Genomic DNA, 111,080 nt, shown 5'->3' on the forward strand with positions numbered 1-111,080 from the left:
TTCGCCCTGGCGCGGCCCTCCACGCCCGGCTACCCGGTGATCTCGTCGACCTTCGAGAAGGCCGCGAAGGACATCATGAGCGGCGCCGAGGTGAAGTCCACTCTGGACACCGCCACGAAGGCGATCGACACCGACATCACGTCGCAGAACGGCTACGGGTTCTAGTGGTCCGCAGGACCCGCGCCGATCTGCGTTCCGAACGCCGAGCCGGCTGGGCGATGGCGGCTCCGGCGGTGCTTCTGCTGCTGGCGTTCCTGATCGTGCCGGTGATCCTCGGGTTCGTGCTGTCGTTCACCAACGCCAGGTTGATCTCACCGGAACCGACCAGCTTCACCGGCTTCGACAACTTCGTGCGGGCCTTCACCGCCGATCCGACGTTCTTCCACTCACTGCTGAACACGTTCGCGTTCGCCGCCGTCGTCGTTCCGGTGCAGGCGGGTTTCGGGCTGCTGCTCGCGATCCTGGTGAACCAGAAGATCCGCGGCGCGGTGGCGTTCCGGGTGATCTTCTTCATCCCGGTCGTGACCTCGATCGTGGTGGTCTCGATCCTGTGGAAGTTCATGTACCAGCCGGACGGACTGGTCAACTCCTTCATCGACTCGATCACGTTCGGCGCCTGGCACGGCACGGCGTGGCTCAACAACCCGAGCACCGCGCTCACCGCGATCATCGTGCTGTCCATCTGGCAGGCGGTCGGCTTCCACATGCTGATCTGGCTGTCCGGACTGCAGACCATCCCTGGCGAGCTGTACGAGGCCGCGCGGATCGACGGCGCCGGTGCGTGGCGGCAGTTCCGCGACGTCACGTGGCCGTGTCTGCGGCCTACCAGGGTGTTCGTGCTGATCACCATCACGATCGCCGCGCTCGGGTTGTTCGTGCAGATCGACGTGATGACGCAGGGCGGTCCGGTGGACTCCACCTCGACGCTGGTCTACCACGCCGTCCGCATGGGCTACCGGCAGCAGCAGATCGGCTACGGCTCAGCGCTGTCGCTGGTGTTCTTCGTGCTGGTGCTCATCGTCGCGCTGGTGCAGCGCTACCTGACGCGGGACGAGGACTGAGCCGATGAGCCGTCGCTGGATCTACCTCGCCATGACAGGGCTCGCCGTGTTCTTCCTGTTCCCGCTGGTGTTCATGTTCGTGTCCAGTCTCAAGCCGGACGGCCAGATCCTGTCCGACGTCGGCGGCTGGCGCGCGTTCCTGCCGGTCGGCGACATCAGCTTCCGCAACTACTCCGGGGTGTTCGACCGGGTGCCGGTCGGCCGGTTCCTGCTGAACTCGGTGTTCGTCACGGTGGTCGTCGTGGGTGCGGGGCTCGTGGTCAACTCCATGGCGGGCTTCGCGCTGTCCCGGTTGCGCTGGACCGGCCGCAGGGTGGTGCTGAGCATCATCATCGCCACGTTGATCGTGCCGTTCGAGACGATTGCGGTGCCGATGGTCTACTGGGTCTCGCAACTGCCGACCCTGGTGTTCCAGGACGGCGTGCTCCGGTACGACTTCGGGTGGCTGGACACCTACGAGGTGCAGATCATCCCGTTCATCGCCAACGGTTTCTCGGTCTTCCTGTTCGCCCAGTACTTCTCGACCATCCCGACGGCGATCGACGAGGCCGCCCGGATCGACGGCGCGGGTTGGTTCACCATCTACCGCAAGATCGCCGTGCCGCTGTCCGGACCGGCGTTCGCCACGGTCGCGATCCTGACCTTCCTGCCGGCCTGGAACCAGTACCTGTGGCCCAGCATGGTCGTCCAGGACGAGAACCTGCGGCCGGTCATGGTCGGCATGCAGTACTTCTTCCAGGACACCACCGCGTGGGGCGAGATCATGGCCTACACGTCGATGATCACGCTGCCGGTGCTCGTCGTGTTCCTCGCCTTCCAGCGCGCCTTCGTCAGCAGCGTCGCCGCGAGCGGCGTCAAGGGCTGACACGACCTTTCGAGAGGCTTGTGGATGTTTGTGCTGCCCGATTCCTGGGTGTGGGACTTCTGGTTCGCCGACGACGGCGAGAGCTACCACCTCTTCTTCCTCTACGCCTCAAGGGCTTTGCGTGATCCCGACGCGCGCCACTACCGCGCCTCGATCGGCCACGCGGTGTCTGCGGACCTTGTGAGCTGGACCCGGATCGAGGACGCGCTGGTCCGCGCGGACGCCCCGGCGTTCGACGACCTGGCGACGTGGACCGGTTCGGTGGTGCGGCATCCGGACGGCACGTGGTTCCTGTTCTACACCGGCTCCACAGCCGCGCCCGACGGCAGGAACGTGCAGCGCATCGGGTACGCCACCTCACAGGATCTCGTGACGTGGCAACGAAATCCGGAGAACCCGGTCCTGGCCGCTGATCCGCGGTGGTACGAAACCCTGAACGACGGCTGGCACGACGAGGCTTTCCGCGATCCGTGGGTGTTCGCCGACCCGGACGGCTCCGGCTGGCACATGCTCATCACGGCTCGCGTCACCACCGGTGAACCGTTCGAACGCGGCGTGGTGGGCCACGCGGTCTCCGCGGACCTGAGGCACTGGGAACCTCGCCCGCCGCTGACGCTTCCCGAGTCGCGGGGCTTCGGGCAGCTGGAGGTCACCCAGGTCGAGGTCGTGGACGGCAAGCCGGTCCTGCTGTTCTCCTGCCTGGCCGAGCACGCCTCACCCGACCGCAGGGCCACCGGCACGACCGGCGGAATCTGGGCCGCCCCCGCCGGCGGTCTGCTCGGGCCGTTCGACATCGCGGCCGCCGAACCCGTCACCGACGACCGCTTCTACAGCGGACGGCTGATCCGCCGCCGGTCCGACGACCGGTGGGTGCTGCTCGCGTTCCACCACCGCGGCGAGCACGGCTTCGTCGGCGCCATCAGCGATCCCATGACCGTGGCGTGGGACGGCAAACGTCTCAGTTTTGTTGGTTCCTAACAGTTCTGGAGGTCGGATGAGCTCAACGACGAGCGGACTTCGCCTGCTGCGGATCGCCTTCGCCGCCGCACTCTTGCCGGCTGTGGGTATGCCCGGCGCCACCCCGGTGTCGGCTGCGCCCACCTACCGCGCGCAGTACCACTTCACCGTGCCGGACCGCTGGATGAACGACCCCCAGCGGCCGGTGTACCTCAACGGGAAGTTCAACTACTACTACCTGTACAACGCCGACTACCCGACCGAGGTGGGCACCGCCTGGCGACTGGCCACGACCACCGACGGGGTCGCCTTCGCGGACCAGGGCATCGCCGCGCCGAAGAAGACGAACGCGAACCACGACCTGTGGTCCGGCTCCGCGGTGGTGGACACCGCGAACACCGCCGGATTCGGTGCAGGCGCGGTGATCCAGCTCGTCACGCAGATGGATCACCCGACGAACGGCTCCGGCCCGCAGGCGCAGTTCCTCTGGTACTCGATCGACGGCGGCCGGACGTTCCGGCCGCACGGCGACGCCCCGGTGATCCCCAACGGCGGCCGAAGGGACTTCCGCGACCCGAAGGTGATCTGGGACTCCGCACGGACCCGGTGGGTCGCCGCGATCACCGAAGGAGACCGGATCGGGTTCTACACCTCGCCCGACCTCAAGACGTGGACGCGGCAGTCCGAGTTCGCCAGCACCTACGGCATCCTCGAATGCCCGGACCTGTTCCAGATCCGCGCCGACGACGGCACCACGCACTGGATGCTCGGCGTGAGCGCCAACGGCAGGGCGTCCGGGCAGCCCGAAACGTACGCGTACTGGACAGGTTCCTTCGACGGTGCCGCGTTCACGGCCGATTCCGTTGCGCCACAATGGTTGGATCACGGCTTCGACTGGTACGCCGGAGTCACCTGGGAGGATCCGGCCGCGCCGCTGGACCGGCGGTTCGGGATGGCCTGGATGAACAACTGGGCGTACGCGGACAGCACACCGACCAGAGCCTCGGACGGCTTCAACGGAACCGACTCGATCGTCCGGCAGATCTCCCTGAAGCGCTACGCGGACGGGTATTCGCTGGTGTCCCAACCGACTTCCGCGTTGACGAACCACGCCTCGTCCGTGAGGAACCTCGGCACCATCGAGGTCGACGACGGCCTGGTGCCGTTGCCCTACAACGGAACGGCGTACCAGCTGGAAACGGACGTCAGCTGGACCCAGCTCGACAACGTCGGGGTGCAGCTGCGGGTGTCGGCCGACGGGACCCGACACGCGGACGCCGGGATCTACCACGACTACAGCTACCTGAACCGGCGGCAGACCGGCCAGCCCGATCCAGGTGGGCCACGCGGCGAGAGCCGTGCTCCGTGGAATCCCGCGAAAACCACCGCACACCTGCGAATCCTGGTCGACCGGACCACGATCGAGGTGTTCGTCGACGACGGCCGCTACGTGCACTCCAGCCAGGTGTTCGCCGACCCGTCGGACAGCGGCCTCAACCTCTACACCACCGGCGGCAGCGCCACCTTCGCCAACACGAAGATCACCGAGTTCCAGAACCTGGCCCAACGACCGGCCAAGTTGCTCTCGGGCTTCGAAGGCTCCTCCTACGATCCCGGCTGGACCACCACCGGCAGCTTCGCCGGCACCGGCCCGTTGCCCTGGTACCTGCCAGGGATGGTCGGCGCAGCGGCGCTGGACACGTTCGCCGGTGGAGGTGACCCGGCCACCGGCACGATCACCTCACCGCCGTTCACCGTGGACCGCGACCACCTGCACTTCCTGATCGCCGGCGGCAACCATCCGCACGGCTCGCCAGGCGAGACCTCGATCAGCCTGATCGTGGACGGCCAAGTGGTGCGAACGGCCACCGGAGACGACACCGGCGTGCTCAAACCAGTCGACTGGGACGTCAGCGACCTGCAGGGGCAGAGCGCGCAGGTGCGGGTGGTCGATCAGGCCACGGGTGCGTGGGGACACCTCATGGTCGACCACCTGCTCTTGAGCGACTGAGCTGCGGTTGCTCTGGTACGTGGTGGCTTCTACGGCCTGCCCAAGCTGACGGCGCCGGGGCGCGCTAGCCCTGCGGCTTCCGCCCCCGGTGCATCGCCCTTCCGCACCGAACGCCGCTGCGCATCGGCTGTTTCTTCACCAACGCGGTGAGCGGCCTGCCTCGCCGAAGGCTTGGGTGCCAGGCCGCGCCGTTGTCCCGCAACCGGAGTGCATCGGGCCACCGGGCCAGTCGCACAGGGCACACCGGAGGCACGCAGAGCACGTTGCCACCGTCCTTGCAGCGTCAACCCACGGCTCGCTCCAGAAGCCGCCGGTGTCGTTGCACCCAGGCTGCGCTCCGGATTCGCCATGCGAGACCCCACAGGGGAGCGGGATCGCTGCTGTCCGGTGTGATCGAGGCTTCGATCGCCTCGTTGGCCGCGTCCTGCACCGCGACGGTGATGATCGTCTCCACCAGTTCCCCACGATCGAGCGCGCTGAGTCCGTATCCGTCGGCGATCAATCCGACCTGCCTGGCCCGATCCTCCGGAGAGCCAAGACCGACACGTTCGGCCACGTCATCGTCGTGAAGCTGGGCGTTCAACCAGCACACCTGCGCCAACTCCACAACCGGATCAACCGGACCGGCCACCTCCCAGTCGATGAAGGCGACCGGCAACCCCTCCCGCTCCACGACATTCCACGGTCCCGCATCACAGTGGCCGATCACCGGAGCCCGATGACCGAGCCGCCGTCCATACCAAGGACGCCATATCGCTCGATCCGGCATCCGAAACGATGCGGTCGCACGATGCAATTCACCCAGCAACTCACCGACTGCGAAGGCCCCGGCATCGCTCCACGGACCGGGGTGGACGAAACCGCCCTCGATGAAGGTCAGCGTCTCCTGGCCGGTGACCGGATCCAAGCCCGTGCCAACAACACGAGGCGCTCCACGGAAGCCGACCACCTCCAGATGACGCAACAGGTCCAACACCGTGGCCGACCAGGGCCCTGGAGCCCGCAAGACGACCCCGCCGCGACGGCTGACCGCCGTCCGGCCACCGCCGTCCAGCGTGACCTCCAAGCCATCGCCGCAGTCGCCATCCATCGGCCACCTCGTCCCGTCGCTCACAACACCGGAAGCCAGCCAACCCACTCACGGGTCTTGACGCCACTGGATATCAGCCACCGCCGCGAACACCGCACCTCCGGAACACCCGCATCGAGCACCACGAACGGCCCGGCCAGAAACAGCCCAGACAAGCGAGAGAACCATGTCGTGGAGCATGCGGCGACGGCTGCGTGATCACCGTCATTCGTTTCGATGGAGGTGAACTGAGATGGGTATGACTGTTGTGCCCATTCCTCTTCGTCAGGCAAGCGCGTTCGTGACGAGCCACCATCGCCATCACAAGGCACCGCACCTCGACGACGGTTGGACGATCGAAGTCACACGCACCTGCACCACCGGGACCCGCAACGCCAATTCAATGCTCTACGCGGCGGCTTGGCGGGCAGCTCGTTCGATGGGATATCGCCGGATGATCACTTACACGCAGTCCGGCGAGAGCGGAGCGAGCCTTCGCGCTGCAGGGTTTCGGGCTGTGGTGATGTTGCGGCCGCGTCGTGGTTGGGATTCGCCATGCCGTCCTCGTGTGTCGCACGGAGTCGACAATGTGGGCAGAACTCGTTGGGAGATCTGTACATCTGCGGCACAGTCCAATGGGGACTCGATACCCCGGGCCGCTTGAGTCACGCCAACGAGTGGTTTGCTCGCGTCGCAGCTGGTTGCGGTGGTACAGCTGGCCGGGCGTCGCATTTGATGTTGACCCAATCAAAGGCACACGAGCTGACAGTGCAAAGGGTCGGCTTTCGGAGCCGTGCTTTCGTGTGCCCAGTTCCGTCTGGAGACACCCATGATTGATGAGCACGGTCCGGCTCTTGTGTCCGTTCCAGAAGCGGCCAGGTTGCTGGGCATCAAGCGAGCTACGGCCTACCGATACGCACATTCAGGGCAGCTGCCTGGTGTCCGGCGGATGGGGCGGAGGCTCTTCGTGGTTCGTGCGCGACTCGTCGAGTTCCTCGACCCCGAGCAGGACTGCACTGCGGAGGTTGAGGCCGCATGAAGGGCAAGAAGAAGCGGACTCGCAAGCCGTCCGATGGCTCAGTGTTCAAGCGCGGCCGCAAGTGGGCCTACGCGTTTCCAGGGCCTCCGCATCCACTGACGGGTGTCCGTGACCGCATCACGAAGAGCGGCTACGAGACCGAGGACGAAGCCTGGGAGGGGATGGCGGAAGCGCGCGCTGCGCTCGCCACAGAGACCTACGTCAAGCCGTCCCGCGCGACGATCGACGACTTCTTCGAGGCGTTCTTCCCGTACGTGCGCACGGTCGCCGAACCGACGACGGCGGCGAACTACGAGGCGCTAGCGCGGACCTACGTGATGCCCATCGTCGGGAAGCGCCTTATTCAGGACTTCGTGCCGTCGGTAGTGGCCGCGCTCTACGAGTTCCTCCTCACCGAGGGCCGTCAGAAGCGCAACACCAACTGGGAGATGTACGAGCTGTGGAAGGCCGCCACTGCCGCGAATCTGGAGGTTCGGCCGCGCGAGCTCGTGGACAAGGTCGGCGTGAGCTATGCCGGTGCACGCCGAGCGGTGCGGCGGGTACGAAGTCGGCCGGATCCCCAAGCCTCATGTTCCCGGGCTCGCTCCGAAGACCGTCAAGAGCGTGCACATCATGCTCGGTGCCGCGATGCGGGTGGGAGGTACATCAGCCTCAATCCGATCCGGAGCGTCAAGGCGCCGTCGGTTCCGAGGCGGAATCACAACACCTGGACTCCTGAGCAGCTGATGCTGTTCCTCGAACACGCGCAGCACCATCGCTGGTATGCGCTGTGGGTCCTTGAAGCGTCGACGGGAGTGCGCCGCTCGGAGCTGTGCGGTGTGGAATTGCGGCTTTCGATCTGGTGAAAAAGCTTGTCCGCATGGGCTTCACCACGTTGGTCGTCGCGGGCGGAAAAGTGGTGAAGGGCACAGGCAAGAGCCAGAAGAGCCGTCGGTCGATGGCGCTGGACAGCTTCACCACTGGAGTGATGGTCGTGCACTTCCAGCAGATCGAGCAGGACAAGAAGGACTTCGGCGAGGCCTATCAGGACCACGGTCTGGCGTTCTGCTGGGAGGACGGTCGGCCGATCCATCCGGACACCATTGCGGAGGAGTTCAACCGGCTGGTCGACTTCCTTGGGCTGTCGAAGATTCGGCTGCACGACGTCCGGCACACCTACGCGACGATCTCGCTCCGCAGCGGTGTGCACCCGAAGATCGTCAGCTCCCGGCTCGGGCACGCGACGGTGGCGTTCACCCTCGACACCTACACGGGCGACGTCGAGGACCTCGATCGCGACGCGGCCGAGGCAGTGATTGGTCTGTTCCTGCCGCCCTCGGCGAAGAGGTTGGTGTGACGTGCGAAGTTCCCGATTTACTACCACTTTTACTACCGAGACCCCGCTGACGGGGTTTTCTCCGAACCGAGAAAACCCGAAAGCCCCCGACCTTCGCAGGTCAGAGGCTTTCGGGATATATGGGCGATACTGGGATCGAACCAGTGACCTCTTCGGTGTGAACGGATCCAGACGAGTGTCAGACGGTCAGGGCAGTCTCAGTATCTGTGTCCTGACCTGCGTGAATGATCTGATCGCGTCTCAGGGATCTTCTGGCATCTCGCTTGTGGCTGCCTGTCTCAGCTACCAGATTTACTACCGGTTTGGGGCGGGTGTCGGCCGCGTTGGCCGCGTTTATTGGTCTAGCTGCACTGTCGTAGGAGGTCGGGGCGCCTTTGTTGGTGCTCTGCGGGCCGTGCCGTGTGACCTTGGCTTGCGACGTCGGGGCGGGGCCATTGGTGGTCGTCTTGTGACTTGTGTGCTACATAGGTCACGTTGGGGTGCCTGCGTGCTGAATTTCTGCGCGGTGCGACGTTGGCTGTTTCAGCCGGATGTTGCTGTGGGTTTCCCAGGTGAAGGTGGGCGCTCAGCTTTCGAATCGGTCGGGTTCGGAGGTGAACTTGATGGCTGCGTCGGAACGCTCGTCAATTTCTGAGTCGGACATGGTTGTGCGAGCCGTGACCGTCATTATGGTGACAGTTGTGGGGCTGACTTTCTTGTTCGGGTTTGGCAATGTGTTCAGCCTCGGCCTCCGCTTGGGTGTGCCCATTTGGGTGGCTCCGCTCGTGGCGCCTGCGGTGGATCTGTCCATCCTCGGCCTGCTGTTGGGCATTAGGCATCTCGCTTTGACCGGTGCGCCTGCGGCGGTGCTGCGTCCGGCACGGCGGCTGCTGATGTTCGCCAGCGCGGTCACTCTCGCGTTGAACACGGCGGACCCTGTGGTTGCCGGCGAGTATGGCAAGGCGGCTTTCGACGCTGTCGGCCCGTTGCTCTTGATCGGCTGGGCTGAGGTGGGGCCTGGCTACCTGCAGGCGATCAGTGCGAGCGCTACGACGCGACGTGCCGCAGCTGCGGACGTTGAGCAGAACGGTCTGGATCGCGCAGAGCCGGAGTCGGCACCGACTCGATCAGAGTGCGAGCAAGGGGCGCCGGACCCATCCGCGGTTGAGCAGCAACCGGTTCCTCAGGGCGTCCTTGGCGTAGTTGTCGGCCATCAGACGGTCACGGGTGTGCTTCATCGAGGAAGCCAGGGCGACCTGGAACGTGCGCGTCGTGCCGACGCACGCCACTGGGCGGTCCACAAGCGACCTATCTCGTCGGAATCTCTTCGCAAGGAGTTGGAGATCGGCGCCGAGCTTGCTCGTGAACTGGTCGTCGTGCTGCGGAGTGAGGTTGCGGCCGAGGTGTACTCGAAGGTCGTCTGAGGTTCGCAGCCATCTGCGCGTGGCCGAAGTTCCTCGTCTCCTTGGTCGCGAGGCATCGGTTGGGTCGGAGTCGTCCGGCTGCGACAGGAGGGGCCCGTGAGTTTGCGCTTGCGGGCCCCTTCGCGTGCAGCCGCTCTGAGGATGGGCTTGGGACGGACTGCGGCAGGGGGCGTAACAGGTCGGCCGGTAGCCCCGATCTCGTCCGCATGCGCTCTGGTGTGGTGGTCGCCGGGATGGCGATTGTTCTTGGTGCAGCCTGCGCGGGGTGCACCTCCACGGCAGCCGGAACGCCTATGCCCGCGCCGGCTCCTGTCACAGTCGTGTCCACGGTGACGGTGCAACCGCCCATGCCCACGCGAAGGAAGGTGTTCAAAGCGGACGCTGTCGAACGTGGCGTGGTGCCGATCCTGAAGGATGAGTACAAGATCTTCGATGTCGGTGAGGCCACGTGCCCTGAGGACCAGCTGGTTGCGCCGGGCAACTCCTTCATCTGCATCGTTGAGGTTGGAGGCGTGGACAAGTCTGTGAAGATCACGGCGAAGTCCGACGATGGCGAGTACAAGGTCGGCCAGCCGCGCTGATCGGCTGCGCTGGATGCTCGCGTCGTCGCGCCGTTGACGGCAGGAGTGAGGTTGGACGTCAGCGAGCGGTCCGAACGAGTTCCCGGCCTGGTGACCTCAGCCGCACGTACGGTCGCTTTGGATGGCTGACCGCCTTACGGAGGCGCGGGAGGTTGCGGTCCTCCGAGCGCGTAGACCAGTTCGGTTTCCGGAGTCTGAACTGCTGTTCACGAGTCGAGGTACACGTGGCTTGGGGCTGCTCCTTCAGTGTGCGGAAGCCTGGTGAGGTGTGTGCCGGAATCCGTGGTCCCGATGTGGCGAGCGAGCAGGTTCAGCATCGTTGCCGCCGTGGCCGCCAGATCACTGGCCGATCCATGAAACGTCGGTACCGAGCACCCTCGGGTGGGGACGACTTCCTCGCCAGGAGCTGGATCTCGCCAGAAGGTTGTGTACTCCTCCAGATTGCTCTGTTGGGCAACTCGCGAGCCGGCCAGGTCGTCGAGATTGGTGATCGTTTGAGGGGAGCCAGGCGCACGAACGATCATGAGCCCTCGAGTAGCTGTGGAGTTGTCCGTCGCGACTTGACAGATGAGTGGCTGGTTAGCGCTGGCCACCGACTTCACGATGCTGTCGAGATAGCCGGCCACAGTGTTGGACACCGTTGCGTCGATCAGCACGTCGCAGTCGGGGTAAGCGAGGTCCATGCCGTGGGGGACGAGGTTGTCGTACGCGGTGGCGACAAGGTCGTCGGAGATGAGAGACAAGCGGCTGGCCAACTTCTTCGCCTTGTTGGCACCGACGTCGTTCTCGACGTAGTTCTGGCGAACGAGCAGGCCACCAGCGATCTTTCCGCTGTCGCGCAGGGTTATCTTGTTCGCGCCGGTGCGTGCTACGAACTCCGCGATCCAGCTGCCGAGACCGCCACAACCCCAGATCTCGACGCTTAGACCCTGGAACGCGGCCGTGGGACGCGTCGAGTCTCTGCGGGTGACCACCTCCGGTCGTTCATCGGAGATCATGCACCACTCCATCTGGTCGTCGGCGGACATTCGGGTGATCAAATCGCTGGTGAGCGGGCCATGTTTCCTCACCTCGCTTCTCAGTTGGTCTGCCAACTGGGCGGGCAAACGCCCCGAGATGAGGTGGTAGCGGTCCTCGAGGCGCCGTCCCTGAGGAGCGGCGATGATCAGGTACTGCGGCGTCCCGGACTTGTTTCTTGTTGAAGCCTGGGCCAAGGCCGCGGCTACAGCCTCAGCATCGACGTGCGCTGTGCTGGCGATCGCGTCGAGGACTTCGATCACGGTGTGCCCGGCCCCGTAGACGAGATGCTTGTCCAGGACGACGACCAAGGCCACGTGGCCGGTGCTCGGGACGAGCCGCCAGTCGACAAGATCTAGTCGGTCCGGTGTACGCACCGACAGGGCTGCGTGGAGCATTCTCCGGGTACCGGGCGTGAAGCGTGGCCGGGCCACGATCATGGGCGTGCCTGGCGTCTCGTGCAGAACGCCACCGACAGGGTGATACATGGCGTTGGTGGCGTCGAACGCGCCGCTGGTCGCGTCGTCGAACCAGGTCCACAGCCGGTTGAGGAAACCACGCACGCCCAGCAGGGGGTCCCACTCGCGAGAAGGGTCGAGGTAGACACAAAGCCTTCGGCCCTGCAGCACATGCGCGTGTCCAGCGAACCGGTCGTGCGACACCCAGATGTCAGGCGGGACAAGGGGAAAGTCGCGGCCGAGGCGCATGGTCAAGTCTTCGTGGTTGCGAGACACCGGCAACCCGCCGACCTGCGACTTCAACTCGCTGGTGGTCAAGCGAAACCTTACCCACAACGAGCCGTCCCGGGCGGGCGGGTGGGTCTCCACGATCTGCAGCAGAGACGGATGTTCTGCGACTACCTGGCGCAGCTCTCGTAGGCCAGCGTGTAGCGCTGCGGTGATCTTGATCTTGCTTCCATTGCGGCGGCTCATAGCGCGTGGTCACCCAGCGCGTCCGGAACGCGTGCGTACCACGGGAACCGCGCCGAACTTGCCTGTGGCGCCGCTTGAGGCGGCCGCGGTCACTGCGGCTACTCGACGAGCGCCGGTGGCCATCGGGTTCTTGACCTCAAGGCCCATGCGAGTTGCGGACTTCAGCAAGAGGTCTTCGCCGAAAGCGACTCCAAGACTTCCGATGACGCTCGCGGTGTCGCGTCGGGACGATTGGGCGGCTTCGAGAAGCGTGTTGCGCAGGCTACCCAGCCAGGCGTGGAACTTCTCGCGGCGTTCGTTGGGCTCGTTCCACTTGTCGGCGAAGTTCTCCCGCTCGTGCGCCGGGTTGGGAACCCACCACGTGCCGTGACGGTTCTGAATGTGCTCAGGCATGCCGTTGACCGCGTTGAAGGCCGCCGTGAAGAGGTCGCGCTCACCCTGGTAAGCCCACGCGGCCAACGTGGTGATCAGAACCGAAGGCGGACGATCGCCGATGTCCTTGGCGAAATAGAGGTAGCAGTGCCACTTGAGCACCTGCACCACCCGTTGCAGCGTGGACCTGGCCGTCCACATGGGAACGATGTCGACGCCTGCGGCGCGAGCCTTGAACTCCAGCGTCCGTCGTAGCTCCTCCGAACGCCCCTGGAACCAGACGGAGTACCCCTTCGGGTTGCTGTATTGCCAGAGGTGGTTCTGTGTGTCGGTCAATCTGATGCGCGGCGGTGGTCGTTCGCCGTCCGGAATTGCCGGGAGGACGTCGAGGTGGAAGCCCAGATCGGGGTACGTCAACGTCCAGGCACGCCTGCCTTCGACGCACAGTGCCGGGCCGTCGCCGTTTCCCTCCAAGATCTTGAAGGCGTCGTAGGCCTGGAGGAGTTCACCGACCTCGGTCTTCAGCTCCTCCTTGGTCATGTCGTCCTTGGAGGAGTCCTTGTGACACACCAGGTCGATGTCGTACTCGGTGTTCGACGTGGGTGGCTTGATCACCGTGCCGATCCGGAAGGAGCCCTGCGGATACACCGTCCATTCGGGACCACCGTTGAGAACGAGGAAGTTGCCGACGTCCTCATAGCGTTCGACAGCGACGGAGTAGAGATCCGGCGGGATGTCGAGGATGTCCGCGGCGCCGGTGAAGAGGGTGGAGATCGTCTCCTCGACGGGAGGCGGCATGGCTTGTGCTCCGTTCAGGCAAAGGGGAGGAAGAGATGGGAAGTTGAGGAAGAGCAGAGATTCATTCGGGAGTGCGGTCGTCGGCTGATCGAGTGGTGATCGCGTACCGGTAGGTGCCGTCCCGGAGTCGGTCGTAGATCCGAAGCGGAGGGTGTGCCGCGTGCATGACGTGTCGTCCGATCGACACGGCTGCGGTCGCGGGCACAGCTGGGAAGATCGCGATATCTGATGCGCCGGGATGATCTGCCTCGATGGTGGAGAGAAGGTGGCGCCAGCATTGGGAAAAGTCGTCGAGGCAGCGCTGGGTCTTGATCAGTTCTACGACGGGGAGTCCAGCAGGCCGGAGCTCGTACACCGTGTACGTCTCGTCGAACTCTGCGGGCAGGCGGTCGAAGTCAATCGACCCTGACACGGAGAACACGACGGCGACCTTCGAGGTGATGGTGCCAGTGCGTTTGGCGGTGTAGACGAAGTCCGTTGTTTCCGCCGTGTCGTCCCAGCCCCAGGACTCCACGCCGTCGCGGCGCTTTGGATAGAGCTCGGTCTTCACCGTCTCGTCGAGCATTGTGCCCAGCAGCACCAGGATCGGGATCCGCGCGACTGCGAACACGGACACACTGTCCACGGCCTCGCGGTGTACGTGGTTGCGCAGGGAAGCGAGCTGATGCATCAACTGTGCTCGAGCCATGGTCCAGAATTCGGCGGTGCTCTCCACTTCGCCAGGTAGCCGGCGGAGGTCCACCTCGAACTCGTCCGCACCGTTGAGCAACGTCCAGTCCGGGAACTTGTCTCTGGCCAGTAGGGCTTTGTTGATGCTCTTCCGGCTCACCTCGACCGCTTTGCCGTGCAAGGTGCTGACGACCCGCAGCACCGTTGTGCGGTTGCTTTCGCGGAGCGCCGTCAGGGCCTTGATCTGGTGCTCGTGTACGCGCTTGAGTCTGCGCAACGTCTCAGCGTCGTAGGTGTCCCAAAGACCAGGGGAGTCCACGACGTGGTGCTGGTCGTGGCAGAGCAGCATCAGGTTCTCGGGAGTGTTCCGCTGGTCTGGCGGCAGGTTGGCATCACCACGTGGCGAACCCGCTGCGGTGGACCAGCCGACGATGTGCGCCAACTGGCCAACGGGCACGTCCTGCCCGGTGTGTTCCTCGTCTGCGAGATACCGGTTGCAGATCGTGCAGCGGCCGCCCGCGGTCACCCAGACGTGTCGCGCCACGCGCTCCGGAATCGTCCGGGACTGTCCGCCGGGCCCAACCGCGCGCGTCGCGGATGCCTTGCGGCCGGTTGGCTTGGACACGGTGGCAACACCTCCTTGGCGAAACCCGCCTGATCGGCTTCACCAAGGTTTGACGTCACATCTCGGGATCTGTCCGGACAGCGGGTCTGCCGCGGCTTGCGGGTACTACTCGCAGTCGCGACACACAACGCTGGCCCCGTCGAACCTGGAGGGGTGCAGCGAGAGGAAGCACTTCGTGCACGTCCGGTTCTTGTTGGCCTTTGCGACGGTGCACCCACAGTGGTCGCTCTCGCACTTGGGTTGTTTGCACGTGGAGCACGGCGGCTCGAAGCTGGTGAAGGTCTCTTCGCAGGTCTCGCAGGTCCACCAGGTTCCTGGGCGGAATCGGGACGTGTCGGGCCGTGGTGGTGCGAACTCCCGCCAGCCGACGTTGTCCGACGTGACGATCGCGACCAGGTACTCGTCGTCGAACCAGGCGGCCTGACCGTACAGCGAGTCGCTGTGACTACCGGTTCGATACCGGACGTAGGTCTCATCCCGCGTGACGACGCCTGAGCGCCGGTTCAGCGCAGCTTCGACCAAAGGGGTTCCTGACTGGTCGGAGCCTCGGGCGGGCGGGAAGAAACTGCGTGGAGCCGCGAACAGTACAGCTCCGACGTTGTCGAGGAGTACGACCGCTCCAGCGCCGCGGAGGTGTCTGGCGGCCCACACGCAGCAAGCCTCCCGCGAGGCCGACGAGTTCTCGGCGAAGAGGGTGACGATGTCCTGTGCGACCGGGCCGCGAGGTCCGATCGTCGGCCGAAGCTTCTCGTCCGGCAGGAGCACGTGTGCGGCGAAGGCGTCGCACGCCTCCTCCTGGTACAGCTCGGGCTCGCTGTAGTTGAAGGTGGCCGCGCCGAGATCAAGATCCGTCTGCTGCAGATGGTGGCCAAGTTCGTGCAGCGCTGTGAAGCCACGGCGTCGCACGGACGCTGCCTTCGCGACGACGAGCGTTGGTGGGTTCGGCTCGTAGCTGCCAGCCACGGAGCAGCGGTCCTTGCCTGATTCCTCGGCGACCATGACCAGTGCGATGTCGGACCAGGAGTCCAGTTCGCCGAGCGGATCGAGCCTCAATCGGTCCAGCGCGCCAGGACGGGCACGCTCGACAAGCGCGGCCATGGCTTGAACCTGATCGGCCAGTTCGGCCGCGTAACGGCCGCGCGTCACCCGTTCGACTTCCTTTCTTGTTCCTCGCGCTGGAAGTACTGCGCCAAGCGCGCCCGCCAGTCAACTGGTCCCGAACCGGTCTCGCGCGCCGCTCGCACGAAGTACTCGTAGCCGCCCTCCAGCCGAGCGGTCGCTTCGTCGACACCACGTTGTTCGGCGCGGCGCCGCCACACCCGGCGCCAGCGAGGGTGGTCGACTTCCGCGGCGAAGCCTCGAGGCATCGCGACCACCGCCGCTTCGACGTCCCTACGATCAATCCCCGTCACCTTGGCGACCACATCGGCTGCCTGCGGACTGAGCGGCTTCTTGCCGTGGAGCAACGCCATGACATCCGGCTGTGAGTACCCGATCGGAAGCAAGGCCGTGACCAGGCTGCGCAGGTCCAAACCGGGGCCGAGCAACGACTGCAGCGGGGTGCCCTTCTCTCCTGCCACCTCGATGGGGAGCGTAGGCACGGCGCGCAGCTCGGCGAGATCGTCCGTCAATTCGGCCCAGATGACTTCATCGGACCAGGACCCCGGCTGAGTCGGTGAATCGGCAGGTCTGCGGCGGATCTCGTCAACGACTTCGTCAGGCCACGAGTCCACCACCTGGTCGAGGATTCGCAGCGGAAAACGCTCCGACAGGCTGGACCATGCCATCGCGTCGAGCCCGAACGCAGTGAAACTCCCGTTGATCACGATCCCGCGGTCGGGTGCGGCTGGCAGGTCCAGCGTGACCGGAACGCCGTCGATCGTGAGATCTTGCACCTCCGTGACAAGTAGGAGGGCGCTGATCTCATTCCAGCACGCGCGCCACACCTGCCCAACGCGCACTTCGACGTCGTCGGGTGCACCGAATCGTGCGGCGAGTCCTTCCTGCGAGAGCGCTTCAGGGACACGTACCTGCTCGGCGAACTGAAGTAGGCGCTGTGGTGCGGTCGGCTCACTCATAGTGTCCTCCCCGTCGAATCGACCTGGTGGGTCGCCATGAGAGTCTGACGTCGCTTCTCGCCAGCTGTCCGGACAATCGCGCGGCAACCATCACTGCTCAGCCACCCCTCCGCACAACCGGATCAGCTCCAGCACCACGAGTTTGGCGTCATCGCCGTCTCCCGCAAGCTCGACGATCTTCTTTTTGAGGTTCGCGACGTGCTGGTAGGCCTGTGTGCGTCCCACGTTGAGGTAGTACTGGGCCGCCGATGAATTCTCCAGATGGGGCAGAAGGGCTCGCTCAGCGGGCGACAAAGCTCCACTGATCGCCGCAGCCTTTGTCGCCGCGTCGAGCTCGGCGTCAGCCGTGATCACGTAATCCTCGACGGTCGGCCTGTCGTCTGCCAAAGTCGAGTCGGATGTCATCTCCAACGGGACGACTACAGGGTCGAGAACAGCACCGAATCGGCGCCGGAGCACGTCGACGAGCTGTCCGATCTCCAGACTGCCATCAGCGGTCTCGAGAACCGCGCGTAGTACGGCTGTCATGGACGGTCGGTCAGTGACCGGAGGCCGGCGAGACTCGCTCGACCACTTCGGCACCTTGACCCCCGAGACAGTCCACGCTGCCGCGAGGAGGCTGCTGGGATCGTTCGACCGCGGCGCGCCCGTGGTTCCGCTGAGCCGCCATCTGCCCGCACCGGACTGTCCGGCGGGAACCTGCTCGAAGGCATCTTCCTCAGCCAAGGTCTTCTCGATCGATCGCCGGAGGCTACCCAAGTCGGTCTTCCGCGCCTGGTCGATCAGCCAGTTTCTGACCGATCGCCGAAGAAGCCGTGCGAACGATGCGTCGCTCCCCGCCTGGGCGGCGAGGGTGATCGTCACCGCCTTTAGGCGGTCGACAAAGAACTCTTGAACGACGTCCTCCAGGTCCGGGTTCGCGGCTGTGAGAACCGGGAACTTGCGGATCTCCTCTCGGACAAGGTCTCGAACGAGAGCCGTGCACTTCGTGCCGAAGTACCCCAGCTCATGAAGCTCGTCGAAGGCGGAGATGACGTACCCCCTTACTGGTGGCCAGAACGCGAACGTCGAGGACAACGGTCAGATCGGATGTTTGTGCGCGCGGCGTTACCGACGCCTCGGCTGCGGAGTAACAGTTGAGGCCTTCGAGGCTGGTTGCGCCTGCCAATCCCGTGACGAGTTCGCCCGCCGGCTCAAGTCCGAATCCGGAAAGCGAGTGCCCCCGTGGGAAAGAGGTCTGCTTGCTACGAGAGGTGGTGTCGAGAGAGTTGCTGTTCAGCGGGCGCAGCTTGACGGGGTCGAGCCGGCGGATCCCGAACGGCAGCCTGACGCCTTCGTCGAGCAGGTGCCGCGCGTCGGCCTTCCTACAGGCAGCCATCGCCCAGTTCTCGTCGATCTGGATGAGGATCACGGTGAACGGCGTTGTCGCAGACGACACGAACCCCAGATCGGTCACCTGCCGCGGGTGCGGTGCCCACGCTGTCTCATCGGCGATGCGCCCACCTGCGGGAGTAGCCGCGATCTTCACAGCGTTGTTGACCTCGATTTTGGCGTCGCTGAGGGTCCGGTCGGAAGAGCATTGCCTGCCAAGTGAAATAGTCCTTGCCTTGCAACGGCGAGCACAGCCGCAGGCATGCGGCCGCCGTGACGTTGAGTCCGATGTGCACGGACGCGGCCGTGCACGCAAATGCGACAGCCACTGCGCAAAGTGTTGTGCGCCAACGGTTGCCGTCTTCGGGTGAGGAGCAGAAGGCTGACGGCCATCGCGGTTCAAGCTGTTGGTGAGGACGTCGTGCCCAACGTCTTCGTGTGCGCAGAGCGTCACCAAACGCGACTGTGACGGGAGAAGGTCGATCGACCTCAGCGAGGCTGTGTGCAAGCGAACAGCTGAGCCGCCGATTCACTCGGCTGTGGCTCTAGTGGAACGCGGGCATCAGCCCTAAGCTCAACGCGCTTCCTCCAAGAGACATGCTGGTTGCTAGGCCAGGCGGACGGGGTGAAGCTTCACGCGGCCTCCTGTTCCAGCAGGAGGCCGCGCTTGTGCGTTCGAGCGGTCTTGGCGTCACCTGAACGTGATCAGAATGCCTCACGCGAACGAGTGATGTCTGCTTCGGTTCGAGGTGTTGCGCCCAGCGGTGGATTCCACCGGTTGGGTGGAGAGTGAGTCTCGTTGAGCTGATAGGCGAAACGCAAGCCGACACGGCGCGTTGGGCGAGTTCGGGCAGTAGCTAACGGCGTTCGGTTTTTCTGGATGGCGCTAGCGGGGTCGTGAGAGCGTGCTCATTGGCCAAAAAATGGTCACTATTCCCAGGTTCGGGGAATTCTTGCGTGACGTAGTTATTCGACTACAAGATCGGATCGCATGGATCAACCGGTCACCGGCACGCAGCTACCGCTCGCCGTGCCTTGACTTCGAGCATCACGCTCACTATGTCGGAACCGTCACGGGAAGTGCCGACGCGACCACCATGACCCGTTCGGCACCCCTCCGTCGCACCTCGTTCGCGAGATTTTTCGCCGCCGTGCCGGATCCGAACAGGACTCTCTGCCGGTGCGTCGTGTGGTCGAAACTCGTTGGCATCTCTGCTTCTCCGCTCTGGAGTCGGTCAGAACGGGAAGTGCTGGTGCCGGTCGGCGACGGTCACCCAGCGCGTGACCGTGAACGCCTCTACCGACCACCGTCCGCCGAATCGGCCGTAACCGCTCGACTTGACGCCGCCGAAGGGCACCTGGGCCTCGTCGTCCACGGTCTGGTTGCCGACGTGGACGATGCCGGTGTGCAGCCGCCTGGCCAGGGCCAGGCCGCGGCGGGTGTCGTCGGTGATGATTCCCGCGGAGAGGCCGTACTCGGTGTCGTTGGCGATGGCGACGGCCTCGTCATCGGTGTCCACGGGAATGACCGTGACGGCAGGACCGAAGATCTCCTCGCGGTAGATGCGCATCTCTGGAGTGACGTTGTCGAGCACGGTGGCGGTGTAGCTGGTCCCACGGGCCGGCGTGCCGCCGGTTCGGATTCGGGCGCCCGCCTCGACTGCCTCCGTGACCAGTCCGTCGACGTGGCGAGCACCGCGTTCGCTGACGAGCGGCCCGATCACGGTGGCGGGATCGGCGGGATCTCCGTGGGGCAGCGACTCCACCTTCGCCGCGAGCTTGGATGTGAACTTCTCGGCGATCGACCTGTGCACGAGCACTCGGTCGGTGGACATGCACACCTGGCCGGCGTTGTGGAACGCGCCGAACGTCGTCGCGTCGACCGCGTAGTCGACGTCAGCGTCGTCGAGCACGAGCAGGGAGTTCTTGCCTCCCAACTCCAGGAGCGCGGGCTTGAGGTGGTAGGTCGCCAGGCCGCCGATGATCCGGCCGACTTTCGTCGAGCCGGTGAAGTTGACGATCCGCACCCGCTCGTCGGAGATCAGCGTTTCGGCGATGTCACCCGCGTCCTCGGGTGCGTTGGTGATCACGTTGAGAACGCCGGGAGGCAGCCCCGCCTCGCGGAAGACGTCGGCTACGAACAGGCCGGCGCCGATCGGCGCGTCCTCGCTCGGCTTGAGGACGGCGGTGTTGCCCACTGCGAGAGGTACGGCGACAGAACGAATGCCGAGGATCAGCGGGGCGTTCCACGGGGAGAAGGCCGCGACCACCCCCATGGGCTCCCGCACCGCGTAAGACAGTCGGCCCGGCGTGTCGGTCGTCAGCACCTCGCCGAGCGGCTGCGTGATCGACGCGGCGGCCTCACGAAGCATGCCCGCCGCGAGCTTCGCGTTGAAGCGTGCCCACGGCGCGGCCCCGCCGACCTCGGCGGCCATGATGGCCACAGCTTCGTCCACACGGGACTCGAAGACATCGGCCGCTTTGAGGAAGATCGCACGGCGCGCCGAGGGTGAAGTGGCCGACCACGCAGGGAACGCCCGCTCGGCGGCGTCGACGGCGAGCGTCACGTCTTCGGGGTCGGCGGCCGCGACAGCGGCGTAGACCTCGCCCGTGAGGGGGTTGAGGTCCTCGGTCGTACGCCCGCCCGAGGCCGGGACGTCCTTGCCGTCGATGATCAGCTCGCGGATCGCGAACACTGCCATTGGGTTCTCCTCGGCTGGTGTGTGGTTGCGGCTCAGTTGGTGCACGGCAGGAACAGTCACGCTCCCGGCCGGCCGGGACGCGGTGGAGTCTCACGCGCGACCTGCGTGAGGAGGGTCGGTTCGCCGTTGCAGGCCACTACCGGGATGACCAGCCGCGAGGCCGCGCGCCGGTTGGGAGGTACTGCTGCGAACTCGGCGCCAACGGCGGTGGGGCTGCTCACGGTGACTCCTCATTCGAGGTCGTTTCTGTTGCACCGCAGCGTTCTCGCCCTCATCGGCAGGGTCAATCACTGGCTGCCACTCAGTGGCATTTCGATGTAGGCAGGAAAAGGGGGCCGACGTAGCGTCGAGGCGCGTTCGGGACAAACCGGCCAGTGTGGACGGTCCCGAGTACAAACCACATCCTGAGAGGACGACATCATGACCACGGTTTCTCGGCGCGAGACCAGCGTGGCTCACCCTGCGACGGATTCAGGTCAGGACTTCGGCCTGTTGCTGCTTCGGGTGGTCGTCGGCCTGACGATGGCCGCGCACGGCACGCAGTACCTGTTCGGCTGGTTCGGCGGCGGGGGACTGGCTGGTGCCTCGGCGTTCTTCGCCCGCAGCGGTTATCGGAGTTCGGACCTGATGGCCGTGGTGGCCGGTCTGTCCGAGACGCTGGGCGGCCTAGGGCTCGCGGTCGGCCTTTTGACGCCGCTCTCCGCCGCGGCGATCGTCGGCACGATGATCAACGCAATGGCCGTCAAGTGGTCTGGTGGGTTCTTCGCTCCGCGCGGTGTGGAGTACGAGGTGGTGATGGCAGCGGCTGCGGCAGCGGTCGCCATCGCTGGTCCCGGCCGGTTCGCGGTGGACGGCGCGGTACCGCTGCTGCGTTCGCACCACCTCGTGTACGGCGTCGCGGCTGTGGCCCTCGGCGTCGTGGTCGCAGCGATCACGCTCTTCCTCTTCCGCAGCTGAACCTCGCGTCGCCTCGGCGTGGCCCGAAGGCAAGTCACGCGTTGAAACGGGCGATGGTGCGCGCAGCCGTGCGGACGGCGGCCGCAAGAGTGTCCACACGCGTGGTGGAGCGGACGACGATGCCCACCGCGCCGAGCAGAGTGCCATCCGGAAGGACGATCGGCGCCGCGACTGATGCGGCGCCGATCGTCATTTCCTCGTGAGAGTAGGCGACGCCGCTCTGAGCAACCCGCTTGAGCTCCTCCACCAGCCGCGCGGGATGAACGATCGAATACGGTGTCAGCCGCGCCAGCCCGGCCGACACGGCATCCTCGGTCAGCTTGCGCGGAGAGTGCGCCAGAATGGACTTGCCGACAGCGGTGGTGTGCAACGGCAACAGGCCGCCCACCTCTGTCGCGGTCGGCGCCGACTGCGGCCCGAACACCTTCTCCACGCACAATGCCTCGTGCCCTTGCGGTACCACCAGTTGCACCGTCTCGTCGGTGGCTGAGTAGAGGTCCGACAGCAACGGCATGGCAGCCTCGCGCAGACCTCGCTGCTTCGGTGCCAGGATTCCGATGTGCCACAACCGCATTCCCACGCGGTAGTGGTTGTCGGCCGTCCGTTCCAGCGCGCCCCAGTCGACCAGTTGCGCTAGCAGGCGCCGTGCGGTGGACAGGGGGAGTTCGGCCTGTCGCGAGATCTCGGTCAGGGTCAGCTCGATCCGGAACACGTCGAAGCACTCCAGAATCGCCAGCACGCGCTCGACGACGCTGGCACCTGGAGTGCTGGTGTTACCGGCCATCATGACTCCTCGTGCTGGTGTTGTGCGGCTGGCGTGCATCGCCGAAGTCGACGCACGGCGCGTGCTTCACAGTATCCGCAACGGATTCGGCGGCTGCCACTGAGCAGCAGCCGTTGCTTGGGATGCAGGGAACGTTCTTCTAGCGTCAGTTCACGTCCCCGGACACCGCACGCCGGGAAACGACTGGAGGGTGTGGACCACCATGACCACGACTCGATCTGCACTGGCCGTACGCGACGACGTCCAGGAAATCCGCACCGTTGTGGAGAACTGGGCGCTTTGGCGTGATGCTGGTGACTGGGACCGGTTCACCACCGTGTGGCACACACACGGCCGAATGAGCGCCACGTGGTTCCAGGGCACCGCTGCAGAGTTCATCGAGGCTTCCGCCCGAGCGTGGGCCGCGGGTGTGCGCATCTTGCACTTCCTGGGCGGGACCACCGTCGAGGTCGCGGACGACCGCGCCATCGCGCAGACCAAGATGACCATCACCCAGCGCGCGCCGGTGCACGGCGTCCCGGCGGATGTCGTGTGCACGGGTCGTTTCTACGACTTCTTCGAGCGTGAAGACGGGCAGTGGCGGATCGTCCGCCGGCAGCCGATCTACGAGATCGACCGCCTTACGCCGGTCGACCCGGCGGCGCGCATCGACCTCGACCAGGACGTCCTCGCGCGCTTCCCGGAAGGGTACCGGCACTTGGCTTACGTCCAGCTGCACGCGGGCTTCCAGGTGAAGAACGGGCTTCCGGGGCTCACCGGAACGGCGCTGGAAGACCTCTACCAGGACGGCGCCGCATGGCTCGCCGGTGGCGTCGGCTCGTCTTAGCCGGACTGCCGGTCATCCGTCGGCTGCTATCCGTGCGGCCTCGGTGGGGGCATCCCCTGTCGGGCGTCGGCAGCGTGGCGTACCAGGGAATCATAGGTGCGGACACCCGTGCCTCAGGCCCGCTGGCGTCGTTGCGCGCCGAGCGAGTCCCGCTATACGGGATTGCGCTCCTGCAAAGTCGAGCGCAGGCGATTCATCTCCTCGACCAGCGTCCGCGCGACTACTTCGCGTTTCTGAGGTGGGAGACGGGATTCCGGGGCCCTCACGGTGTATGCAGCGAGGCCTTGCCGAAGCCAGGGGATCGGCGCGCCGATCGACACGGAACCCTCGACCGTTTCGCCGACGCTCACCGTGTAACCGCGCTTGCGACTGACCGCGAGATCCGCCAGGAAGGCCTCGGCGCCGCCGGTCGGCGCGGGTACGTCCGGCTCGGAGAGCAGCGCCCGCACCTCGGCGTCGGTGAAGCCGAGCAACAGCGCCTTGCCGGCGGCACCTCTGGTGAGCGGGAAGTCGGTGCCGATGCCCGCCTCGACCCTCGTGGGGTGGGGGCTGGGCATCTCCTGGGTGCAAGTGCACTTGTTGCCGAGTTGCCAGTAGATCGCGACGGTCTCGCCGGTCAGCGCGCGCAGTCTGATGAGGCTCGTCTGGGTCTGCGAGACCAGGGCGTCGCGGTGCAACATGACTCCGGCGAGGCGGAGGATTTCGGGACCAGGGCAGTAAGCGCGGGTCGCACGGTCGAACACGAGGAAGTTCTCCGCTTCCAGCGCGCGGAGCAACCGGTACGCGGTCGGGAGTGAGTACCCGAACAGTTCTGCCACGTCAGGTCCGGTGAGCGTGGGTCGTGTGGCGTTGAACGCGTGAAGGATCGACAGGGCGCGAAAAACGCTCTGCGTGCCGGTCACCGAAGGCTCGACGGGCGCCGTCACCTGCTCGTCCTTTTCCACGGTGTGATACTGCCAAATTCGGTCGTTGGAAGCGACTTCAGAACGTCACCTCGACGCCTACCCACGGCTCCTGCTTGCGACGGAGGAAGTACCACGCCTTGGCGAGCCGGGCGAGTGGCGTCTTGCGGGCCATGAGCTGGTAGGCCTTCTCGGTCTCCGCGCGGTCGAGGATCCTGCCGGTGCCCTCGATTCTCTGCGCACCGGCAGGAAGCCGGCCCGCAGAGTCGCACGGTGCGACGATCACGCGCGGGTTGTTGCTCAGACGCTTGAGCTTGTACGTGCCGGCGTAGCTGAGGATGTAGAGCTTGCCGTCGCTGACGACACCTCCCACCGGGGTCGCGATCGGTGTGCCGTCCTTGCGGAACGTCGTGAAGCTGACGTTGCTGCTCTTCGCGAGCTGATCCAACGCGGTCGTGGTCATCGGGTACCTGCCTTGACGTCGAAGGTGATGCCGGTGAGGCGCTCGGCCTGGTCCCAGACCCCGGCCGCGTGCGCTGAGTTCTTGCTGATGTGCGGTGCGGACAGAACGACCGGCTTGCCCGCGGTGCCGAATCTCGGGCCGTAGTGGAGGCCGCTCTCCGCGGCAGGATCCGCCGCGGCGCGCACAGCCGGCTGCGCGCCGAGGTCCTTACCTCGAATCGGCCACCGCAGCCGCATTCCTTCGACTGCGAGCCCAGGGTGTGCCGTGAGTGAGAGGACGTTCATCCCAGCGGCGCGGAGCCTGCGGTCCAGTTCGAACGCGAACAGCGACACCGCGTGTTTCGACTGGGTGTACGCCTTTTGTGCTGAGTAGCTCTGCTCGGATTGGAGATCTTCCGGGGAGAACGCGGCCATCCTGGTCATGATGCTGCCGATGGACACGACACGGCTGCCCGGCGTGCTTTTGAGCAAGGGCATTGTCAGTGCGGTGAGCGCGAAGTGGCCGAGATGGTTCGTACCCACGGCCAGTTCGAATCCCTGCCGTGTGGTCGCACGTTCTTTGCCGGCGTTGGTGCCCGCGTTGAGGATCAATCCGTCCAGCCGCTCCAGAGAGGACAACCGGGACGCCGCCTCCGCGACCGAGTCCAGGTCGGCGAGATCGAGCGGAATGCTCGCCTGGCGGGCGTCGCGTCCGAGCACCGCGACGTGCGCGCCCGCGTCGGCCAGTTGCGCTGCGATGTGCCGCCCGATCCCGGAAGTGCCACCCGTGACGGCGTAAGTCCGGCCTGTCAGGTCCGGTGGAATCCACATCATGAAACAAGTGAACTGGCCGCTAGGAGGCTTGTCAAAACCAAGTCACAATGTGATCGAGCCGGTTGTTCTCGATTACATAGTGCCTCTAGGGCCGCTGTTCGTTCAGCGTCTGATCAGATTTGGTGCTTACCCGACTTGTGGTTAACGTGAGGCTCATGACCGCCGCTTGAGAAAGACTTTCTCATTTGTCGAGGGCCGCGAACGAGGATGCGTCAGGGGAGCCACGGAGTCAACGCGTGTTCTTCCGTGAGGAGTGGGAAATGCAGGTTGCAGTCGATGTTCCGAAGTGTGTGGCATCAGGCCAGTGCGTACTGATCGCGCCCGAGGTGTTCGACCAGCGGGACGAGGACGGGATGGTGGTGTTGCTGGAGGAGAACCCGCCACCTGAGCACCACGCCGGCGTGCGCGAGTCCGCTCTGGTGTGCCCGGCCGCCGCGATCCGGGTGACAGAGCAGTGAACCGCGTGGTCGTCGTCGGCGCGTCGGTCGGCGGGTTCGCGACTGCGGAAGCGTTGCGGGGACTCGGCTTCCGTGGCCGGATCACCCTGATCGGCGAGGAGGCGTACCTTCCGTACGATCGTCCGCCGTTGTCCAAGCAGGTGCTCACCGGCGAGTTCGCCCCGCACGAGGTCTTGCTGCGCCCGGCGGAACGGATGGACGCCCTGGAGCTGGAACTGGAGCTGGGTGTGGCCGCTACCGGCCTCGACGTCGAGTCGCGTGTGCTGCGGGTCGCCAACGGTCCGGTTCTGTACGACGCGCTGGTAGTGGCGACCGGAGTCAGGCCGCACCCCTTCCCGGGCGCGGAAGGCGTGCGCGGCGTCCACTTCGTACGGACGTTGGAAGACGCGCTGGCATTGAAGGAGAACCTACGTCCCGGTCGACGACTGGTCGTCGTCGGGGCTGGGTTCGTCGGCGCGGAGGTGGCGGCCGTGGCGCGAGGTCTCGGCGTCGAGGTGACCGTGTTCGAGCCGGAGGAGACCCCAATGGGCCGGGTGCTCGGCCCGGTCGTCGGCGCGACGCTGGCGGATGTGCACCGCGCCCGCGGCGTCGACCTGCGCACAGGCGTCGTGGTGCGGGAGGTGCTGAGCTTCGGCGGTCAGGTGCTTGGCGTGCAGTTGATGGACGGCACCGAGGTCCCCGCAGACGTCGTGGTGGTCGCGATCGGGTGCACACCGAACGTCGAGTGGTTGCGCGACAGCGGACTTCGTCTGTCGGACGGCTTGTCCTGCGACGAGTTCTGCGAGGCGGCGCCGGGCGTGTACGGCGTTGGCGACGTGGCTCGGTGGCACAATCCTCTGTTCGGCTATTCGATGAGGGTTGAGCACCGCACTAACGCCGCAGAGCAGGCTTTCGCGGTCGCCCGCAACCTGGTCGACCCCGAGGCACGCCAGCCGTTCGCGCCGGTGCCGTACTTCTGGTCGGACCAATACGACCTGAAGATCCAATCCTATGGCCATCTTCGCGACCACGACGAGGTCGTGGTGGTCGAGGGAGACCTGCGCAGCCGCCGTTTCGTAGCTGCCTACCGCAAGGGCGATCACCTGGCCGCGGTGGTCGCCGTGAACGCCAACCCGAAGACGCTGCGCTCGTGGCGCGCGGCTCTGGCCGCTCGTCAACAGTGGCAGGACATCGCGGCTTGAAGTCGTCGAGGGGGTCTCTTTCAACGCTGACAACGATACGCGGCGCCGGCGACGCCAGCCTGCTCGCACGCGGCCCGGAGTAGCAGACACGGAGGTCGCCCAAAGTGCTCGGCCGGATTCGATTCGGTCGAGCACTTTCGCTTGCCCCGGCTGTGAAGAGTGAGGTCGTATCGGCGCGTGGCGCGAATGTGAACGCATACGACAACGTGTCCGACCACCTCCTGAACGGGGGTCGGACACGTTGTCGTTCGAGGTCAGTTCGTTGCGCGCGTGTGTGCGGTGAAGTGACGTGCCGCCGCGTCAGTGGCAGTCTTCACCGGCTCCGGCTGGTCGTAGAAGTCGAACTGCGTCACGTTGTCGAGCCACACCTGCTCGATGCGCCCGGAGGCCTTCGCCACGAACTCGCGCACGCTCTCCGGGCTCGCTCCCGCGTCGCTGTGCATCACGAGGACCGGAAGATCGAGGAGGGAAGCCGACGCCTGTGCGTCGTACTCCAGCCATTTGTCCCAGGAGGTGGGGTTGAAGGTGTTGTCCCACTCGGGGACCGCCCCGCGCTCCGGGTTGGAGTAGTAGTCACCGCCGGGAACGGCCGGCGCCTGGTCGTCTGCGGGCGGAACGGACGGTACGAGGACCTCTCGGCCGGTGCGGACGAACTGCTCGTGCGCCTCAGCGGAACCCTTCCGCAGCGCCTCGACTCCGGCTTCTCCGCCGATGGTGGCCACCACCGTCTCTTTGCTGGGTAGGGCGGGGGCGACCAGCGCGATGGACGAGAACAGCGACGTCTTCGTGGCGGCGGTCGCGAGGTAGGCGGCGCTCGCACAGACGCCGAGACCGGAGAGCGCCGAGCGGTCGGCGTCGGGCCGGGTGGCCAGGAACTCTGCCGCGGCCTCGATGTCCTCGGCCTTCGCGAACGGGTCCTCCATGGAACGGGGGCTGCCGCCGCTGGCGCCCCACGAACGGAAGTCGAAGGTCAGCGCGAGGAAACCTCGCTTGGCCATCTCGCTCGCGTAGAGCGCGGCCATCTGCTCCTTCACCGTGCCCCAGGCGCCGGTCACGACTACCGCAGGCAGGGGACCGGCGGCTTCAGACGCGGGGTGGTACAGGTTCCCCGTCAATTCCACGCCTGCGGACGTGAACACGACCTGCTCGACACGCACTTCCTGCTTGCCTTCCGTGGAAGCCATCAGCTCTATTCCTCACCTTTGGGGATCGTCTGCCGTGTCCCTGAATTGGAAACCGTAATTCACTCTATCTCTGGTTGCCCGGCGTCCCGCGCTCTCTGTGAGACAACACTCGGCCGAGTAAGGAAAGAAATCACCATGTGGAGAGCAGGGAAATGATCGATCACATCGTGACTCTGGAGCGATCGAGGGCGTAACTCGAACGGGTGGCCGAAATCATCACCACGGCGATACCGCAGGCCGCAGCCGCACCCCAGAACGCGTTCAACGGAACTTCCGTGATCGCCACTGCCGCGCTCGCGGCGGAAATGCCGATCGACCGCACGAGGGCGTTGATCCCGTTGGCGGACGTTGTGTGAGTGACGGGGACCTCACGCATGATCAAGGCCGGCATCGCTCCGAACGCCAGAGAAGCGCCTGCGGAGACGAGCAGTGATCCCGCGATGATCCATCCGATGTCGTGGTCGAGCCAGATCCGGAGGACGTAGGCCGCTCCCATGGACAACGCGCCGACGATGAATGTCACGTGCGCCCCGCGCCGGCGGGTGACCCAAGCGGACAACGGCGCGGCCGCGCCGAACGCCACCGAGGTCGGCGCCATCAGCAGTCCGACGGTCGCAGGGTCGAGCCCGAGCGGCGGCGACTGCAGGAGGTGCGTGGTGACCAGCGGATCGACGAACATCCCAAATCCGGCGAAGGCGGTTGCGATGTTCACGAACAGAACGGCGGGTCGTGCCGCCACTCTGAGGTCCACCAGCGAATCAGCGGTGCGGAGCTGCAGTGGAATCCAGACCCCGATCGCCAGGATGCCGGCGGCCGAGCAGCAGAGCGTGGCGGCCAGGCCCCACTGGGTGCTTTTGGTCAACGCGAGCAACAGCGCAACGAGGGCGACTGACAGGAGCGCTGCGCCAAGCAGGTCGAACCTCCCGTCGCTGCGGATCGTGGTGCTGGGCACGACGCCTGCGGCGAAGGCCAGCGCGACCATCCCGCCTCCGGCCGTGATCCAGAACAGGACCCGCCAGTCGGCGTGCTGGACCACCAGGCCCGCGAGCGGTAGCGCCGCGCTTCCCCCAAGCGCGAGCGTGGCGCTCATGAGTGCCACGCCCATGGGCATCCGATCAGCGGGCAGCACGTCTCGCATGATCGACATCCCGATCGGGATGAGTGCCACCCCTACTCCCTGCAAGGCACGTGCGGCGATCCCGCCCGCCAGGTCGTGGGTGAGTGCGCCGAGCAGCGAGCCGGTGATCATGACCACCAGGCACCACAGCATCACGGTCTTCTTGCCGTACATGTCGGCCAGTCGGGAAGCGACCGGGTTGGTGATCGCCGCGGCGAGCAACGTCGCGGTGACCAACCACGACACGTTGTCGGCCGAGGTGCCGAGCAGGTGTGGCAGATCGGGCAAGACCGGTACGAGGATCGTCTGCTGCATCGCGGACACGGTGCCTCCGAAACACAGTGCCGCGACTGTGGCCGAAGCCCCTGAAACAGGCGCAGATCGCCTTTTGTTCATATTGTGACCGCCCTTCCCTGTCTAATTCACGATGTGACATAAATGGTGTGCGGAAGCGAGTCTTTGACAATCTTGGGATCCTCGATACAGTGGGGCAATACCCGGCAGTGCTTTGTTGAGAAAGGCACACTTCATGGGTTCACCCATAACTGTCCCAAAGCTCGGCTGGACGATGGAGGAAGGCGTTCTCATCGACTGGCTGGTGGCGGACGGCGCTGAGGTCGCCGCAGGGGATCCGTTGTACCTACTTGACAACGACAAGGTCGAGAACGAGATCGCGGCCTCTGCCAGCGGTGTCGTTCGGCAGACGGGGGTCGCGGGCGAGACGTACCCCGTCGGCGCCCAAATCGGCACGATCGAGTAATGGACGAACCGAGAAGGAGGCCGGATGAGCGGCGCAGCTCAACGGCGAGACATCAATTTCGTGCGAGCCGTCAACCTCGCGATGCACGACGCGCTCGAGGTAGATCCTGATGTCTTCCTGATAGGCGAGGACATCGCCGACGAGGAAGACGGCGGCATCTGGAAGGCGACCGCTGGACTGTCCTCCAAGTTCGGCACGGCGCGAGTGCGGTCGACACCGATCGCGGAAGAGGGCTTCGTCGCGGCGGCGATCGGTGCTGCGCAGGCAGGTCTGCGCCCTGTTGCCGAGGTGATGCTGATGGGTTTCATCACCCTCGCGATGGACGCGATCCACAACACCGCGGCGAAGTGGCGGTACATGACCGCCGGACGCGGTTCCGTGCCGATCACCATCCGGACGCTCGCCGGGGCGGGCAGCGGTATCGGGGCACAGCACTGCGACCAACTCGAAGGGTGGTTCGCTGCGAGCCCCGGGTTGAAGGTCGTGCAGCCCTCCGACCCGCTCGAGGCGTACGGCCTGCTCACCTCGTCGATCTTCGACGACGACCCGGTGATCTTCGTCGAGCAGTCGGCGCTGACCGGACGCCCGCTGCGCATGCCGGCACCCGCACCAGGCACTCGCATTCCGCTGGGCAAGGCCAACGTCAGCCGGACGGGCACGGACGTGTCCGTGATCGGCTACGGGGCTCAGATCGCGGACGCGCTCATCGTGGCGGAGGAACTGGCGGCAGAAGGTGTCTCGGTAGAGGTCGTCGACCTGCGGACCATCGCCCCGTTCGATGCAGAGACGGTTCTGACGTCTGTAGCGAAAACCGGGCGCGCGGTGATTGTGCACGAGGCTCGCACGTTGTTCGGGCCGTCCGCGGAGATCGCCGCGCAGATCTACCGGGAGTTGTTCGGCCAGCTCGAAGCACCTGTCGAGCGCGTCGGAGCGCCGTTCACACCTGTACCCGCGAGCAAACCGCTCGAGAACAAGTACATGGTCGGACCGGCGGAGATCAAGGCCGCGATCCAGCAGACGGTGGGGTGATGTGATGACCGTGACGCACGAACGCTATGCGGAGTCCGCCTTGGTCAGCAAGGACAGGTACGTCTCCCGGGAATGGCTCGGCAAGGAGTACGAGCGGCTCTGGCCGAACGTCTGGCAGATGGCCTGCCGACTCGAACAGATCCCGAACTCCGGTGACTTCTACGAGTACCAGATCGGCAGGCAGTCGATCCTCGTGGTGCGTGAGGACGAGGACACCATCAGGGCGTTCCACAACGCCTGCCCGCACCGGGCGACCCGGATCTGTTCCGGCACGGGCAACACCGAGACGGAGCTCCGTTGTCCGTTTCACGGCTGGGCCTGGAACCTGGACGGCTCGGTGCTGGAGATCCCCGACGCCGACGACTTCGCGCCCGAGAGCTTGTCACGCAAGGAGATCCGGCTCTCCCCGGTGCACGTCGGCGTGTGGGGCGGCTTCGTGTTCGTGACCACCGCCGAGGAGCCGGAGCCGTTGCTCGAGTTCCTCGGCCCTGTGGTGGACGGACTCGCACCGTTCGAAGTGGACAAGATGCGCTTGATCCGCTTCCGGACCACGGTCATGGACTGCAACTGGAAGGTCGGCCTGGCGGCGTTCAACGAGGCGTACCACGTGGAGGCCACGCACGGCTGGGACCTGAGCGGCTACGCGTCAGGGCGCATCCCGAAGCTCGCCGAACGACCTGATCTGCGCGACGCGCAGGGACGTACACCAGGTGCCTACCAGTTCTCCTACGAGGCCTTCGAGACGCACAACAAGATGCGCAATGTACCCGAGTCGTACGTCGCGAGCCCGACCTTCGGCTCGTTGGGCGATCCGAAGACCATCGCGCTGCAGATGATCGAGATGAACAGGTCGATCGGTCTGGCGCACCAGGATGACGTCGACTACGTCGATGCGATGGTGGACGTCCCTGCGGACGTGCCATCACAGGTGTTCATGACCGATGTTCGCCGCAAGGTCGGTGCCGCGGGCGGGGTGGACTACTCGCACCTGGCCGACGAGGACATGCTGTCCGCGATCGACTACTGCGTCTACCCGAACCTCGTCGGCCCGATCAGCGCGGGAAACTGGATCCTGTTCCGGTTCCGCCCCAACGGAGACGATCCGGACACCTGCTTCTTCGACGTGATGTTCTTGCACCGGTTCGGCGACGGCGAGACCGTGCCGGCCGTCGAGCACGAGTTCTACCCCCGGTGGCAGGACCACGACGGCTGGGGTCCGATCATCGGGCAGGACCTGGCGAACATGGGACACGTGCAGGCAGGGCTGCACCAGACGTCCTTCACGGGGCTGCGGCTCAACCGCCAGGAAATGGGCGTGCGCAACTTCGAGAAGTTCGTCGACCGGCACGTCCTCGGCGCATGACGAAGATCCGCGTGCTGCCTCTCGACGTCGAGATCACCGTCCATTCCGGAGAGTCCATGATGGCCGCCGCCCAGCGGGAGGGTTACTTCTGGCCGACCCGCTGCCGTGGTCAGGCCTTGTGCACGGCCTGCCTGTTCGAGGTGGTCTCCGGTGATTTCGACCAGGCGGCCACGCTTGAGCTGGAAGCACTGGAATCGCTCAGCTCCTTCCAGGCCAGGCGACCGGGACTGCTGCGTCTCGGCTGCCAAGCCCGGCCGACCGGCTCGGCCACCATCCTCAAGCGGGGCATGAAGCCCGCCGACACAGAGAGAAATCCCGGATGGACAGTCCTGCCGACGTGACACTTGTCGCGCACTCCACGATCCGCCGCCGCATCGCCCGCCACATGGTCGAGGCGAGCGCCGCGGCGGCACACGCCTACGCCATGATCGACGTGGACTACAGCACCGTGGCGGAGGTGCGGAGACGGCGGAAGCTGAGCTATCTGCCGTTCGTCACCCGAGCCGTGGCCATCGGGATCGAGCAGTACCCGTACCTCAACGGCAGGTTCACCGACCACGGGCTGGAGGTGGCGCACGAGGTCCGGATGGGCATAGCGGTTGACCTGAACTTCCAAGGGCTGATCGTGCCCGTGATCTCGCACGCCGAGAAGTTGTCGGTGCCCGAATTCGCTGTTGAGATCAAGGAACTGGCGGCCAGGGCACACGCGGGAAAGCTGCGGAACGAGAACATCACCGGCGGCACCGTCACTGTGTCCAATCCAGGACCGTATGGTGCCCGCCGCACTTTGCCGATCATCAACCACCCGCAGGTGGCGATCCTGACGGTCGACGCCGTCGAGCCCCGGCCCGCCGTGGACGGCGACTCGGTCGTGGTGCGGCCGATCGGAAACCTGACGCTGGCGTGGGACCACCGCGCGTTCGACGGGGCCTACGCCACGAGTGCGCTGGCCGCGATCCGCACCACGCTCCAGTCCCACGACTGGGAAACCGAGTTCGAAGGGGTACCCGCATGACGATCACACCTGGGCACCTGCGCGAGGTGTACGAGATCTCCACCTTCGCCAAGCAGCTGGACGACAAGGTCCAGCAGCTGCTGATGGGCGGCACCATCACGACGACGTGGTTCTCCTGGCGTGGCTCGGAGCTGCTGGGCGCGGTGATCGGCAAGTCGATGCGCCCGGACGACTACCTCGTCGCTTACTACCGCGACGGCATGTCGCAGATGGCGAAGGGCTTTCCGGTCAAGCTGCTGTTCGCCGAGGCGCTGGGCAAGGTCACCGGTAGTCAACGCGGCAAGTCCGGGTGGGTGCACTCGGTGCATCCGGAATCCGGCGTCGTGATGAACTCGGGAGTGGTCGGTGGGCAGTTGCCGATCGCGGCAGGGTGGGCGTTGTCGTCGGTCCTGCGCGGCGACGGGAAGGTGACGGTGTGCAACTTCGGTGACGGCGCCACCAACGAGGGCGCTTTCCACGAAGCGCTGACTCTGGCATCGCTGTGGCAACTGCCCGTGGTCTTCGTGTGTCACAACAACCTCTACGCCGAGCACACCTCGTTCCGGAAGATGTCTCCGGTGGAGAGGGTGGCCGATCGGGCGTGCGCGTACAACGTCCCCAGCGTGGTGGTCGACGGTGACGATGTCCCCGCCACGTGGCAGGCACTCAGCTCCGCGATAGACCTCGCGCGCAGTGGTGGTGGTCCGACCCTGGTCGAGGCGATGACCTACCGGTTCCGCGGCCACACCCGCTACGACACGATGGCCTACATCTCGCCGGACGAGATCAAGTCCCGGGTGGAGAGCGACCCCGTGCTCGGCTTCCGGCAGTGGCTGATCGAGCAAGGCCACGCCAGTCAGGACGAACTGGCCGAAGTGGACGCTCGCGCGGCCGAGGAGGTCGAGGAGGCGTGGGAGTTCGCCCGTGACAGCGACTTCCCGGAGGTCGACGAGCTCTACACCGACGTCCTGGCGTCCTGATCGCGGCTGGTGTGGGGAGAAGGTTCGCACTCGCCCCCACACCAGCCGTTCCACAACCGGTCAGTCCAGCGGAACGGCGTCGATCCGGGCCTGGTGTTCCGCCATCCACGAAATCGTGTCCACGGGAACGTACGCCTTGGACTCGTCCATGATCTGGGCCCAGTGCCCGGCGACGTCTTCCGGCGTCAGGTTGGTGGACGGGTGGACGTAGCCCTCGGTCTCCGACACGAACAACCGCGCGTGCCTGCGGCCACCGCTGAGGAAGGTCTCACCGTTGACGGGACAGGACTCGTGGCTCAGGAGCAGCACCATGGGGGAGACCAGTCCGGTGTCGGTGTCGAGACCGGCGGCCAGCCTGGTCGCGGCGACCGGTGCGATGTTGTTGACCTTGATGCCGTGCTGCGAGCCGGTGACCGCGAGTCCGCGGGCGAGGCCGAACACCCCGCCCTTCGCGGTGCCGTAAGCCAGAAGCGCCGGGGCACCGAGAATGCCGTGCGACGTCGTCATGACGATCCGGCCGTAGCCCGCCTCGACCATGTGCGGCCAGCACTCCCTGGTGACGTTGAAGCTGCCACCCACGTGAACGGCGAAGTAGCGGCTCATCTCGTCGGCGTCGACCTCGGGAAACTCGCTCGGCGTCCAGAAGCCGGCATTGTTGATCAGAACGTCGATCCGGCCGTACATGTCGATCGCCGTGCGGACGAGCCGTGCGGCGCCGGTCGTGGAGGCCACGTCGGACGTGTCCGCCACCGCCTCGCCGCCGGCGTCGCGGATCAACGCGGCCACCTCCTCGGCAGGGCCGGCATCGCTGCCGAGGCCCGAGCTCGCACCGCCGAGGTCGTTGACGACTACCCTGGCTCCGCGCTCAGCCAGCAGCAGCGCGTGCGCTTTGCCGATACCTCGCCCAGCCCCGGTGACGATGGCCACGCGGCCGCTGAAATCAATTTGCTCCATTGAGCACCCCAATGTTCTGAGTGGAATTCGGAGTCGAGTCAACCGTTTTATGGAGATTGCGTCAACTCTTGTCATGATGGGATCACATTGTGATTCTGTTGGGGTGCGAACTGTTGTCCTGTGATCCCAAGGAGTCTATCGAGGCATCATTTGATTATTCTGTCTGCGCTGGTGAGGGTGTTTTGATGAGCTGCTAGCGTGGTGAATGCACCAGTTCTTCCGCCTTGAGGAGGGGTCTTATGTCCACAGATGGAAGCGGCATTCCGATTCTGTCGATGGAGCGCGAGAAGGATGCGCCGCTCGATCCTCCAAGTCAATATGCGCGATTTCGGCACGAGGCACCGCTCACCCGGATCGCGATCGAGGAAGGAGGCCCTTACGCCTGGCTGGTGACTCGCTGGGAAGACGCGCGCACGGTGCTGGCCCACGCCGCCACCACAACGGACATGTCGAAGCCCGGCTACCCCACGCGCGTGCCGATGCAGATGCCGCGCGGGTTCTTCGTGTTCCAGGACGATCCAGTCCACAGCATGTTCCGCAAGGTGCTGACGCGTGAGTTCATGGTCAAGCGCATCGAGGCGTTGCGGGAACCCACCACCCGGATCTTCGGTGAGCTGCTGGACGGGATGATGGACAGGGGGTCTGAGGCCGACTTCGTCGAGGACGTGGCGCTTCCCCTGCCGTCGCTCGTGATCAGCGAAATGCTCGGCGTGCCCTACGAAGACCACCGGTTCTTCCAGGAGCACTCCAAAGTGATGATCGACATGGCGGCGAGCGGCGAGCAGAAGATGGTGGCTCAGCAGGCGCTCGGTGACTACCTCGAGGAGCTGGTCGCGCAGCGCCGTGCGAAACCGGCGGACGATCTGATCTCGCGACTGGGCGAGCAGGTCGACGCGGGAACGTTCTCCGCGCGCGACGCGGCCGACGTGGGCGCGTTCCTCTTGTTCGCCGGGCACGAGACCACGGCGAACATGATCGGGCTCGGGGTGCTCGCGCTGCTGGCGAACCGCGACCAAGTGCCGCTGTTGTACGCGGGCAAGGCTGAGCTGGCGAACTCCATCGAGGAGTTGTTGCGCTACCTGACGATCGCGCAGTCGGGTCTGGTCAGGTTGGCCGTCGAGGACATCGAGGTCGACGGCATGACCATTCGCGCAGGCGAGGGAGTGATCATCATGCTCAACGCCGCCAATCGCGACAAGTCGATGTTCCCGGGCGCCGATGACCTGGACCTGACGCGGTCCAACGCTCGCCAGCACGTCGCTTTCGGATACGGCATCCACCAGTGCCTTGGTCAGCCGCTGGCCCGGATGGAGCTGCAGGTCGTGCTTCCCGAGGTGTTCCGGCGGCTGCCCGGTCTGCGCGTTGCCGAAGGCAGGGAAGTCACCTACAAGCCCACCGCCGCCGCGTACGGACCGGCCCACATGCCTGTCAGCTGGTGATCTGCCGGCGAGCGAGCTGAGCGAACAGCTCGACGGTCCGCGCTTGATCCGCAGGCGGGCCCACGGGGAAGATGGCGAGTTCCGTCGCGCCCGCCTCGGCGAAGCGGGACACCGTCTTGATGACGGTGTCCTCGTCTCCGCCGAGAAGGGTGTCCTCGGGGCCCGCGGATCCCTGCCGTTCGAGCAAGGCACGGAAGGTGGGCAGCGTGGAGGCCTGCTGGAAGTTCTCCCTGACGAACGCGCGTGCGCTGTCGAGATCCGCTGTCACCGAGGCGAGCAGACCCACGGCGATCCGCGGCTCTGCTCGGCCTGCTGCCGCTCGGGTGACGGTGGGAACGACGACCTCGCCGACGAACTCCGGGGTCGTCCACATGGTGAGCGCTCCGTCGGCGAGTTCGCCGGCGAGAGCGAGCATCCGCGGCCCGTTCGCGCCGAGCAGGAGTGAAGGTGCGGTCGTGCCGGGGGCGGTGACCCCGCCGGCCGCCTTGATCTGTCCGGTGTGGATGTTCACCTCGTCGCCGTGCAGCACCGGCGCCAGGATGTCGAGCACCTGCCTCGCGTGCCGCACCGGAGACTGCCACTCTATCCCGTATCGGCCTTGCACCACCGGGGCGTGGCTCGGGCCGACACCGAGGGTCAGCCGTTCACCGGTGGCGGCGTGGGTGGTGAGTGCCTGTGCAGCGAGGGCGAGTGGGTGCCGCGGGTACGTCCCGACGACGGAGGTGGCCAGCTCGATTCCCGGTGCGCGTCCGCCCAGCGCGGCGAACACGGTCAGGGGGTCCCAGCCGCCGTGCTCGCCCAGCCAGAACCGGTGGAACCCCTGCGCCGCAGCGCGTTCGACCTCCTCGAGCAAGTCGGGAATTGTCGCACTGCCGTAGCTGGAGATTCCGATCTGCATGCCGTCAAGCAAACCGTCCGCCTGGACTCGGGAACAAGGAGCTGTCGGCACGCGCAGCGATAAGGAGCGGTGATCGCAAGTGTCCGGTGTGGACTTACGGCAGCTGCGGTTCTTCGTCACGGTGGCCGAAGAACTCCACTTCGGCAAGGCCGCAGCCAGACTGGGAGTCGCCCAGCCGGCCGTGAGCCAGCAAATCGCCCGACTGGAGCGTGAATGGAACGTGCCGCTGCTCAAGCGGAGCTCTCGCAGGGTCACCCTCACCGAGGCAGGAGATGTGTTGCTGGACGAAGCTCGCTCGGTGTTGAAGTCGCTTGACCGGCTCAGAGACATCGCCGACGGACTTGGCCGAGGCGGTCGCGGAGTGCTGAGAATCGGTGTGGGCAGGGGCCTTGCGAACCGGCTCAGGTCAGGTTTTGCCGTCCTGCGTGCGAACCTCCCCGAGGTGGAACTGGTTCTGGTCGAGGGAACGGATTCGGCTCATGCGGCAGCTGTGGCCGCAGGGGAGTTGGATGCTGCAGTTGTGCGTGGTGACGTGGGAGCGTCGGGTGTCCGTTCCACCCCGATGGAACCCGAGCAGCACTTCGCGGTGCTGGCCGCAGATCACCCAGGTGCGAAACGCGGCGCGGTGAGGCTTGAGGAGGTGGCAGGTCTGCGTTTGCGTCTGCCGGCGCGGGTGATCGATCGCGTGTTGTACGACGCGGTGCACGCTCGGTGCGCTGAGGCACAAGTACCCGTCAGAGAAGGTCGTGACATCACCTCATTGGAAAACGCTCTACTTGAAATCGGTGCCGGTGCGGCAGCGTGGACGGTGGTTGCCAGTGGATCGACAGAAGCTGGGGAGTGGGATCGCTTCCCAGCTGTGGCGGTGCGGCCGCTGAATCCACCGTTAGTCCTCCCCGTTTCCCTTCTGCTGCCTGCGATGGACGACACGCACACGAGATGGCTGTCTGCGACGTTCGCTCCTGGAGTGGCTGGGGAGCAGTAGGGCGGTGTGAAGGTTCCCGTTGCCTGTCGGAATCGGGTCGGATTTGCTGAACTTTGGTGGGGGCAAGGCTTTCTCCTCGGCTGCAGGCGGTTCGAAGAACATCGACGAACCGTCCGGCTTCACCTGGGAACAGCTCAGGGCTCGGCGTTCGTCGAAGCGGGACTTCGATCCAGGTCGTGGAAAGCGCGCCGCACAGGCAGGAAGATCGCCGAAGGATCTCCGACTCCCGGTGTGTCGCCAGCTCACCGGGAATCTGAAGGCAACCCGAGTGGTCTAGTTCCGCCCGTCAGCTCGGCTTCGTCTCGCCGAGCAGACGTAGTACGTGGAAGGGCACTAGTTGGTCGACCAGTTGAACTTTCTGGGGACGACCATCGGCAAAGCCGATCTCGTAGTTCGCGACGCCGAACCAGTCGCCGTCGACGGTTGCGAAACGCCCGTGAAGCCTGCCGTGCACCTCGCCGGTCATGTCCAGGCCGGTCTCGATCACGTGGCGCGGTGCCCCCGGGGCACGGGCGAACAGACGATCCAGCCGGATTCCGACACCAGTGAGCACAGCCCTTCGGCCGTGGACATCATCGCCTTCCCACTTGGTGTGCGGGCTGTTAAGCGCCATGTCCGCCTGCCGTCGTCAACGCTCGGCTCGCGCGAGGAGGAACGAGGTCGAAGTAGCGCTCCTCGGACAGTTCTGCACTGGCGGGAACGGGCGATGTGGCCGCGAGTAGCCAGAAGTCGTCGATGCCGCTGGTAGCGCAGGCGAGGCAGCTGATGCGGGCCTCACCGTCTCGCACGACCGCGCGGAACTGGGAGTGGCCAAGCGTGTGCCGTCCGAGCTTGCACCTCGCCGGCAACAGCGCCACGGGCTGCCCAGTCGAGTCGTACCTGAACGTGAGGTTCCGTCCATTTGGGACTGTTCGAGAAGCTGCCGATCCATGACGCGAGAACCTTTCACCGTGTTCGCACATATGTTCGGTGTGTGCCACGATAGCGGAAAGGGGGCTGGAGTAGGGAGACCTCTGGAAGCTGTGCTGTGCAGATGATGAAGGTTTTGTGGCCCTTCGGTGTCGCCCGCACGGGGGAGATGCCAAACCACCTCATGCTGCGTTGGCTGAAGACCGTCGTGGTGAGCGATGAGGAAAAGGCGCCCTGAGAGGTGTCAGGTGGGGACCGGAAAGACGAACGCGAGTGAACCACTGCTGAAGTGTCGAAATGTGTAGTTGACATCGGAACCAGGGCGTATCGAAGGTCCTGGGAGGGAGTCTGGCGGCGGTCTGTGAGCTGGCCAGGCGGTGTCCGGCATGAAGGTGGCGTGAGTCCGGTCTGCGGCATCTGCACGGAACGTGGGAAGGCCGGTGTCGATGTGAAGGGAGCCCACCAAGCGGGAGAAACCGTGAGGTGCTGAGTACCGATGCGGCATCTGGCTGGCGGACCGGCTCGTAGTAGTGAGGAAGCCCTGGTAATCAGGGCGGAGCGAAGGGACTGACGACCGCTCTCAACTGCTGGGCGAGCTCAGCGGCAACCGCGAGCGTGACGGTGACCTCGCGGCGCGATTGAGCTGGCTGACGGCAAGCGCGATCCATGCCTGCTGCGCTGTTGGCGCCTATGGCCACGCATCCCGTCTCACCGCCTGCATGACGGACGAGTCCGAGCGATCGGCCGTCGTGGCCACGGCCATGCAGATCCTCTGGCAGGAAGAACGCCTAGATCGGGCGAGGGCGCTGCGGAGGTTTCGTCCTTACGAGTGGCTTCCCGACACCGAGCTCGTGTGGGCGGAGGAGCTGCTGCCGACGAGACCACCTGAGATCGGCGAACTGGACAACGGTCTGTCGGAACTTGTGGATCACGACTCTGCTCGTGTGGCAGTGCTGACGGCGGTGTTGGCCTCGCTGGATGGACAGCTGAACCAAGCGGAGTCGACTACTTCGGCGGCGCGGGCGTGTATCGCCTTGGGCGAAGTCGAGCTGGCCAGGCAGATACTTCGGCGGATTGAAGACCGCTCCAGAACGCGGTTCGACGTTCTGGGTCGCTCCGATGTACTCAGATGTGTGGCGCGCGCCGGAGTTCGGACCGGCCGGATCGATCTTGCCAAGGAGGTGCTGACCCGTGCTGGCTGCGACGACGAAGCGACGGCTGCTCGCCTCATGGCGGCCATGGCGGAGGCGAGCGACGCGGACAGCCTGCGCCTGGGTTCCGCGGAATGCGTGGTACGAGGCGCGTTGGACGAGTGTGAACTCGGCCGGGTACTGGCTGTGGCTCGGGCGGTGCCGGAGACCTCGTTGCGTGCTCGGGCCCTCACCGGAGTCCTGCACTACACGATCAACGTCGGTGACTCGAGGTCCGCAACCAAGCTGCTGGAATGGGCCGCAGCGCTGGCAGCCAGCGCGCGGCCTCGATGCCAGGCCGTCGATCGACTTGCCGCGCTGGCTGTCGAGGCAGCCAGGATGGGCCTCCCGAAGCAGGCGGTCAGGCTGGTGGAGAAAGCACGAGACCTGGCTCGAGCAGAACGTTTCAGTGCTACGGGTCATGGACCACTGCTGATCACGGTCGCCGGGGCGGCCGCCGAGATCGGTGCGATTGATCTCGCGGGCCGCTTGATGCTGGAGGTCGACCATGTGAGTCGACAGCTCGGCGGTCATGCCGACTCCATGTTCTCCTTCGCGCAGCTCGCACATCGCACCGGCAACGCCGATCTTGCGGAGATCTGGCTGCGCCGCGCGGAAAGAGTGGCGGACACCCAGACGAACGCCGTGTCCAGAGCATGGTGGATTGCTCAGACCGCCAGAGCTCGTGGCGAGATCGGTGACCTGGCCGGAGCCCGCCGTCTTGTTGAGAAGGCTGAGAGTGTGGCTGACACAGCGGAATCCGCTGCGGCGGGGGGCCGGATCCGCACGCTCGTCGCCAATACGGTCGTGGGGCCGGGAGCACTCGATCGGCCCGAAGCAGCCGATGATGAGGCGAGCAGTTGGGAATCACGTAGCGTGCTGGCGGAGCTGCTGCTGGAGACCTCGTGGATCGCCCAAATCGACGATCTTGCGCGCTCCGACGACAGAATTCTCGGTGCGGTCGTCCACGAGCTCTTCGTCGTCGCAACGAGATCCTGAGAGGGCCGCAGCGCGCGGTCTTACGGCTCCTGTCCTGATTCGCCAACTCGACGTGGACTGGCAGGAGGTAGATCGGCTGCTGTCACCGCTCCTGTGCCACTCTTCGGGAAGATGAACTTCTCCAGACTGGCCTCGAAGCCGAACCCGAGCACCACGGCCTCCCAGAAGCCGATCGTGGTGTCCGGGTTCGCGGTGCGGTAGATCCCGATCAGAACGACGGCGGTCACCAGACTGAAGATGAACAGCGCGCCGTACTTCTTGAGTGCGGCTGTCATCCAGGTGGGCAGCAACGCACCGTCGGCTTCGGCGGGGAACTGCTTGCGCACATAGCGGTACAGGGTGGGATAGACCACCGCGATCGCCACACCCAAGGCGACGGCCGCGATGAGTTCGAGGGTCGACATGGTTCCTCACTTCCTCAGGCGCAGCCGGTGACCGACTCGATTCCCGCGGTCGGGGGTGTGTCATCGAGGTCGGTGGCGGCATGCACCGACGCCAGTCGCCAGCCAGGGTTTTCGCCATCGCTGTGCTGATCGACGAGCACGACGTACACAGGCCGCATCAGATCCTGCGGTTCGTATCCCGCCGCCTCGTAGTAGCCGAACGCGGCACGCAGCCGTTCGCCGCTGATCAACTCTCCGCCGAACGCGGCCAGCGCTTCCCGAGCAACGGTGCGTGGATTGCGCCAACGCCCTCTCAACGACCTTCCCCGTGCGTGGAAAGCGACCTCGAGGCTTCGCGCCGAGCGGTAGTACGTCACCCGGCCACCTGGGCCGACAGGCGCGATGTCGTTGACGTGCAGCCAGTACTCCTCGCCGAGTGCCGAACGAACGCCCAGGAACGCGCCGGACTCCTCAAGCCCCATCTCGCCCTTGATCGCCTGGCGTCCGTCCAGCTCTGCTGCCAGCCGGACGACGGCGTCGGTGACAGCGCTGTCCACCCATCCGTCCAGGCCCCGCAAGCGCAGATGCATGCCACCCACCGTCCACCGGAACCTGGACTCGTCTCCCACCAGCGAGAACGGCTTGGCCGACAGCATCGCCTCTCGCAGGTACGACGTTGGCCTGAGTTCGTATGCCTCGGGAGCGTCTCTGTGCTGAGAGCGGGCCATCCAATCGCCGAGCAGGCTTGGCTCGAAGTGTTCCCACATCAGTGGCACACCTCCGCGGCAATGACAGGTGTGCCGGTCGACCGGGGACAGGGCAGATCGCCGAGCGTCATGTCGTACAGCACCCAGTCGACGTCCTTGTCGCTATCGCCGAATGCGATGGCGATGCCCAGATCTGTTCCCTGGTAGGAGTTGTGATGCACAGCCTGAAGCCACGCCTGCGCGATCGGGTCTCCGGCGATGATCTTCTGGCTGAACTCGAGCCCCCTGCGGGTCGAGTTCTCCGCGACGGTCGCAGCTGATGCGAAGCCGAGCAGCAGCCGCAGCTGAGCGCCGGCTGTCTCCCAAGGGGCTTTCCACCGCGCATGCTTCAGATCGACCAGGTCGCAGGTGTCGAACGTCGCCACCGACGGACCGTTGACACCGAGGTCAGCGCCCGTGATCGGCCATTCGCCACCGTGCAGAATCAACTTGTACTGCGGAGGCGTCGCGCATGTCCCGTGCGACGCGACGTAGAAGAAGTCAACATTGCTCGCCAAGGCGTTATTCGTGCCGTCGAGTTCGGATATGGCCAGTCCTTCGTCGAACTTGAGGAACGTGAGTTCGCTCCCGTCGGCGACCATCTCCTCCGTGACGAACGAGGGTGCCCGGTAGGCATATCGGAGTCTGCGGCAGCGTGCTTGGTTGAGTACGCCGCGGCGAGGGAAGTGCGTGGACCAGCCGACTCCGATACGCAGGTTGTTCGGCATGGCGGCCTCCCTTGTGCCGGGGTTGCCGAGTTCATCGTTGGTTGACCGGTCGATGTGACACTTGGTCAGACTCGAACTGTGCTCACAGCCTGGCCGATCACGACCGATGGCTTGGATCGCTGTTAGTGAGTGCAGATGCGGCGACGCCTGCGCGGAGCGGTGGCGGGCTGTCGCCGTGCTCGATACGACGGGCAGTTCCGGGCCTCAGCGGGGTGATCACCGCGGCTGTTGGCGGGCGTTGCGACGCCTGCGGATGAGGAAGAGACCTCCTGCCAGCAGGACAGCCAGCAGAATCAGTGGCGGCACCGGACCGATGGTGGTGAGCCAGCCGACCAGTGCGCTCTGCACGGTTCCCGCCGCGTCGACGACAGGGTCGGCGGCATCGCCGTTTCCGAGGAACAGGCGTAGTTCATAGACGCCGTAGTACGTGACGTAGAGACCGACCAGCACGAGCAACGCGCCGCCGATGCGAGAGATGTACGGAAGCGCGTTGCGGGCGCGGGTGACGACGGCGCTGCTGGCCAGGGCCGTGGCCACCGCGAGCGCGGTCACGACGAGGCCCATGCCTGCGGCGTAGGCGACGAATGCGGCAATGCCCTCGCCGATGTCGTTGCCTCGCAAAGAAGTGCCGGCGACGGCGAGGAACGGGCCGATGGTGCACGACAGCGACGCGATGGCGTAGGCGACGCCGTAGCCGAACATCGAGCCGAGCCGCTCGTTCGGGGCGCCCTTGCGTGGCTTGGGTACCAGCAGGGTGATCTCACGACCGGCCAGCAGCAGCGCGCCCAGCACCAGCAGCGTGAGGCCGATGACGACTGTGACGAACGGCAGATAGCGCTGCACTGAGGCGAACACCGGTGCGATCACCACGCCGAACAGTCCGAACACGGTGACAAAGCCGAGCGTCATCAGCGCGCTGGACCCGAGAGCGCGGGCCAGCAACTGTGCACGCGTGCGGTCGGCGGAGCCGGTGACGACGAGAGCGAGATAGGCGGGGAGCATGGCGAACCCGCACGGGTTGACCGTGGCCACCATGCCGGCGACCACGGCCACGAACAGGGTTTCGGTCATGTGAGCTTGCTCAGCCGGTCGCGCAGGTCCTGTTCGGACAGTTGGGTGGTGACGACGTCGACCTTGCCGTTCTTGTCGACGAACGCGTAGGCGGGCTGGGCGGTCACGCCGAAGCGTTTCCACACCGCGGACTCGGTGTCGGCGATGTGCTGGAACGACTTCAGGTCGTACTTGGCCACGAAGCCCTGCATCGCTGGTACCTGGTCGAGCGCGGCCACTCCGAGGAAGGTGACGGAGGCGCCGAGGTCCTTCGCGGCCTTGGCCATGCCTGGTGCCTCGCGCTGGCACTTCGGGCACCACGGAGCCCAGAACCACAGCACGGCGGGCCGACCGGCCAGGCTCGCGCCGTCGAAGTTCGTGCCGTCGACCGTCTTGGCGGTGAACTTCAGCTGTTCGGGTACCTCGGCGGTGGGCTGTGCTGAGGTGGACGACGGTGAGGAAGCCGCTGTTGTCGTGGTCGTGGCAGGCGGGGTGGTCGGGGCGGAGCTGGGCTGGGCGCCGCACGCCGTGGCGAACAGGGCGAGCACGAATGCCATGGCGGGCACGCGCGGGGTGGCCATGAGCTGCCTTTCCTCGGATGTGGTGACTGCGATACTGCCCCACCGACGCGGCGGAGGTTATTACGAAACGCTGACGGGCGAGGTGCTCTGCTTTTCATTCCAGGTTGCCTGGAAACCTGGCCTTTTGGCGCCTGCCAAAAGGTCCTCAGAGTTTTGGAAAACGCGTATCCCCGTTCGAGTGAGACGTAACTTAGGTGCAGGGGAGTGAATCTACAACGGGGGAGATAGGAATGTTTGATCGCGTACAACGGGCACTCGACCTGCGCATCGCCGTTGCCGAGATGTCGGCTAGGCGGACAGCCGCGCAGCACGTGAGCAACGGTGAGGAAGAGGACTATCCGAACCGCATCGCCAGCTACAGCAAGGGATTGCCGCACAACGACCTGGGTGAGGTAGACCCCACCGCGTTCGACGCGCTGCGGCACGCGCTGGCGGTTGGTGAGCCGGAGCTGTTCGAACGGATCCCGCTCGGGACAACGGGCGGTCGGCGCCTCACCAACCCGCAGGCGGGTCTGGCGTTCGACCTCGAAGGCGCCGACGGCCAGGCACTCACCATTCGGCCCGCACCGAGGATCGATTCGGCGGAAAACTCTGCGGAGATGGTTGAGCTGTATTGGCAGGCGTTGCTCCGGGACGTGCCGTTCACCCGCTACGACAGTGATCCGCGCGTCGGCGAGGCACTGGAGGACCTCAACGATCTGTCGGACTTCCGCGGGCCGAAGGAACAGAGGGAGGTCACCGCCGGCACGTTGTTCCGCGGCCTCACCGCCGGAGATCTGACCGGTCCCTACCTCTCGCAGTTCCTGCTCAGGCCGATCAGGTATGGCAGCTTGACCATCGACCAGCGGCAGGAGACGGTCGAGGCAGGCGTGGACCACCTCGTCGACTACGACGACTGGCTCGCCGTGCAACGCGGCGCCAAACGTGCGCCACAACGAACGATCAACGGCCTGTTCATCCGCAACCTGCGCGACCTCGCCCACTACGTGCACGTCGACGCGCTTTACGAGGCCTACCTCAACGCCTGCCTGATCCTGTTGGCGGACAACACACCCGTCGATCCGGGCAACCCGTACGTGAACTCGCGGACGCAGGACGGCTTCGGCACGTTCGGCGGGCCGCACGTGCTCAGTCTCGTCACCGAGGTGGCCACCCGTGCGTTGAAGGCGGTGTGGTTCCAGAAGTGGAACGTGCACCGCAGGTTGCGCCCCGAAGCGTTCGGCGGGCGGGTGCACAACCACTTGACCGGCGCCGCCAGTTACCCGATCAACGACGAGGTGCTCTCAAGCGCCGCGGTCAAGAAGGTCTTCGACCTCCACGGTACGTTCCTGTTGCCACAGGCGTTTCCGGAGGGCTCTCCGACGCACCCCGCGTACGGAGCCGGTCACGCGACGGTCGCCGGTGCGTGCGTGACCGTTCTCAAGGCGTGGTTCGACGAGTCGCATCCGGTGCGCGACCCGCAGGTGGTGTCGAAGGACGGCAAGTCGCTGCGCAAGTACGCGGGCGCCGACGCCGATCAGTTGACCGTGGGCGGTGAGCTGACCAAGCTCGCCGCCAACATCGCGATCGGCCGCAACGGCGCGGGTGTGCACTGGCGGTCGGACTACACGGAGTCGGTGAAACTCGGCGAGGCCATCGCGATCAGCGTGCTGCAGGAGCAGAAAGCGACCTTCAACGAGCCGCACTTCCTGTCGCTGACCCGGTTCGACGGCACACGGGTCCAGATCTGACCGATGAGTCCACGCGCTCGACGGGATCAGTCGGGGGAACGGCCGCGTCGCGGCCCGACCACAGGAGCTTCTAGTGGATCCCCGAGAGATCGTTGAGCGGTACTACCAGGCGTGGACGAACCACGCCGGCGACATGACCGGCGTGGCCCTGGCAGAGGACTTCACGTTCCGCGGCCCGGTGGCGAGCTTCGACAGCGCGGACGGGTTCCGCGCGATGGCGAAGCAGGCCGGTGCCGCGGTACGTGAGTTCGCCGTGCGACGGCAGTTCAGCGACGGCGAGGTGGTGTGTTCGATCGTCGACTGGCGGATGGAACCGGTCGACGGGCTGATGACCGCGGCCGAGCTGTTGACCGTGCGCGATGGTGAGATCGTGTCCGGTGAGCTGATCTACGACCCGCGGGCCTTGGTGGCCGGGAGCGTGGTCGACCTCGTCGAACGCGGATACGACAACACGGTGCGCCTGCTCGCGCGGGTCGAGTCGTTCTCCGCGCCGAGCCCGTGTGCGGAGTGGACGGTGCGGCAGGTCGGCAACCACCTCGTCGGCGGCCTGCTGCTGCTCACCCGGATCGCCGAGGGCGAAACGGTGCCCGAGCACGAGTTCGACGCTCAGGCGACCGCCGACAACGACCACCTCGGCGACGATCCGGCGGCGACTCTGCGAGCGGTGGCGGATCGCTCGCTCGCGGCACTGCGCGTTCCCGGGGTGCTGGACCGGCAGTTCCCGTTCATGGGCGGCCGCGAACTGCCAGGTACTGCTCTCGCGAGCATCTGTCTGCTGGAGTCGGTCGTGCACGGGTGGGACATCGCGCGAGGTGCCGGACTCGACTACGAGGTCGGCGACGATGTGGTCGCGGCCGTGCGGGAGTTCGCTCGGGCGACGGTGACCGACGGGAGCCGGGATGGTCAGTTCGGTCCCGCCGTCGCGGTGCCGCCGGATGCTTCCGCGTTCGTCGCGCTACTCGGGCATCTGGGGCGGCGTGCCGGGTAGGCCGAAGTAGCGGAAGATCTCCGGGTCCGGGAAGCCGGTGATCGTGGCGACCTGTCCGTCGGCGATGGTGAGGACCATGATCCCGTAGCCGCGGCAGACACCGTCGTCGGTGGGCAGGTACGCGGCGACCGCGGGGTGGCCGTTCGCCCTCGTCTCGACGAGGGCGATCAGGTCCAGCTTGCCGCCTGCGGGCACGGTTGCGAAGAAGTCGGCGATCGCCTGCCTGCCGGCGAACACGGCCTGCTCCGGGGGCATGTTGAGGATCGCGTCTTCGCGCAGCACCTCGGCCAGCGCTGGAATGTCGCACCGGCGCCACGCGTCCAGGAAGCGGTCCAGGACGGCGCGTTCTTCCGAGCTCAGCGGCACCGCCCGGCGTGCGTGATGGCGTTGCAGGGAGGCGCGTGCGCGTTGCAGGGCGCTGTTCACGCTCGCCACCGTGGTGCCGAGCAGGTCAGCGACCTCCGCACTGCTCCAGACCAGCACGTCACGCAGGATCAGCACCGCGCGTTGCGTCGCGGGCAGGCGTTGCAGCGCGGTGATGAACGCGAGCGCGACGGCCTCGTGCTGCTCGACCACGCTGGCCGGGTCGGGCAGGGCGCAGTCGGGATACGGCTGCAGGTAGGCGACCTCACCGGTGAGGACCGGCTGCCGGCCACGGCGCTGCAGTGCCTTGAGGCTGGCGGTCGTCGAGATCCGGTACAGCCAGTGCAGCAGGGGAGCGCGGCCGGCGTACGTGCCGAACGACTGCCAGGCACGCAGCAGCGTGTCCTGTAGTGCCTCGTCGGCGTCGGCGTACGAGCCGAGCATCCGGTAGCAGTGCAGGTGCAGTGCCCTCAGGTGGGGCGCGACCAGCGAGGTGAACGCGTCGTGGTCACCCGCGCGGGCGGCGACGAGGAGGTCGCTCATGTGGCCACCGTAGACGGCGAGTCTGACAATTTCGGGCTTGGATGTCGAGAACCGGGTGTCCGCTCCGACTGCAGGGCGTGCACCTGGACCGGGTGCCGGCGAAGGGAGCGACGGTGAAGTACATGATCATGATGTTCGGCGGGCTCGGTGCCACGCTGGAGAACCGGACACCCGACTGGATCACGGGCATGCAGGAGCACATGATGAAACTCGACCAGGAGCTTCGTGACTCCGGTGAGCTCGTGGCCAGCAGCAAGCTCATCGACTCGAGCCAAGCGAAGACCGTGCGTTTCCAGAACGGCTTGCCAGTGCCCACGGACGGCCCGTTCGCGGAGATCAAGGAGTCGCTGGCCGGTTACTGGATCATCGACGCCACCGAGGAACGCGCTCTCGAGGTCGCGGCGCGAGTGGTCGAGTACACCGAGTTCCCGATGGAAGTCCGGCAGGTCATGCACCTGTGACCCCGCACGGCCGCATCGAGGACCTGCTGCGCGAGCTTGCGCCGCAGGTCCTTGCCGCGCTCGTGCACCGGCACGGCCAGTTCGACGCGTGCGAGGACGCCGTGCAGGAGGCACTAGCTGACGCGGCGCGGCAGTGGCCGACGGGCGGCATCCCTGACAACCCGCGGTCCTGGCTGCTGACCGCGGCAGGGCGGTCCCTTGTGGACGGATGGCGCAGCGAGAGCGCCCGGCGACGGCGCGAGTTGACGGTTGCGGCATTTGAACCCGGGCACCTCGCGGTGTCTGATCAGGACGACACTCTGGTGCTGCTTTTCATGTGCTGTCACCCTTCTCTGTCGGCGTCTTCACAGCTGGCGCTGACGTTGCGCGCCGTGGGCGGGCTGACGACTGCCGAGATCGCGGCGGCTTTTCTGGTACCTGAAGCCACGATGGCGCAACGCATCAGCCGTGCCAAGCAACGGATCCGCGCGGACGGTGCGCGGTTCGAACTGCCGTCGGAAGCGGAGCGCCCAGAGCGCCTGGCCGTCGTGCTGCACGTGCTGTACCTGATGTTCAACGAGGGCTACACCGCCACCAGCGGACCGCAACTGGGCCGCACCGACCTTACTTCCGAAGCGATCCGGCTGACCCGGCTGCTGCACAGGCTGCTGCCGGCCGAGTGCGAGGTCGCGGGACTGCTGGCGTTGATGCTGCTCACCGACGCACGCCGAACAGCGCGAACGGACGACGCCGGAGCGATCGTGCCGCTCGCCGAACAACGCCGCGGTCTCTGGGACACCGAGATGATCGCGGAGGGTGTGGCGGTGGTGGAACGGACGCTCGGCACCGGCCCGGTCGGGCCCTACCAGCTGCAGGCGGCCATCGCCGCCGTGCACGACGAAGCAGCCGCCGCGCAGGACACTGACTGGCCCCAGATCTTGGCGCTGTACGACGTGCTCATCCAGGTGTCACCAGGTCCAGTGGTCACACTCAGCCGCGCGGTCGCGGTGGCCGAGGTGCACGGCGCACGGGCTGGGCTCGCTGTGCTCGGCACTCTCGATGGCGATGACCGGATGGTTCACAACCACCGCTTGGAAGCGGTGCGGGCGCACCTGCTCGAACAGGTAGGAGACCTCACCGCGGCCGCCGAGTCGTACGTGCGGGCGGCGAGGATGACCTCCAGCCTGCCCGAACAACGCTATCTCGCGGTGCGGGCGGCCAGGCTGTTGCACCGGTCAATGTGAGCCTGCGAGCTGACCGGACAGCTTGGTGTGCAGCTGTTCGCTGTGCTGGTTGAGCCCGATGATCTCGGCGTCGACACCGCGAGATGCGAACTTCGCGACGACTGCGTCGAGCGTGGCGACGGCGGAGCTGTCCCAGACGTGGGCGTCGGAGAGGTCGACGACCACTTTGGACACGGTGTCGGCGTAGTCGAAGGCGTGCATGAGTTCGTTGGTGGAGGCGAAGAACAGCTCGCCGGTGACGGCGTAGACGCGGATGTCGCCGTCGGGGTCGAGCACACTGGAGACATCGACGAGGTGTGCGACGCGGCGGGCGAAGAAGATCGCCGACAGCAGTGCGCCGGCAAGCACGCCGAGGGCGAGGTTGTGGGTGGCGACCACGGTGCCGACGGTCACGACCATCACCGCGGTCTCGCTCTTCGGGGTACGGCGCAAGGTCGAGATCCTGATGCTGGTCCAGTCGAAGGTGCTGATCGACACGAAGACCATGACGGCGACCAGCGCGGCCATCGGGATCAGTGAGACGACCGGTCCGAGCACGAACACGAGGATCAGCAGGAACACACCTGCGGCGAGTGTGGAGAGCCGGGTGCGGCCACCGGACTTCACGTTGATCATCGACTGGCCGATCATCGCGCAGCCGGCCATGCCGCCGAGGAAGCCGGTGGCGATGTTGGCGACGCCCTGGCCGCGAACTTCCGCGCCCTTGTCGGAAGTGGTGTCGGTGATGTCGTCAAGCAGTTGGGCGGTGAGCAGCGACTCGATCAGGCCCACTGCGGCCAGTGTCAGCGCGTAGGGGGCGATGATGGCGAGTGTGTCGAGGGTGAGCGGGACCATCGGCAGCCCGAAGCCCGGCAGCGCGGTGGGCAGTTCACCCTGATCGCCGACGGTGGGCACGGCGATGTGCAGGAACACGGTCAGCGCGGTGACCACGACAATGGCCACCAGCGGCGCCGGGACGACTGTGGTGAGCCGGGGGAGCAGGTAGATGATCGCGAGGCCGAGCACGGCCAGAGCGATGACGGGCCAGCCACCCCTGGTGATGTGGGGGATCTGCGCGGCGAACAGCAGGATCGCGAGAGCGTTGACGAAACCGACCATGACGGTGCGTGGCACGAACCGCATGAGCTTGTGGACGCCGAGCAGTCCGAAAAGGATCTGGAAGGCGCCGGTGAGGACGGTGGCGGCGAACATGTACTCGACACCGTGGTCGCGCACCAGCTGCACCAGCACGAGTGCCATCGCTCCGGTGGCCGCGGAGATCATCGCGGGACGGCCACCGGCGAACGCGATGATGATCGCGATGGTGAAGGAGGCGTAGAGGCCGACCTTCGGGTCGACGCCTGCGATGACGGAGAACGACAGCGCCTCCGGGATCAGCGCGAGTGCGACGACCAGGCCGGACAGCAGGTCGGCTCGCGGGTTGGCGAACCACGTGCTGCGGACGCGCTGGAGCAGGGACGGCCGCGGGGTGGCCCGGAACGAGGACATGAGCACCTCAGGAGATGGCGCGGTACCGCTCAGCGGTGGTTCGCGTGATGAGCACGGGTCAACGTCCTGGTGCCGGTCGGCCGACCAGGACGCGTGGTCTTGGGAGAGGGTTGCGACCACATCGGCGCAACGCGGGCGAACTCTACCGTGACGTGAGGGTAGAGTGCTGTCATCGGGGTGATCGTGAGCAACGTCTCCAACGCGTCCAGGGATCCGGCTAACCTCGGCAGGGTGCTTGATCCACGAGGCCGTCCACGACCGCAGATGCGAACGTTGCTGGAAGCGCTGCGCGAGTACGAGATCGACTGGGTGCTGAGCGGATCGACCGCCCTTGCGGTCTACGGAGTGGACCTGGAGCCCAACGACCTCGACGTCGTGCCAGCGCCGGATCCGGCCAACCTGCGCCGACTCGCGGACCTGCTGGTGAGTCTGGACGCGGTCCCGGCTCACGACCCGAGCTGGCGCGGCGGGCTGACGCTCGAGCAGTGCCGCGCGTGGCGGCCGGAGCCGTTGACCTCGGAACAGCTGGATCATCTGTTCGTGACGCGGCTGGGGATGGTGGATGTCCCGCCGAAACTGACCGGCACCTATGCCCAGCTCAAGAAAGGCGCGTCGGAGCTGGAACTCGCCGGAGTGCCCGTGTGGGTGTGCGACCCCCACGAGGTGCTCGACCGCGTGCCCGATCCACCGCGGCCGAAAGACCTCGCCCGAGCCGAGGCGTACGGAGCCCTACGTGCCCGGCTGGTGCACGACCGGACGCCGCTCGGGCTCGCCCGGTTCTCCTGAACGCCGCTCAACCGGCGGGAAGGTGCGAGCGCAGCGTGGCGGCGAAGTCCTCGGCGATTCCCAGCTGCGTGCGCAGTGCCTGGCACCGTTCCTCCGCGGCGGTCCAGAACCCTGTCAGACGGTGTAGCTGCTCGTCGCGGTCCGGGGTATCGCCGCTGGTCAGTGCGTCGAGAATGCCCAGCAGCTCGCGCATCTCGTCGAGTTGGAAGCCCAGGGGCTTCATTCGCATGATGACACCCAGCCGCTCGACGTCGGGCTCGGTGTAGAGACGGAACCCACCCTGGCTGCGTGCGCTGGGCACGACCAGACCGACTTCCTCGTAGTAGCGGATCGTGCGCAGTGACAGACCGGTCCGTTCGGCCACCTCACCGATCTGCATGTGCTCGCCCACAACATCCCTTCGACGCCGACCGCAAGGGTGGTCTTGGCACACGCTAGTCGCTCCACCAGGCGCGGATCGCGCAGCTCATCTCGTCGGCCGCGTCGGACTGCACGAAGTGACCGGCCCCCTTGACGATGACCGTGGTGTGGTCCGGGAACTTCGCCTCCAGTCGTTCGCGGTCGCCGTCGCCGAACGCCATGTCAGCGTCCGCCCACACGATCAACGCGGGAAGGTCCTGCAGCAACTTCAGGTTGGTCTCGACGTCGGTGAGGAAGTCGCGAGCGCCGGTGATGGCACCCGGCAGGATCGCGCAGGCGTTGCGGCGTTCGGTCGTGTCCAGCGCCTCGCGGTAGTGCTTCATCTCGGCGTCGGAGACCTTGCGGCGGCGGTGCCCAGCAGGGATCAGTGCGTTGACGAACATGTTGAACCGCCTGATCAGCTCGCGGCCGAGGAACCCGCCCATCACGCGGGAAGCCATCTCCGCTTTGAACTCGCCGTTGGTGGGCCACGCCCAGGTGTTCGCGAGGACGATCCGCGAGAACCGGTCGGGCCGCTGCTCGGCGGCGAAGAGCCCGATCGGCCCGCCCCAGTCGTGGCCCACGAGCGTGACGTCCGAGAGGTCCAGGTGGTCCAGGAAGTCCACGACCACTCCAGCGTGGTCGACGGGCTGGTAGCCGTATCCCGACCCGGCGACGGACAGGCCGAAGCCGGGGTGGTCCAGGGCGATGCACCGGAAGCGGTCTTTGAGGGACGCGATGACGTCGCGGTACACGAAGGACCAGGTCGGGTTGCCGTGCAGCATCAGCAGAACCGGTCCGGTGCCCTCGTCGACGTAGTGGACGACGTGGCCGTTCAGGTCGACGAAGTGGCTCTCGAAGGGGAACAGGTCCGCATCCACCCAGGACGGCCGGGCACCTGCGGTGTGCTGAGACGCCATCTCTCGCACCTTCCAGCGCTATAGGAAAGTAAAGTAAAGTACTAGAAGTCAAGCATGAAGGAGTGTGGGCGGCAAATGCCGAAGCGGTCCTACGGTCAGTACTGCGGCCTGGCGAGGGCGCTCGACGTGGTCGGGTCGCGGTGGAGTTTGCTCATCGTGAGGGAGCTGCTGGTCGGCCCGGCCCGGTACGGCGAACTGCTGGCCGGTCTGCCGGGCATCGCCACGAACCTCCTCGCGTCCCGGCTGAAGGAGCTCGAGGAGGTCGGCGTCGTCGAGCGCACTCTCGACCCCGGCAGCAACGGTGTGGCGTACGTCCTCACGCCGTGGGGCAGGGAGCTCCGTGAGACCGTCGGGTCGCTGGTGCGGTGGAGCACCCCGCTGATGATCTCTGGACCGCAGAGCGACACCTTTCAGGGTCGCTGGCTGGTCGTCGCGCTCGACGCGCTGTTGCGCGACCGAAGATCGAAGAAGCCGATGACGATCGGGCTGTCCGCTGACGACGCGGTCGTTGCCGTCCACGCCGACAAGACCGGCATGCGCGTCGAGATCTGCGGCGACGAGCAGCCGGCGACCGTCTTCCACGGCGAACCCGCCATCGTGCTGGGCTTGGCCGCGGGCATGCTGACGGTCGAGCAGGCGATGGCCGCTGGTGGCACGGTACGCGGACGCGAGGCCGACCTATCTGCCGTGCTCGGGAGTGGCTGACCGCGGTGGTGCTTTGTGGACTCAGCTGGCCAACGAGAGATTGCTGTGATGGCGCAGCCGCTCCAACGCTCTGCGGCTGCGGCTGACCGGCTCGTCGACACCGAGCCTCTCCGTGGCGTACGCGCGGACCAGGCCGTGGAAGCGGTAGTGGCCGCGTCCCTCACGTTCCAGCAGATGTGCGGCGACGAGAACGTCGAGGAGTCGTTGCACCGCGCGTACGTCGAGATTGGCCAGTGCCGCGGCCGCGCGTACGTCGAAAGCGTTGTCGGGGTGAAGTGTCAGCAGCCGCAGGAGCCTTCGTGGTTCTGGTGGAAGGACTCGATCGGACAGCGCCAGAGCGTCCCGCAGGCCGCCTTCGAGTGAGAGTGCGGTCATCGGCTCCACATAGTCGTCGAGTGTCCAGCCGGGATGTTCGCGCATGTGACGGCCGATGATGGACAACGTCAGCGGGTGGCCACCCGAGGCCGTGGCGATCTGGATCGCCGGGCTCGTGTCGAACAGGCGTGGCGCGGCGGTGACTCGAAGGAGTTCGAGTGCTTCCGCAGGGGTGAGCGCGGGCAGAGATGCCGAAGGCAGTTTCGGCAACTGCGACCGGCTGGTGATCAACGCGTGGTGGCCGTCGGGCGGCAGCAGAGGTGTGACCTGGGCGGCGTTCGCGGCGTTGTCGAGCACGACGAGTGCGCGCGTTCCCTCCAGCTTTCGGCGGTACAACCTCGACCTGGCGTCGAGGTCGGGCGGAATCAAGTCACCTGGCACGTTCAGCAGTCGCAGAAATGACTCCAGCACCGCTGACGTGCAGGCCGGTGGGCAGATCGGGTCGATCCCGTGGAGATCTGCGAACAGGACAGGGCCGTTCACGTGGCCGAGCCGGATCCACTGATGTCCCAAGTGGACGGCCAAGGCCGTCTTTCCGATGCCCGGCATGCCTGTCAGAGTGACCACGCCTCCGGCCGTGAACCTTCGGAGCAGCTCGGCTCGGCCGACGAACGTCGGCACGTCGGCGGGTAGTTCGTCGAGCACGCTGGTGCAGCTGGTCCCGTCGGTTTCTCCCAGCAGGCGCCGCAGGACCTGGCGCCATTGACCCGTGCGTGCGACGTCTCCGTCGACCAGCACGTCGACTACGGCGAGCATCAGGTCGATGTTCGGACGGCGTCTGCCGGTCTGGAAGCAGTTGCCGACGGTGGAGCGGGCGGGCCACTCGCTGCGCGGCCGGCCCGTCTTCGCCCACGACATGTGGATGCGCCGGGTGATGTCGGTGATCGACGGGTTGCCCGCCTCCACCTTCAACGTGCGTAGTGCCGCGACGTACTCGTCGAGTGTGCGCGGCCGTCCTGGCGTGAACACAGAACGCCCCCTCAGCGAACTTGGAACACTCGTTTCAAGATAGCGGGGATGTCAAGGCTGTTCCAGGAATCGGAACAATTCGTCCAGGATCATCCACGAGTGCCCAGCGGCGGCCGTCTGTCGGACAGGCTGCCGACATGCCAGAGATCAACGTCACGCTCCAGCACGCAGGTGGCACGGTCACGACCGGCCAGGCGCGTTCGCACTCGGTCGTCATCGACCGGCCGGAGGACAAGGGCGGGAACGACAAGGGCCCTATGGGCGGTGAGCTGCTGTTGCTCTCACTGGGCGGCTGCTTCCTCAGCACCTTCCTCGGGTTCGTGAAGGCCGACGGTCATCCGCTCGACGAGGAGCTGGTGAGCCTGAACGTCACGGGCGTGCTCACGCCTGCGCCGACGAGGTTCACCGAGGTGAACGTCGCGGTGACGGCACCGGCGGAGCTCGAGGGGGAGCTCTCCAAGCAGTTCCTGAAGGCCGAACGCGGCTGCATCGTGCACAACTCGATCAAGGACTCGATCAAGGTCGTGTTCGAGTACCGGTGGACAACAGGGGGATGAGGGTGTCAATGGGGGAGATCAAGAAGGTCGTCATCGTCGGGGCCGGGTTCTCCGGGACGCTGACGGCGACCAGGTTGTTGCAGTTCGCGGACTCACCGCTGGAGATCACGATCATCGAGCGCAACGAAGGTGTGCGCGGTGGAGGGATCGCCTTCGGTGAGGCGTCGACGACCTGGAACCACATGCTCAACATCCAGGCCGGCCGGATCACCCTGTACCGGGAACGCGCCGAGGACTTCCTGGAGTGGGCCAACCACGAGGCCGACCGGACGACGTGGCCGAGTCAGTGGAAGTACCACCCTTTCGGGCTCAGCTGCGTCGTCCCGCGGCGCGTCTTCGGTCAGTACCTGACTGAACGGCTGCACGGCACCGTGTCCGAGGCGCGTGATCAGACGAGGTTGGTCGAGCGCACCGGCACCGTCGTGGACGTGCGGCCGGACGGCGAGGGACACCTGGTGCAGTACGTGTCGAGCGACGAAGGGCACGTGCACACCCTGCGTGCCGACTACGTCGTTTTCGCCACCGGCCACCTCGACCCGGTCCACAAGTCGTTCTACGACAACGTGGAGCACTCGGACCGGTTCCTGTTCAATCCGTATGCCAACAGCTCCCGTGCGGTCTTCGGGTCGATCGCGCCGGACGAGAAGGTGTTGCTCGTCGGCTCGGGGCTGACGGCTTTCGACTCGGTGGTGTCGCTGGTGAACGCCGGCCACACGGGCGAGGTCCTGATCTGCTCGCGAGCGGGCTACATGCACGGCACCTACCCCGCCGACCACCAGCACGACATCTGGCAGGCGCGGCGGCCTCCGTTCCTCGACGCCGAGACGCTGACGGCGGACGCCGTGGTCGAAGGCGTCCGGGCCGAGTACGAGTACCTGCGGGGACTGCTGCACGAGACCGACGCCGACGTGGTCGCGGAACGGATCATGAAGGCCTGGGAGCCCTATGTCGTCGAGCTGGCGACGCGGCTGGCCCCGGCGGACGTGCAGATGCTGCTGGACAGGTACAAGAGCCTGATCGTGGCCAACCGCACCAGCACGGTTCCCGCGATCGGCAACGTGGTGCGCAACCGGATGCGTGGTTACAACGGCGCACCGCGCACGATCTCGCAGTTGCCCGCCGAGATCACCGGCATGGTGCTGGACGGCGAGAGGATCAGGGTCTCGTTCAGCGACAGGCCCGACCTCCTGGTGGACCGGGTGATCAACTGCCTGGGCAACACGACCGACTACGGCTCGGCCGGGCACCCGTTGTGGCGCGGCCTGGTGCAGGACCGCGGGCAGGCGCGTTCGCACGGGATCACCAGGCGTGGCATCGAGGTGAGGGGGCACGGGCAGCTGGTCGGGAAGGACGGCGAGGTCAGTCCCACGCTCTACAGCGTCGGCCCGATGCGCCAGGGTGACGAGACATGCCGGCGAGGCAGGCTCGGCGCGTTCGTGTTCAGCATCGGCACGCTGCGCAACCAATGCTTCGACACGGCCATGGAGATGCTGCGGCACATGCGCGCTCCGGAGGTCACCACGATCCCGGAAGAGGTGCAGCACTGCCTCGTCCGCGGCACCGAGTGGCTCGTCGAGCACGTCGGCGCACCGCAGCTCAAGGACAAGGTCCTGGCCCACGCGCAGGAATCGGTGCTGCCGGCGACCCAGGCCTACCTGCAGGCTCAGGAACGGGAGCAACGCGAGAAGCTGCGCCGCGCCATCTCCGACGATCTCACTGAGTTCGCGGCGACGCTCGAGGTCGAGCCTGTGGTCGCGCAGCGGGTGACGTCGCTGCTCGCCCTGCTGGTGGAAAAGCACGTCGTGTTCGCGATGTGCGACATCTCCAGGCTGTCGGAGTGGCAGTCACCGCAGTACACCGAGCTGGTCCGCACCGCGGCGGTGGAGCTGAAGTGACGATCTTCGACCGGCTGTACATGGTGCGGCACGGCGAATCGACCTGCAACGTCGTGCACCGCATCGCGGGAAACCTGGACGCGCCGCTCACGTTCCTCGGGCGCGTCCAGGCCGAGAAGGTCGCGAGCAAGCACCGAGGCCAGCAGTTCGATCGCGTGTTCGTCTCCCCGTTGTCCCGAGCGCACGACACGGCGCGCACAGTCCTCGGCGATCGGTCGGACATGATCGTCGACGACCGGTTGATGGAACGCGACTTCGGCGACTACACGCTCAAGAGCAAGTCGTTGCTGCAGAAGGAACACGGCATCGCCGAGTACGAGAAGGCGATGAACGGCGACAGCGACACGATGTCCGGTGGCGAGACCTTCGAGCAGTTCCGCTCACGCGTGCACGACTTCTTCCTCCGCGAGCTCGTGCCGGCGCTGGAGCGCGGCGAGATCGTGTGCGTGGTCTCGCACAAGTACGTCGTCGAGCTGATCTGCCGGTTCATCCTGGACCGGCCGGTGGAGGAGTCGTACGACCTGCGGCTGCCCAACTCGGAGATGCTGCGAGGCGACCGGATCGCGAGTTACGTCGGCCGGGAGAACAAGCACCGCAACATGTTCTACGACCGGATCGTCGTGCACCACCCGGTGGTGTTCTGTCTCGGCATGATCGCCGGGCTGCTCGGCAACCTCGCCGGGATCCGTGTACCAGCGTCGCCGTACGTCCTGCTCGCTCTGCTCGTGGCGGCCAGCGTGATCACGATGTGCCGCATCGAGATCGAGAGCGCGGGCCGGTACATCACCGACCGCGGGATCATCCGTGCGGTGCTGCTGCGGTACGTGGCGATACCGGTTGGGCTGGCGCTGCTGCTGCACTGGGTTCCGCTTGGCGATGTCGGCTATGCGGCTGTGCTGGTCGCGGCACCGAGCTCGGTGGTGGCGATGACGGTGAGCCGGTGCCTGGGCGGCATGATCGTGCCGGCGTTCGCGCACGTGATGCTGTCCTCGCTGGCGGCGGCCGTGTCGTTCTCCGCGGTGCTGTCCGTGGTGCTCGACCGCAACGTGTTGCTCGCGGTCGTGTTGAGCGTGGTGGCGTCGACCGGAACCGTGCTCGTCTCGTACGCGGTGGTGAAGCAGCTGCGGCGGCGCAGCCCGATCCGGACGGCGAAGTTCGGTGAGCGCAACGCTTATGTCGCCGTGCTGCTGCTGACGGCGTTCATCGTGCTCGTCTCGTTGTCGGTGGACCTGTCGACGTTCTCGACGTACGGGTTCGCGGCGGTGGGGGTTGCCGTCGTGCTGCGCCTGATCTCGCTGCTGTTGACCCGGCGCCGTGACCTGCAGGGGCTCGACGACTACGTGGCGATGACGTATCCGAACGTCTTCGTCGTGGTGATCATCGCGGTGCTCACCGGGCACGCGGCGCTCGCCACTCTCGCGATCTGGTCACTGCTGCCCACGTTCGCACTGTCCTTTTTCGACAGCTGGTACGCGCGGCGCGTCGTGGTCGACGCCGCCGACGAGCGCTGGCTGACCGAACTGCGAATTCCGAAGGCTCGTGCGGCCGTGGAGAAGGGGGGAATCGGTGCTTGAACACACCGATCCGAATCTGTTGCTGGTGTTGAAGGTCTTACCGGCGATCGTCGTGATCCTGGCCGCGTCGTGGGGGTGTGGCCGGTTGGCGTTGATGATCGGGCAACCTCGTGTCCTCGGTGAGATGGTCGCCGGAGTGCTGCTGGGCCCGACGCTGTTCGGGGCCTGGTTCCCCGGTGTGCAGAAGGCCCTGTTCCCGGCCGAGGTCAAACCGGTTCTCTACGTGCTGAGCACCATCGGCCTGACCGTGTTCATGTTCCTCGTCGGCGCAGGCCTCGACCACGGCTCCAAGGAGAAGGGCGAAGGCGGCAAGGCAGCGGCATTGGCGGTTTCCGGAATTCTGCCGTCGCTGGTGCTCGGCGGAGGCGTCGGCGTACTGCTGCACAGCAGGCTGTCGGTACCCGATGTCGGCGTGTTCGAGTTCGCGTTGTTCATCGGTGGCGCGTTATCGATCACCGCGTTCCCGATGCTGGCGCGAATTCTGTACGAGCGGAACCTGCAGAACTCGCGGCTCGGCAAGCTCACGCTCTACGCCGCGTCCATCGACGATGCCGCGGCCTGGTGCTTCTTGGCCGTGCTCACCGCTCTGCACGCCAGCTCGGGCATCAGCAGTGCGATGGTGACGATCGGCCTGGCCGCGGCGTTCGCCTTGGTCATGTTGTTCGTGGTGCGACCGCTGCTGCGACCGGTGGGCGAGAAGGTTGAGAGGACCGGCAAGTTCGGCTTCGACCAGATGTACCTGGTCGTCGGTGTCGCGCTGCTCGCCGGGTTCTGCACCGATCTCATCGGCATCTACTCGGTGTTCGGCGGGTTCATCGCGGGGCTCGCGATGCCGCGAAACAAGGTCTTCCGGGAAGCGTTGCAGGGCAAGACGATGGATGTCGTGTGTGTTCTGCTGTTGCCGATGTTCTTCACGCTGTCCGGCCTCAACACGCAGCTCAACGGCCTGGCGAGCATGGCGTTGCTGGTGCCGTTCGCGCTGATCCTGGTGGCGGGATTCGTGGGCAAGTACTTCGGCTGCGCGCTGTCCATGCGCGCGGTCGGGTTCGGTTGGCGTGAGTCGTTCGCGGTCGGTGGCCTTATGAACGCCCGCGGCTTGATGATCCTCATCTTCATCAACATCGGCCTGGCGCAGAAGATGATCACCCAGGAGGTCTTCTCGATGCTGGTGCTGGTCGCGGTCATCACCACCGCCGGTGCCGTGCCGCTCTACCGATGGGCACTTCCCTCCCGCGTCGAGCAGGAAGTCTTCCTTCTTCCGCCGGAGAAGGAGAAGGTCGCTGCCTAGACCAGGACGCTGAGCGCGGCCTTCACGGTCGCGTTCAGCGTTTTTTGGTCAGTTCCCGCGCGAGAGCGGAGGTTCACGCCATACGCCAGCATCGCGAGCATGTCCGCTCCCTGCGTAGCCGGGATGCGCAACCCAGGTTCACGTTCGAGCGCCGTGCGCAAGGCGGCGCTGAGCTGATCGTGGTGGCGCGCCAGCTCCGCGCTGATGTCCGGGTCGTCGTTCTCCCCGCCAGCGTGCGCGTTCGCGATCATGCAACCCCATCTGGCGTGCTCGCCTGAGCATCGCGTCTTGACGAGGCCCGCGAAGAAGTCGGCGACCGCCGGAAGCCCACGGTCGTCCTCCGCGAGGCGGGCGAAGACCGGTTGTGAACGAGAGTCGACGTAGCGGCGCAACGCCGCGAGGTACAGCTCCCGCTTGCCGCCGAACGTGGAATAGAGGCTCGACCGGTTCACGCCCGTCGCGGTGACGATGTCCTGGATGCCGGTCGACGCCGCACCCTGTCGCCAGAACAACCCCATGACGGAGTCGAGCACGACGTCAGGATCGAAGTGCTTCACGTCGGGCATCGTCGCCCTCCAAACCAACTTGAACCAACCATTCCAAGTTAGCCCTCTTGTCATGACGGCGCAACAAGCGTCCAGGATCATCCATGAAACTCCGCTCGTGAGCTGCGGCGGCTCACCCTCGAGCCATGATTCCAACACTCTGGACCTCGGCCTACGGGCGTCGAGGCAACGCGTTCACCAGGTTCGTCGCCAGGCTTGCGGTCCGCGTCGGCGAGTTCGTACGCGAGCTGTCATGTTACGACCGGGACACGTTCATGAGTCTGTGATCGGCTCAAATGATGCATCACGCAATGTTTGCCATGGGCAAATGTATATGCGGTTATCGTCTGTCCATGGCAGAGGGCGACTATCGGCAGCAGCTTCGGGCGGTTGTCTCCGCGAGTGCGGCACCGCACGGCTACACGCTGACACTGTGGACGGCGGGCGCCATCACGACCCACGCCGAAGGTGGTGTGCCGTCAGCCGTTGACGCGTTGCTGTTGCTGGTTGGCGCGGTCACCGGTTTCGGGGCCGTGGGAGCGCTCGCGTTCGGTGGAGTGAATCGTGTGCTGGACGGTCAAGCTGCTGGTGTCCGGGTGTGGGGCGGTCTGCACCTGCCGTCGGTCGGGGTGAGCATGGTGCTGGTCACGGTGCTGACCTCGGTGGTCCACGGTCATCTCGCGTGGCCTTTGGTCGGTGGCACCGCCACGGTCGCGTACCTGCTCGTGCTGGCGGCGCAGTTTCGAGTGGCGGGTCACTCGGGGCGCACTGAGGAGGGCTTGCCTGGTCGCTGACCCATGTCGGGAGCAAAGCTTGCAGTGTGCAAATGTTGAGACTAGCTTGGGCATGTGCCCAATTCGGGAGGTTGGATCGAACGGGGGTGGTTTCGGTGCGAGCGATGATCGTGGGTGCCGGTGTTGCGGGCATGGCGACAGCGTGGTGGTTGGAACGTGCCGGGTGGGACGTCCTGGTGGTGGAGAGGGCGCCGGAGTTCCGCCGGGGTGGCTACATGATCGATTTCTTCGGACCGGGTCATGAGGTCGCGCAGCGCATGGGTCTGTTGCCCGAGCTCGAACGGCATCGCGCTCGCATCGACAGCGTGACCGCGGTGGACGAACGGGGCAGGCGCCGTAGCGAGCTCGGTGAGGCGACGTACGCCGACGTGGCCGGCGGCATGATCAGTCTGCTCCGTGGAGACCTGGCGGGAGTGCTGCGCGACGGGGTGAGCTCCCCGATCCGGTTCGGTACTACCGCCGAGGCGATTGAGCGCACGGAACACGGGGTCCGCGTGCTGTTGACCAACGGCACCGTCGAGGAGGTGGACCTCCTCGTAGGAGCAGACGGAGTCCACTCACGGGTTCGAGAGCTCGCGTTCGGTCCGGAAGACCAGTTCGTGCGCTACCTGGGCTACCACGTCGCGGCCTTCTCCGGGCACGATCCCGGACTGAGCAGGCGCATCGGCGAGAGGTACCAGATGCTCACGATGCCGAACCGCATGGTCGGCTGCTACGCGGTGGGTGAGGGAGGGTTCGCGTCGTTCTTCCTGCACCGCGAGGAGAAGTGGCAGCTGCCCGAGGACCCGGTGGCCGCACTTCAAGTCCGCTTCGGCGACCTCGGCTGGGTGGTGCCGGAGTTGTTGGCGGCGTTGTCCGGGGACGTCTACTTCGACCAGGCGGCGCAGGTCGAGATGGACCGTTGGCACCGCGATCGGATCGTGCTCGTCGGCGACTCCTGTGGCGCGGTCTCGTTGTTCGCGGGCCACGGGGCCTCGCTGGCGATGACAGGTGCCTACGTACTGGCCGAGGAACTCGCCGATGGCGACGTGGACGAGGCGTTGGCGCGCTATCAGGCGCGGATGCTGCCGCCCGTCACACGCACGCAGGAGTTCGGCCGGCGGTTCACCGAGTGGATGGCGCCCTCGTCGAAGTGGCGCATCAGCTTGCGCGACTGGATGTTCCGGCTCGCGGCTCTTCCGTTCATCCGCACGCGGATCCTGGCTTCCGTGCTGCCGCCCACTGGCAACGTGCTCGATCGTCCACAACAGGACCGCGCGCTGTCCTGAACCCCTGCAGTCCAGAACAGCGCGCGGTGGCATCGGTTACGTGCAGCGCTTCCACGCGAAGTGGTAGGTGGTGTTGATCGCGCCGTCGGTCGAGTCCATCGACATGAAGCTGGTGGTCGTCTTGGGATCCGAGGAACCCGCGCTCACCCGCAGCTCGGTGTTGATGTTGAAGTTCCTCCTCTCCCCACAGGGGTGGTAGACGATCGCGGCGACCTCGACCTCGTCGGTCGCCTGCCAGTCGTCGCTGAGCGGGCCTCTCCAGGTGTGCGTCTTGCGTTCGGTCTGGGACATGCCCTGGAAGTAGTAGTTGGCCCGCTGGACACCGCTGGCGCCGCGTTCGAGGTGTCCGAAGCCGCGGTGGTCGGTCTGGGCGATGCCGTAGGTGAAACCCTGCGGGACGTTGACTCTGAGGTTGAGCTGGCAGTTCTTGCGGAAGTCGGTGGGCCTGGCGCCGACGCCGACCTGTGCCAGGTAGTCGCTGTAGGTGACGGTGAAGGCCTTGTTGTCCGGCGAGACCGCGACGGCCGCGGTGCCCGCCGGGCAGCCGGAGCCGTTGACGGTGACCACGTCGATGGTGATGTGGTCGGGCGGGGGAGTGTCGCCGGGGTCGCCGCCGGGCGGGATGATGATCGTCGACATGGTCATGGCCGCTGCGGCCAGGAGGTTGAGCATCGGGGGACCACCTTCGTCTCGTGCGCGAGGGATGGCGGCGGAATGACGGGTGTCAGCACTTCTTCCAGGAGAAGTGGTACTTGGTGCTGAAGCTCGCGTCGGTCGAGTCCATGGTCATGAAGCTGCTGCCTCCGTGGACCCGCAGCTGGGTGTTGACGTTCAGCATCCGCTGTTCACCGCACGGCGCGTACACGATCGCGCCCACTTCAGCGCGGTCGGTGGCCTGCCAGTTGTCGCTCATCGGGCCGTTGAAGGTGTGGGTGCGCGCTTCGGTAGGCGATGTGCCTTGGAAGTAGTAGTTGGCACGTTCCACGCCGCTGGCGTTCCCGGCGAGGTGCGCGAAGCCGCGGTAGTCGGCTTGGGCGATGCCGAAGGTGAATCCCTGCGGGTAGTGCACTCTCAGCACGAGCTGGCAGTTCTTGCGGAAGTCGGTGGGAGCCGCACCGGCACCGGTCTGGGCGAGGTAGTCGCTGTAGGTCACCGTGAACGCCGTGTTGTCGGCGGCGGGTGCGACAGCGGCGGTACCGGCTGGGCAACCGGAACCGTTGACCGTCACGACGTCGATCGTGACCTTCCCAGGTGGCGCGGCGGTGGTGCTGGTCGGAGTGATCGCGGCCAGCACGAGGGCCGCTGCCGTCATCGCGGTCAGCATGGTCGTCCTCTCGGATCTCAGCTGGTGCGACGGCGGATGCCCACCAGGCTATTGGCGCGTGGTGTGGGCGCCCCTTTCGAACTCCCTACGATCCCGCCGGCCTGTCGGCAGTTCGCTTGCTCAGAGCAAAGATTGCCGTGTGCGCGAAGAACAACGTCGTAGATCGGAAGCCAGAACAGGAACCCTCACGTTTCTCGCGGGCGTGTGGCTCGTCGCGGCGCCTCCGCTGCTCGACTTCGATGCCTCGCGGCTGGCGTTCCGGCCCTACTGGGTTCCTTTGTCCCTGGCCGTGGTGATCATGTTGGCGGGAATGCTGCGTGCGCTCGCGCCACTGGATGTTCCGTGGCTGCGCACGTTCAGCATCGGACTCGCTGTCGCGTTGGTGGCTGTCGCGTTCCTGGTGCAAACCGACGTCGACTCCGCGGTGCAGATCAACCAGATCGTGGTGGGGGCGGCGATCGCACTGGTGTCGCTGATGGTGGCGATCGACGGCGGGAAGTGGTTGGGCTGAACCGGCCATTCGTCCTTTGTGGAGATTCAACTGCCTCCTCCGTCGGAAGGATGGGGCGAACTGGTGAGGGGCTTGGATGAGTTCACACACGGTACTCATCGGCTACGGCGTTCGAGGTCGTGTTGTGGTCACGGCGTTGCACGAAGGCGGGAAGTCGACCGGCTTCACCGTTGTCGACTCCGATCCCGTACGAGCCGAACAGGCCGTGTTGGACGGTCTGCACGCCGTCGTCGGACCCGGCTGGCGTCTGCGCACCTTGTGGCTCGCGGGAGTGCACGATGCTGATCACGTCGTGGTCGCGGTGGCGGACGACGCGATGGCCGTGCGGATCACATCGGCCGTGCGTTGCCTGAACCAGACCGCCACCGTCGTTACGGTCATCCACAGCGAAGAGCTGCGCCAGCTGATCGAGTACATCGGCGCCGACCACGTCGTGGACGTGGGCCAGGTCACCGAATGGGCACCTGGTGCTCAGGCTCAGCGGACTGGTCGCGCATTTTCCGACCAGGAGTGGACGGTGGCCGAGCGCGAGGTGGCACAGGACGAGGTCGGTTCTTCGCCGCTCGCCTGCGGGCATCAGGTGCTGGCTGTGCTGAGAGAGGGCGAACGGTTCTGGGCTGAGGATCCCGCCGTCGTGTTGCTCCGCGAAGGTGACCGGCTTCTCGTCCTTCGTCGAGGGGCACCGCCTGTCTGAGCGCCGAGCGTCGTCGCTGTCCTCAGAGCGTCCCAACAGGTTGCTCAGAACTCCCCCAAGTTTTCGCCGTGCCCCACGCCCGACGATGAGTGATGTCGGTGAGCGGGGGAGCCGTTGCCGGTGGAGATGCCCGCGTTGGCGAGCACGTCGGCGCCGAGAGGTGAGGTCGCCGGCACCACGGATGCTTCAAGGGGAGACACCACTGTGAAAGAGGCTGCTCGAGGGTTACGCGCCGCACCTGTGCCTGGTCGGGCCCATGGCCATCGCGCGCCCACCGATTCCCGGCAAGCTGTCGCGGTGAGCGGAGAGGCACGGCCGCACGGTCGTGAAGATCACCTCGCACAGATCACCGTGAACCTGAGGAAGGCGAGTGCAGACCGGCAGAGCCGGGTACTTCTGGTCAAGGCCGCGCCCGGCGGAGGCAAGACCCGCCTGCTCACGGAAGCGGCGAACATCGCTCGTGGCATGGGGTTCGCGCTCGTCGATGCCACCGTTTCGACCTCGGTGCCGATGACCGCGGGGTTGTCCGCAGGCAGTCCGGACGTGGTCGAGGCGACGTGGGCTCGGCTGCGTGACGTCCCTGAGCACCGGCCTGTTCTCGTCACGTTGGACGACATGCACCTTTCCAGCCCATCTGCGCTGACCGGGCTGTGCGACCTCATCCTGGCGGTCAGGAACCGGTCGATCCTGTGGCTGCCTTCTTTCAGCTCGGAACCCGGTGGTCCCCCGTCCGAGCCGGTCAGGACCTGTCTGAGCAAGCTTCGGGGCAGGGTCGCCGTGGAGCCAGGGCGCAGGCTCGGGCCGCTGTCGGGTGACGCGTTGAAGCAGCTGGTCGTCGACTACACCGGCGCCCCACCCGATCCTGCCCTGCTGGCGTTGGTCGAAAGTGTCAACGTCACGCCGAGCGTGGTGATCGAGTTGGTGCGAGGCCTGCTGGAGGACGGCGACATCAGCGTTGCGGACGGTCGTTCACAACTGGTGCCGGTCGACCCGGCAGGGACCGGAATCGGTCTGCCGCCCCAGGTACCGAGACGCGTGTCGCTGCTGATCGAGAACAGCCTCAGATGGCTCTCCGAACCCACGGTCAGGACCCTCCGGCTGGCGGCCGTGCTCGGATCTCCGTTCGCCCCGGAGGAGCTGGCGGCCATGCTCGACGTGTCGCCCGTCAGCCTGCTGTCCGCTGTTGACGAAGCGGTCGACCGCGGCTTCCTGGTCTGCGGGGAGGACAACCTCGCGTTCAGAACCGAGCCGATCTGGCGCGTGCTGCTCGACTCCGTGCCGCCGCCCGTCCGCTCTTTGCTGCGCCGGCAGGCTGCGGGCCTGATGCTGTCGCGTCCGGACGGTGTCGAACGTGCCGCGTTGCAACTCACGCACGTCGCACGGCCCGGCAACTCCGAGGAGCTGGAGGTCATCGCCGAAGGTGCCCGCAGGATGGTGGTCGGCGACCCTTCCACCGCCGCGTCACTGGCGACTCGCTGCATGCGACTGCTGGAACCCGAACAGGCCACGCGGGTGCGCTTGGCCAGCACCGCGGTCGAGGCGCTCACCAGAGCCGGTGACCTGGACGAGGCCGTAACTGTGGCGAGGAGCGCGATCGAGGAGGCCACGAACCCTGCCGGGCCAGTGGACGCCGGCGACATCGCGGTGTTGCGGGCTTCCATGTCGGCCGCGCTGCTGCTTCAAGGAGACACGAAGTCCGCTGTCCACATGGCGGACGAGGCCCTTGTTCGGCAGGACGTCCCGTCTCACGAGGCCGTGACGGTCCATCTCGCTGCTTCCCACTTCAGCGGGGACGGTACGGCGGTCGATCGAGCACGGGAGATCCTTCGCGCTCCGGATCGTCACGACAAGGCCGTTCGAGTCGGCGCGATGACCGTTGTCGCGTTGGATCAGTGGGGTAGCGGCCATGTGGGGGCCGCGGTGGACACCTTGCGGGACGCGGTCACGCTCAACCATGCGACAGGGGACGCGCAGATCCTCGATCCGCGTTGGTTTCTCACCCTCTTCCTCGCCCGGATCGGCGAGTACGAGAAGGCTGAGGCGGTCGTGCAGGGATTTGCAAGAGCCACGACCCCCGTCGCCGAGGCGGCTCTCCGAGCGAGGCTGCACCTCGCCACGGGGCAGCTGGACGAGGCTGAAGCGGCCGCGAAGACCGTGGTAGGTCCTGACGACCGGCAGCTGTCGTTGCTCGCTCCGCAAGCATGGCTGACGCTGGGCCACGTGGCGTTGCGCCGGGGTGTGCTCTCCGAAGCGGAGAACTGTCTGCGTGCCGTGGAGGAGAACTGCTGGCAGCTCGGCACCGGCCCCTGGCAGGCGGCCTGCCTGTGGCTGCGGGCACAGGTTGTCGCGGCGCAGGAGGGGCCTGCGGCGGCGGTCGAACTGCTGGCAGGTACCGGAGTGCTCCACTGGGTGGTGATGGAGGAGCCTGCCGCCGCGCCTTGGCTGGTGCGCTGCGCGCTCGCAGCGCACCGGGAGGACATCGTTCGAGCGGTGGCCGACGCGGTGGAGAGCATCAGCACCCACAGCCCGCATCTTCCCGCCGTTCGCGCCACGGCTCTTCATGTCCGAGCGCTCGTCGACCGGGACGTCGATGCCGTGGCGGAGGCGGGTCGGTCGCATCGGAACCCGTGGGCTCAGGCAGCCGCAGCTGAGGATCACGCCGACCTTCTTGCCGCTCGGGGAGATCACGAGACGGCCGTCGCCGAGCTGGACCGTGCGATGAAGGCCTACAGCGCACTCGGCGGAGAACGGGACGCGACCAGGGTGCGGGCGCGGCTGCGCGAGCTCGGGGTGTTGCGGCGGCACTGGAAGCACGTCAAGCGTCCCGTCTCCGGTTGGGAGAGTCTCACCGAGACCGAGCGGAAGGTCGCGGAGGTGGTGGCGAGCGGGCTCACCAACCAGCAGGCGGCCAGGCACCTGTTCGTCTCTCCGAACACGGTCGGGACGCACCTGCGGCAGGTCTACCGCAAGCTCGGGATCCAATCCCGTGCTGCGCTGATCAGGCTCGAGACATCTCGCGTGTCCTAGTCCGGGACGACAAGTCGAGCCGGGCGGGTGGCGGGAGGTCCGCCCCACGCCGGCACCCGGCATCAGAATGGCTCCGACTCACGCAGATGGGGCTTCATCGGGGCGCGAACAGGCGGGCCGGTCGATGGCAAGCACGGCGCTGCAACCGGTGACCACGATGCCCGATCAAGTTCGAAGAACCTGCGGGTAGCCGTACGCGCGGCCGTCCAGGCACGCCCCCACGACGCGCTATAAGGCCTTCGATACGAAGCGCCACGGCATTGCCGCATCATCGAAGTTGACGGCTGTGTCTGATCGATGGAACCTCCAGCCTGTAGTAGTTCCACAAGAACAAGACGAAGAGTGCGGCATCCACTGCAGTGATCAGAATCGAGGTCAGCAGAGAATTCGAGTACGTCCAACCAAGGCCGACGGCTACTGATGTCGGCACGACCACGAGAATGAGCATCGGCAGGTGGTATGGCATGAATGTCTGTCGGAACCGCGAACGCCGGTCACCCTCGAACGCGTGCCAGCTTGCCGAGTCAGGTGCCAGACGGTTCAGCTTGGGTTCCACCGCGGAACGCAAGTGGCCGGAGATGCGGTCTATTTGCAGGCTGACGTAGGTGGCGATATTACTGAACAGAATGCTGACAATCGGCGCAAGTAGAAGCAGTACCCCACTCTTGCGCTCGACGCCCACGGCGATAGCGGCAAGAGTGAGGGTCAGTGCCGAGATCCGAAAGGTCACGCGATGATCCATCCTCTTGGAGATCTCGTCACGCAGTGCTTTGTACTCGACGAGGAGGATCTCCCGCATCATCGCGTCGTCCGGATCATTTGCCGTACCATCGGCATTATTGACGGCCACGACCGGTATAATCGCCACCGCCGTCATCTTGTTACGCCGTCACCGTTGGTATTGTGCAATTCTCACCTGTTTGAACCAAGGGCCGCAGCCGCAGGTAGGCGGTCTGGTCGATCGCCTTGCTACTCCGGAGGCCGAACTTGCTGCCTTCGAGTCGCGACTCGTCGCTCAACGCAACGGGTCTCAGGAGTTGGTCAGCAGTGCGGGCAGGACGCTCATCCGGCGGATCATCCACTCGGACTCCCACTCCACGGCGGTGTCGGTGCTCAGCCGGGCGTTCGGGAACCGGCCCAGGAAGCCGCTGACAGCCAGCTGTGCCTCCAGCCGAACCAGCGAAGCACCGATGCAGTAGTGCGCACCGAGCCCGAACGACAGGTGCCCGAGTCCCTGCCGCGCGGCGTCGAAGCTGTCGGCCTCCTCGCCGGGCTCGCGGTTCGCCGCCGCGATGCTGACCTGCACCGCGGACCCCTTGGGGAGCAGGTAACCGCCGAGCTCGATGTCCTCCAGTGGGAAGCGCCAGGTCGGGTGCGGGAACGGCGGGTGCACCCGCAGGGTCTCCTCGATCCACGCCTTGATGTCGGCCTCGGTCCGCGGTCGTTCCGCCGTGGGCCGACGCAGGGCTTCGTACAGCGCAGCGGAGATCAGGCTTCCGGTCGTCTCGTAGCCGGTGATGATCATCCCGAGCGTCCAGACGATCACTTCGCCCTCGGTGACCGCGGCGTCCGGCCCGTCGGACGAGGCGAGCAGGCCCGTGATCACGCCGTCGCGCAGCACCGACGGGTCGCGCACCCAGTCCTCGACGGCCCCGAACAGCGCCCCGATCGCCTCCTTGCGAGCCGGGTAGTCGGCGGAGTACAGCATGACGTCGGTGATCCCGCGCAGCCGTCGCTCTGCCTCCTCCGGCAGACCCAGCATCTCGGAGATGAACGCCAGCGGGATCTTGTGCGTGAAGTCCGTGACCACGTTGACCTCTGCGGTGCCTGCGCGTTCGAGCTCGTCGAGGAAGCCCTCGACCTTGACCGCGACTCGCTCACCCCACCGCTCGGTGTTGCGCGGACTCAGCACCGGTGCGTGAATGCGGCGAATCCGCGCGTGATCCGCGCCATCGCTCATGATCATCGCACGGGCGTACTCCGGTGGCGGCTGCGAGCCGACCATCAGGCCTGGCTTGCGCATCCAGTCCGGGACCAGGGTGATGTCCTTGCCCATCAAGGGATGCGTGAGAGCAGCTTTCACCAGTTCCCGGTCGCACACCACGAACGCGTGCTGGTCGAGGTAGGGAATCCGCACGACCGGTGCCACCCGTGCGGCCGCCAGCAGTTCCGGCATGCAGTCGAACGGCCCGGGGTCGACCGGCATCGTTGTTTGAGGGGCTTCGGTCAGGGCGTTGTTCGTGCTGGCGGTCACTGTGCGGTACCTCCGGTGTGGACTCGGCCTTGGGCGGCCAGGGATTCGATGAGCTCGGCCGCCCGTTGAGGGGCGTCGAGTCGTTGGTGCTCTTCGGAAAGCGCGCGTGCTTGCCGTCGATAGCGGTCGTCGCGCAGAACGGTGACCACCGCGTCGCGCAAGCTGGCTTCGGACACCGCGCGCTTGGGGAGGACGACTCCGGTTCCCGACCATTCGATGCGGGCCGCGACGTCGGGGTTCTCCTCGGTGGCGGGCGCGGCGACGAGGGGGACGCCGTGGGCGAGCGCGGCGTTGACGCCGTTGTAGCCGCCGTTGGTCACCATCACGTCCACGTGTGGCAGCAAGTGGTGGTACGGAACGAACCGTTCCAACCGGACGTTGGCTGGCAGCGGTCGCAGCAGGTCGACATCGAGGTTGCTGCCCGTGGTGACCACGACGAGAACGTCCTGGTCGGCCAGTGCTCTCACGGCAGGCACGAGCAGTCGTTCGACGTCGTTCGCGGTCGTGCCCTGGGTGATGAGCACGACCGGCCGGTCTTCGTGCAGTTCGTCCCACCAACCCGGTGGGTCGAACCTCTCCGGTGGGAGGCCGAAGAGGCCGCCGACGAAGTGGGTGCCCGGCAACAGGTCCCGGCGGGGGAACTCGAACGAGGGCACAGTGCTCACCAGGTAGAGGTCCGGTGGGCGTGCGATGTTCTCCATCGCTCCCGATCCCAAGCGGGGCAGGCCCACCTCGTCCCTGGTCCGGTCGGCCTCCTGGCGCAGATCCCTCATGGCCAACTGATTTCCGGTGAACCGCAGGAGATCGTTGCGCAGCCGGCGCAGGGGTGAGGTGCTCGGCGGCAGGCCCATGCCCAGCGGTCCGGTGTCCTTGCTGCCGAGGATGTAGATCGAGTTGCTCAGCCAGGCGAGCGGGATTCCGGTGCGTTCGCTGGCAAAGCACGCGCCGTAGCACATGTCGTCGGCGAGGATGCAGTCCGCGGGAAAGCGGTCCAGCAGCGAGAGAAGGTCGGCCAGTTGGCCGGGCGCCGTGCGGTAGAAGATGTCCCGGACACCGATCTTGAAGCTGGCGAGCCCGGTGAGTCCGGCGTGCTCTGGGAAGGCCTCTTCCCGGCTCCTGCCACCGAAGTCGAGGCCGGCGCTCATGGGTTCGAAGATCGCCCCGGCGTGCTCGACCTGTCGCTGGAACGTCTGCCCGGTGTACCAGCGCACCTCGTGGCCGCGCCGGGTCAGCTCGCGGGCCACCTCGACCATGCTGACGACATGGCCGGGTGCCGGTGTGGTCGCGATCAACACTCGCGTCAACGTGGCCTCCGTCGGGATTGGCTTGTCCTGGGCCAGTTTCAGCGCGCCCGCGGGCTGCGGAAGGGCTTGCGGCGAAACCTCACGCGACCAAGTGAGATGCAGCCGCTCGACTGCCTCCAGGGCCTTGGCAGGGCACCCGGCGTATCACCTGTTCTCCCGCCCGTCAGGTGATGTGGACGCGTTCTCCCGCCGCGAAAAATAGTCGGCGAGTCGTTCCGAGATCGCCATTGCTTGAGCCATCCGCTCAACGTCCTGGCCGCGCTTACTGGAGGAATCTGAGTGACGCCCTTGCAGGAGAGAGGTGGGCGAAAGCGGGTAACCGTCATCGGTGCCGGCATCGCCGGACTGGTGGCCGCCTACGAACTGGAGCGGCTCGGACACGACGTCGAGGTGGTCGAGGCGAGCCACGACATCGGTGGCCGCATTGCCACACATCGTTTCGGTGGCCGTGACAGCTCTGGGCCGTTCGTCGAGCTCGGAGCGATGCGGATCCCCGCAGGGCACCGGCTGACGAGGCACTACATCGCCGAACTCGGGCTGCAGCACCAGGTTCGCCCGTTCGAGACGTTGTTCTCCGACGATGCCGCGTACCTGCCCGGCCCGGCCGGCCACGTCCGAGTACGGGACGCGCACACGACGCTGGTGAAGGAGTTTTCAGCCGGTTTGCCGAACCAGGGTTACCGGATGAACACGCTTCTTTTCGGTGCCTGGCTGGACGCCACGATCAAAGCGGTGGCCCCCCGTCAGTTCTACGACGGCATGCACAACGAGATCGGCGTGGAACTGCTCGACCTCATCGATCGAATCGACCTGACCCCTTTCCGATGCGGGAGCAGGATCGACCTGCATGCGTTCTACCAAGCTCATCCTTTGATCCGCTCGCTGTGCCCGCCGCACCTCGAGCGGTTCCTCGACGACGTGCTCGACGAGACCGGATCGGGCATCGTCCGACTGCGCGACGGGATGGACCAGTTGCCGCGCGGGCTCGCCGCCCGAATCCGGGGGCCGATCTCGACGAGCTGCGCGGTGGAGGAGATCGACGTCCGTGACGACGTCGTGGAGCTGCGCGGACGCCAGGTCGACGGGGCATTCAGCCGGACCTGTGACTACGTGGTCTGCACCGTTCCGTTCACGGTGCTGAGAACCATGCGGCTGAACGGTTTCGACCAGGACAAGCTCGACATCGTCCACCAGACGAAGTACTGGGCGGGGACGAAGATCGCCCTGCACTGCCGGGAAGCATTCTGGGAAGCCGACGGCATCAGCGGCGGCGCCTCCTTCACAGGTGGCCACGTGCGACAGACCTACTACCCGCCGGTCGAGGGTGACCCGGCGCTCGGCGCTGTCCTCCTCGCGAGCTACAGCATCGGGCCGGACGCCGACGAGCTCGGCCTGCTGAGCGAGGCGGACCGCACCGCCCTGGTGATCGCCGAACTGAGCACGATGCACCCGGAGCTGCGGCGGCAGGGAATGATCCTCGGGACGGCCGGGCGAGCCTGGGGTGACCATCGCTGGTCCCGCGGCGCGGCCACGGTTCGCTGGGGTCAGGAAGCCGCCGTGCGGGAGGCTGAGCGACGCGAAGCAACCCGCCCTCAGCAGCGACTCTTCTTCGCGGGTGAGCACTGCTCGTCGAAACCCGCGTGGATCGAGGGCGCCATCGAGTCCGGGATCGACGCCGCACATGAGATCGAGTGGTACGAGCCGAAGACAAGCCGTGTGTTCGCCACCGCCTGGGAGCGACCGGCATGAGCGTCTTCGACCTGCCGCGGCTGCACTTCCGCGGAACTGCCACGTCGCACCTGCCCACCGGCCCACGCAACGGCCTGGTGGACCTGACCACGAACACCGCCCTCACCGCAGACGGCACCGCGTTCCCAGTCGAGCGTGACGCGGCCGAGTACCACGACCACCTCGACCGGCTGGGACCGCGCTACGACGCCACCGGATGTGTGAACGCGGACGGTCCCTTCAGCGCAGCGAAAGGCACGAACTTCGCGGGCAGCGGCCATTTCTCGATCGACGCGCGGATCGTCGCCACCGAAATGCGCGCAGGTGAGATCGACACCGCTGACCCGGTGGTCGGGCGCGCGGTGGACATGTGGGGCCACTACAACCCCTATCTCGCGACGACGGCCAACCGAGCTCGCGTCTTCGACGTCGACCCGACGTCCGACCGGACCACGACGCTCGTGGTGGGACAGTTCGGTTTCGGGCGCGAGGGACGTTCCCACGACGTCGGGTACCTGGCCACCGGAACCGTTCGCGGTTTCCAGTCTCCTCGCTGGCACAACGACTTCCACGGTCCCGACGCCGGCGATCACTGGCTGGCGACGGGGTTGCGCAGGTCCGTGGTCCACCAGTTCGCCGTGACCGGTGAAGACCTGACTTGGCTCGACGACTCTGATGTTTCCCCTGTCGTGCAACGGCTCCGGGAATCTGGTGCGGCCGGCATCGTGGTGCAGTTCGCCCTCAGCCACCTCGCCGCGCCCACTGCACCCGACCAGCCTGGCCGGTGGCTGCTGCGCGGGACCATCGCTCCCTGGCACCAGCACGAGCTCCGCACTTACCCGGCCGGCCGCTTGCTTCTTCCGGAGGTTGAGGAGGAAGGCGCGCTGCACAACGCATCCGTCGAGGTGACCGACGACCGCGTCACCCTCAACCTGATCACCGCGCTGCCTGCCTTCTCGTCCGGTTCGCCGGTCGACGTCGGAGATCTCGAACTGCGCACGGTCAGCGGCCAGCTGGTGACCAGAGTGCCCCGGCAGGCCTATCTCGGCCCGGACTACGACCTGGCCTGTGGACTCGTCACGGTCGCGGCGGAGTCCCCGGCCGACGAGGGGCTGCGGCTGGTGGCCACTGACTCGCGGATGTCGTTGCGAGAGCAGGAAGTCAACGTTCAAACCGACGACGCGAGCCTGGTTCTGGAACATCCGCGCCACCCCGGCGACGCCGACTATGACGCCGAGGTCGTCGTGCGGTCCTACGTGCGTGGACGCCCATGTGCTGTCCGTGGGATCACCGTGCGGTCAGACCTCGACCTCGTCCGTGTGCCCGCCTTCGTGGACACCGACGACACCGGTCTGGGCCGGGTCGTTCTGCGGGGCAGGAAGGCCGGTACCACCACGGTCCGGTTGGGTGACGGGTGCGCCGCGGTCCGGGTCCTGCCTGACGACTGGCGGTTGGACGAGATCGAGGACGACGAAGTCACGTTCGAGCTGGTGCACCGGGAGGTCTTCGCCTTCTACGAGCGCATGTTCTCCTTCATGAAGGACGAGGTCTTCAGCCTCGCCGACCGATGCAAGGTGGAGACGTACGCGAAGCTGATCTGGCAGATGTGCGATCCGCGCAACAAGGCGATGACCTACTACATGCCGCCGACGCGGGACCTGTCCGAGCCGAAGGCACGCTTGCTGCTGAAGTACCTGCGGGCCCAGCAGAAACCGGACGCGGTCCTGCTCGCGACGCCGGTGGAAGATCGCAGCGGACACGCTCCGATAACCACGCGGGACGAACTCGTCCGAGTGTTGCGCGAAGCCGCAGCTGTCGAACTGGCAGTCATGCTCCAGTACCTGTACGCAGCCTATTCCGTGCCTACCCACGGCGCCGGCGTGGAGTACGTGCGGCTCGGCGTCTGGACACCAGAGCAGCTCCAACTCGCCTGCGGCGACGGCGGCGAGACGTTGGACGAGGGCATCCGCAGCATGCTGCTGACCATCGCCCGCGAAGAGATGATCCACTTCCTGCTGGTCAACAACATCCTCGTCGCGCTGGGCGAACCGTTCCACGTGCCGCGCATCGACTTCGGCACGATCAACCACGAGCTGCCGGTGCCGCTGGACTTCTCCCTCGAACGCCTGGGGCTCGGCAGCGTCGAGCGGTTCACGCTGATCGAACAGCCGGAGAACCTCGTCGGCGACGTCCGGCGAGGTGACGTCGTGGCATCGAACACACCTCATCCGTACGCCTCGCTGAGCGAGCTGTACGCCGCCATCCGCGAGGGGCTGCAGCACATCCCGGACCTCTTTCTGGTCGAGAAGGGCAGGGGAGGAGGGGAACACCACCTCTTCCTGCGGGAGTCGATCAATCACCACCACCCCGACTACCAGCTCGAAGTCGACGACCTGCCCAGCGCGCTGTTCGCCGTCGACGTCATCACCGAGCAGGGCGAGGGAGGCGTGCTCGAGCCCGGAGCGGACGAGGAGTCGCACTACACCTCGTTCCTGCGGATCGGCCAACTGCTGCGGGAGGCGCCGTCCGACGACGCGCAACCGTGGCGCCCGGCCTACCCGGTGATGCGGAACCCCACACTGCGGCACGGAGATCCCGCCATGGAGACCGCGACCGATCCGGACGCCCGCATCGTGATGGAGCTGTTCAACCGCGCGTACTTCCTGACGTTGCAGCTCATGGCACAGCACTTCGGTGAACGCCCGGACGGCAGCCTCCGCCGTTCCGACCTGATGAATGCCGCGATCGACATGATGACCGGCTTGATGCGCCCGCTGGCGGAGCTGCTGGTGACGATGCCGTCGGGACGGCGCGGCAGGACCGCCGGACCGTCGTTCGAGCTGACCGAGCAGCCGGCACCCGTACCGAGGCCGGACGTGGCACGTCGCGCACTGGTGCGGCGCCTGGACGAGCTCGCGGCCGACTGCGCCAAAAGCGCCCTGGTGCCCACGCGGGTCGGCGAGATGGCCGCCTTCTGGGCCGACCACTTCCGTGCGCAGGGAGGGATCTCGTGTTCGACCTGACCGGCTGGAACCCGGACGACATCGCCAACCCGTATCCGGTTTATCAGCGTTGCCGTGAGACCGCGGCAGTCCACAAAGGCCAATCCGGCACCTTCTACGTGTTCTCCTACGACGAGGTCGCCCAGGTGCTGTCCAGCAGGTCCTTCGGTCGCGAGGTGCCGGTTCCCGCTGAGTCGCGTGCACTGCGCACGATCGTCGAGAACTGGCTGGTGTTCATGGATCCGCCACGTCATACCGAACTGCGATCCCAGCTCGCCAAGGAGTTCTCGCCAGCGGTCGTCGCCGACCTGCGGCCCCGCATCACGCAGATCGCGCACGGGCTCCTGGCACAGCTGAACGGGCGGAAGGAGGCCGACCTCGTCGAGGGGTTCGCCGCACCACTGCCGATTCTCGTCATCTCCGAACTGCTGGGCATTCCGGAGGCGCACCACACCTGGCTTCGCGCCACCGCGATGGCGCTCCAGGAAGGCAGCAGCTCCCGGCGCAGCGACGTCGGCCAGGCACGAGCCGAGGCGGCTGCCGAGGAGTTCGCGGAGTACTTCCGCGAACTGATTCGGTTGCGGCGCGGCAAGGATCGCGGTGATCTGCTCACCATCCTCGTGCGCGCCAAGGACAACGGTGTGCCGCTGAGCGTCGAAGCGATCGTGGGTACCTGTGTTCACCTGCTCACCGCGGGGCACGAGACCACGACCAACTCACTGGCGAAAGCGGTGCTGGCGCTGCGGGCGCACCCTGAAGTGCTCGAGGAGCTGCGTGAGTCTCCGGGATTGACGTCGGTCGCCGTCGAGGAGCTCGTGCGGTACGACCCTCCCGTCCATGCCGTGACGCGGTGGGCGCGGCAGGACCTCCGCCTCGGTGGGTACGACGTACCCACCGGCAGCCGAGTGGTGGCGATGCTGGGGTCGGCGAATCGGGATCCCGCACGCTTCCCGCGCCCCGACGTGCTGGACCTCCACCGACCGGCTGAACGGCATCTGGGCTTCGGCCTGGGCATCCACTACTGCCTCGGCGCGACCCTCGCCCGCGCCGAGATCGAGATCGGGCTCCGGGCACTGCTCGACGGTGTTCCCGCGCTGGGCAACGGAGATCAGCAGGTCGACTACGCCGACGACATGGTCTTTCACGGCCCCTCCCGTTTGGTCCTCGACCTGTCCGAAACGAAAGGAAGGAACTCATGACCCCGCTGTCCGCCACGGCCTGCGCCATCGCGCGACCGCGCACTGATCGCGGACAAGGCGACCGCATCGCGCTCTCGGCCGCGACCAGCCACGGGTCGCATCTGCGCACCGAGGACGTCCGCGTCTGGCTGGAGGAACGCCGGCAGGCCAACGACTTCCGCGTGGAGCGGATCCCGTTCGACGCTCTGGACCAATGGCGGTTCAAGCCCGGAAGCGGGAATCTCGGACACCGGAGCGGCCGGTTCTTCACGATCGAGGGCCTGCACGTGGAGGAACGTGACGGTCCTTTCGGCGACGGGCCCCGCAGGGAGTGGCAGCAGCCGGTCATCAGACAGCCTGAGGCGGGCATCCTCGGCATCCTGTGCAAGGAGTTCGACGGGGTGCTGCATTTCCTGATGCAGGCCAAGATGGAGCCGGGCAACCCGAACCTGGTGCAGCTGTCGCCGACCGTGCAGGCCACCCGCAGCAACTACACCAGGGCCCACGGCGGCGCGGACGTCAAGCTGATCGAGCACTTCTTCCAACCGGAGCGCGTCATCGCCGACGTGCTGCAGTCCGAGCAGGGCTCGTGGTTCTTCCGCAAGGTCAACCGCAACATGATCGTCGAGACCGTCGACGAGATCGAGGCGGACGACGACTTCCGGTGGCTCACCCTCGGGCAGATCGCCGCGCTGCTGCACGACGACCTGACGGTCAACATGAACGCCAGGAGCGTGCTGTCCTGCTTGCCCTTCCCGGACTGCACACCCGGCGCGTTGTTCTCCGACACCCAGCTCCTGTCGTGGTTCACCGGTGAACGCTCCCGCCGCGACGTGCGTGCCCACCGAATTCCGCTCTCGTCGGTGTGTGGCTGGAAACAGGGGCCCGAGAGCGTCGAGCACGAGGAAGGCCGCTACTTCAGGGCCGTTGCCGTCGCCGTGCAGGCGGGGAACCGCGAGCGGATCCAGTGGACCCAGCCGCTGTTCGAAGCGATCGGTGTGGGTGTGGTGGCGTTTCTCCTGCGGGACTTCGGCGGCATACCGCACGTGCTGGTGCACGCTCGTGCCGACGGTGGCTTTCTCGACACGGTCGAGCTGGCTCCGACCGTCCAGTGCACGCCGCGCAACTACGCACATCTGTCCACAGTGGATCAGCCGCCGTTCCTGGGGATCGTGCTGAACGCATCTCCGTCGCGAATCCGTTACGAGGCGGTCCATTCCGAGGAGGGTGGGCGCTTTCTCAACGCCAGCAGCCGCTACCTGGTCGTCGACACGAACGACACCGAGACGCCACTGGACCCGCCGCCCGGCTACGCCTGGGCCAGCCTCGCCCAGCTCACCGAGCTCACCCGGCACGGCCATTACCTGAACGTGGAAGCACGCACCCTTCTGGCCTGCCTCAACGCCCTGTCGACGCAACCGAAGGGAGGGGCGTGACATGGACAGCACACCAGTGGTCACCGTGCTCGGGGCATCGGGCTTCGTCGGTTCCGCCGTCACGCGCGTGCTGTCGAAGCTCGCGATCCGGCTGCGGGTCGTGTCGAGGAGCCCGATCACGCCGCCGGTCGGTCGGGCGGAGACGTCCGTCGTCACCGCGGACCTGACCGATCAGACCGCGCTCGCCGAGGCGGTCGCCGGGTCCGATGCCGTGCTGTACCTGCTGCTGGGCGACGGCGGCTGGCGTGCGGCGGAGTCCGATCCAGCCGCGGAACGCGTGAACGTGGGCGTGATGCGAGATCTCGTCGACGTGCTGCGGCCTCGAGACGGCGCTCCTCCGCTGGTCCTGTACGCGGGGGCGGCGTCCCAGGTCGGTGTCCCACCGCGGGAACCGCTCGACGGAACCGAGCCAGACCGGCCGGAGACCGTGTACGACCAGCAGAAGCTGCTGGCCGAGGAGATCCTGCTGAAGGCCACCGCACAAGGACGTGTGCGCGGCATCAGCCTGCGTCTGCCGACTGTCTACGGCTCGACTGGGCACGGTGTCGTGTCCGCGATGGCACGACGGGCGCTCGGCGACGAGCCGATCACCATGTGGCACGACGGCACCGTGCGACGGGACCTGGTGCACGTCGACGACATCGCGACGGCTTTCCTGGCTGCGCTGACCCACCCGGATTCCCTGGTGGGAGGTCACTGGTTGGTCGGCGCCGGCAGGGGAGACGAGCTCGGCGACGTCTTCCAGCTCGTCGCCCAGGCCGTCTCGGAACGCGTCGGACGAAAGCCGGTCGCGGTGACATCCGTGCCACCACCCGAGCACGCACCCGTGACGGACTTTCGCAGCGTCACGATCGACTCCTCGACGTTCCGGGCCGCCACCGGCTGGTACCCGCGAATTCCGCTTTCCGAAGGGGTGCGCCGCACCGTGGCCGCTCTCAACCACCGCAGCGATCGAGAGGTTCGCGCATGACCGTGCGTGTATGGGACTACTTGCCCGAGTACGAGACCGAGCGGCAGGACATCTTGGACGCCGTGGAGACGGTCTTCGACTCCGGGCAGCTCGTGCTCGGCGCGAGCGTGCGCGGCTTCGAGGAGGAGTTCGCCGCCTACCACGGGGTTGGGCACTGCGTCGGTGTCGACAACGGCACGAACGCGATCAAGCTCGGGTTGCAGGCGCTGGGCGTCGGACCGGGCGACGAGGTGATCACGGTGTCCAACACCGCGGCGCCGACCGTCGTCGCGATCGACTCGGTCGGTGCGACCCCTGTTTTTGTCGACATCCGTGAGGACGACTTCCTCATGGACACCAGCCAGGTGGCGGCGGCGATCACCGAGCGCACGAGATGTTTGCTCCCTGTGCACCTGTACGGCCAGTGCGTCGACATGGCCCCGTTGAAGGAACTCGCCACCAGGCACGGTCTGTCCATTCTGGAGGACTGTGCCCAGGCGCACGGAGCCCGGCAGCGCGGCATCATCGCGGGCTCTTCCGGCGACGTGGCAGCCTTCTCCTTCTATCCCACCAAGGTCCTCGGCGCGTACGGTGACGGCGGCGCGACGATCACCTCTGACGAGTCGGTGGCCGAGCAACTGAGACTGCTGCGTTACTACGGGATGAAGGACCGCTACTACACGGTTCAGACTCCCGCCCACAACAGCCGGCTGGACGAGGTCCAGGCCGAGATCCTCCGGCGCAAGCTCAAGCGCCTCGACGCCTACATCGCCGGTCGCCGCGCCGTCGCTCAGCGGTACGTCGACGGTCTCGCTGATACCGATCTCGTTCTTCCTGCGACGACTGTGGGCAACGACCACGTGTACTACGTCTACGTGGTGCGTCACCCGCGGCGGGACGAGATCATCGAGCGTCTCAAGGCACACGACATCCATCTGAACATCAGCTACCCGTGGCCGGTGCACACCATGACCGGGTTCGCCCACCTCGGGTACGCCCAGGGTGCGCTGCCGGTCACCGAGGCGCTGGCCACGGAGATCTTCTCGCTGCCGATGTACCCCGCACTCGCCCCCGCCACGCAGGACCGTGTCATCGACGTGCTGCGCGACGTGCTGGCGACGCTGTGAACCGCCGTCCCGCCAAGCCACAGGAGCAGATGTGAAAGCCCGCGAGCTCGCCGTCGAAGGGGCGTTCGAGTTCACCCCCACCGTTTACCCCGACGACCGGGGCCGGTTCCTCTCGCCGTTCCAGGAAGAAGCGTTCACCGACGCACTCGGCGGTTCGCTGTTCCGGGTCGCGCAGACCAACCACAGCGTGTCCCGGTACGGCGTCGTGCGCGGAATCCACTACACCGCAACACCTCCCGGCTCCGCCAAGTACGTCTACTGCGCGCGGGGCAAGGCCCTGGACATCGTCGTCGATCTCAGGGTCGGCTCGCCCACGTTCGGTCGCTGGGACGCGGTGGTGATGGATCAGCAGCACCACCGGGCGACCTACTTCCCCGTGGGCGTCGGCCATGCGTTCGTGGCACTGGAGGACGACACCACCATGTCGTACATGCTTTCCGGCAGCTACGTGCCGGAGAACGAACTGGCGCTGTCGGTGTTCGACCCGGACCTCCAGCTCCCTCTCCCCAGCGACCTCGAGCCGATCCTCTCCGAGCGGGATCGCGTGGCGGTGATGCTCACCGAGGCGCGAACGCTGGGCCTGCTGCCCGACTACGACAAATGCCGGCAGATCGAGCGGGAAACCGTCCCGCTGGCCGGATGACCTACCAAGAGAAGGAAAGGCTGTAGGAAATGAGCAACGCCCAGACCCTGCCCGTGCCGAACGCCGTCGGCGAGCTGTACGACAAGCTGACGCTCAGCGCGATGAGGGACGGCAGCTTCAACCCCAACGTCCACATCGGATACTGGGACACGCCGGACTCCGTGGCGACGGTCGACGAGGCGATGGACCGCCTCACCGACGTGTTCATCGAGCGGATGAAGGTGGACGCCTCGTCCCGAGTCCTCGACCTGGGTTGCGGGGTGGGTGGTCCCGCCCTCCGCGTCGTGGAGCGCACCGGTGCCCGCGTGACGGGCATCAGCATCAGCAAGGAGCAGGTCCGGACCGCGAACCGGCTCGCGTCCGAGGCAGGTCTCGCCGCCCGCGCCATGTTCGAGCACGGCGACGCGATGAAGCTGCCGTTCGCGGACGCCTCGTTCGACGTCGTGATGGCGCTGGAGTCGATGTGCCACATGCCGGACCGGCAGCAGGTGCTCGCCGAGGTGGCGCGGGTTCTCGCTCCTGGCGGACGGCTCGTGCTGACCGACATCTTCGAGCGCTTCCCGCGCAAGGAGGTCCGGCACACCGGGATCGACAAGTTCTGCCGCGACCTCATGTCGACCACGGCCGACATCGACGACTACGTCCCGATGCTGCACCGCGCCGGGCTGCGAGTGCGCGAGGTCCTCGACGTGACGGAGCAGACCACGCTGCGCCTCGCCGAAGAGTTGGCGCAGCTCTCGCTCGGCGGTGAGCGCCCCGCAGCGTTGGACGAGGGCAACTTCCACTTCTCCGACGACGACTTCAAGCCGTCCGACCTGGCGGGCGTCGACGACTTCGGTTGCCTCCTGGTCACCGCGGAACGCCCTCGTTAGTCCGTTCGTGGGTGGTTTTCGTTGCCAGGGCGACGGAAACCACCCACGACTCCTTGAAAGGCAGGACCACATGACGGACACCGACGTGCTGATCGTCGGCGGCGGGCCGGTCGGCCTGGCGCTGGCGCTCGACCTGGCCTACCGCGGGATCGACTGCGTGGTCGCCGACGCCGGTGACGGAGAAGTCCGGCATCCCAAGGTGAGCACCATCGGTCCCCGCTCGATGGAGCTGTTCCGCCGCTGGGGTGTCGCGGAGGCCGTTCGCAACGCGGGCTGGCCGGCCGACCACCCGCTCGACATCGCGTGGGTCACCAGAGTCGGCGGCCACGAGATCTACCGGTATCACCGCGGCACCACAGCGAACCGGCCGGTGTTCACCCACACGCCCGAGCCCGACCAGATCTGTCCTGCCCACTGGCTCAACCCGGTGTTGATGAATGCCGTGGGTATCCACCCGCACGGTCCGCTTCGTCTGAGGACGACGGTCGAGGACGTACGCCAGTCCACCGACCACGTCGAAGCCACCCTCACCGACCACGCCACCGGCACGGCCGGCACCGTCCGGGCCAGGTTCCTGGTCGCCTGCGACGGAGCCTCCTCGCCGATCCGGCAGGCCTGCGGCATCGAGGCTCCACCGCGACACGAGACGCAGGTCTTCCGCAACATCCTCTTCCGTGCCCCGGAACTCAAGCAGCGGCTGGGTGACCGGGCAGCCCTCGTCTACTTCCTCATGCTGTCCTCGACGCTGCGTTTCCCGATGCGTTCGCTGAACGGCAGCGACCTGTACAACCTGGTCGTCAGCGCGGATTCCGGCATCGAGCAGCCCGATGCCCTGTCGCTCATCAGAGAGGCCATCGCGTTCGACACCCCAGTGGAACTGGTCAGCGACGGCGACTGGCACCTCACCCATCGCGTCGCCGACAGCTATCGGAGCGGCCGGATCTTCCTGGCGGGCGATGCCGCGCACACGCTCTCCCCGTCCGGCGGCTTCGGTCTGAACACCGGTATCGGCGACGCGGCCGACCTGGGCTGGAAGCTCGCTGCCACGCTGGAGGGCTGGGCGGGAAGAGACCTGCTCGACACCTACGAGACAGAACGCCGGCCCATCGCGGTGGAGAGTCTGCGGGAGGCCAATCTCAACCTGCGGCGCACCCTCGACAGGACGGTGCCACCGGAGATTCACCTGGATGGCCCCGAAGGCGAGCGGGCGCGCGCGGACATGGCGCGGCGGCTGGAGAACAGCGGAGCGCGGCGCGAGTTCGACGCCCCGGAAATCCACTTCGGACTGTGCTACCGGTCTCCGCTCGTGCTCGACGATCCGCAGGCTCCAGCGCACGACGGCCGGCCCAGTGCCGACTGGCGTCCCGGTAGCGACCCCGGCAGCCGTGCTGCGCACGCGTGGTGGGACGCCACCACCTCCACGCTGGACCTGTTCGGCCACGGGTTCGTGCTGCTGTGTTTCGGCAGGATCGAGGACGTGGCCGAGGTCGAGGCCGCTTTCGCTGAGCGCGCCGTTCCGCTGACCGTCCGGCAGCGCAGTGACGGGAAGATCTCCGAGCTCTACCAACGGTCTTTCGTGTTGGTCCGTCCGGACGGGCACGTTGCCTGGCGAGGTGACGAGTTACCCGCCGACCTGACCGTCGTGGTCGACGCTGTGCGAGGAGACCGAAGCCGGAGTCGTGTCTGACGGACCGACCTCGCCTGCAAGCGAGCGTCCGGTGTCGGCGATCGTGGTCAGGACCTGGTCGAGGTCCGCACGCGTGGTCCGAGGGTTGATCGTGCACAGCCGCAACGCCAGAGCACCCTCCACGGTCGTCGTAGCGAGGAACGTGTGGCCGCTTTCGTTGATCTCACGGCAGATTGCGGCCTGCAGATCGTCCGCGCCCCGGTGGTGTCGAAGGCAGACGATCCCCAGACTCGGGCCTGCCACGAGTTCGAGCTCCGGGTGATCGGTGACTCGACCGGCCACGTACTCGGCCTGGTCGAGTCCGTGGTCGATGGCCGCGCGAAATGCCTCCACGCCGAAACCCTTGAGCGACAACCACAGTTTGAGCGCACGAGCGGCGGTGGTGAACTGCACGCCGCGATCGGACAGGTTGGTCTCGGCGTTCGAGGGGCGGGACACCGCGAGATAGCCCGCCTGCCCGCGGAATCCGTCGATCGTGAACGACCGGCGCAGCACCTCGGGGTCGCGCACGAGCACGCAGCCGATCTCATACGGCTGGAACAGCCACTTGTGCGGATCGATGACGACCGAGTCCGCCTCGCTCAGCCCGCGCAGTGCCCGGCGGCCTCGCTCGGTCAGCGCCGCCGCGGCACCGTGTGCGCCGTCGACGTGCAGCCACAGGCTTTCTTCCCGGCACAGTGCGACAAGCTCTGGCAGAGGTTCGATCAAGCCGGTTCCGGTGGTACCCGCGGTCGCCAGCACGAGGAACGGTCGCAAGCCGGTGGCCCGGTCCGCCTGGATCTCGCTTCGTGCGGTGTCGGCGTTCAACGTCGGCAGGGTCCGTACCTGGTCACGGCGCAACCCGATGACGTGACATGCCCGTAGCACGGCTGGGTGGGTCTGTTCTGAGCAGTAGAGCACTCCGCCGGTTGCGTCGTATCCAAGCCGATCGTCCCGTGCGGCGGCGAGTGCCGTGAGGTTCGCCAACGTTCCGCCCGGCGTGAACACACCGCCCGCACCCTCCGGAAGACCGAGCAGGGTGGCGAGCCAGCGCGCCGTGACGAGCTCGACAGCTGCGGGTCCCGCACCGACGGGCCACGCGCCAGGGGAGTTGTTGAAGCCCGACGCGAGCAGGTCTCCGAGCACGCTGAGGAAGTTGTTGCTGCTCGGGATGAACGCGAGACAGCCGGGATGTCCGAGCCGCAGGGAACGCGACATCACCTCATGTGCAATGAAATCCACGAGAGTGCCGGCATCCGTCGGCTGGTCCGGTACGGGCTCGTCGAGGACGTGCCGCAGCTCGTCCGGCGTCGCCTGGGTCCGCACCGGCTGTGTTCGCAGCCCGGTGAGGTGGTCGACCACCAGATCGACCACCTGGTGGCCCAGCTCGCGCATGCGTGCAGGCGGCAGGTCGAGCCAACCGGCCTCGTCAGCCGTCATCGATCACCGAAGCTTCGCGCACGGCCCGGATCCACCGCAGTGCCTCGGTGGTGAGTTCGGCTTTCAGGTCGACCGAGGCTGCGGGACCGGGTAGCTGAACGAGCACGAGTTCCTCGCCGGGCTTGACCACGTCGCCAGGGTTGGCATGCGCCCACAAGAGTGCCTCTCCGGGACGCAGCGAGCCGAGCTCGTTGTCCTCGCAACGCCGTGGCCGGCCGCATTCCAGCCGGTAGGTTCCCGAGGCGAGACCGTCCCGGAGCACGCCGGCGCGTTCGGCGGTCACCACGAGCTGGCTGAGGGGAAGACGGGGAACTCGGACCTGCCTCAGGGGCACGCTGGGCAGCAGCGAGGCGAGCACGTGCACCCCGAGGGTCGGCAGCAGTCCTGCGGCACGCTCCTCCGCCTGCACCAGGGACACCACCGTCTGGAACCTGGGATTGATCTCGATCGCCAGCACCACCGAGTCAGGGGTGACCAGCAGGTCGAGTCCGAAGGCTCCGAGGAAACCCAGTCGCCTGAGCTGCTCGCCCACCGCAGCGCACACCTCGCGGCACCGCGATCCGGCACCGATCGGCAGATCGCATTCGCAGACGAGCTGGTTTCCGCAGTGTGCGCCCCAGTGCGGCGTGAGCGCGGCAAGGCCGACCAGCTGATGGGACAACGCCGACACCACGGTCGCCTGCCGGGTCACGATGCCGCTCACCGTCAGCGGAATGCCCCTGACATGCGCCGAGACCCGCAGCGTGTGCCCTTTCCACGCCTGCAGCACGTCGGTGAGCTGGGCAGGGGTCTCGGCCAGGCGGGTGCCCTTGCCGGTGAGGTTGTTCTCCCGCCGCTGCACGACCAGCACACCCGTTGCCGCCGCAGGAAGTTCGTCCGTGACGACCCAGGTCCTCGGCGTGGGTACACCGGCACGTTCGAACAGCTCGAGTGAGCGGATCTTGTCCGCCGCGGTGGTCACGGCGGTCGCGTCCGGGGCCAGCAACCGCAGGCCGGACGCAGCCGCCCAGACGTGGGCCCCGGTCCCGTCCTCGGGGGCGAAGCTGACGCCGAAGCCTTGTGGCGCAGGAGGATTCTCCGAGACGGTGAGGTCGGTCTCCCTGCGGTGGTCTCGATGTGCGTACCGCAACCACGGGATCACCGGCTTCGCCACGGCGCCGATGAACGGCGACCGGTCGTGCCACGTCAGCTCGGGAGCGTGCCGGCGTAAGAGCTGTGTGCCCTCTTCGAGAGGCACACCGGTGATGGTCAGCATCCCGATCAAAGGACGGTGAACGTGCCCAGTGACGTCTGGCGGGTGATTCCGTCCTCTGTCAGACACAGCAGCAGATCCGTCGTGGGGGCCGCCTGCACGGCCTGGGCCGACCGCCCTGCGAACACTCCGTCGGTGATCGTGCCGATCTTGGTGATCACGTCGGCGCCAGGCGCCGAGGTCACGGTCACGGTGTAGGAGAACGTGCTGGTGGATCCGTCCGCCCAGGTGATCACCCTCGTCTCCGGAACCGCTGCGAGCGGCTCCAGGCAGCCTGCGCTGCGGTCCACGACGAACTCACTCGTGCCGGTCGCGGTGACGGCGCCTCCGATACCTGTGCACGAGTTGTAGGTGTCCTTCACCGTCGTGCGCAGCGACCGCGGCAGCAACACGACGCCCGGCGAGTACGACCACTCCGACGCAGTTGTGCAGACCACCGCCGCAGGTGTGCTCGCGGACGCCGAGGTGCCAGGAGCGACAGCTGGAACAAGTGCGGCAGCGAGAACGCAGATCACGCGGCCGGACGTCGTCATGTGGATCACCGTGTGCACACATCCCGATCTCATCGAGGCCGAAACAGCGCGCGAATCGTATTGATCAACGATAGACCGGCGAAAGGTGCGTCACCTGATCTGGCTAAGTCGGATCGAATTTCGTGCTGGCTTTTCGTCGCCACCGACGAGTGGGCTCACGGCACTCGGGCCGTCCAGCAGGCCGGCCTCTGCAGTCACGTCCGGACGGGCGCCGCCTTCTTGGCCGAGCCCAGGGTGTTCAGGCGGTGGCGGGCGAGCCGGTGCAGCATCTCACCGAGCGCCTCGGGCACGATCTGTCCCTCGAGATCCCGGCGGGCGTCCAGCACCGTCCGCGACACGACCAGCTTCGGAAGTACCCCGCTGAACTCCTCTGTCAGCGCGTCAGTCACTTCCTCGACCTGCTGGTCCGCGTTCGCCACGTCAACCGACATTCCATTTCCTCCTTGCCGTGCTTCCGGTTCTCATCGTCTGCCAATTTCGGTCCATGTCACCTAACAGGTCGCTTGCGATCTGCGCGGTGAAGGCATCACCGCCTTCTCGGCGCCGGCACGTGTGGGGGAGCACTGCCGAGCCGCGCGCGGGGCACGACAGCCACTGGGCAGGGCGCGCGGTGGATCGCGGCACGGCTGACCGAGCCGAACGGGTTGCGGCCGTTCGTGCGGCTGCTGCCCACGACGAGCAGCCGTGCTCCCTTGGCCTGGCGAAGAAGAGCGGGTACAGGCCGGTCCTCGGTGATGTCGATCTCGACGGGCACCGCTGGGTATCGGCGGCGCCACGCACCGAGGAACTCCTCGCGCGATGTCGCGACGGCCGAGGTGATCCGGTCCGAGCCGGACATCGCGTGCACGGCACGCAGTCCGCAGCCGTGGCGAGCCGCGTGCTCGAAGGCGAATCGCACAGCGGGCAGACTCGTGTCCGTGCCGTCCACGCCGAGAACGACGGGGGCGTCCGTGGCCGGACGGCTGTGGTGGACCACGACGACCGGCCGGTCGGATCTCCGCACGATGTCGAGAGCGGTGGAACCGAAGAGGATGCGCAGAAGTGGGCCGAGGCTGGAACTTCCCACGACCACCAGTTCGGCGTTCGCCGTGCCGGCCGCGTTGATCAGCGCCGGCGACGACTCGCCTTTCGCGAGAACTGTGGCTACCTCGGGTGCCTGCGTGCGGCATTCCCGAGCCGTTTCGTCGAGGTGCGCCTGGATCTCTCGCTGGATGTAGGCGTCCTCGAAGGCCGCGTTGGTCGCGCCCCATCCCGGTGCGGCCACCGTTCCCCAGGCCGTCGTGACGCCCGCCAGGTGGGCGTGGACGAGCAGCAGCGGACGTTCCCGCGCAGAGGCTTCGGTTGCTGCCCACCGGATCGCTCGCTGCCCGTGCTCGGAGCCGTCGAAGCCCGCGACGAGCCCGCCACGACCGCGGTAGGCGGTGAACTCGTTGGAAGCGCGCATGAACCAGGCCTCAGCGCTTGTCGTGCACGGTGAAGTGGACCTTGCCGTCGTTGTCGTCCCGGACGTCGAGTACGCGGTCGGCGAGGGCGTGTGCGGCGGTGTGGTCGAGGAAAACGCGTGAGCCGAATGCTCCCACCGCGATCTCGTCGCCCATGGACGGCCGATCGGCGATCGTCAGCGCGAGGTCGGGGCCGGGTGAGGGCTGCGTCACGGAGGAGATCCGGAGTCCGCCCTGGCCGGCATGGCCCGCGGCCGCGGTGAGGGAGTTGATGGCCTCGCTTGCTCGGTTGCTGACGTCCAACATGACGGTTCCCTTGCTCTCGGCGGAAGTGCGGGCATGGACACCGTATGAGCCGAAGGCAGGACGATGCACGGTCCAGATTCATGATCAGGGCAAATGTTGCATAGACGAAAGGTTGGCGAGCGTGTCGCCCTCGTCATTTGCGGACAATCGAAAGTGGGTCGTTGGTCGGTGAGCTGATCGGAGAGGAAGGTGGGGTTGTGACTGTCCATCCTGTCGTTGTCGGGGTCGACGGGTCGGAGGCAGCACGGGACGCCGCGATCTGGGCGGCGGGTGAAGCAGTGAGCAGAGGACGTGTTCTCCTTCTGCTGCACGTGGTTCGTTGGCCCCTGTACGCCGACGCGTACTCGGCGAACACAGCCTCGGTCTCAGGCCATGAGCTGCAACGGGAGTGGGCTGACGCGATGCTGGCGGACGTCCGCGAGGAATGCCGAAGGCGCCACCCGGATGTCCTGGCGGAGGAGTCGGTGGCACTCGGCGATCCCGCTGAGGTTCTGCTTGAAGCCTCTGCTGACGCTGCCGTGATGGTCCTCGGGCCACGAGGAGAGGGCAGGCTGTCGGAGATGTTCCTGGGCTCGACCGTCATGCACGTGGTGCAACGGTGCAAGGCACCTGTTGTTGTGGTGAGAGGTCAGGACGACGCCGCGGAGCGCACTGTTGTTGTCGGGGTCGACGGCTCGGAGGCGTCCGCACACGCGTTGGCGTTCGCGCATGAGTACGCGTCGAGGCGGGGATCCCGTCTGGTCGCGGTTCACGCCTGGAGCGATGTACCGCTGGACATCGTGCTGCGTGAGCGGAGGGTCGACTTCAGCGCGACGTTGGCGGATGCCCGGATGGCAGTTGCTCACTCGCTGAGCAGGTGGACGCGGAAGCACCCGGAGGTGCCGGCCGAGATCGTGATCACTTCGGAACGGCCGGCGGACACGCTCGTGGAGGAGGCGGAAGGTGCGGAACTGTTGGTAGTCGGTAGTCGTGGCAGAGGGCCAGTGCGCCGAGCACTGCTCGGGTCGGTCGGCCACGCGGTGGTCCAGGAAGCCCCATGTCCGGTCGCGGTCGTGCCGGTTCCCCTGTCTGGCTGAACAGACTTGCCTCACGGGGATGTACTGGTGCATCTTTGCGCGCGGTGCGCCGGGAAGTCTGGTCGGCAGTGCCCGCCAAGGACGTCCTGGTGGGCGTGGCTGACGTGGACGGAGTAGCAGGTGGCGCCGATGTTCCCCGCCGGGAGTCACGATGTTCAGTGTTGACCCGGCGGTGGAGTCCGCGTTGCGGGATCGGTGGTCCCGTACCCTGCGCGACCTGAGGTGGGCCTCGGTCGTTCTGCCTGCCTCCGTATCGCTGACCTGCGGTGCGATGCTCGTCGTGGGAGCAGTGACCGGGGCGGGGATCTCCTGGCCCGGGGTCGTGCCGCTGGTCGTTTCGACGATCGCTGCGGTGGTGTTGCGTCGCTGGTTCCGTCAACAGGCACCGCTGGATCCTGCACGGTGGCTGCCCGCGACTGCCTTCGCTGTGGCGGCCCAGCTACTGGTCGGCGCGGTGCCCACCTTCGTCGTTGCCTGGACGGCCACCAACGGCGCTGGGAGGGGTGTGGCGGGCGTGTTGATGGCCCTCTGCTGCCTGCTGGGCGCCGGGATGTGCTGGAGGGCCCGTCGTGCGAGTCGAACGCTCCTGACGCCGCTCGTACCCGAGCTGGGATCCGCCGACGTGCGCCTGACGTTGCCGCTGCGGGAGAGCCGTGTGCGAGCGGGAGTGGTCGTCGAGCGCGATCGCATCGAGTGGGCTGCGAAGTCAGTGGGTTTCGACGAAGTGAGGCATGTGACACCGGTTGAGTTGCCCGTCGAGCCGTCGCCTCGTTGGTGGCTCGCATCGCCCGACGGTACGACCGTCGAGGCGCGTCCGGGTCCCGGAATGCTGATCGAAGGGCCAGGTGAGGCGTGGCTCCTCCCGGTTCAGGACTCGGAGCTCGCGACCGAACTGGTCAACCGTCGCAGAGCCCTGTGGATCCAGGGCAATCGCTGAACGATGTCCGACAGGAACGGGCGATCTTCCTCCACGACCTGCTTGAATCGCTTGAGTTCGTTCTCCAGCATCAGTTCCACCAAAGCCGCGAAGGCCTCAGGACGAGGGCCTGCCGTCAGGACCACCCTGGTGGTCTGGTCCGAGACCCACTGGAAACTCGGCAGCAAGTCGGGGAACTGCTGGGACGAGCGTTCATAGGTAGACCAACGCCGCACCGCATCGGCGAGCGGAGCGGCGACGTCGACGGATCTCGTGACGATGCGCATGACCTCTCCCGGAGTGCCGCGTTGGTTCGCCTGCAACGTTAGGGGAGACCGCCTTGTTGCACAGAGCAAAACTTGCGCTGTGCCGCCCTGGTCAGATCCAGCCGAGATCGGCCGCGGTCACCGATGGCTCGCCGCCCGCCTCGGTGAAGGCGGTCAGGGCCTGAACGAGGTCACGTCGCTCGTCGCCGGACATCTTCGCGACGATCCGGCCGATCGCGGCCCGGCGCCGCCGCGTCACACCCCGCACCACGCGCCGGCCCTCCGCAGTCAGCTCGATCACGACCTCTCGGCGCACAGCCGGGTTCTGCTGGCGCGCGATCATCTCGGTCATCACCAGGCGGTCCACCATGCGGGTCGCGGTCGACGGGTTGACGTCGAGCAGTTCGGCGATCGTCGTCAGCTTCATCGCGCCTCTGCTGTCGAGCAGGACGAGCATCCGGAACTGCGGCAGGGTGATCGTCTCCTCGACCGCGGCGAGCGATCGCGCCGAGATGGCGACCAGGAGGCGCGAGGCGGTCAGCACCGCGTCGGTGAGCGCGTCGACACCGTTCGTGTCGACCTTGGGCCGGGACATGGTCCCTTTTCTACCGCAGGCGCAGGGTTGCCATCACCTCGCAGCGGGGATCACCCGCTGCGAGGTGTCGCTTTCGGCGGCAATGACCGTTTCCAGGGCATCGAGTGCCGACTCCACCCAGGCGTCGATCTGCGACCGAGTGGCTGCAGGCGGACCGGTCAGGTCGACGGTCACGGCGCAGCGACCGGAGGTCAGCCTGATCACCTGAAGCGTGCCGGACCAGCTGACGGTGGAGTCGTTGCCCCATGTGATGCGCAGGCGTTCCCAGTCGATGGCGACCTGACGCTCCACGCTCAGTTCGGTGTGGTGGCCGGGCAACCACAGCCGGATCAAGTTCGGACCGGACCGTTCGATCTCGACGGAGCCGGGTAGCCAGGTGGTCGTGTACTCGAGGTCGGAGACGATGTCGAAGACGGCTTCCGCGTCGGCGGGCATGGAACGGCTTCGAGACAAGGCGGGTCCTTTCGGCGGATTGCTCCCATCCTTCTGGTGGGAGGGCCAACGTGAACCTGACGAGTGGCTAACGATCGTTCGGTGTCGAGCTCGACGACGACGGTGTGGGTGTCACCGCCGTGGACGTCGAAGGAGTGGCTGAGGTCGATTCCGGAGGCGAGTGCTTTCGTTGAGTCACAATCGGAGTCGGCGCTCCACCACTCGTCGTCTGAGTGCCCAGCGGCTCAGGTTCATCCTGTGTGGACACTCCGCACGCGGCCATGGAGAGGCTGGCGATCACGGCGACGATGACGTTTCTCATCGGCTGGCCTCCGGGATCTCCACGACGAACCTGGCTCCACCACCAGGACGGTCTTCGACCCAGACCCGGCCGTGGTGGCGCCGGACGTGTTCGGCGACCAGTGCCAGACCGAGCCCGCTGCCGGTGTCGGCACCGCGGCTGCCGGCTCGGTCACCTCGGGTGAAGCGTTCGAACACCTGGGTGCGCATGTCCGGCGGAACGCCCGGCCCCGCGTCGTCGACTTCCAACCGAGCCTGACCGTCGTGGTGCAGCACGGCCAGCCGGACGGCCCCTCCCGCGTGGAACTCCGCGTTCTCGATCAGGTTTCCGATGACGCGGTCGAGCCTGCGTCGATCGCCGGACACGACTGGAGGCGGTGGCTCGACGACGATCTCGACGTCCTCGCCGAGTTTGTGCCCGGCCACACCGCGGACGAGTCCTTCCAGGTCGAGTGGTTCGAAGTCCTGCTGATCGCCGACCTGGTCGGCACGACTGATCTCCATGAGGTCGACCACCATGCGGGCAAATCTGTCCACTTCGGACGTGAGCAACCAGAGAGCCTTTCCCGCCGTACCTGGAAGCTCGGCCTGCCTGCGTTTGAGCACGGCGGCCGCGTTCACCATGGTGGTCAGCGGTGATCGCAGCTCGTGGCTGACATCGCTCGCGAACCGCGCGTCGCGGAGCACGCGTTGTTCCAAAGCATCCGCAGTGGTGTTGAACGTGGTGGCGAGTGGTGCGAGGTCGGGGTCGGCCTGGGCGGGTAGCCGAGCTTTGAGGTCGCCACCCGCGATACGTGACGCCGCTGCGGTGAGCTCGGTCAGCGGCCTCAGCGCGCGTCTGCTGGCCCACGACCCGAGGGTGGTGCCGATGAGGCCGCTGAGCACGGTGCCGCCGATGAGCAGGCCGCTGAGGAACCGGAACGTCCGATCGAGCTGGACGAGCGGGAAGAGCTCCACGTACAGCCCTTGTCCTTCGGCGAGCGGCTGGGCTACCGCGATCACGGGGATGCCGTCGGCACGCAGGCGCTGCCGAGCCGGAACGCCGTCACGTGCCATCGCCAACAGGTCGGACGGCACGACCGCGGGATCGACCTGGCGGCCGCTCGTGAGCACCTCGCTGGAGCGGAACAGCATGATCGTCGAGTCCGGATCAGTGGTCAGACCGGTGAGAAGTTCGGTGAGACCGTCCGATCCTCTCCGCAACGTCTCGTCGACCAGCCTGACGTTGACCTCGGCCTGCCGGGTCGTGGCCTGCAGTCGCTGCCTCAGCATGTAGTCCGAGGCGAGGTTCCACGTGGCCAGAGCGAGCAGGCTGGTCACGAGCAGGGATCCGAGGCCTAACGCCGCGGCTACCCGCCAGCGCAGCGAAGGACGCGGGACCGGCATCGTCACCGAGGCGGTCCGAACTTGTACCCGGAGCCACGCACGGTGAGCACGAACACGGGATCCTCGGGGTTGTGCTCGACCTTCATGCGCAGCCGGCGCACGTGCACGTCCAGCAACCGCGTGTCCCCGTAGTAGTCGTAGCCCCACACCCGCTGCAGGAGTTGCTCCCTGGTGACGATCCGGCCTCCGGCGGCCGCGAGTTCGGCCAGCAGCCGGAACTCGGTGCGGGTCAACCTGATCTCCTTACCACCGCGGTGGACCACGCCCTCGTCGGGCCAGATCTCAAGGTCTTCGACGCGGTAGGAGATGTTCTGCTTGGTCCCTCCGCGCCTGCGCAGGAGAGCCCGTATGCGGGCGGCCAGTTCGCTTGCCACCAGCGGTTTGGTCACGTAGTCGTCAGCGCCTGCCTCCAGGCCCGCGATCACGTCGGGCGTGTCGGTGCGCGCGGTCACGATGATGATCGGCAGATCGCCTTGCGCCCGAAGCATCCGGCAGACCTGCAAACCGTCCACACCGGGCAGCATGAGGTCCAGCAGGACCACGTCGTACCCGTCGCCACCGAGCCGGCGCAGGGCATCCTCCCCGGACACCGCCTCGTCGACGGCGAACCCCTCGTCCGCGAGGGCCAGGCCGAGCGCTTGGCGGATTCGCTCGTCGTCGTCCACGAGCAGCACGGAGAAATCCATGTCCTGCTTTTCGTCGTAGGTCTTCTGTGCTGCTGCTTCTATCACGTTCTCATCGTCGCTGCATCCGGTGCTGAACGGGGGCCTTCGGAAGAAGGTCGTAAGGTTGCACTGTGCACACGTCCGGCATTGTTGTCGCTGCGGTGCACGCCCGTCGTGGGCGCGCGCCCGCGGTATTCCCGGGGAAGGTCAGGTCCGGTCGTCGAGCACGCGGCCGGGTCCTGCCACCGAGCAGCGAAGGGTTCGCGGAGTCGTGACAGGCATGCCGACCACTCACGAGGGCGTTACGGGAACCATTCTCGTGTGTGACAGCTGTGGCCGCTCACGCAGAACCAGCAGCACCGGCCCCATGGCCTGGGACCTGTTGTGGATGCAGGCGGGCATCGCGGGCTGGACCGGTTCGGATCGACGGCTGGGGCCGCACTACTGCCAGGTCTGCGTTGGTAACGAATAGGTAACCATTGCACGGTGCAATAATCGCGTTCGCCTGATTCATCCGTATCCCTCCGCGTCAGAGCACGAGTTCGCCGCTGTTTCGCGAAGGGAGTTCCACGGTGCTCACACGTCTCGCCCAGGTGGTGGCGGCGCTGACGGTCATCTGTTCGCTCTCGGTTCCTCCGGCCTCCGCGCAGCCGGACTTCGGTCCGGACTACACGCCGACCCAGTTCGGTCCGATGGGGCCCGCCGGTCGGGACATGCTCGTCAAGGTTCGGCTCGCCGGGCTGTGGGAAGGCCCGGCGGGCCGTCTCGGCCTGGAGAAATCGGCGAACCCGTTGGTGAAGGAGGCCGGACGGCACCTGATCAACGGGCACGCCGAGCTCGACGCCAAGGTCCTCGAGCTCGGCCGCACGCTGAACGTCTCGTTGCCCACCGAGGCCAACTCCGACCAGCAGGGCTGGATCGCCGAGATGACCAATGCACCTGCCGGCAGCACGGAGTTCGACCGCATCTTCGCCAACCGCCTGCGCGCCGCGCACGGTGGCGTCTACAAGTTCCTGGCGGTGGTTCGCACCGGCACGCGCAACACCGCGATCCGCGACTTCGCCAAGCGGTGCATGGAAGTCGTGCTGGACCACATTCAGGTGCTCGAAGCCACCGGCATGGTCGATTTCGAGGACACCAAGGCGATTCCACTCGCCGCGCTCGCCGCCCCCGCGCCGAGCCCCACGGTTGTCCCGACGGTGCCTCAGGTGGTGCCGAACCTGCCCAAGACGCAGAACATCGCTCAGCAGGAAGAGAACAACGACTTTTCCGATGGTCTGCTCGGCATCCTCGTGCTGGCGGCCGTGGCCGGTGGGATCTACCTGTGGAGTAGTGGGCGGCCTCGTCGCTCATCTCGAGAGTGACACCTCATCGAAAGGACCTCGAAAGGTCGCGGTGAGCGGATTTCCTGCAGACTGGCGATGCGGACATCACCGGTCGGGGCGGATGTCCGCGCCAAACCACTCCGGGGAGAACGGGTACCGGCCGGCGGATCGGGCGGCCGGTACCCGCCTGGTGCGCTCGCGGGTGGACCGCTCCCCGGGATCGCCGCACGTGAGAGTGGAAACACCGTCTGTAGCGGCCAGAACGAGGAGTTGGGATGGGTTCGCGCGCCGTGCTCGTCGGTTACAGCGCCCGCGGCCGGGCTGTCGTCTCGGCGCTGCGCTGTGAAGGGCACGCCACGGAGTTGACGATCGTCGACGCCGACCCGGAGAGGGTTGAACAGGCCGAAGTGGACGGAGTGTCCGCGGTGGTCGGCTCTGGCTGGCGGCTGAGCGTTCTGTGGTCGGCAGGTGTTCACAACGCGGACCAGGTCGTCGTCGCGGTGCGTGACGACGCGATGGCGATGAGGATCACCTCGATCGTGCGATCGCTGAACGAGACCGCGACGGTGATCAGCGTGGTCCGCGACCCGGAGTTGCACGAACTGGTCAGCTACCTCGGCGCGGATCTCGTGCTGGGAGCCGTCGAGGCCGCCGAATGGGCCTTCGGTTCCTCCGAGGTCCCCGCGGACGGGACCGGCCTGCCGGATCTCGAATGGACGGTCGCAGAGCGCGCCGTGGCACGTGAGGAGATCGGCTGCTCGCCGCTGGATTGCGGCAACCAGGTGCTCGCCGTGGTCCGGGACGGAAGGCGGATCTGGGCGGAAGACCCGGCGGTCGCGACGTTGCGTGACGACGATCGGCTGCTGGTGCTGAGCAGCACGAGCGAGGACCGCTGATCGATGGATGTCCTCGCACGCGCGCAAAGCGTCGAACGCCGCGCGGGTCTCGCGACGTTCATCGCCGGCCTGTGGGTGTTCGCAGGTCCGGTGGTGCTGGATCACACCGCCGCCGAAGACGGGTTCGGCGAGTATCGAACCGCCATGGTGCTCGCCTCCCTGATCGCGGTCGTGGGTGGAGTTCGTGCCAGTGCACCGCTTCGACTGCCTTGGCTGGGCCTGGTGACCTCCGGACTGGCCGTTTTCCTGGTAGCCGCACCGATGTTGTCGCACTGGAGCAATGGCAGCCTCGTCGTGCAGATGAACCAGGTCGTCGTGTGCTTCGCCATCGCTCTCGGTTCAGTGGCGAGCGCGGCACTGCGCCCGTCGCGAGTCCGTCAGTGGAAGTGACGGGGAGTTCGATGGCTTCACACATCGTCCTGATCGGCTACGGAGACAGCGGGCGAGTGCTGCTCAGGGCGTTGCAGTTCGATCCGCGAAGGGCGAGGCCCACGGTGATCGACGTGGACCCGGAACGGGTGGAGCAGGCCAGAGCGGACGGTGCCGACGCGGTGCTCGGCTTCGGCTGGAGGCTGACGACCCTGGAGGCTGCCGGTGTGCCCGAGGCGGCGCACGTCGTCGTGGCGGTGTCCGACGACGCGTTGGCGTTGCGGATCACGTCGGTGGTGCGGAGCCTGAACGAGGGGATCACCGTCACGACGGTCGTCCGCAGCAGGAATCTGGTCGATCTCATCCAGTACCTCGGCGCGGATCACGTGCTGACGGAGGACGAGTTCGTGGAGTGGTACCTGGAACTGCGGCCCGAGTCCGACGGTTCGCCCTCGGATGTGGACGATCTCGTCGTGCTGGAACGGGCGGTGGGCCTCGACGAGATCGGGCGCCTGCCGTCCGAGTGCGGGCCGGAGGTGCTCGCGGTCATCAGGGACGGCAGGCGCGTGTGGGCGGAGGACCCGTCGGCGGATCGTCTGCGCAGCGGCGATCTTCTGGTCGTGCTCGACAGCGTTCCCCCGGTCGTGTGACCTGTCAGCTCTCGTCGAGCACGGAGTGCAGGAACCGGCGCGTGCGCTCGTGACTCGGTGCCTCCAGCAGCTCCGCTGGAGGTCCGGACTCGATGATCCTGCCGTCGCAGAACATCAGCACGCGATCGGACACGTCCTTCGCGAACTTCATCGCGTGCGTGACACACAGCATCGTGACTTCGGTGCTTTTCGCGACATCGCGAAGCACGTCGAGCACCTCGGCGGCCAACTCCGGGTCCAGCGCCGAGGTCACCTCGTCGAGCAGCAGGACCTCCGGGCGCACGGCCAACGCACGCGCGATGGCGACGCGTTGCTGCTGCCCACCGGAAAGGTGTGAGGGGTAAGCGTCCAGCTTGTCCGACAGTCCGACGAGTTCCAGCAGCTCGCGCGCCCGCGTTTCGGCCTCGTCCTTGCCGAGTCCGAGCACGTGCACCGGGGCTTCCGTGACGTTGCGCAGCACCCGCATGTTCGGGAACAGGTTGTACTGCTGGAACACCATGGTGATTTTGCGGCGCATGGCGCGCAGGTGCTGTTCGCCGGCCGGAATCAGAGAGCCGTTGCGTTGTTCGTGGAACAGAGGGTCCCCGTCGATGGTGATCATGCCGTCGTCGGGCCGCACCAGCGTCATGAGCATGCGCAGGATCGTCGTCTTGCCTGAGCCGCTGGGGCCGATCAGCGTCACGCGTTCGCCTGCTCCCACACCGAAAGTCAGGTCGTCGAGAACCACGGTGTCCCCAAACTTCGTGGTGACAGCGCGAAACACGATCTGGTCGTGCTCGGAGGTCATGCGATCTCCCTTCGGTACCGGCGTTCGACGATCCGCACCGGCCAGGCGATGAGCAGTGCGGCGGCCAGGTAGACCAGGCCTGCCGCGGTGATCAGTTCGAGGTACTGGAAGTTCTGCGCGCCGATGCTCTTGACCACGCTCAGGACCTCGATCACGGTGATCACCGTGAGCTGTGGAGTGTCCTTGAACATCGAGATCGCGTAGTTGCCGAGCGCGGGCAGGATCCGCTTCACCGCCTGCGGCAGAACGATTCTGGTCCAGGTTCGCCACCGGGGCAGGCTCAGCGCTGTAGCCGCCTCCCACTGCCCGACCGGCACACCGTCGATCCCCGCGCGGTACACCTCGGAGGTGTAGGTGGCGTAGTGGATGCCGAGACCGATGGCGCCCGTCGCGAGCGGCGAAAGCTGGATTCCGGCGGTCGGCAGCACGAAGAACAGGAAGAAGAGCTGCACCAGCAACGGCGTGGAGCGGATGAACTCGATCACGACCGCGACCGGGATCCGGATCCACGGTTGCCCGGACCGGCGCAGCAAGGCGAACACCAGGCCGAGAACGAGTGCGATGAGATAGCCGAGCACGGTCGCCTGCAGCGCGATCAGCAGCCCCCGAAGCAACTGCGGCAGCGCGTCCCAGGCGGTGTTCCAGTCGAAGCTCACGCAATCCTCCCCGCGAACAGGCTTGGCCGGACGGTGCGCCCGATCGACGCGGCGACTCGGCGCTCCAGCAGGCGCATCAGAGCCGTCAGCACGAGTGCGATCACTCCGTAACCGACCAGCAGACCGAGGAAGGTCATCGCCGTGTCACCGGTCGCGGCTCGCACGATCTGCCCCTGGAAGGTGAGGTCCTGCAGGTAGACCAACGACACCAGCGCCGTCGCCTTGAGCAGCTCGATGAGCAGGTTCCCGAACGGCGGCACCATGGTCACCACCGCCTGCGGTAGCACGACCAATCGCATTCTCTGCCACGGCGTGAAGTTGAGCGCCGTGGCCGCCTCCAGCTGTGCCGGTGGCACGGCCAGAATCGCGCCGCGGACGACTTCCGCCCCATACGCGCCGATGTTCAGCGACAATGCCACTACACCCGCGAACAGGGGAGCCAGCTGGAACCCCAGGCCGGGCAGCGCGAACACCAGCCAGAACAGCACGACGAGGGCAGGAAGCCCGCGGAACGCCTCGGTGTAGGCGAAGGAGATCCCGCGCACGAGGCGATTGGCGCTGAGGCGGGCGATGCCTGCCGCGAAAGCGAACACCAGACCCAAACCCGCGCCGTAGACGGTCAGCTGCAGCGTGACGAGCAGACCGTCGAGGAGTCGGAGCCAGAGACCAGAGGACACGTCGACGACGTCCTTCCTGGGTCAGGTGCCGGGCCGGCAAAGGCGGTCGGCGGTCAGGTCGGTCATCTCGGACTCGGTGAACCCGAAGGGCTTGACGATCTCCAGAAGTTCCCCGCTGGTCTTGAGCTCCGTCAGTTCTTCGTTGAAGGCGTCGCGCAGCTCCCTCTGGTCCGGGCGGAACCCGTAGCCTCCCGCGCCGTACTGGGGAACGCCGTCGATGACCGGCACGAACGGCTCGGTGAGCTGGAGGGCCGCACCCGGTCTGCGGGACAACGCGTCGCGGAGCGAGATGGCGGTGAGCAACAGGCCGTCGGCACGACCGGCGAGGACGCCGTCGATCGCACCCGCCTGCGAGGCGAACGTGACCACGCGATCTGCCGGAATGCCGTAGCCGGCGGCGACATCGACCTCCACGCTGCCGAGCAGGACGCCGAGCCGCAGCTGGTCGCGCTGTGCGAAGTCCTCGAGCGTTCGGGGACCTCCAGCGTCGTCCGAGCGCACGAGCAGAGCCTCGGGCGCGTTGTAGTCCGGATCGGAGAAGAGGATCTGTTCGCACCTGGCCGGCGTGATGAACATGCCGGCCGCGATGACGTCGAACAGTCCCGCGCGCAGACCGGGGATGAGCGAACCGAAGTCGGACAGCGCCGGCACGAACCGGTTGATCCCCAGTCTGCGGAAGATCGCCTTCCCGACCTCCGGGGCTTCCCCGGTGAGCACGCCGTCACGGTTGACGTACCCGTAGGGCGCCTCGTTGGCGAACCCCATCCGCACCTGTCCGCTCGCGCGGAGCCGGTCGAGGAGGTTGCCGCCGTTGCGCTCCGCGCCCAGATCCACCGTGCTGCAGCCGGTGATCGTGAGCAGTCCCGCGCCGAGGAACAGCCGTCGGCTCATGTGAGGTGAAGACACGAAGGTGGTGTCCCAACTTCGACTACAGGGCGGTCCGACCGTACGACGTTGGTCGGACCGCCGCAATCCAGACTGGACCGTCTTCACCAGAAGCTCGACATAGAAAGGAGAACGAAAGATTGTCCTAAGTGGACCAACTTCTATGGCTGGCGTCACATTGTCTGCCGTCTTCGCAGCTCAGCTGGGTCGAAAGGGTGGATTGGGCAAATGTTGCACATGACAACAGTGTTGACCGGTGCGGAGAGCTGTTACGTTCCAGCAGCATGCTCGGCAACCGAACGAAACACGGCGACGAGGCTCCGGCGCCTGGCGTGACGATCGAGGTCCCGTCGGTCGGCGACGGCTCCGAGATGTGGAGAATCGCCAGGGACACGGGTGTGCTCGACCTGAACTCGTCCTACGCCTACCTGTTGTGGGCGCGGGACTTCGCCGCCACCTCGGTGGTGGCGAAGGTGGGCACGCGGCCGATCGGGTTCGTGACGGGCTACCTCCGGCCGGACGAGCCGGAGACGCTGTTCGTCTGGCAGGTGGCGGTGGAGAGCTCCTACCGGGGTGCGGGCGTGGCCAGGACGATGCTGGAGGCGGTCGTGGCGCAGGCCCGCGCACGCGGCGCTCGGTTCCTCGACACCACCATCACGACCGCGAACACGGCATCCGTCCGTCTGTTCTCCGCGTTGGCCAGGGATCACGGAGTCGGCCTGGAACGCTGGCTGTTGTTCCCCGCCGAGCTGTTCCCGGACGGGCACGACTCGGAGACGTTGTACCGCATCGGCCCCTGGCCGGACCGCTGACGACCACGAACCCATGGTGGAACTCTGGTGAACATCTTTCACAGCCTTGAATCCGAAGTTCGCAGCTACTGCCGCAGCTGGCCGGTCGTGTTCGATCGCGCGGAGGGCAGCTGGCTCTACGCCGAGAACGGGCGGAAGTACCTGGACTTCTTCGCTGGTGCCGGAGCGCTCAACTACGGGCACAACAACCCGGTGTTGAAACAGGCGTTGCTCGACTACCTCGCGGCAGATCGCGTGATCCACTCACTGGACATGCACACTGCGGCCAAGCGCGAGTTCCTGGAGAAGTTCGAGGAGTTCGTGCTCGGGCCACGCGGCCTGGACTACAAGGTCCAGTTCCCCGGGCCGACCGGTACGAACTCGGTCGAGTCGGCGCTCAAGCTCGCGCGGAAGGTGACCGGGCGCGAGTCCGTCATCAACTTCACCAACGCGTTCCACGGCATGACTCTGGGAGCGTTGTCCGTGAGCGGTGACTCGATGAAACGGGGCGGTGCCGGGATTCCGCTCGTACATGCGACACCGATGCCGTACGACAACTACTTCGACCGGCGTTACCCGGACTTCCTGTACTTCGAACGGTTGCTCAGCGACAGCGGCAGCGGCCTGAACAAACCGGCCGCGGTGATCGTCGAGTCGGTGCAGGGTGAAGGCGGTATCAACGTCGCCAGGTTCGAGTGGCTCGCGGGGCTCGCGGATCTCTGCCGCAAGCACGAGATCCTGCTCATCGTCGACGACGTCCAGATGGGGTGCGGCCGGACCGGCCCGTTCTTCAGCTTCGAACCCGCGGAGATCACCCCGGACATCGTGTGCCTGTCGAAGTCCATTGGCGGTTATGGCCTGCCGATGGCGCTCACGCTGGTGCGCCCGCACCTCGACGTATGGGAGCCCGGTGAGCACAACGGAACCTTCCGCGGCAACAACGCGTCGTTCGTGACCGCTGCCGCCGCGCTCGACACGTACTGGGCGGACGACCGGTTGGAGAAGAGCACGCTCGCCAAGGGTGAACAGATCGAGGCTGTGCTGGAGTCGATTGCCGGAAACGTTCCCGGTGTCCTGCCGCGTGGGCGAGGCCTGGCTCGTGGTCTGGCGTTCGCGGACCCCGCTGTGGCAGGCCAGGTGGCGGCTGCTGCGTTCGAGCGGCGGTTGCTCGTCGAGACCTCTGGTCCCTCCGGCGAGGTGGTGAAGCTGATGCCGCCGTTGACCATCACGGACGAGGACCTGGAGGACGGGCTCACCCGGTTCGCCGACGCCGTCCTCGTCTGCACGGCCGTCTGAGAGGAAAGCATGATCGTTCGCACACTGGACGAACTCGACGGCACCGAGCGCGATGTCGTCACCCCGAACTGGCGCAGCAAGCGCATCATCCTCGCCGGCGATCGGGTCGGTTTCTCACTCCACGAGACCGTGCTGAAGGCAGGCACCAGCAACGACTTCTGGTACGCCAACCACGTCGAGGCCGTGCTGTGCGTGGCAGGGGAGGGCGAGCTCACCGACAAGGAGACGGGCGAGACCTACCAACTCCGCCCCGGCACGCTCTACCTGTTGAACGGCAACGAAAGGCACCAGGTCCGGCCTCACACGGACATCCGCGCGATCTGCGTGTTCAACCCGCCGGTGACCGGACGCGAGGTACACGACGAGAACGGTGTGTATCCGCTCGTAGTGGAGGAGGAAGCAACCGCATGACTGCGACCAGGACCGAGGACCGGTATCCCACGCGCACCGCGACGGAGACCGGCTTGCTGCCGCGAACCGACCCGGTCGTGTGGCAGGGCGCTGTCGACGGTCCGATCGACCCCGCGACCCTGGAATCCTATGACGAGAAGGGTTTCCTGACCGTCGACGGCCTGCTGAGCCCGGACGAGGTGCTGGCGTACCGGCAGGAGCTCGCCCAGATGCGTGCGGACGACGCCGTGCGGGCCGACGAGCGGACGATCATCGAGAAGAAGTCCAACGACGTGCGCTCGATCTTCGACGTGCACCGGACCAACGAGATGATCGCGGCACTGGCCGCGGACGACAGGGTCGCCGGCCGGGCCAGGCAGATCCTCGGCTCGGACGTGTACGTGCACCAGAGCCGGGTCAACTTCATGCCCAGCTTCACCGGCACCGGCTTCTACTGGCACTCGGACTTCGAGACGTGGCACGCCGAGGACGGCATGCCGCTCATGCGGGCGGTCAGCATCTCGATCGCACTGACCGACAACCACCCGTACAACGGCGGTCTCATGTTGATGCCGGGAGCGCACCGGACCTTCGTGCCGTGCGTGGGGGAGACTCCGGACGAGCACTACAAGGAGTCGCTCAAGGAGCAGGAGATCGGAGTGCCGAGCCGGACGCATCTCACGGCGCTCGCCGCCGAGCACGGCATCGAGCAGTTCACCGGTGCGGCGGGATCGGCGCTCATGTTCGACTGCAACAGCATGCACGGGTCCGGCAGCAACATCACGCCGTTCGCTCGCTCGAACATCTTCTTGGTGTTCAACAGCGTTGAGAACGTGCTGACCGAGCCGTTCGCCGCCGCCAAGCCTCGGCCGGACTTCGCGGCGTCACGGGACTTCGCCCCCGTCGGCCAAAGCTGAGCCGAAGCAGAAGAGGTGCCCACGCCCCGAGGGCGCGGGCACCTCTTCTGTGCGCTATTTCTGTTTGCGGGTCAAGGCGATGACGACTTTCACGGGGTAGATGGCGACGATCGCGACGGACACCGCGATCAGCGGCCACGACGACAAACTGACCCCGGCGGCCAAGCCGACAAGACCAACCGTGTAGGTCGCCAGCAGTCCCAGCACGAACAGCGTGGTGCCGGACAACCACGCGAGCCACGGTGGCTTGCTCAGCTTCGTGGCGAAGTTGGGGTCGTCCTCTTCGAGGTGCTGCGCGATCGCTTCGAGCTCGCGCTTCTCGTGGTCGGCAAGTCCCACATCATCTCCTGTTCGGCCAGGTCACGGGCCTGCGCTCGTCGTACGGCCGGTCGCAGGGTCCGTTCCCACCAGCGCAGTGCGTCGCTCGTGTCGGTGAAGATGTCCAGTGCGTCGCCCAGGAGCTCGGCCGCGACGAGTTCGAGCGAGGTCGTCTGGCCGACGTTCCAGATGTCACCACCGAGAACCGCGATCGGTCCGTGCGCCCATCGGTCAGGCCTGGCTGGTGTGATGTCCCGGCGGTGGAGGGACTCGCTACTGTCTACATGCGACAGAAGGTCGGGCACGATCCACCCGAGTCCGGTGAAGGCGTGTGGCCACGGTGTGTCTCCGCTGTGCCGCCAGGTGAACGACACCACCGAGTCCCCCTCGTTCAACGGGTGGAGCCGAACAGATCTGTCGGTGTCGTTCATCGCCACCGCGCAGGCGGACTCGACCTGGATCCGGCCGGACATCACCGACCACGTAGGAGCCACGCATTTGTCGGGCCTGTTGGTATCAACGACGAGATCGAACCACTCGTTCTCGCCGTTCGAGTAGCGCACCGTCGCACCGCAGGCGTCCTGGGTGACGGCGGATACCGCGGCAGCCTGAGGCGTCAGGTCGTCACCGACCTCGTTCCTCAGTGCCTCCGCGACATCGTTCGGACACAAAACCAGGCGGCGCTGAGCGGGTGGGGGACTGATCGCGAGCGGCACGCCCGCCGTGCTCACATGGACGAGGTGGCACCGCGGCTGCTGCCGTTCGGTGAGCGCTGACAACAGGCCGAGTCGCCGTGCGGCATCTGTGCCGGCACCGGTCAGCACCTCGGGAGGTTCCCAGACGGGCGCTGCGGTACCTGCGCCCGGCAGAACGACTTCCCAATCACTTCTCAGCAAACGGTAGGCGCTCGCCAGGGCGGCGGTGCCCCCGCCGATGACGAGGGCTCTTCTGGTGCGCATGGCAGACCTTTCGCACGGGAAACTGCATCACGCCGACCAGGCTTCCCGGCACACCTGCCATCAGGATAGATCGTGCGATCCTCCGGCGAAAGGGCCGGAGGGTGGGTGAAAACGCTTGTGCGGCACAGCGTCTGGCTGTCGGCCGCTCCGGGTCAGGTGGCCTGCCACGGACGAAGACGCGGCCACCAGCCGGGCACTGACTTCCGGTAGGTCGCGTACTCGTCTCCGAAGCTGCGGCGCAGTGCGGGCTCCTCGTGCCAGTGCACCATCGCCACGAACCCCGCGGCGATGACCACCGCGTACACGAGGAGGACTATCTGTCCAAAAAGGAGCGTTTGGCCGACGATCGCGGACAACACCGCGAGGTACATCGGGTTGCGCACGTACCGGTACAGGCCACCGACGACCAACCGGTCCGGTGGAGCGATGGGTGCCGGGGTGCCGAACCCCTCCACCGCGAAGCGGATGAACGCCGACACGAGCACAACGGCCGCGATGGCCAGGATCAGGACGCCCAGCACCTGGAACGGAAGCCAGAACTGGATGGGCGGATCGACCCGCCAGCCGGTCAGCAACCAGGGAACGAGGCCGGCCACCGTTCCGGGCGCGACGACGAGGAAGGCCGCTGAGCCGAGTACCGCTGTCCTGGTTTGCATGGCCGAGATTGTTCGTGCGGTAGTCGTACCGTTGGTAGTGCTGGGGTCCGAACTCGCCATCCATTTCACCCAATCGGTGTAGATCGCCGTGGTCTTCACCCGTGTCGGGTGATGTGTGACCGTGCTCAGGTGCCGAGGGGCACTTCGGCCCAGACGGTTTTGTGGTCATGCGCCAAGTCGACGCCCCAAGAGGTGCTGCACGCGTTGACGATGATGAGGCCGCGACCGCGCGACTCGCTCAGCCGCGATCGTCCGACAATCGGTGTGGCGCGTGGGCTGCCGTCGGTCGCCTCGACGCGCAGCTGGCCGTCACGCAGCCGGAGTGACAGCGATCGAGGGCCTTCCGCGTGGTCGATCATGTTGCTCACCAGCTCGTTCGCCACGAGCAGGACGTCGTCGAGCAGATCCGGCGGCAACACTTCGAGTGTCTTGCTGATCCACTCCCTGACTGCGCGGAGCACGATCTCGTCATTGCCGAGATCAAGACGCGCTTCCAGCACGCGGCGAGTTTGGCACGGTGCCATTGCCGGAGGCGGCGGAGATCAACGTCGGACGTGGATCGTAAGTGACCCGGAAGGTGACGCGTCGCGCAGTTCATGATCGGCTACGGTGTGTCGCTCACCACGGCGCTGTACAGCGAAGCATTCGGCGCGCTGTCATCGAGGAGTACCCGGCATGGTCACGGTCCTGGTTGTCGACCACGAACCGCAAGCTGTTCATGAACTGCGAGACGCTCTCATCGGCTGCGGGCACGACGTGCTCGTGGCTGAGGACGGCGAGACCGCATTGGACATTGCCTCGAGCGGTAAGCCGGACGTCGTGGTCCTCGATCCCGCAATGCCGGACACCGATCCCGTCGAGTTGATCGCTGACCTTCGCGAACGCACTCCGGTGCCCGTGATCGTGCTGTCCGAACGTCCAGAGCCGACGTACAAGGTGAGCGCACTCGACGCGGGCGCCGACGACTACGTCACCAAACCCTTCGACTTGGAAGAGTTGCTGGCACGTCTGCGTGCATTCGTGCGTAGGGCAAACGCTGAAGTGGCCCGGGATCCGGTCGTCATCGCCGAGGCCTTCACCGTCGACCTCGGGGCCAAGCGCGTGTACCGGAAAGGCGTCGAGGTCCACCTCACCCCGAACGAGTGGGCGGTCCTCGAAGTCCTGGTCCGCAACTCCGGCCGGCTCGTGTCCCATCACCGGCTGCTGCGCGAAGTGTGGGGACCAGACCGCGTCGGCGAACTCCAGTACCTGCGGGTCTACCTGGCCCAGTTGCGGCGCAAGCTCGAGGACGACCCGTCACGGCCGCGGCACCTCATCACCGAACCAGGGCTCGGCCACCGGTTCGAGCTTTGACGAAAGGACGCTAGGCTCGTGCGCGGTGTGCCGGGAAGCCTGGTCGGCGACAGGGCGGAGCTGTCGCTGGAGATCGGGAGTTCGCATGACCTCGCACGTCGTACTGATCGGCTACGGCGACACCGGACACACCGCGGCCGGGGTGCTTCGCGCAGGTCAGGCCTTCTCTGAGCTGGTCGTCGTCGACTCCGACCCGGCGCGTGTCGTGCTAGCGGCCCGGTGTGGCGCGAGCGCGGTGCTCGGCGGGGGTGCGGAGGCCGAGACCCTGCGTTCCGCGGGCGTGTGCCGAGCCGCGCAGGTGATCGTGACGGTGTCCGACGACATGTCCGCGCTGCGGATCACCGCTGCCGTCCGGCGCCTCAACAGCAGCGTGAAGATCACGACCTCCGTCCGGGAAGGCCGCTGGCGGGAACTCGCTCTGTGCGTGGGAGCCGATCAGGTGCTCGTGACGGAGCAGCTCGTCGGGAGATCTCTCGGTCTGTCGGTGCGCAGAACTCGCCGTTGCGGCCAGGAGCTGCAGCTGGACGGTGAGTTGGTGATCGCGCAGCGGCGGGTGCGTCGCCCAGAGGTCGGCCTGGCGTTGGCCGAATGCGATCCGTTGGTGCTCGCCGTGATCCGCGACGGCACGCGGTTCTGGCGGGATGACAAAGCGCTCGGCCGTCTGCGACCTGACGATCGCCTGGTGGCCCTGGACGTCGCCGGGTGACGACGACCCAGCCGGGGTCAGTGCCGTCCGATCGCCCGCACGGCCAGGGCGACGGCCAGAAAGCCCACGATCAGCAACACTGCGACTACAAGACCGGACATGGGCTGCGCTCCTGCCCTGATGGATCGATAGTTGGAACATCATGTTAGCGCCGAGTGTGACGGTGGTTACATCAGGTTCGTTCGAAGGGGTTCGTCGTGCTAGCTCGTGATCTCGCCGAGGAATATCCGCTGGTGCAGCTGACCGATGACGCGTTGACCGCCGCCAGGCTGATCGCCGAGCAAAGGCGGCCGGGCGTCGTGGTGGTCGACGCGGACCACAAGCCGGTGACCGTGCTGCCCGGCTCCCAGGTGTTGCGGTTCATCGTTCCGGGCTACGTGCAGGAGGATCCGTCACTGGCTCGGGTGTACGACGAACGCGGTGGCGCGGAAGCGTGCGTCACCAAACTCAAGGGGCGAACCGTCAAGGAACTCCTGCCGCCCAAGGAGAAGCGCTACGAGCTGCCGCGGGTGGCCGGTGACGCGACGCTGATCGAGTGCGCCGCGATGATGGCGCGCCTGCACTCACCGCTGCTGCTGGTCAGCGACGACGACACGATTCACGGCGTGGTCACCACCTCGCACCTGCTCGACATCATCCTCGCCGCGGCCGGAGAACAAGCGTGACCGCATCCCAGGTCCTGTCCGTAGTGGTCTT

116 protein-coding genes (2 of these 116 cut by a window edge) are annotated in these 111,080 nt (G+C 66.4%); 63 read left to right on the forward strand and 53 right to left on the reverse strand.

Annotated elements, in window-relative coordinates; translation table 11 throughout:
- The 5 genes in view from AB0M24_RS07495 to AB0M24_RS07515 are tightly spaced (at most 24 nt apart) and all read left to right on the forward strand, a layout consistent with a single transcriptional unit that may run on beyond the window.
- Positions 1-165: the final stretch of an extracellular solute-binding protein gene (locus AB0M24_RS07495; protein WP_363762209.1), read on the forward strand. Its footprint begins 1,116 nt before the window's first position; the window shows 165 of its 1,281 coding nt (coding positions 1,117-1,281); its start codon lies off the left edge, out of view; its stop codon occupies positions 163-165.
- Positions 165-1,061 (forward strand): sugar ABC transporter permease, encoded by an 897-nt coding sequence (locus AB0M24_RS07500; RefSeq protein ID WP_363762211.1) that lies wholly within the window; start codon positions 165-167, stop codon positions 1,059-1,061. The genes AB0M24_RS07495 and AB0M24_RS07500 overlap by 1 nt, the downstream gene beginning before the upstream one ends.
- A gap of 4 nt (positions 1,062-1,065) precedes the next feature.
- Entirely contained in the window at positions 1,066-1,926 is an 861-nt protein-coding gene (locus AB0M24_RS07505; RefSeq protein ID WP_363762213.1) for a carbohydrate ABC transporter permease, read from the forward strand.
- Between the two features lie 24 nt (positions 1,927-1,950).
- Positions 1,951-2,904: a glycosyl hydrolase family 32 gene (locus AB0M24_RS07510; RefSeq protein ID WP_363762215.1), complete on the forward strand. Its 954-nt coding sequence runs from the start codon at positions 1,951-1,953 to the stop codon at positions 2,902-2,904.
- A gap of 16 nt (positions 2,905-2,920) precedes the next feature.
- A complete protein-coding gene (locus AB0M24_RS07515) occupies positions 2,921-4,894 on the forward strand; it encodes a GH32 C-terminal domain-containing protein (RefSeq protein ID WP_363762217.1) in 1,974 nt (657 codons plus the stop codon).
- A 283-nt stretch (positions 4,895-5,177) separates the two neighbouring features.
- Here AB0M24_RS07515 and AB0M24_RS07520 read toward each other — a convergent pair whose 3' ends face one another.
- Positions 5,178-5,984: a phosphotransferase gene (locus AB0M24_RS07520; RefSeq protein ID WP_363762219.1), complete on the reverse strand. Its 807-nt coding sequence runs from the start codon at positions 5,982-5,984 to the stop codon at positions 5,178-5,180.
- Between the two features lie 238 nt (positions 5,985-6,222).
- Here AB0M24_RS07520 and AB0M24_RS07525 point away from each other — a divergent pair, with 238 nt between their 5' ends.
- From AB0M24_RS07525 to AB0M24_RS07550, 6 genes are all read left to right on the forward strand, one after another.
- Positions 6,223-6,627: an XF1762 family protein gene (locus AB0M24_RS07525; protein WP_363763036.1), complete on the forward strand. Its 405-nt coding sequence runs from the start codon at positions 6,223-6,225 to the stop codon at positions 6,625-6,627.
- A 165-nt stretch (positions 6,628-6,792) separates the two neighbouring features.
- Complete coding sequence (locus AB0M24_RS07530; RefSeq protein ID WP_363762221.1) at positions 6,793-7,002, forward strand: helix-turn-helix domain-containing protein; 210 nt, start codon at positions 6,793-6,795, stop codon at positions 7,000-7,002.
- Complete coding sequence (locus tag AB0M24_RS07535; RefSeq protein ID WP_363762223.1) at positions 6,999-7,847, forward strand: Arm DNA-binding domain-containing protein; 849 nt, start codon at positions 6,999-7,001, stop codon at positions 7,845-7,847. The genes AB0M24_RS07530 and AB0M24_RS07535 overlap by 4 nt, the downstream gene beginning before the upstream one ends.
- A complete protein-coding gene (locus AB0M24_RS07540; RefSeq protein WP_363762225.1) occupies positions 7,844-8,338 on the forward strand; it encodes a tyrosine-type recombinase/integrase in 495 nt (164 codons plus the stop codon). The genes AB0M24_RS07535 and AB0M24_RS07540 overlap by 4 nt, the downstream gene beginning before the upstream one ends.
- Positions 8,339-8,940: 602 nt before the next feature.
- Positions 8,941-9,741, forward strand: a complete 801-nt coding sequence (locus tag AB0M24_RS07545; protein WP_363762227.1) for a hypothetical protein — start codon at positions 8,941-8,943, stop codon at positions 9,739-9,741.
- Positions 9,742-10,061: 320 nt separating this feature from the next.
- Positions 10,062-10,322 carry a DUF4333 domain-containing protein gene (locus tag AB0M24_RS07550; RefSeq protein ID WP_363762229.1) on the forward strand — a complete coding sequence of 87 codons (261 nt, stop codon included), beginning with the start codon at positions 10,062-10,064 and terminating at the stop codon, positions 10,320-10,322.
- A 206-nt stretch (positions 10,323-10,528) separates the two neighbouring features.
- Here AB0M24_RS07550 and AB0M24_RS07555 read toward each other — a convergent pair whose 3' ends face one another.
- The 9 genes from AB0M24_RS07555 to AB0M24_RS07595 form a co-directional block, all read right to left on the reverse strand.
- The gene (locus AB0M24_RS07555) at positions 10,529-12,271 is read right to left on the reverse strand and encodes a ThiF family adenylyltransferase (protein WP_363762231.1); all 1,743 of its coding nucleotides are present in this window, start codon (positions 12,269-12,271) and stop codon (positions 10,529-10,531) included.
- A 9-nt stretch (positions 12,272-12,280) separates the two neighbouring features.
- The gene (locus tag AB0M24_RS07560; RefSeq protein WP_363762233.1) at positions 12,281-13,441 is read right to left on the reverse strand and encodes a nucleotidyltransferase; all 1,161 of its coding nucleotides are present in this window, start codon (positions 13,439-13,441) and stop codon (positions 12,281-12,283) included.
- A gap of 61 nt (positions 13,442-13,502) precedes the next feature.
- Complete coding sequence (locus tag AB0M24_RS07565; RefSeq protein WP_363762235.1) at positions 13,503-14,735, reverse strand: SAVED domain-containing protein; 1,233 nt, start codon at positions 14,733-14,735, stop codon at positions 13,503-13,505.
- A 105-nt stretch (positions 14,736-14,840) separates the two neighbouring features.
- Complete coding sequence (locus AB0M24_RS07570) at positions 14,841-15,833, reverse strand: ImmA/IrrE family metallo-endopeptidase (protein ID WP_363762237.1); 993 nt, start codon at positions 15,831-15,833, stop codon at positions 14,841-14,843.
- Between the two features lie 44 nt (positions 15,834-15,877).
- Entirely contained in the window at positions 15,878-16,813 is a 936-nt protein-coding gene (locus AB0M24_RS07575; protein WP_363762239.1) for a hypothetical protein, read from the reverse strand.
- 90 nt (positions 16,814-16,903) lie between these two features.
- Entirely contained in the window at positions 16,904-17,890 is a 987-nt protein-coding gene (locus AB0M24_RS07580) for a hypothetical protein (protein WP_363762241.1), read from the reverse strand.
- Complete coding sequence (locus AB0M24_RS07585; RefSeq protein WP_363762243.1) at positions 17,820-18,341, reverse strand: DUF6119 family protein; 522 nt, start codon at positions 18,339-18,341, stop codon at positions 17,820-17,822. Before AB0M24_RS07585 ends, AB0M24_RS07580 begins: the two co-directional genes overlap by 71 nt.
- 1,078 nt (positions 18,342-19,419) lie before the next feature.
- Positions 19,420-20,886, reverse strand: a complete 1,467-nt coding sequence (locus AB0M24_RS07590) for an aldehyde dehydrogenase (RefSeq protein WP_363762245.1) — start codon at positions 20,884-20,886, stop codon at positions 19,420-19,422.
- Between the two features lie 56 nt (positions 20,887-20,942).
- The gene (locus AB0M24_RS07595; protein ID WP_363762247.1) at positions 20,943-21,107 is read right to left on the reverse strand and encodes a hypothetical protein; all 165 of its coding nucleotides are present in this window, start codon (positions 21,105-21,107) and stop codon (positions 20,943-20,945) included.
- Between the two features lie 199 nt (positions 21,108-21,306).
- Here AB0M24_RS07595 and AB0M24_RS07600 point away from each other — a divergent pair, with 199 nt between their 5' ends.
- Positions 21,307-21,843, forward strand: a complete 537-nt coding sequence (locus AB0M24_RS07600) for a DoxX family membrane protein (protein ID WP_363762249.1) — start codon at positions 21,307-21,309, stop codon at positions 21,841-21,843.
- A 34-nt stretch (positions 21,844-21,877) separates the two neighbouring features.
- Here AB0M24_RS07600 and AB0M24_RS07605 read toward each other — a convergent pair whose 3' ends face one another.
- Positions 21,878-22,627 carry an IclR family transcriptional regulator gene (locus AB0M24_RS07605; protein WP_363762251.1) on the reverse strand — a complete coding sequence of 250 codons (750 nt, stop codon included), beginning with the start codon at positions 22,625-22,627 and terminating at the stop codon, positions 21,878-21,880.
- Positions 22,628-22,829: 202 nt separating this feature from the next.
- On the opposite strand from AB0M24_RS07605, the gene AB0M24_RS07610 reads away from it, so the two are divergent.
- Positions 22,830-23,453 (forward strand): nuclear transport factor 2 family protein, encoded by a 624-nt coding sequence (locus tag AB0M24_RS07610; protein ID WP_363762253.1) that lies wholly within the window; start codon positions 22,830-22,832, stop codon positions 23,451-23,453.
- Between the two features lie 152 nt (positions 23,454-23,605).
- Here AB0M24_RS07610 and AB0M24_RS07615 read toward each other — a convergent pair whose 3' ends face one another.
- The 3 genes from AB0M24_RS07615 to AB0M24_RS07625 are packed head-to-tail and all read right to left on the reverse strand — an operon-like array spanning position 23,606 to position 25,630.
- The gene (locus tag AB0M24_RS07615) at positions 23,606-24,397 is read right to left on the reverse strand and encodes an IclR family transcriptional regulator (RefSeq protein ID WP_363762255.1); all 792 of its coding nucleotides are present in this window, start codon (positions 24,395-24,397) and stop codon (positions 23,606-23,608) included.
- Positions 24,398-24,434: 37 nt separating this feature from the next.
- Positions 24,435-24,818 (reverse strand): PPOX class F420-dependent oxidoreductase, encoded by a 384-nt coding sequence (locus AB0M24_RS07620; RefSeq protein ID WP_363762257.1) that lies wholly within the window; start codon positions 24,816-24,818, stop codon positions 24,435-24,437.
- Positions 24,815-25,630: an SDR family NAD(P)-dependent oxidoreductase gene (locus tag AB0M24_RS07625; RefSeq protein ID WP_363762259.1), complete on the reverse strand. Its 816-nt coding sequence runs from the start codon at positions 25,628-25,630 to the stop codon at positions 24,815-24,817. The genes AB0M24_RS07620 and AB0M24_RS07625 overlap by 4 nt, the downstream gene beginning before the upstream one ends.
- 260 nt (positions 25,631-25,890) lie before the next feature.
- Between AB0M24_RS07625 and AB0M24_RS07630 the strand changes: the two genes are divergently transcribed.
- Positions 25,891-26,088, forward strand: a complete 198-nt coding sequence (locus AB0M24_RS07630; protein ID WP_363762261.1) for a ferredoxin — start codon at positions 25,891-25,893, stop codon at positions 26,086-26,088.
- Positions 26,085-27,269: an FAD-dependent oxidoreductase gene (locus AB0M24_RS07635; RefSeq protein WP_363762263.1), complete on the forward strand. Its 1,185-nt coding sequence runs from the start codon at positions 26,085-26,087 to the stop codon at positions 27,267-27,269. Before AB0M24_RS07630 ends, AB0M24_RS07635 begins: the two co-directional genes overlap by 4 nt.
- A gap of 254 nt (positions 27,270-27,523) precedes the next feature.
- On the opposite strand, the gene AB0M24_RS07640 is transcribed toward AB0M24_RS07635, so the two are convergent.
- Positions 27,524-28,453 carry an alpha/beta hydrolase gene (locus AB0M24_RS07640; protein WP_363762265.1) on the reverse strand — a complete coding sequence of 310 codons (930 nt, stop codon included), beginning with the start codon at positions 28,451-28,453 and terminating at the stop codon, positions 27,524-27,526.
- A 160-nt stretch (positions 28,454-28,613) separates the two neighbouring features.
- Positions 28,614-29,966, reverse strand: coding sequence for an MFS transporter (locus AB0M24_RS07645; RefSeq protein WP_363762267.1), 1,353 nt, complete (start codon positions 29,964-29,966; stop codon positions 28,614-28,616).
- A gap of 133 nt (positions 29,967-30,099) precedes the next feature.
- On the opposite strand from AB0M24_RS07645, the gene AB0M24_RS07650 reads away from it, so the two are divergent.
- The 6 genes from AB0M24_RS07650 to AB0M24_RS07675 are packed head-to-tail and all read left to right on the forward strand — an operon-like array spanning position 30,100 to position 34,696.
- Positions 30,100-30,330, forward strand: a complete 231-nt coding sequence (locus tag AB0M24_RS07650; protein ID WP_363762269.1) for a lipoyl domain-containing protein — start codon at positions 30,100-30,102, stop codon at positions 30,328-30,330.
- A 24-nt stretch (positions 30,331-30,354) separates the two neighbouring features.
- Positions 30,355-31,359: a transketolase C-terminal domain-containing protein gene (locus AB0M24_RS07655; RefSeq protein ID WP_363762271.1), complete on the forward strand. Its 1,005-nt coding sequence runs from the start codon at positions 30,355-30,357 to the stop codon at positions 31,357-31,359.
- Positions 31,360-31,363: 4 nt separating this feature from the next.
- On the forward strand, positions 31,364-32,722 hold the full coding sequence (locus tag AB0M24_RS07660) for an aromatic ring-hydroxylating dioxygenase subunit alpha (RefSeq protein ID WP_363762273.1): 1,359 nt from the start codon (positions 31,364-31,366) through the stop codon (positions 32,720-32,722).
- Positions 32,719-33,063, forward strand: coding sequence for a 2Fe-2S iron-sulfur cluster-binding protein (locus AB0M24_RS07665; RefSeq protein WP_363762275.1), 345 nt, complete (start codon positions 32,719-32,721; stop codon positions 33,061-33,063). The genes AB0M24_RS07660 and AB0M24_RS07665 overlap by 4 nt, the downstream gene beginning before the upstream one ends.
- Positions 33,042-33,737 (forward strand): 2-oxo acid dehydrogenase subunit E2, encoded by a 696-nt coding sequence (locus tag AB0M24_RS07670; protein WP_363762277.1) that lies wholly within the window; start codon positions 33,042-33,044, stop codon positions 33,735-33,737. Before AB0M24_RS07665 ends, AB0M24_RS07670 begins: the two co-directional genes overlap by 22 nt.
- Complete coding sequence (locus tag AB0M24_RS07675; RefSeq protein ID WP_363762279.1) at positions 33,734-34,696, forward strand: thiamine pyrophosphate-dependent dehydrogenase E1 component subunit alpha; 963 nt, start codon at positions 33,734-33,736, stop codon at positions 34,694-34,696. The genes AB0M24_RS07670 and AB0M24_RS07675 overlap by 4 nt, the downstream gene beginning before the upstream one ends.
- A 60-nt stretch (positions 34,697-34,756) precedes the next feature.
- Here AB0M24_RS07675 and AB0M24_RS07680 read toward each other — a convergent pair whose 3' ends face one another.
- Entirely contained in the window at positions 34,757-35,650 is an 894-nt protein-coding gene (locus tag AB0M24_RS07680) for an SDR family NAD(P)-dependent oxidoreductase (RefSeq protein WP_363762281.1), read from the reverse strand.
- A gap of 389 nt (positions 35,651-36,039) precedes the next feature.
- Here AB0M24_RS07680 and AB0M24_RS07685 point away from each other — a divergent pair, with 389 nt between their 5' ends.
- Complete coding sequence (locus AB0M24_RS07685; protein ID WP_363762283.1) at positions 36,040-37,089, forward strand: cytochrome P450; 1,050 nt, start codon at positions 36,040-36,042, stop codon at positions 37,087-37,089.
- On the opposite strand, the gene AB0M24_RS07690 is transcribed toward AB0M24_RS07685, so the two are convergent.
- On the reverse strand, positions 37,079-37,987 hold the full coding sequence (locus AB0M24_RS07690) for a TIGR03564 family F420-dependent LLM class oxidoreductase (RefSeq protein ID WP_363762285.1): 909 nt from the start codon (positions 37,985-37,987) through the stop codon (positions 37,079-37,081). The genes AB0M24_RS07685 and AB0M24_RS07690 overlap by 11 nt on opposite strands.
- Positions 37,988-38,066: 79 nt before the next feature.
- On the opposite strand from AB0M24_RS07690, the gene AB0M24_RS07695 reads away from it, so the two are divergent.
- Entirely contained in the window at positions 38,067-38,972 is a 906-nt protein-coding gene (locus AB0M24_RS07695; protein ID WP_363762287.1) for a LysR family transcriptional regulator, read from the forward strand.
- Between the two features lie 286 nt (positions 38,973-39,258).
- Here the strand turns inward: AB0M24_RS07695 and AB0M24_RS07700 are convergent, their stop codons facing one another.
- Positions 39,259-39,585 (reverse strand): hypothetical protein, encoded by a 327-nt coding sequence (locus AB0M24_RS07700; protein ID WP_363762289.1) that lies wholly within the window; start codon positions 39,583-39,585, stop codon positions 39,259-39,261.
- A gap of 934 nt (positions 39,586-40,519) precedes the next feature.
- Between AB0M24_RS07700 and AB0M24_RS07705 the strand changes: the two genes are divergently transcribed.
- Positions 40,520-42,070, forward strand: a complete 1,551-nt coding sequence (locus tag AB0M24_RS07705) for a hypothetical protein (RefSeq protein WP_363762291.1) — start codon at positions 40,520-40,522, stop codon at positions 42,068-42,070.
- 20 nt (positions 42,071-42,090) lie between these two features.
- Here the strand turns inward: AB0M24_RS07705 and AB0M24_RS07710 are convergent, their stop codons facing one another.
- The 5 genes from AB0M24_RS07710 to AB0M24_RS07730 form a co-directional block, all read right to left on the reverse strand.
- The gene (locus tag AB0M24_RS07710) at positions 42,091-42,474 is read right to left on the reverse strand and encodes a hypothetical protein (RefSeq protein ID WP_363762293.1); all 384 of its coding nucleotides are present in this window, start codon (positions 42,472-42,474) and stop codon (positions 42,091-42,093) included.
- A 14-nt stretch (positions 42,475-42,488) separates the two neighbouring features.
- A complete protein-coding gene (locus AB0M24_RS07715) occupies positions 42,489-43,109 on the reverse strand; it encodes a hypothetical protein (RefSeq protein ID WP_363762295.1) in 621 nt (206 codons plus the stop codon).
- A 110-nt stretch (positions 43,110-43,219) separates the two neighbouring features.
- Entirely contained in the window at positions 43,220-43,927 is a 708-nt protein-coding gene (locus AB0M24_RS07720) for a DUF6345 domain-containing protein (protein ID WP_363762297.1), read from the reverse strand.
- A gap of 216 nt (positions 43,928-44,143) precedes the next feature.
- Positions 44,144-44,998, reverse strand: a complete 855-nt coding sequence (locus tag AB0M24_RS07725; RefSeq protein WP_363762299.1) for a cytochrome c biogenesis CcdA family protein — start codon at positions 44,996-44,998, stop codon at positions 44,144-44,146.
- On the reverse strand, positions 44,995-45,558 hold the full coding sequence (locus AB0M24_RS07730; RefSeq protein WP_363762301.1) for a protein disulfide oxidoreductase: 564 nt from the start codon (positions 45,556-45,558) through the stop codon (positions 44,995-44,997). Before AB0M24_RS07730 ends, AB0M24_RS07725 begins: the two co-directional genes overlap by 4 nt.
- A 230-nt stretch (positions 45,559-45,788) precedes the next feature.
- Between AB0M24_RS07730 and AB0M24_RS07735 the strand changes: the two genes are divergently transcribed.
- Positions 45,789-47,288 (forward strand): vanadium-dependent haloperoxidase, encoded by a 1,500-nt coding sequence (locus AB0M24_RS07735; RefSeq protein ID WP_363762303.1) that lies wholly within the window; start codon positions 45,789-45,791, stop codon positions 47,286-47,288.
- 73 nt (positions 47,289-47,361) lie between these two features.
- The gene (locus tag AB0M24_RS07740; protein WP_363762305.1) at positions 47,362-48,276 is read left to right on the forward strand and encodes a TIGR03086 family metal-binding protein; all 915 of its coding nucleotides are present in this window, start codon (positions 47,362-47,364) and stop codon (positions 48,274-48,276) included.
- Here the strand turns inward: AB0M24_RS07740 and AB0M24_RS07745 are convergent.
- Positions 48,244-49,182, reverse strand: a complete 939-nt coding sequence (locus AB0M24_RS07745; protein WP_363762307.1) for an RNA polymerase subunit sigma-70 — start codon at positions 49,180-49,182, stop codon at positions 48,244-48,246. The genes AB0M24_RS07740 and AB0M24_RS07745 overlap by 33 nt on opposite strands.
- Before the next feature lie 122 nt (positions 49,183-49,304).
- Between AB0M24_RS07745 and AB0M24_RS07750 the strand changes: the two genes are divergently transcribed.
- Together AB0M24_RS07750 and AB0M24_RS07755 are read left to right on the forward strand one after the other, a co-directional pair.
- The gene (locus AB0M24_RS07750) at positions 49,305-49,643 is read left to right on the forward strand and encodes a YciI family protein (RefSeq protein ID WP_363763039.1); all 339 of its coding nucleotides are present in this window, start codon (positions 49,305-49,307) and stop codon (positions 49,641-49,643) included.
- On the forward strand, positions 49,640-50,866 hold the full coding sequence (locus AB0M24_RS07755; protein WP_363762309.1) for a DUF6596 domain-containing protein: 1,227 nt from the start codon (positions 49,640-49,642) through the stop codon (positions 50,864-50,866). Before AB0M24_RS07750 ends, AB0M24_RS07755 begins: the two co-directional genes overlap by 4 nt.
- Here the strand turns inward: AB0M24_RS07755 and AB0M24_RS07760 are convergent.
- Positions 50,858-52,354 carry a SulP family inorganic anion transporter gene (locus tag AB0M24_RS07760; protein ID WP_363762311.1) on the reverse strand — a complete coding sequence of 499 codons (1,497 nt, stop codon included), beginning with the start codon at positions 52,352-52,354 and terminating at the stop codon, positions 50,858-50,860. The two genes, AB0M24_RS07755 and AB0M24_RS07760, sit on opposite strands and share 9 nt — an antisense overlap.
- A gap of 231 nt (positions 52,355-52,585) precedes the next feature.
- On the opposite strand from AB0M24_RS07760, the gene AB0M24_RS07765 reads away from it, so the two are divergent.
- Positions 52,586-53,140 (forward strand): hypothetical protein, encoded by a 555-nt coding sequence (locus AB0M24_RS07765; protein WP_363762313.1) that lies wholly within the window; start codon positions 52,586-52,588, stop codon positions 53,138-53,140.
- Positions 53,141-53,147: 7 nt separating this feature from the next.
- Here AB0M24_RS07765 and AB0M24_RS07770 read toward each other — a convergent pair whose 3' ends face one another.
- Positions 53,148-53,519 carry a MerR family transcriptional regulator gene (locus AB0M24_RS07770; RefSeq protein WP_363763042.1) on the reverse strand — a complete coding sequence of 124 codons (372 nt, stop codon included), beginning with the start codon at positions 53,517-53,519 and terminating at the stop codon, positions 53,148-53,150.
- A 55-nt stretch (positions 53,520-53,574) separates the two neighbouring features.
- Positions 53,575-54,459, reverse strand: coding sequence for an alpha/beta fold hydrolase (locus AB0M24_RS07775; RefSeq protein ID WP_363762315.1), 885 nt, complete (start codon positions 54,457-54,459; stop codon positions 53,575-53,577).
- A 75-nt stretch (positions 54,460-54,534) separates the two neighbouring features.
- Between AB0M24_RS07775 and AB0M24_RS07780 the strand changes: the two genes are divergently transcribed.
- The gene (locus tag AB0M24_RS07780) at positions 54,535-55,164 is read left to right on the forward strand and encodes a helix-turn-helix domain-containing protein (protein ID WP_363762317.1); all 630 of its coding nucleotides are present in this window, start codon (positions 54,535-54,537) and stop codon (positions 55,162-55,164) included.
- A gap of 21 nt (positions 55,165-55,185) precedes the next feature.
- Here AB0M24_RS07780 and AB0M24_RS07785 read toward each other — a convergent pair whose 3' ends face one another.
- Positions 55,186-56,508 (reverse strand): NB-ARC domain-containing protein, encoded by a 1,323-nt coding sequence (locus tag AB0M24_RS07785; RefSeq protein WP_363762319.1) that lies wholly within the window; start codon positions 56,506-56,508, stop codon positions 55,186-55,188.
- A 137-nt stretch (positions 56,509-56,645) separates the two neighbouring features.
- On the opposite strand from AB0M24_RS07785, the gene AB0M24_RS07790 reads away from it, so the two are divergent.
- Genes AB0M24_RS07790 through AB0M24_RS07805 form a run of 4 tightly spaced genes read left to right on the forward strand, consistent with a single transcriptional unit; the run spans position 56,646 to position 61,822 of the window.
- The gene (locus tag AB0M24_RS07790; RefSeq protein WP_363762322.1) at positions 56,646-57,065 is read left to right on the forward strand and encodes an OsmC family protein; all 420 of its coding nucleotides are present in this window, start codon (positions 56,646-56,648) and stop codon (positions 57,063-57,065) included.
- A gap of 8 nt (positions 57,066-57,073) precedes the next feature.
- Entirely contained in the window at positions 57,074-58,960 is a 1,887-nt protein-coding gene (locus AB0M24_RS07795) for an FAD/NAD(P)-binding protein (RefSeq protein ID WP_363762325.1), read from the forward strand.
- Positions 58,957-60,534 (forward strand): histidine phosphatase family protein, encoded by a 1,578-nt coding sequence (locus tag AB0M24_RS07800; RefSeq protein ID WP_363762328.1) that lies wholly within the window; start codon positions 58,957-58,959, stop codon positions 60,532-60,534. The genes AB0M24_RS07795 and AB0M24_RS07800 overlap by 4 nt, the downstream gene beginning before the upstream one ends.
- Positions 60,527-61,822: a cation:proton antiporter gene (locus tag AB0M24_RS07805; RefSeq protein ID WP_363762331.1), complete on the forward strand. Its 1,296-nt coding sequence runs from the start codon at positions 60,527-60,529 to the stop codon at positions 61,820-61,822. Before AB0M24_RS07800 ends, AB0M24_RS07805 begins: the two co-directional genes overlap by 8 nt.
- Here AB0M24_RS07805 and AB0M24_RS07810 read toward each other — a convergent pair.
- Positions 61,819-62,388, reverse strand: a complete 570-nt coding sequence (locus AB0M24_RS07810; RefSeq protein WP_363762334.1) for a TetR/AcrR family transcriptional regulator — start codon at positions 62,386-62,388, stop codon at positions 61,819-61,821. The two genes, AB0M24_RS07805 and AB0M24_RS07810, sit on opposite strands and share 4 nt — an antisense overlap.
- A 125-nt stretch (positions 62,389-62,513) precedes the next feature.
- Here AB0M24_RS07810 and AB0M24_RS07815 point away from each other — a divergent pair, with 125 nt between their 5' ends.
- The 3 genes from AB0M24_RS07815 (at position 62,514) to AB0M24_RS07825 (ending at position 64,429) form a co-directional block, all read left to right on the forward strand.
- A complete protein-coding gene (locus AB0M24_RS07815; protein ID WP_363762337.1) occupies positions 62,514-62,654 on the forward strand; it encodes a hypothetical protein in 141 nt (46 codons plus the stop codon).
- A gap of 66 nt (positions 62,655-62,720) precedes the next feature.
- Complete coding sequence (locus AB0M24_RS07820; protein ID WP_363762340.1) at positions 62,721-63,161, forward strand: hypothetical protein; 441 nt, start codon at positions 62,721-62,723, stop codon at positions 63,159-63,161.
- A 104-nt stretch (positions 63,162-63,265) separates the two neighbouring features.
- Positions 63,266-64,429 (forward strand): FAD-dependent oxidoreductase, encoded by a 1,164-nt coding sequence (locus AB0M24_RS07825; RefSeq protein ID WP_363763045.1) that lies wholly within the window; start codon positions 63,266-63,268, stop codon positions 64,427-64,429.
- Positions 64,430-64,465: 36 nt separating this feature from the next.
- Here the strand turns inward: AB0M24_RS07825 and AB0M24_RS07830 are convergent, their stop codons facing one another.
- Both AB0M24_RS07830 and AB0M24_RS07835 read right to left on the reverse strand, forming a co-directional pair.
- Positions 64,466-65,101 (reverse strand): DUF4360 domain-containing protein, encoded by a 636-nt coding sequence (locus tag AB0M24_RS07830; RefSeq protein ID WP_363762343.1) that lies wholly within the window; start codon positions 65,099-65,101, stop codon positions 64,466-64,468.
- Between the two features lie 52 nt (positions 65,102-65,153).
- Complete coding sequence (locus AB0M24_RS07835; protein WP_363762346.1) at positions 65,154-65,753, reverse strand: DUF4360 domain-containing protein; 600 nt, start codon at positions 65,751-65,753, stop codon at positions 65,154-65,156.
- A 202-nt stretch (positions 65,754-65,955) separates the two neighbouring features.
- Here AB0M24_RS07835 and AB0M24_RS07840 point away from each other — a divergent pair, with 202 nt between their 5' ends.
- From AB0M24_RS07840 to AB0M24_RS07850, 3 genes are all read left to right on the forward strand, one after another.
- Positions 65,956-66,264: a hypothetical protein gene (locus AB0M24_RS07840; protein WP_363762348.1), complete on the forward strand. Its 309-nt coding sequence runs from the start codon at positions 65,956-65,958 to the stop codon at positions 66,262-66,264.
- 76 nt (positions 66,265-66,340) lie between these two features.
- On the forward strand, positions 66,341-66,958 hold the full coding sequence (locus AB0M24_RS07845) for an NAD(P)-binding protein (protein ID WP_363762350.1): 618 nt from the start codon (positions 66,341-66,343) through the stop codon (positions 66,956-66,958).
- Between the two features lie 297 nt (positions 66,959-67,255).
- Positions 67,256-69,985 (forward strand): LuxR C-terminal-related transcriptional regulator, encoded by a 2,730-nt coding sequence (locus tag AB0M24_RS07850; RefSeq protein ID WP_363762353.1) that lies wholly within the window; start codon positions 67,256-67,258, stop codon positions 69,983-69,985.
- A gap of 268 nt (positions 69,986-70,253) precedes the next feature.
- Here the strand turns inward: AB0M24_RS07850 and AB0M24_RS07855 are convergent, their stop codons facing one another.
- The 3 genes from AB0M24_RS07855 to AB0M24_RS07865 all read right to left on the reverse strand — a co-directional run bounded on the left by AB0M24_RS07855 (position 70,254) and on the right by AB0M24_RS07865 (position 73,534).
- Positions 70,254-70,862 carry a hypothetical protein gene (locus AB0M24_RS07855; protein ID WP_363762356.1) on the reverse strand — a complete coding sequence of 203 codons (609 nt, stop codon included), beginning with the start codon at positions 70,860-70,862 and terminating at the stop codon, positions 70,254-70,256.
- 153 nt (positions 70,863-71,015) lie between these two features.
- Positions 71,016-72,239: a cytochrome P450 gene (locus AB0M24_RS07860; protein WP_363762359.1), complete on the reverse strand. Its 1,224-nt coding sequence runs from the start codon at positions 72,237-72,239 to the stop codon at positions 71,016-71,018.
- The gene (locus AB0M24_RS07865; RefSeq protein ID WP_363763048.1) at positions 72,236-73,534 is read right to left on the reverse strand and encodes a glycosyltransferase; all 1,299 of its coding nucleotides are present in this window, start codon (positions 73,532-73,534) and stop codon (positions 72,236-72,238) included. The genes AB0M24_RS07860 and AB0M24_RS07865 overlap by 4 nt, the downstream gene beginning before the upstream one ends.
- Positions 73,535-73,822: 288 nt before the next feature.
- Between AB0M24_RS07865 and AB0M24_RS07870 the strand changes: the two genes are divergently transcribed.
- The 9 genes from AB0M24_RS07870 (at position 73,823) to AB0M24_RS07910 (ending at position 86,165) form a co-directional block, all read left to right on the forward strand.
- Positions 73,823-75,292, forward strand: a complete 1,470-nt coding sequence (locus AB0M24_RS07870) for an NAD(P)/FAD-dependent oxidoreductase (protein ID WP_363762362.1) — start codon at positions 73,823-73,825, stop codon at positions 75,290-75,292.
- Positions 75,289-78,294, forward strand: a complete 3,006-nt coding sequence (locus AB0M24_RS07875; RefSeq protein WP_363762365.1) for a ferritin-like domain-containing protein — start codon at positions 75,289-75,291, stop codon at positions 78,292-78,294. The genes AB0M24_RS07870 and AB0M24_RS07875 overlap by 4 nt, the downstream gene beginning before the upstream one ends.
- Positions 78,282-79,472, forward strand: coding sequence for a cytochrome P450 (locus AB0M24_RS07880; protein ID WP_363762368.1), 1,191 nt, complete (start codon positions 78,282-78,284; stop codon positions 79,470-79,472). Before AB0M24_RS07875 ends, AB0M24_RS07880 begins: the two co-directional genes overlap by 13 nt.
- Positions 79,469-80,887, forward strand: a complete 1,419-nt coding sequence (locus tag AB0M24_RS07885; protein ID WP_363762371.1) for an NDP-hexose 2,3-dehydratase family protein — start codon at positions 79,469-79,471, stop codon at positions 80,885-80,887. The genes AB0M24_RS07880 and AB0M24_RS07885 overlap by 4 nt, the downstream gene beginning before the upstream one ends.
- A gap of 1 nt (position 80,888) precedes the next feature.
- A complete protein-coding gene (locus tag AB0M24_RS07890) occupies positions 80,889-81,857 on the forward strand; it encodes an NAD-dependent epimerase/dehydratase (RefSeq protein WP_363762373.1) in 969 nt (322 codons plus the stop codon).
- Complete coding sequence (locus AB0M24_RS07895; protein ID WP_363762376.1) at positions 81,854-82,963, forward strand: DegT/DnrJ/EryC1/StrS family aminotransferase; 1,110 nt, start codon at positions 81,854-81,856, stop codon at positions 82,961-82,963. The genes AB0M24_RS07890 and AB0M24_RS07895 overlap by 4 nt, the downstream gene beginning before the upstream one ends.
- Before the next feature lie 31 nt (positions 82,964-82,994).
- Complete coding sequence (locus AB0M24_RS07900) at positions 82,995-83,606, forward strand: dTDP-4-dehydrorhamnose 3,5-epimerase family protein (RefSeq protein ID WP_363762379.1); 612 nt, start codon at positions 82,995-82,997, stop codon at positions 83,604-83,606.
- A 29-nt stretch (positions 83,607-83,635) separates the two neighbouring features.
- Positions 83,636-84,478: a methyltransferase domain-containing protein gene (locus tag AB0M24_RS07905; RefSeq protein WP_363762381.1), complete on the forward strand. Its 843-nt coding sequence runs from the start codon at positions 83,636-83,638 to the stop codon at positions 84,476-84,478.
- A gap of 70 nt (positions 84,479-84,548) precedes the next feature.
- The gene (locus AB0M24_RS07910) at positions 84,549-86,165 is read left to right on the forward strand and encodes an FAD-dependent monooxygenase (protein ID WP_363762384.1); all 1,617 of its coding nucleotides are present in this window, start codon (positions 84,549-84,551) and stop codon (positions 86,163-86,165) included.
- Here AB0M24_RS07910 and AB0M24_RS07915 read toward each other — a convergent pair.
- The 6 genes from AB0M24_RS07915 to AB0M24_RS07940 all read right to left on the reverse strand — a co-directional run bounded on the left by AB0M24_RS07915 (position 86,100) and on the right by AB0M24_RS07940 (position 91,117).
- Positions 86,100-87,584 (reverse strand): pyridoxal-dependent decarboxylase, encoded by a 1,485-nt coding sequence (locus AB0M24_RS07915; protein WP_363762387.1) that lies wholly within the window; start codon positions 87,582-87,584, stop codon positions 86,100-86,102. The genes AB0M24_RS07910 and AB0M24_RS07915 overlap by 66 nt on opposite strands.
- Positions 87,574-88,839: an ATP-grasp domain-containing protein gene (locus tag AB0M24_RS07920; protein WP_363762390.1), complete on the reverse strand. Its 1,266-nt coding sequence runs from the start codon at positions 88,837-88,839 to the stop codon at positions 87,574-87,576. Before AB0M24_RS07920 ends, AB0M24_RS07915 begins: the two co-directional genes overlap by 11 nt.
- Positions 88,840-88,844: 5 nt before the next feature.
- Positions 88,845-89,369 carry a hypothetical protein gene (locus AB0M24_RS07925; RefSeq protein ID WP_363762393.1) on the reverse strand — a complete coding sequence of 175 codons (525 nt, stop codon included), beginning with the start codon at positions 89,367-89,369 and terminating at the stop codon, positions 88,845-88,847.
- Between the two features lie 194 nt (positions 89,370-89,563).
- Entirely contained in the window at positions 89,564-89,800 is a 237-nt protein-coding gene (locus AB0M24_RS07930; RefSeq protein ID WP_363762396.1) for a hypothetical protein, read from the reverse strand.
- 95 nt (positions 89,801-89,895) lie between these two features.
- Positions 89,896-90,813 (reverse strand): universal stress protein, encoded by a 918-nt coding sequence (locus tag AB0M24_RS07935; protein WP_363762399.1) that lies wholly within the window; start codon positions 90,811-90,813, stop codon positions 89,896-89,898.
- Positions 90,814-90,823: 10 nt separating this feature from the next.
- Entirely contained in the window at positions 90,824-91,117 is a 294-nt protein-coding gene (locus AB0M24_RS07940) for an iron-sulfur cluster biosynthesis protein (protein WP_363762402.1), read from the reverse strand.
- Between the two features lie 197 nt (positions 91,118-91,314).
- On the opposite strand from AB0M24_RS07940, the gene AB0M24_RS07945 reads away from it, so the two are divergent.
- Both AB0M24_RS07945 and AB0M24_RS07950 read left to right on the forward strand, forming a co-directional pair.
- On the forward strand, positions 91,315-92,193 hold the full coding sequence (locus tag AB0M24_RS07945) for a universal stress protein (RefSeq protein WP_363762405.1): 879 nt from the start codon (positions 91,315-91,317) through the stop codon (positions 92,191-92,193).
- Positions 92,194-92,464: 271 nt separating this feature from the next.
- On the forward strand, positions 92,465-93,130 hold the full coding sequence (locus AB0M24_RS07950) for a hypothetical protein (protein WP_363762408.1): 666 nt from the start codon (positions 92,465-92,467) through the stop codon (positions 93,128-93,130).
- Positions 93,131-93,487: 357 nt separating this feature from the next.
- Here the strand turns inward: AB0M24_RS07950 and AB0M24_RS07955 are convergent, their stop codons facing one another.
- From AB0M24_RS07955 to AB0M24_RS07970, 4 genes are all read right to left on the reverse strand, one after another.
- On the reverse strand, positions 93,488-93,970 hold the full coding sequence (locus tag AB0M24_RS07955; RefSeq protein ID WP_363762411.1) for a MarR family transcriptional regulator: 483 nt from the start codon (positions 93,968-93,970) through the stop codon (positions 93,488-93,490).
- Positions 93,971-94,003: 33 nt separating this feature from the next.
- Positions 94,004-94,423, reverse strand: coding sequence for an SRPBCC family protein (locus AB0M24_RS07960; protein ID WP_363762414.1), 420 nt, complete (start codon positions 94,421-94,423; stop codon positions 94,004-94,006).
- A gap of 297 nt (positions 94,424-94,720) precedes the next feature.
- Complete coding sequence (locus AB0M24_RS07965) at positions 94,721-96,088, reverse strand: HAMP domain-containing sensor histidine kinase (protein ID WP_363763051.1); 1,368 nt, start codon at positions 96,086-96,088, stop codon at positions 94,721-94,723.
- 2 nt (positions 96,089-96,090) lie between these two features.
- The gene (locus AB0M24_RS07970; RefSeq protein ID WP_363763054.1) at positions 96,091-96,774 is read right to left on the reverse strand and encodes a response regulator transcription factor; all 684 of its coding nucleotides are present in this window, start codon (positions 96,772-96,774) and stop codon (positions 96,091-96,093) included.
- A 551-nt stretch (positions 96,775-97,325) separates the two neighbouring features.
- Here AB0M24_RS07970 and AB0M24_RS07975 point away from each other — a divergent pair.
- The 4 genes from AB0M24_RS07975 (at position 97,326) to AB0M24_RS07990 (ending at position 99,993) form a co-directional block, all read left to right on the forward strand.
- Complete coding sequence (locus AB0M24_RS07975) at positions 97,326-98,117, forward strand: DUF4142 domain-containing protein (RefSeq protein WP_363762417.1); 792 nt, start codon at positions 97,326-97,328, stop codon at positions 98,115-98,117.
- Positions 98,118-98,353: 236 nt separating this feature from the next.
- Positions 98,354-98,974 carry an NAD(P)-binding protein gene (locus AB0M24_RS07980; RefSeq protein WP_363762420.1) on the forward strand — a complete coding sequence of 207 codons (621 nt, stop codon included), beginning with the start codon at positions 98,354-98,356 and terminating at the stop codon, positions 98,972-98,974.
- A 3-nt stretch (positions 98,975-98,977) separates the two neighbouring features.
- A complete protein-coding gene (locus tag AB0M24_RS07985) occupies positions 98,978-99,364 on the forward strand; it encodes a hypothetical protein (RefSeq protein ID WP_363762423.1) in 387 nt (128 codons plus the stop codon).
- Between the two features lie 11 nt (positions 99,365-99,375).
- Positions 99,376-99,993: an NAD(P)-binding protein gene (locus AB0M24_RS07990; RefSeq protein ID WP_363762426.1), complete on the forward strand. Its 618-nt coding sequence runs from the start codon at positions 99,376-99,378 to the stop codon at positions 99,991-99,993.
- A gap of 4 nt (positions 99,994-99,997) precedes the next feature.
- Here the strand turns inward: AB0M24_RS07990 and ehuA are convergent, their stop codons facing one another.
- From ehuA to ehuB, 4 genes are read right to left on the reverse strand one after another with little or no spacing between them, the layout of a single operon-like run.
- A complete protein-coding gene (gene ehuA, locus AB0M24_RS07995; RefSeq protein ID WP_363762429.1) occupies positions 99,998-100,780 on the reverse strand; it encodes an ectoine/hydroxyectoine ABC transporter ATP-binding protein EhuA in 783 nt (260 codons plus the stop codon).
- Positions 100,777-101,436, reverse strand: coding sequence for an ectoine/hydroxyectoine ABC transporter permease subunit EhuD (gene ehuD / locus AB0M24_RS08000; RefSeq protein WP_363762432.1), 660 nt, complete (start codon positions 101,434-101,436; stop codon positions 100,777-100,779). The genes ehuA and ehuD overlap by 4 nt, the downstream gene beginning before the upstream one ends.
- Positions 101,433-102,113 (reverse strand): ectoine/hydroxyectoine ABC transporter permease subunit EhuC, encoded by a 681-nt coding sequence (gene ehuC, locus AB0M24_RS08005; protein WP_363762435.1) that lies wholly within the window; start codon positions 102,111-102,113, stop codon positions 101,433-101,435. The genes ehuD and ehuC overlap by 4 nt, the downstream gene beginning before the upstream one ends.
- A 21-nt stretch (positions 102,114-102,134) precedes the next feature.
- On the reverse strand, positions 102,135-103,004 hold the full coding sequence (gene ehuB / locus AB0M24_RS08010) for an ectoine/hydroxyectoine ABC transporter substrate-binding protein EhuB (protein WP_363762438.1): 870 nt from the start codon (positions 103,002-103,004) through the stop codon (positions 102,135-102,137).
- Between the two features lie 278 nt (positions 103,005-103,282).
- Between ehuB and ectA the strand changes: the two genes are divergently transcribed.
- The 4 genes from ectA to thpD are packed head-to-tail and all read left to right on the forward strand — an operon-like array spanning position 103,283 to position 106,392.
- Positions 103,283-103,810 carry a diaminobutyrate acetyltransferase gene (gene ectA / locus AB0M24_RS08015; RefSeq protein ID WP_363762441.1) on the forward strand — a complete coding sequence of 176 codons (528 nt, stop codon included), beginning with the start codon at positions 103,283-103,285 and terminating at the stop codon, positions 103,808-103,810.
- A gap of 27 nt (positions 103,811-103,837) precedes the next feature.
- On the forward strand, positions 103,838-105,085 hold the full coding sequence (gene ectB / locus AB0M24_RS08020) for a diaminobutyrate--2-oxoglutarate transaminase (protein ID WP_363762444.1): 1,248 nt from the start codon (positions 103,838-103,840) through the stop codon (positions 105,083-105,085).
- 9 nt (positions 105,086-105,094) lie between these two features.
- A complete protein-coding gene (locus AB0M24_RS08025) occupies positions 105,095-105,496 on the forward strand; it encodes an ectoine synthase (RefSeq protein ID WP_363762447.1) in 402 nt (133 codons plus the stop codon).
- On the forward strand, positions 105,493-106,392 hold the full coding sequence (thpD, locus tag AB0M24_RS08030; protein ID WP_363762450.1) for an ectoine hydroxylase: 900 nt from the start codon (positions 105,493-105,495) through the stop codon (positions 106,390-106,392). The genes AB0M24_RS08025 and thpD overlap by 4 nt, the downstream gene beginning before the upstream one ends.
- A 54-nt stretch (positions 106,393-106,446) precedes the next feature.
- Here the strand turns inward: thpD and AB0M24_RS08035 are convergent, their stop codons facing one another.
- The 4 genes from AB0M24_RS08035 to AB0M24_RS08050 form a co-directional block, all read right to left on the reverse strand.
- A complete protein-coding gene (locus tag AB0M24_RS08035) occupies positions 106,447-106,731 on the reverse strand; it encodes a DUF3040 domain-containing protein (RefSeq protein ID WP_363762453.1) in 285 nt (94 codons plus the stop codon).
- Positions 106,644-107,669, reverse strand: a complete 1,026-nt coding sequence (locus tag AB0M24_RS08040; RefSeq protein ID WP_363762456.1) for a hypothetical protein — start codon at positions 107,667-107,669, stop codon at positions 106,644-106,646. The genes AB0M24_RS08035 and AB0M24_RS08040 overlap by 88 nt, the downstream gene beginning before the upstream one ends.
- 152 nt (positions 107,670-107,821) lie before the next feature.
- A complete protein-coding gene (locus AB0M24_RS08045) occupies positions 107,822-108,325 on the reverse strand; it encodes an isoprenylcysteine carboxylmethyltransferase family protein (protein WP_363762458.1) in 504 nt (167 codons plus the stop codon).
- Between the two features lie 125 nt (positions 108,326-108,450).
- Positions 108,451-108,825, reverse strand: a complete 375-nt coding sequence (locus tag AB0M24_RS08050) for an ATP-binding protein (protein WP_363762461.1) — start codon at positions 108,823-108,825, stop codon at positions 108,451-108,453.
- Positions 108,826-109,000: 175 nt separating this feature from the next.
- Here AB0M24_RS08050 and AB0M24_RS08055 point away from each other — a divergent pair, with 175 nt between their 5' ends.
- The 4 genes from AB0M24_RS08055 to AB0M24_RS08070 form a co-directional block, all read left to right on the forward strand.
- A complete protein-coding gene (locus AB0M24_RS08055; RefSeq protein WP_363762464.1) occupies positions 109,001-109,678 on the forward strand; it encodes a response regulator in 678 nt (225 codons plus the stop codon).
- An 85-nt stretch (positions 109,679-109,763) separates the two neighbouring features.
- Positions 109,764-110,384 (forward strand): NAD(P)-binding protein, encoded by a 621-nt coding sequence (locus AB0M24_RS08060; protein ID WP_363762467.1) that lies wholly within the window; start codon positions 109,764-109,766, stop codon positions 110,382-110,384.
- Between the two features lie 197 nt (positions 110,385-110,581).
- Positions 110,582-111,049 (forward strand): CBS domain-containing protein, encoded by a 468-nt coding sequence (locus AB0M24_RS08065; RefSeq protein WP_363762470.1) that lies wholly within the window; start codon positions 110,582-110,584, stop codon positions 111,047-111,049.
- Positions 111,046-111,080, forward strand: partial view of an ArsB/NhaD family transporter gene (locus AB0M24_RS08070; RefSeq protein WP_363762472.1) — the 5' end (the start) only. Its footprint extends 1,264 nt past the window's final position; only the first 35 of its 1,299 coding nucleotides appear in the window; its start codon is at positions 111,046-111,048; its stop codon lies beyond the right edge, outside the window. The genes AB0M24_RS08065 and AB0M24_RS08070 overlap by 4 nt, the downstream gene beginning before the upstream one ends.

It is taken from the genome of Lentzea sp. NPDC051838, assembly GCF_040681245.1.
Classification (GTDB): domain Bacteria; phylum Actinomycetota; class Actinomycetes; order Mycobacteriales; family Pseudonocardiaceae; genus Lentzea.

Excerpts from the sequence above, each read along its gene's own strand:
- AB0M24_RS08055 (WP_363762464.1), top strand. The coding sequence starts at position 109,001 with ATGGTCACGGTCCTGGTTGTCGACCACGAACCGCAAGCTGTTCATGAA.
- AB0M24_RS07760 (WP_363762311.1), bottom strand. The coding sequence starts at position 52,354 with ATGTCCTCGTTCCGGGCCACCCCGCGGCCGTCCCTGCTCCAGCGCGTC.
- AB0M24_RS07605 (WP_363762251.1), bottom strand. The coding sequence starts at position 22,627 with ATGGCCGGTAACACCAGCACTCCAGGTGCCAGCGTCGTCGAGCGCGTG.
- AB0M24_RS07720 (WP_363762297.1), bottom strand. The coding sequence starts at position 43,927 with ATGCCGAACAACCTGCGTATCGGAGTCGGCTGGTCCACGCACTTCCCT.
- AB0M24_RS07965 (WP_363763051.1), bottom strand. The coding sequence starts at position 96,088 with ATGCCGGTCCCGCGTCCTTCGCTGCGCTGGCGGGTAGCCGCGGCGTTA.
- AB0M24_RS07505 (WP_363762213.1), top strand. The coding sequence starts at position 1,066 with ATGAGCCGTCGCTGGATCTACCTCGCCATGACAGGGCTCGCCGTGTTC.
- AB0M24_RS07835 (WP_363762346.1), bottom strand. The coding sequence starts at position 65,753 with ATGCTGACCGCGATGACGGCAGCGGCCCTCGTGCTGGCCGCGATCACT.
- AB0M24_RS07930 (WP_363762396.1), bottom strand. The coding sequence starts at position 89,800 with ATGTCGGTTGACGTGGCGAACGCGGACCAGCAGGTCGAGGAAGTGACT.
- AB0M24_RS07950 (WP_363762408.1), top strand. The coding sequence starts at position 92,465 with ATGCTCGTCGTGGGAGCAGTGACCGGGGCGGGGATCTCCTGGCCCGGG.
- AB0M24_RS07725 (WP_363762299.1), bottom strand. The coding sequence starts at position 44,998 with ATGACCGAAACCCTGTTCGTGGCCGTGGTCGCCGGCATGGTGGCCACG.
- AB0M24_RS07620 (WP_363762257.1), bottom strand. The coding sequence starts at position 24,818 with ATGACCACGACCGCGTTGGATCAGCTCGCGAAGAGCAGCAACGTCAGC.
- AB0M24_RS07810 (WP_363762334.1), bottom strand. The coding sequence starts at position 62,388 with ATGCCCGACGTGAAGCACTTCGATCCTGACGTCGTGCTCGACTCCGTC.
- AB0M24_RS07935 (WP_363762399.1), bottom strand. The coding sequence starts at position 90,813 with ATGCGCGCTTCCAACGAGTTCACCGCCTACCGCGGTCGTGGCGGGCTC.
- AB0M24_RS07715 (WP_363762295.1), bottom strand. The coding sequence starts at position 43,109 with ATGCTGTCGGCCAAGCCGTTCTCGCTGGTGGGAGACGAGTCCAGGTTC.
- AB0M24_RS07560 (WP_363762233.1), bottom strand. The coding sequence starts at position 13,441 with ATGCCGCCTCCCGTCGAGGAGACGATCTCCACCCTCTTCACCGGCGCC.
- AB0M24_RS07710 (WP_363762293.1), bottom strand. The coding sequence starts at position 42,474 with ATGTCGACCCTCGAACTCATCGCGGCCGTCGCCTTGGGTGTGGCGATC.
- AB0M24_RS08060 (WP_363762467.1), top strand. The coding sequence starts at position 109,764 with ATGACCTCGCACGTCGTACTGATCGGCTACGGCGACACCGGACACACC.
- AB0M24_RS07775 (WP_363762315.1), bottom strand. The coding sequence starts at position 54,459 with ATGGCGTCTCAGCACACCGCAGGTGCCCGGCCGTCCTGGGTGGATGCG.
- AB0M24_RS07575 (WP_363762239.1), bottom strand. The coding sequence starts at position 16,813 with ATGAGTGAGCCGACCGCACCACAGCGCCTACTTCAGTTCGCCGAGCAG.
- AB0M24_RS07590 (WP_363762245.1), bottom strand. The coding sequence starts at position 20,886 with ATGGCAGTGTTCGCGATCCGCGAGCTGATCATCGACGGCAAGGACGTC.
- AB0M24_RS07780 (WP_363762317.1), top strand. The coding sequence starts at position 54,535 with ATGCCGAAGCGGTCCTACGGTCAGTACTGCGGCCTGGCGAGGGCGCTC.
- ehuA (WP_363762429.1), bottom strand. The coding sequence starts at position 100,780 with ATGACCTCCGAGCACGACCAGATCGTGTTTCGCGCTGTCACCACGAAG.
- AB0M24_RS07980 (WP_363762420.1), top strand. The coding sequence starts at position 98,354 with ATGGGTTCGCGCGCCGTGCTCGTCGGTTACAGCGCCCGCGGCCGGGCT.
- AB0M24_RS07855 (WP_363762356.1), bottom strand. The coding sequence starts at position 70,862 with ATGACGGCGGTGGCGATTATACCGGTCGTGGCCGTCAATAATGCCGAT.
- AB0M24_RS07745 (WP_363762307.1), bottom strand. The coding sequence starts at position 49,182 with ATGAGCGACCTCCTCGTCGCCGCCCGCGCGGGTGACCACGACGCGTTC.
- AB0M24_RS07535 (WP_363762223.1), top strand. The coding sequence starts at position 6,999 with ATGAAGGGCAAGAAGAAGCGGACTCGCAAGCCGTCCGATGGCTCAGTG.
- ehuB (WP_363762438.1), bottom strand. The coding sequence starts at position 103,004 with ATGAGCCGACGGCTGTTCCTCGGCGCGGGACTGCTCACGATCACCGGC.
- AB0M24_RS07985 (WP_363762423.1), top strand. The coding sequence starts at position 98,978 with ATGGATGTCCTCGCACGCGCGCAAAGCGTCGAACGCCGCGCGGGTCTC.
- AB0M24_RS07630 (WP_363762261.1), top strand. The coding sequence starts at position 25,891 with ATGCAGGTTGCAGTCGATGTTCCGAAGTGTGTGGCATCAGGCCAGTGC.
- AB0M24_RS08045 (WP_363762458.1), bottom strand. The coding sequence starts at position 108,325 with ATGCAAACCAGGACAGCGGTACTCGGCTCAGCGGCCTTCCTCGTCGTC.
- AB0M24_RS07680 (WP_363762281.1), bottom strand. The coding sequence starts at position 35,650 with ATGGAGCAAATTGATTTCAGCGGCCGCGTGGCCATCGTCACCGGGGCT.
- AB0M24_RS07665 (WP_363762275.1), top strand. The coding sequence starts at position 32,719 with ATGACGAAGATCCGCGTGCTGCCTCTCGACGTCGAGATCACCGTCCAT.
- AB0M24_RS07670 (WP_363762277.1), top strand. The coding sequence starts at position 33,042 with ATGGACAGTCCTGCCGACGTGACACTTGTCGCGCACTCCACGATCCGC.
- AB0M24_RS07920 (WP_363762390.1), bottom strand. The coding sequence starts at position 88,839 with ATGCTGACCATCACCGGTGTGCCTCTCGAAGAGGGCACACAGCTCTTA.
- AB0M24_RS07990 (WP_363762426.1), top strand. The coding sequence starts at position 99,376 with ATGGCTTCACACATCGTCCTGATCGGCTACGGAGACAGCGGGCGAGTG.
- AB0M24_RS07790 (WP_363762322.1), top strand. The coding sequence starts at position 56,646 with ATGCCAGAGATCAACGTCACGCTCCAGCACGCAGGTGGCACGGTCACG.
- AB0M24_RS07820 (WP_363762340.1), top strand. The coding sequence starts at position 62,721 with ATGGCAGAGGGCGACTATCGGCAGCAGCTTCGGGCGGTTGTCTCCGCG.
- AB0M24_RS07890 (WP_363762373.1), top strand. The coding sequence starts at position 80,889 with ATGGACAGCACACCAGTGGTCACCGTGCTCGGGGCATCGGGCTTCGTC.
- AB0M24_RS07825 (WP_363763045.1), top strand. The coding sequence starts at position 63,266 with ATGATCGTGGGTGCCGGTGTTGCGGGCATGGCGACAGCGTGGTGGTTG.
- AB0M24_RS07610 (WP_363762253.1), top strand. The coding sequence starts at position 22,830 with ATGACCACGACTCGATCTGCACTGGCCGTACGCGACGACGTCCAGGAA.
- AB0M24_RS07770 (WP_363763042.1), bottom strand. The coding sequence starts at position 53,519 with ATGCAGATCGGTGAGGTGGCCGAACGGACCGGTCTGTCACTGCGCACG.
- AB0M24_RS07530 (WP_363762221.1), top strand. The coding sequence starts at position 6,793 with ATGATTGATGAGCACGGTCCGGCTCTTGTGTCCGTTCCAGAAGCGGCC.
- AB0M24_RS07675 (WP_363762279.1), top strand. The coding sequence starts at position 33,734 with ATGACGATCACACCTGGGCACCTGCGCGAGGTGTACGAGATCTCCACC.
- AB0M24_RS07555 (WP_363762231.1), bottom strand. The coding sequence starts at position 12,271 with ATGAGCCGCCGCAATGGAAGCAAGATCAAGATCACCGCAGCGCTACAC.
- AB0M24_RS07940 (WP_363762402.1), bottom strand. The coding sequence starts at position 91,117 with ATGTTGGACGTCAGCAACCGAGCAAGCGAGGCCATCAACTCCCTCACC.
- AB0M24_RS07735 (WP_363762303.1), top strand. The coding sequence starts at position 45,789 with ATGTTTGATCGCGTACAACGGGCACTCGACCTGCGCATCGCCGTTGCC.
- AB0M24_RS07895 (WP_363762376.1), top strand. The coding sequence starts at position 81,854 with ATGACCGTGCGTGTATGGGACTACTTGCCCGAGTACGAGACCGAGCGG.
- AB0M24_RS07660 (WP_363762273.1), top strand. The coding sequence starts at position 31,364 with ATGACCGTGACGCACGAACGCTATGCGGAGTCCGCCTTGGTCAGCAAG.
- AB0M24_RS07885 (WP_363762371.1), top strand. The coding sequence starts at position 79,469 with ATGACCCCGCTGTCCGCCACGGCCTGCGCCATCGCGCGACCGCGCACT.
- AB0M24_RS07795 (WP_363762325.1), top strand. The coding sequence starts at position 57,074 with ATGGGGGAGATCAAGAAGGTCGTCATCGTCGGGGCCGGGTTCTCCGGG.
- AB0M24_RS07650 (WP_363762269.1), top strand. The coding sequence starts at position 30,100 with ATGGGTTCACCCATAACTGTCCCAAAGCTCGGCTGGACGATGGAGGAA.
- AB0M24_RS07845 (WP_363762350.1), top strand. The coding sequence starts at position 66,341 with ATGAGTTCACACACGGTACTCATCGGCTACGGCGTTCGAGGTCGTGTT.
- AB0M24_RS08040 (WP_363762456.1), bottom strand. The coding sequence starts at position 107,669 with ATGCGCACCAGAAGAGCCCTCGTCATCGGCGGGGGCACCGCCGCCCTG.
- AB0M24_RS07905 (WP_363762381.1), top strand. The coding sequence starts at position 83,636 with ATGAGCAACGCCCAGACCCTGCCCGTGCCGAACGCCGTCGGCGAGCTG.
- AB0M24_RS07645 (WP_363762267.1), bottom strand. The coding sequence starts at position 29,966 with ATGAACAAAAGGCGATCTGCGCCTGTTTCAGGGGCTTCGGCCACAGTC.
- AB0M24_RS07655 (WP_363762271.1), top strand. The coding sequence starts at position 30,355 with ATGAGCGGCGCAGCTCAACGGCGAGACATCAATTTCGTGCGAGCCGTC.
- AB0M24_RS07690 (WP_363762285.1), bottom strand. The coding sequence starts at position 37,987 with ATGCAGATCGGAATCTCCAGCTACGGCAGTGCGACAATTCCCGACTTG.
- AB0M24_RS07910 (WP_363762384.1), top strand. The coding sequence starts at position 84,549 with ATGACGGACACCGACGTGCTGATCGTCGGCGGCGGGCCGGTCGGCCTG.
- AB0M24_RS07815 (WP_363762337.1), top strand. The coding sequence starts at position 62,514 with ATGATTCCAACACTCTGGACCTCGGCCTACGGGCGTCGAGGCAACGCG.
- AB0M24_RS07830 (WP_363762343.1), bottom strand. The coding sequence starts at position 65,101 with ATGCTCAACCTCCTGGCCGCAGCGGCCATGACCATGTCGACGATCATC.
- AB0M24_RS07640 (WP_363762265.1), bottom strand. The coding sequence starts at position 28,453 with ATGGCTTCCACGGAAGGCAAGCAGGAAGTGCGTGTCGAGCAGGTCGTG.
- AB0M24_RS07515 (WP_363762217.1), top strand. The coding sequence starts at position 2,921 with ATGAGCTCAACGACGAGCGGACTTCGCCTGCTGCGGATCGCCTTCGCC.
- AB0M24_RS07545 (WP_363762227.1), top strand. The coding sequence starts at position 8,941 with ATGGCTGCGTCGGAACGCTCGTCAATTTCTGAGTCGGACATGGTTGTG.
- AB0M24_RS07570 (WP_363762237.1), bottom strand. The coding sequence starts at position 15,833 with ATGGCCGCGCTTGTCGAGCGTGCCCGTCCTGGCGCGCTGGACCGATTG.
- AB0M24_RS07925 (WP_363762393.1), bottom strand. The coding sequence starts at position 89,369 with ATGACGACGTCCGGCCGCGTGATCTGCGTTCTCGCTGCCGCACTTGTT.
- AB0M24_RS07875 (WP_363762365.1), top strand. The coding sequence starts at position 75,289 with ATGAGCGTCTTCGACCTGCCGCGGCTGCACTTCCGCGGAACTGCCACG.
- AB0M24_RS07700 (WP_363762289.1), bottom strand. The coding sequence starts at position 39,585 with ATGGCGCTTAACAGCCCGCACACCAAGTGGGAAGGCGATGATGTCCAC.
- AB0M24_RS07510 (WP_363762215.1), top strand. The coding sequence starts at position 1,951 with ATGTTTGTGCTGCCCGATTCCTGGGTGTGGGACTTCTGGTTCGCCGAC.
- AB0M24_RS07525 (WP_363763036.1), top strand. The coding sequence starts at position 6,223 with ATGACTGTTGTGCCCATTCCTCTTCGTCAGGCAAGCGCGTTCGTGACG.
- AB0M24_RS07970 (WP_363763054.1), bottom strand. The coding sequence starts at position 96,774 with ATGGATTTCTCCGTGCTGCTCGTGGACGACGACGAGCGAATCCGCCAA.
- thpD (WP_363762450.1), top strand. The coding sequence starts at position 105,493 with ATGACTGCGACCAGGACCGAGGACCGGTATCCCACGCGCACCGCGACG.
- AB0M24_RS07730 (WP_363762301.1), bottom strand. The coding sequence starts at position 45,558 with ATGGCCACCCCGCGCGTGCCCGCCATGGCATTCGTGCTCGCCCTGTTC.
- AB0M24_RS07750 (WP_363763039.1), top strand. The coding sequence starts at position 49,305 with ATGATCATGATGTTCGGCGGGCTCGGTGCCACGCTGGAGAACCGGACA.
- AB0M24_RS08025 (WP_363762447.1), top strand. The coding sequence starts at position 105,095 with ATGATCGTTCGCACACTGGACGAACTCGACGGCACCGAGCGCGATGTC.
- AB0M24_RS07955 (WP_363762411.1), bottom strand. The coding sequence starts at position 93,970 with ATGTCCCGGCCCAAGGTCGACACGAACGGTGTCGACGCGCTCACCGAC.
- ectA (WP_363762441.1), top strand. The coding sequence starts at position 103,283 with ATGCTCGGCAACCGAACGAAACACGGCGACGAGGCTCCGGCGCCTGGC.
- AB0M24_RS07520 (WP_363762219.1), bottom strand. The coding sequence starts at position 5,984 with ATGGATGGCGACTGCGGCGATGGCTTGGAGGTCACGCTGGACGGCGGT.
- AB0M24_RS07625 (WP_363762259.1), bottom strand. The coding sequence starts at position 25,630 with ATGATGTGGATTCCACCGGACCTGACAGGCCGGACTTACGCCGTCACG.
- AB0M24_RS07915 (WP_363762387.1), bottom strand. The coding sequence starts at position 87,584 with ATGACGGCTGACGAGGCCGGTTGGCTCGACCTGCCGCCTGCACGCATG.
- AB0M24_RS07600 (WP_363762249.1), top strand. The coding sequence starts at position 21,307 with ATGACCACGGTTTCTCGGCGCGAGACCAGCGTGGCTCACCCTGCGACG.